This is a genomic window from Streptomyces sp. NPDC024698 (assembly GCF_055559015.1).
Window position 1 is genome coordinate 409275 of record NZ_JBVHLK010000006.1, and the last position, 112861, is coordinate 522135.

Below are 112861 nucleotides of genomic sequence, written 5' to 3' on the forward strand. Positions count from 1 at the left end.
GGACCTCGCCGGTGCCGGGTACGCGCTGGCGGCCGTCCGGTCCGACCTGCCGGCCGGCACCCCTGCGGCCACGGGCGGCATGCTCGACCGGATCTCCGAGGTGCTGCGCGGAGCCGTCGGCTCGCTCCGTACGCTGATGGTGGACATCTACCCGCCGGACCTGATCGAGGACGGACTCCCGCAGGCGGTCGAACTGCTCGCCGAACGTCTGCGCCGGGAGGGCATCACCGTCTCGCCGACCGTCTCCGTGCGGGCCGCGCTGGGGCCGGATCTCGTGGCGGCGGCCTACCGCTGCGCCCGCGAGTGCGTCACCAACATCCTCAAGCACTCCGACGCCGGCCGGGCGTGGATCGACGTCACCGGCGACCAGGACCACCTGCTCGTCGTGGTCACGGACGACGGGAAGGGACCGGGCAGCGCGCTCGGCACCACCGGCCATCTCGGACTCCAGCTCATCCGGGACACCGCGAGCGAGCTGGGCGGCGAGGTCACGGTCACCGAACGCGCCGACGGCGGCACAGAGGTGCGCACCGTGCTGCCCCTCCCCTCCTGACCCCCTCGTTTTGAGGGGGCCCCGCCCCCCAAGAGCGAGGCTGCCGGTGACGGCGGCGGGGCGACACCCTGGACGTGCCGTCCGGCCAGTGCACCAGGGGGAGAACGGATGCGCCGCATCGTCACCACGCTCGGCCTCGCGCTGTGCGTTCTGTTCCTCCAGACGCTGTCCCCGGTCCCGGCCTCCGCGCACACCGGCCTGCTGTCGAGCGAACCCGCCGCCGGCCAGGTGCTCCCGCGCCTGCCCGCCCAGGTCGCGCTGACGTTCCGCCGGCCGGTGACCGCGGGCGCCGACGCGGTGCGCGTGTTCGACGACCACATGCGCCGGACGGACCTCGGCGGCCACCCGGACGACCGGCGGCGGCAGACCCTGCGCACGGCCCTGCCCGGCAGTCTGCGCGCGGGCACGTACTCCGTCGCCTGGCAGGTGACGTCGGCCGACGGGCACCCCGTGGCGGGCACGTTCCGGTTCTCCATCGGCACGGCCACGCCCGTCCTGGGCGCCGTGCCTCCCCTCGGCGGCGAGAACGGTGCCTGGGCCGGCCGGCTCCTCGGGGCGGCCCGGGCGATCGGCTACGCCGGACTCGCCCTCGGACCGGGCGTCCTGCTGGCCGCGCTGTGGCTGTGGCCCGTCGGACTGCGCCACCGCAGGATCCGCTTCCTGGTGTGGGGCGGGCTCGCTCTGCTGGCGGCCGGCACGCTCGCCGTCCTGACCGTCCACACCGTCTGGGCCGACGGCAGGCCGCTGGCCGAGGCCTGGTCAGGCTCGGACGCGCATCAGCACGCGGCGACCGCCGACCTGGCCTACGCGGTGCGCTTCTACGCCCTGCTGGCGCTCGGCGCCGCGACCATGGCGGCCACAGCCTGGGCCGCGAGGGACAGGCCCCCCAAACCGCTGGTCCTCGCGGCCACCGCCGCGGTCGCCGTGCTCTGGGGCACCTGGCCGCCGACCGGGCACGCCGTCGACGGCCGGTACGCACCGCTCGCCATGGCCGCCGATCTCGTCCACCTGGCCGCCATGACGCTCTGGCTGGGCGGACTCGCGCTGCTCGCGGCCGCCCTGCCGCGCCCCGCACTCCTCGGCGAAGCGGCCGCCGTGCTGCCCCGGTTCTCCCGGCTGGCGTTCACCGCCGTCGTCGCCCTCGTCATGACGGGGACCTACCAGGCCTGGCGGGAGGTGGGTTCCGCGGGCCACCTCCTCGACACACGGTTCGGCCGGCTGCTGCTGGTGAAATCGGCGGGGGTCTGCGCGATCGTCGTGCTCGGCGCCCTGGCCCGCCGCTGGGTCCACCGGCACGCCATCCGCCCGGCACCCCTTCCCCCGCCGGCCGCCGAGGCGCCTGGCACGACGCTCACGCTCACCGCACCGGCCCCGCCCGCGCCGCCGGACGCCGCGCTCGTACGAAGCCTGCGACGGGGTCTGCTGGCCGAACTGCTCGTCGCGGCCGCCGTACTGGGCGTCACCGCGGCCCTCGTCACCAGCGCTCCGCCCGCGTGACCACGAAACGCCACCGGGCCCGCCCCCCGAGCACGCCCGCCCCGATCCACCCCGCTCCCGCACCGCCCGCCCGTAAGCCGGGACGCCCTGAGAGGAACCGACCCATGAAGCTCCTTGCCCCCGCCCGGACCGCCGCGGCACTGATCACCGTGGCACTGCTGCTGGGGACGGCGGCCCCGGCCTGGGCTCATGTGCACGTACATGCCGACCAGGAGGTGGCCCCCGGCGCGAGGGATGTGGAGACGACGTTCCACGTGCCGAACGAGAAGGCGTCCGCGCGGACCGTCGGCGTGCGGATCGAGGAACCGCGGGGCGTACGAGGGGTGCGCACGGAGCGGGTGGCGGGCTGGACCGTCGAGCCGGCAGGCGCGGGCGAGGCGGCCAGGACCGTCGGCTGGTCCGGCGGGACGATCGGCGGCGGGAACGGAGTCGACTTCGTCGTCCACATCGACCGCCTGCCCACCGGGGTGACGGAGCTGGCCTTCGTGGCACGGCAGGAGTACGACGACGGCGAGGTCGTCATCTGGGACCAGAAGACGGTGGCGGGACGACCCGAACCGGAGCACCCCGCCCCCGTGTTGAGCCTGACGGGGGAATCGGCCGCCGATGCCGTGACGCGTGCCGCGACCGGCCCGGACGCCTCCTGGACGGCGGCCGTCGTCTGCGGGGTGCTGCTCCTCCTGGCGGCGGTGGGGCTCCCGTTGGCGCGGTCCGCGGCGAGACGGCGTGGCGCCGCGGCGCGTTGAGGCGCCGCCGCCGCTGACGGCCTGTCCTCGATCCTGCGTCCGGGTCTCGAACACCCGTCCCGCGCAGTCGAGTTGAGCCTTCGGGTTCGGAGCGGGGGCCCGGCTCCGACGCACTATCGTGTAAGGCATGTCCGCCCCTGAACTGATCCGCATCGTCTCCCGTGATTCGCCCATGGCCCTGGCCCAGGTGGAGCGCGTCCGTGCCGAGCTCGGGGTGCTTCATCCCGGTCTGCGGACCGAAGTGATCCCGGTCAGGACGACCGGAGACAAGTGGATGGGAGACCTGTCCAAGGTCGAGGGCAAGGGGGCGTTCACCAAGGAGGTCGACGCGGCACTCGTCGCGGGGGAGGCCGACCTCGCGGTGCACTGCGTCAAGGACGTGCCCGCGGACCGGCCGCTCCCGGCCGGCACGACGTTCGCCGCGTTCCTCAAGCGGGACGACATCCGCGACGCCCTGGTCCACCCCGGCGGCCTGCTCCTCGACGACCTCCCCGCGGGCACGCGGATCGGGACCTCCTCGGTGCGCAGGGTCGCCCAACTCGCCGCCTCCCACCCGCAGCTGGAGTGCGTGCCGTTCCGCGGCAACGCCAACCGCCGCCTGGACAAGCTCGCTTCGGGCGAGGTCGACGCGCTGCTGCTGGCCGTCTCCGGACTGGAACGCATCGGCCGCACCGACGTGATCACCGAGATCCTGTCGACCGAGACGATGTGCCCGCCGATCGGGGCCGGTGTCCTGGCACTCCAGTGCCGTGAGGCCGACACGTCCACGATCGACGTCGTCAGCGGCCTGAACGACTCCGCCACCTATCGGGAGGCCACGGCGGAACGGATGTTCCTGCACGTCCTCCAAGGTCACTGCAACAGCCCGATCGCCGGATACGCTAAGGCGTCCCGGGGGGATCTGTCGCTGCGCGCCTGTGTGTTCACCCCGGACGGCAAGACCGTCCTGAACGCTCACGAATGGGCCGGGCGCCTCAGCCCTTCGGACCTCGGAGCCTCCGTCGCGCTGGCCCTGCTGCGCCAGGGCGCCCGCGAGCTGATCGACGACATCGCTCACTGACACGGGGACAGCGGTGCGACCGCCCATGAGGGCGACCGCACCGCTGTCCCGTTTCCTCTGTGGCTGCCGCGTCGGCGGCGCGGAGCCCGAGGTCAGCTGGTGAAGGTGAACCAGTTGACGTTGGTGAAGTCCGAGGTGCTGCCCGAGAAGACCAGGTAGACGTCGTGGACTCCGGTCGCGGAGGCGAGGATGTTCGCCGGAACGGTCTGCCAGCTCTGCCAGCCGCCGCTGTTGGCGAAGCTGATCTCGGCGATCTTCGTGCCCGTGGTGCTGTCGAGCCGTACCTGGACGGCACCGCTGACACCGGCGGCCGCGCCCGACGCCAGCCGCGCCTTGAACTGGGCCGGAGAGGCCGAACCGAAGTCCACGGAGGAGAACTTCAGCCAGTCGCCGTTCGCGATGTAGCCCACGTCGCTTCCGCCGCCGGTGTCGGAGCAGCTCTCGGTGGTGGTCCCGCTCTGTGCCGAGTAGGACTCCGCCTGGATGGTGCTGTAGGCGCTGACGTTGCCCGAGCCGCCTCCGGATCCTCCGCCGGAGCCGCCGCCGGCGCCCAGGGTGATGCTCCAGGAGGTGGGCGCGCCGTCCTGGATGTGCCCGTCGACGGGGGCGGAGCCGGTCGGGCCGACGTCGTCGTAGGGGAACGCGTAGCCGATGCTGGCGTACTTGTGGACCAGTCGCGCGTAGTGGTTGGTGATCGGGTCCGTGTAGTACTGCGAGGGTGTCACGCCGTCGGGGTTGTTGTTCCCGCCCGTGACCAGCAGCGTGCTGCGGTTGATCGCGGCGGCGAGCCGGGCGGCGATCGCCCCGCGGGCGTCTCCCCCGGAGTTGTAGAGGGGACCTGAGGCGCAGCCGAAGATGTCGACGGCGCTCGGCTTCGTGAACGGCACGCCGTTGGTGTTGAGACCCGAGAAGACGATGGCGTTGCCCGAGACGGTGCCGGTGTAGGAACCGATGCTGCCCTGGCCGTTGATGGTCAGCGGGGTGGAGGCGTAGTGGCTCCAGACCCGGTTCAGGTAGTCGTTCCAGTAGCCGCCGAAGTCCACCGGTGAGTGCGCGGGCGCCATCACACGGAGCACTCCGCCGGAGGAGTCGCTGACCACGAGCCGGTCCCAGGGGGCACCGTCGGAGGCGTGCTGTGTCTGGAGGCCGGAGGCGATGGAGGCGAGGGCGCCGGCGGGCAGCGGACTGACCGACTGGTTGCCTCCGCTGCCGGTGCTGGCCATCGAGATGGGCAGCGCGACCATGTCGACGTACGAGATGTTGGCGTACAGGTTGGCGCTGTTGAACGTGAACTCGCAGAACGTCCAGTTGGTGGCCCAGTTGGGGTCCGAGCTCACCAGGGCGGGCTGCACCACCCCGGGCGGGGAGCCCGGGTTGACGAAGAACTGGAGTTTCTGTCCGACCGAGAACCAGACGCGCCCGCCGATGATGTAGTCGGTCAGCGTGATGGTCCTGGCGGCCGAACCGGAGGCGCCCAGCGCGATCGAGTAGTCGGCGATGGGGGTCACCGGTGACGAGGGGCTGGGCAGTCGGTTCAGTGCGCCGTTCGCGGAGACGAAGACCGGCCAGCCGCTGCTGTCGGTGCCGGATATGTAGGCGTAGACGGTGTCGTGGCCGGAGTTGTTCGCCAGTTTCACGGGGAGTGAGACTCCCGCTGCCGCCGCTGTGGACATCAGCGGCGAGATCGGTGAGAACGGGCTGAGCACGGCCGTGCCGGCGACGGCAACGGCTCCGGACAGGAAGGAACGTCGGGAAACCACGGGGGCCCTCCCGGAGGGGGTGATGGTCCGTCAATGACGAGACCGTTGGGGGGAGTTGTGTGCTGTGGGGTTCTGTGCGGTGGTGACGCTATTGGACTGGACCAATGCAGTCAAGGTTGCGGAACTGTTTCTTCCAGGTAACGGGTGCTCGCATGTGATCGAACACGTCGGCCCCCGCCTGCCCGTGCGAAGCGCACGGGCAGGCGGGGGCCGGAATTCGAGCGGTGTCACGGGAGGCGGGCCGTATGATCAGCGGTGGGGCAGGGTTCGTAGCGCAGAGGTCGTCGCGCCTTCACCTCATGTGGGAGGACGCCGGTTCGAATCCGGCCGGCTCTGTCCCGTTCACCGCCGGGCGCCACCCGAGTTCGGGGGCGATCAGGTGCCGTGTGTCGTGGAGGATCTGCTCGTACTCCTCGCGGTGGAACTCGTAGGGCAGCTCCAGCCGCAGCTCGGACACCTGGGCGAGGGCCGGGTCGGCGGTCAGCTGTTCCAGGATCTGTTCGGCGGTGCCCACCACATCGGGGGCGAACAAGGTCCGCTTCGGGCCCTGGGGCGCGAGGGTCCGCGCGTGACGCCCGGCCGCGTAGGCACGGTAGCGGGCCCGGCCGGCCGCGTCCGCGCTGTCCAAGGGCACGATCACCCGCCCCAGCGCCACCCGCGCCGGACGTTCCGCGCTCTGGGGGGTCAGCGCCCGGCGGTACTCGGCCAGCAGGTTCAGCTGGGCCGTGGTGAAGTCGTCGGTTCCCTCGCCGGTGACGATGTTGCCGGTCAACAGGCCGAGGCCGCTCTCGCCGGCCCAGCGGACCGATCGCAGGCTTCCCCCGCCGTACCAGATGCGCCGGGCCAGACCGGGAGTGTGCGGCTGAAGCCGGGGGCGCTGGACGTTGCCCGGCGAGTGGATGACCGCGTCCGGTCCGCCGAGGTACTCGCCGCGCAGATGGTCGAGGACACGGGCGATCCTGCCGTACGACAGGTCGAAGCCCCGCCAGTCCCCGTCGTGCACGAGATCGCCGAGCAGGTCGGCGTGCGGCATCCCGGTGCTGAAGCCGATCTGGAGCCTGCCCCGGGACAGCACGTCGGCCAGCGCCAGATCCTCGGCGAGGCGGAAGGGGTTCTCGTAGCCGATCGGTATGACGGCGCTGCCGAGTTCGATCCGCTCGGTGCGCTGTCCCGCGGCGGCCAGGAACACGGCGGCCGAGCCCACGCCGTGTTCGAGGTGCCGCTGTCTGATCCAGGCACCGTCGAAGCCCGCCGCTTCGCCGAACTCGAACAGCTGGAGCGTCTCCTCCAGTCCGGTGTACGGGTCGTCGTCGGCGAAGTTGCCCGGGGTGAGAAACGCCAGGGAGGTGATGGCGGGGGTGGTCATATGACGTCGGTCCTCAGCTCGTGTCGGTCTCGGGGGCGGGGAACTCGTATACCGGAACCCGTACGCGTCCCTCGATCCCGACGGGCGTCGCCGACGGCGGCGGTCGAACTCCCCTTCCTCCGTGACCTGTTCATAGGTCGCGGCACCACATCGGCGCCAAGGGCGGCAAGCCGGAGACGGCCGGCCGCGGCAGGAAGGAGAGGCCACGGACGGCCGCCGTCACGGCCGGGCAGGCACGGTTCAGGAACCGCCGCGTTCGCGCGGGATCCGCTGGCCCGCCTCGATGCCCACGGGCAGCCGGTTCTCCGCCGGGGGCAGCGGGCAGGTGGCCAGGTCCGTGTAGGCGCACGGCAGGTTCGCGGCGCGGTTGAAGTCCAGCACGACCGTGCCGTCGGCCGTGGGCGGCTCGACGGACAGGGACCGGTTGGCGGCGTAGGTGGTGACCCCGGAGGTCGCGTCGGTGAACAGCACGGACAGCGAGCCCGGAGCGTGGCCGGGGAAGGCGGTCAACGACAGCCGGTGGCCGTCCAGTTCGAACTCGATCCGGCCGGGAGCGTCGTACACGTGCTCCAGGCCCTCGACCGCGGCGCCCACGGTGGTGGGCCGCGGCCGGTCGAACGGGACGTAGCGGCCCGTCACCGCCCAGCGCGGGTCGGGGGCGTAGGCGGGCGTTCCGGTGAAGGCCGTGCGCAGCGGAGCGTCCGGGTGCCGGGGGCGCACGATGTCCTGGCCGCCCCGTTTGGCGACCTCGATGACGGCGTCCTTCCAGAGCGCGTCGACGCCGCCGCGTTCGGGCAGCACGCCGAAGCGGTGCTCACCGCGCACCGGTGTTCCGTCGACGACCAGTTCCTCACCGTCGTCGAGCGTGACGACGACGCCCTCGGGGCCGGTGTGCCAGGCACCGGGAGCGTCGGGGAAGCGCTGCGGTCTGTCGTCGAGCCAGTGCAGGCCGGTGATCGCCAGGAACCCGTGCGGATCGGCGAGCCGGGCCTCCTGACCGCGATACCACTCCAGCCACTGTTCGGTGAAGGCGTGAAGGTCTGCTGTGGTTGCCTCGGTGGTCATGAACTCTCCTTCGATGCAAGGGGTTCGCGCTCGCGCGGGGATACGGGGATCCGGGAGAGCGACGGGGTGGTCGTGCGGGACGCGGGGTCGGGGAGGACGGGACACGCTGACGCCTCGGGGTCGCCAACGGTCATGTCCGTTGGAACGAGCGGCCGACGAGCGCGCATTCCGCTCCGGTGTGACGGCTTCATGTCAGTCGTGTGACGTGAGACCGGCCGGTCCGCGGGCCAGGGGCGGGGCGCGCGGGGCGATCGTGACGCGTCCACTGGGCGCCCGGAGCGGAAGCCTGGAACTCAGAGGAAGCTGAGAGATTCCTGTGCGAGGCTGGCGCGCCCGATCATGACGGTGTCTACCCACCCTTCCCGAGGAGTTGTCGATGAGCCTGGTCAACGGCCTGCCCGCGCACGTCCTGCTGGTGCATTTCGTGGTCGTCCTCGTCCCCCTGACCGCGCTCGCCCTCGTGGCCTGCGCGATATGGCCCCAGGCGGCCCGACGCCTGGGCCTCGTGCTGCCGCTCCTCGCCCTGGCCACGCTCGTGAGCGTGCCGCTCACCTCGAACGCCGGTGAATGGCTGCAAGGACACGTCGGCGACAACGCCCTGGTGCGGCGCCACGCCGAACTCGGCGACGGCCTTCTTCCCTGGGCCGGGGGCCTGTTCATCCTGGCGGTCGCCGTCTGGTGGTCGGTCGGCCGTGCCGCGGCGTCCGGAGCGTCGGAGCCCGTGCGCCGGCCCGGCACGTGGGTGCGGATCGCGGCCGCGGCGCTGTCGCTCATGGTGGCCACGGGCGCCGTCGTGGACGTCTACCGCATCGGCGACTCCGGGGCGAAGGCGGCCTGGCAGAACGGCTTCTCCAAGAGCGCCTCGGGCCGAGGCGACCAGGGCTGACGCACGGCCGGCTCGCCCCGCCCACGCGGCTCGCCGCCCTTCCGGTGGCCCTGAGGCCGGGGGAACCCATCAGCCCCGCGGCTCCGCCGGCCCTTGCCGCCCGGCGTCCACCGGAGGAAGGAGTTCCCGCACGAGCGCCCCGACCTGGTCCACCTCGATGAGGAAGCCGTCGTGCCCGTACGGCGATTCGATCAGCCGGAGACGGTCGGCGGAGGGGATGCCCGCCGCGAGCTCGGCCTGCTGCGCCGGTGGGTAGAGACGGTCGGAGCCGACCCCCGCGACGAGGGTCCGGGCGGTCACCCGGCGCAGGGCCGCCCGCACGCCCCCGCGACCCCGGCCGATGTCATGGCTGTTCATGGCCTCGGACAGCACGACATAGCTGCCCGCGTCGAAGCGGCGCACCAGTTTGTCGGCGTGATGGCCGAGGTAGGACTCGACCTGGTACCGGCCGCCGTTCCAGGGGTCCTCGGCCCCCTGGGGCGTACGTCCGAAGCGGCCATCGAGTTCGGGCTCGCTGCGGTAGGTGACATGGGCGATCCGCCGGGCCAGGCCGAGTCCGGTGTGGGGACCGCGGCCCGTGTCGTGGTAGTGGCCCCCGAGCCAGTCCCGGTCGGTGCGGATGGTGCGCAGCTGGATGTCGGCCCAGGCGATCTGCTCGGCGCTGGCCGCAGCGGTCGTGGCGAGCAGCAGGAGCGCACCGGTGCGCCGGGGATGCGACACCGCCCATTCCAGCGCCCGCATCCCACCCATCGAACCGCCGATCACCAGCGCCCAGCGGTCGATGCCGAGGGCGTCGGCGAGACCGGCCTCGGCCGCCACCTGGTCGCGTTGGGTCAGGAAGGGGAAGTCGCCGCCCCAGCGGTGGCCCTCGACTCTGAGCGACGAGGGCCCGGTACTGCCCTGGCAGCCGCCGAGGACGTTCGGTACCACCACGAACCAGCGGTCCGGGTCCAGGGCGCGTCCCGGTCCGACCAGGCCCTCCCACCAGCCCGGGGTGGGGTGTCCGGATCCGGCCGGTCCGGCGACGTGACTGTCCCCGGTGAGGGCGTGCAGGACGAGGACCGCGTTGGAGGCGTCCGGCGCGAGCCGTCCCCAGGTCTCGAACGCGAGCCGCGCACCTGGCAGTTCACCACCCGTCTCCAGGGGAAGCGGCTTCTCATGGTCGTACCACTGGCGACGCCCCGGAGGGTCCCCCTCCCGCCAGGCGCCCGTGGCCGGCGGGAGGGATTGCTGATGAGTCGTCACTATGGCGTTCAGGACGCGCTCTTGGCCGCGCGGAAGCCTGCCTCCAGGTCCGCCTTGAGGTCGGCGAGGCTCTCGATGCCGACCGACAGGCGCACCAGACCGGGGGAGGCGCCGGTCGCCGCGAGCTGGTCCTCGTCGAGCTGACTGTGGGTGGTCGACGCGGGGTGGATGATCAGGCTGCGTACGTCGCCGATGTTGGCGAGATGGCTGAACAGCTCGACCGCGTCCACGAACCGCTTGCCCGCCTCCACGCCGTCCCGCAGTTCGAAGGAGACCACGGCACCGGCGCCGCGCGGCAGGTACGTCCGGCCCGCCTCGTACCAGCGGCTGGATGCGAGTCCCGGATAGTGGACGGCGGCGACCTCGTCGCGGCCCTCCAGCCACTCGGCGAGCGCCTGGGCGTTCGCCGAGTGGCGCTCGATGCGCAGACTCAGCGTCTCCACACCCTGGAGCAGCAGGAAGCTGGAGTGCGGCGAGAGCGCCGGGCCGAGGTCGCGCAGCAGCTGGACCCTGAGCTTGACGGCGAAGGCGCCGGGGCCGAGGGCCGGCCAGTACCGCAGCCCGTGGTAGCTCGGGTCCGGCTCGGTGAAGTCCGCGAACCGGTCGGTGTGCGCGCCGAAGTCGAAGGTGCCGCCGTCGACGACCACGCCCGCGATGGTGGTGCCGTGCCCGCCAAGGAACTTGGTGGCCGAGTGCACGACGATGTCCGCGCCGTGCTCAAGGGGCCGCAGCAGGTACGGAGTCGGGACGGTGTTGTCCACGATCAGCGGCACCCCCTCGGCGTGTGCGACGTCCGCGACCGCCCGCACGTCCAGCACGTTGCCGCGCGGGTTGCCCAGCGTCTCCGCGAACAGCGCCTTGGTGTTCGGCCGGATCGCCGCCCGCCAGGCCTCGACGTCGTCGGGGTCGTCCACGAAGGACACCTCGATGCCCAGCTTGGGAAGCGTGTGCCGGAAGAGGTTGTACGTGCCGCCGTACAGCGACGTACTGGAGACGATGTGGTCGCCCGCACTCGCGAGCGTCAGGATGGCCAGCGTCTCCGCCGCCTGTCCGGAGGCGAGCGCGACCGCCGCGACTCCGCCCTCCAGCGCGGCGATTCGCTGCTCGAAGACGTCCTGGGTGGGGTTGTGGATGCGCGTGTAGATGTTGCCGGGCTCGGCCAGCGAGAACAGGTCGGCCGCGTGCTGGGTGTCCCGGAACACGAACGACGTCGTCTGGTAGATCGGCGTCGCCCTGGCGCCGGTCGTCGGGTCCGGTGCCGCTCCGGCGTGGATCTGCTTGGTCTCGAACGACCATGCCGAGGTGTCGGGCCCCGCGGGCGCCTCGTCCGGGGTGTGGCCGGCGGTGACGGAGTCGATGGGCTGGCTCATGGTGCTGCTCCTTGTACGGAGAGTGAGAACGGGAGAGTGTGAACGGGCAGGGTCAGGGAGTCACGGCGCCGCGGACCACTGCCGGTACGGCAAGCGGCGCCCGGCACGACGCGAACGCGCCGCGACGCGGCGAACGCGACGTGGTGAGGGAGATGCGGTGAAAGGGCCGCTCGGCGCAACGCGGTGGAAGCGACGCTCAGCGCGACGCGGTGAACGAGACGCCGGTCAGAAGCCCGAGCGTGATGTCAGCTCGTGGCCGGACAACCGGTGGTGGTGACACGCACGTAGTCGACGTGGCGGCGGGTCACGAGCACGGTCATGAGCCCAGGTAACCACATGGCGGCGTCACGAACCAGCCGGACAGGCGAGTTTCATCAGGTGTCGCCGGCCATCGGAGAGGCGCCCGGTGTCCGCCATGCAAGACCCGTACCGAATTCCTTGACCACCGATGTGACCGTCTGCTGAACTCCCGTTCCATGAACCCGCGCGTGGACCTGACCCGGCGGCGCCACATCGATCTGGCGCACGTCGCCAGTGCGTTTTGTTGTCGCTGACCCGGTAGGCCGTCCCGGCAGCCGGTACGCCCCCGCTGTGCCCGTCGGACTGACGCGGTGTCAAACCGTCCCCGACGTTCGGCTGTTCCGCGGGATCATCGCGTCCGGCGCCTGAGTCGCGTCCATTGCCTCACCTCTCGCATGCGGTCGGTGCTGTCGTCGTACGGGCCTCCCTCGTGACCGTCGGCCGCGTGCGCCCTCGGCGTGACCGTCGGACACGGGTGCCTCGGGACCGACCGCGCTGCCTGTCCGGAACCCGTGCCTGTCCCGATCCCCGTGCCCGCCCCGACTCCGGTCGGCCGGCCCGTGCGTCGATCCGTCGTCGCCTCTCCGTCCCTCAGCACGCGGTGGTACCTCCACCTCCCCGAGAAGGACCTCCCCATGACCTTGTCCCTCCATAAACCCACCGGCCGAGCCGGTCCGTCGGCCGACGACCTCGGCGGGCGGGAACGCGAGGTGTTCCTGCCGAGCGGAGCGCGCCGCCGGACCACGCTCGCCGCGCTCTGTGAACGGCTGCGCTGGCCGCTGGGCGTCTACACGACCCCGGTCGTGATCCTCCTCGCCTGGGAGGTGCTCGCCCGGGCCGGAGTGGTGACGAAGACCTACGCCCCCGCACCGACGTCGATCGTGAAGTCCGCCGTCGATCTGTGGCGGCAGGGAGTGCTCGGGCCCGACCTCGCCATCTCGCTGCAACGCGCCGGTGTCGGTTTCGCGCTCGGCCTGACGGTGGGCATCGTCGCCGGAGTGCTCGGCGGACTCCTGCGCAGCGGTGAGTACCTGTTCAACGGTGTCGTCCAGGTGCTCAACACGATCCCCCTCCTCGCGGTGCTGCCGCTGATGATCGTGTGGTTCGGCATCGACGAGTTGACGAAGGTGCTGCTGATCTCCTTCGGGGCGGGCGTCCCGATGTACCTCAACCTGTTCGCCGCGATCCGCGGTGTCGACCAGCGGCTGATCGAGATGGCCCGCACGACCGGAGCGGGCACCTGGCGCCTGGTGACGCGGGTGCTCGTGCCCGGATCCCTGCCGGGCTTCCTGGTCGGCCTGCGCTTCTCCCTCGCCTACAGCGTCCTCGGTCTCGTCGCCGCCGAAACGGTCAACGCCGACAAGGGACTCGGCTTCCTCATCACCCAGGGACAGACCTACCTCCAGACCAACCAGGTCTTCGTGGGCCTGGTCATCTACTCACTCCTCGGCCTGCTGGCCGACCAGTTCGTCCGGGCTCTCGAACGGGTGCTGCTGCGGTGGCGCCCCAGTTATGAGGCGTCATGAGCAGCACAGTCGCGACCGACCTTCGTGGGGCGACCGGTGTCGTCACGGAACGGGTGGTCCGCCGGTTCGGTGACCGGGTGGTGCTCGACCACCTCGATCTCACCATCGACGAGGGGGAGTTGGTGATCCTGCTCGGTCCCTCCGGCTGCGGCAAGAGCACCCTCCTACGTCTGCTCGCCGGACTTGACCGGCCCGACGGAGGCCGCGTGGAGGTCCCGTCGAAGCGAGCCGTCGTCTTCCAGGCCGACCGGCTGCTGCCCTGGCAGCGGGTCCTGCGCAACGTCACCCTCGGACTGCACGGACCCGACGCCGACCAGCGGGCCCGCGACGTACTGGCCGAGGTCGGACTCCCGGGCCGCGAGAAGGCGTGGCCCAAGGAGCTCTCGGGCGGTGAGGCCCAGCGCGTCTCCCTGGCCAGAGCCCTCGTCTCAGAGCCCGAACTCGTCCTGCTCGACGAGCCGTTCGCGGCCCTCGACGCCATCACACGGCTGCGCATGCACGACCTCGTACGCGCCCTGCGCACCAGGCACCAGGCGGCCATGCTTCTCGTCACCCACGACATCGACGAGGCGATCGCCCTTGCGGACCGCATCCTCGTCATGAGCGACGGCCGCATCGGCACCTCGCACCAGGTTCACCTCTCCGCCGCGGACCGCGAGGCGAGCCTCGCGCGCGAGGAACTCCGCGCCCGGCTCCTGGAGGACCTCGGCCTCGCCGGGCAGCACTGACCCCCGAATACTCCCCTCCAGCACAGAGAGCACAGGACAATCCCATGCGAAACGCAATCAGCAGGCTCGTCATCGCCGTCGGTCCCCTCGCCCTGGCGGGCTCGCTCGTCGCCTGCGGATCCTCCTCGGACACCGCGGCGCCGCTGAGCAACGCCGGCAACGCGAGCAGTGCCAAGCACCCCGAGTGGAGCAAGTACACCTTCACCATCGGCGACAACGGTGGTGACGGCAGCCAGGCCCTGGCGAAACTGACCGGCGTCTTCGACAGCGCGCCCTACAAGGTGAAGTTCGCCCGTTTCACCTACGGCCCACCACTCGTGCAGGCCGCGGCGTCGGGGGACATAGACCTGGGCAGCGTCGGTGACGTACCGCCGATCACCGGTGCCGCGAAGGAGTACGGCTTCAAGATCGTCGCCGTGAACCGCTCGCTCACGCCCGACCAGGCGGTGGAGAACATCATCGTCCCCAAGGGCTCGAAGCTGAGGACCGCCGCCGACCTCAAGGGCAAGCGGATCGCCGTTCCGCAGGGCAGTTCCGCCCACGGACTGGCCCTGAACGCGCTGAAGAGCGTCGGGCTCGGCCCGAAGGACGCGAAACTGGTGTTCCTCGATCCGGCCGCCGCCGCCACGGCGTTCAACACCGGCAAGGTGGACGCCTGGTCGATCTGGAACCCGCAGTCGGCGATCGCGGTCAAGAACGGCGCGCGGATCCTGGTCAAGGGCCTCCCGCCGATCGACCAGACGAGCAGCTACTACGTCGCGAGCGACACGTCACTGAAGGACAAGACCAAGCGCGCGGCCCTCACCGACGCCCTGAAGAGGCTCTCCCGCGAGTACGCCTGGGCCATCAAGCACCCCGACCAGTACGCGAAGGCGCTCTCGCAGGAACAGGGCATCCCGGTGGAGGACGCCAAGACGTCGCTGGCCGCGTACTCGAACCGGGTGACCCCGGTGGAGAAGTCGGACATCGCACTGGAGCAGAAGCTGGCCGACGCCTTCCTCGAAGCCGGTCAGATCACCAAGAAGGTCGACCTCGCGTCGATCACCGACAACCTTCTCCCGGCCGGCTACGACAGCTCCAAGCTGACCTTCAACTGACGCCCGCCTCCACCTCGTACGCGAAGAAGCGAAGGAGACAACCCGTGACCGAGAAGCAGCGCCGGCTCCACCTCAACGCCTTCCTCATGGAAGCCGGCCACCACGAGGCGGCGTGGCGGCTCCCGCACAGCAACCCCCGGGCCGATTTCGACCTGCGGCACTGGATCGAGCTGGCACGGCTCGCCGAGAGCGCCAAGTTCGACTCACTGTTCCTGGCGGACGGCCCGGCACTCGTCGGGACCGGCGAGTTCCGGCCGCCGGGCCAGCTCGAACCACTGACGCTGCTGACCGCCCTGTCCCAGGCGACCAGGCGGATCGGTCTCATCGCCACCGTCTCCTCGACCTACAACGAGCCCTACAACCTGGCCCGCCGACTGGCCTCCGTCGACCATGTCAGCGGCGGCCGGGCCGGCTGGAACATCGTCACCTCGGCGGGGGCGGACGAAGCCGCCAACTTCGGCCTCGACAACCGCCCCGGCCACGCCGAGCGCTATGCCCGCGCCGACGAGTTCCTGAAGGTCGCCAAGGCCCTGTGGGACAGCTGGGAGTCCGACGCCGTCGTGGCCGACCAGGCCGCGGGACGCTATGCCGACCCCGAGCGGCTCCACCGGATCGGCCACGAGGGCACCTACTTCAAGGTGGCCGGGCCGCTCAACGTCGTGCGCCCGCCCCAGGGTTACCCTCTGCTCGTCCAGGCCGGCTCCTCCGAGGACGGAAAGGACTTCGCGGCGCGCCACGCCGAGGCCATCTTCACCGCCCACACGACCTACGAGCGCGCGGCCGCCTTCTACGCCGACATCAAGGCACGTACGACGAAGGCGGGGCGTGACCCGGACGGCGTGATCGTCCTGCCCGGGATCGTCCCGTACATCGGGTCGACCGAGGCCGAAGCCCGCGCACTGGCCCGGGAGTTCGACGAACTACGCGTCCCGGAGTACGGGCTGCGCCAACTGGCCGCCGTCTTCGAGACCGAACCCTCGGCCTTCGAACTCGACTCCCCACTGCCGGACTTCATCCTCGCGAGGCCGAAACTGGAGGGCTCACAGAGCCGTTCCGACCTGATCATCGATCTCGCGGTACGGGAACAGCTCACGGTGCGCCAGATCATCTCCCGCCTGGGCGGCGGACGCGGCCACTTCGAGTTCGTCGGTACGCCCGAGCAGGTCGCGGACACGGTCATCACCTGGTTCGAGGGCGGCGCCGCCGACGGGTTCAACATCATGGCGCCCGCGCTGCCTTCGGGCCTCGCGGCCTTCATCGACCACGTCCTGCCGATCCTGCGCGCCAAGGGCCTGTTCCGCGAGGAGTACGAGGGCACGACGCTGCGCGAGCACTACGGTCTTCCGGTACCGGCGAACCAGTTCCGCTCCTGACCCGCCCGGGCCTGCCGCCTCCGTTCGACTCGCGACAGGCCCGGAACTGCTCCGCACGCCGCACACACGGGAGTTGTGCGGGTCGGCGGGGTCACCGGCGTTCGGGGAGCGGGTCCGCGAACCGCCAGCCCTCGGCGAGCAGATCGTCCACCGCCGCCACGGCCGCGCGCAGCCGTTCCTCGGGACTGCCCGTGACCAGCAGGAACCGGCGTCCTGTGCGTTCCAGTTCCTCCCTGAACCGGCCGGTCATCCACGGGCGCAGGTGGGGGCCGTCGCGCAGACCGTCGTCCTCGAACGGCACGCCCTCGTGGTCGGTGAGCAGATACAAATGGCGCGAGGTCAGGGCGGCCACGGCTGCCACCTCGGGGTTCGGTGCGCCGAGGTAGCGCTCGTGCCAGATCGCGGTGGCGAAGGAGTCGGTGTCGCAGAAGAGCACGGGGGAGCCGCCGCGTGCCGCCCGCTCTTCGGCCGCGTCCTGGCGGCGGGCGATGACGGGGAACTCCTCGGAGGTGAATTCCACTTCGGACCAGTCGGCTTCGGGGTCGAGGGCCCGCAGCGCGGCGAGCCTCTCCTCGCTGTAGGCGCGCCCGTACTCCGGTACCCAGCCGGTGTCCGCCCAGATGCCGCCACGCGCGCGGTAGTGGGCCGCCAGCGCCCGGGAGAGCGTGGTGGTCCCGGTGGACTCGGCGCCCAGGACGACCACGCGCCGGGCGAGCGAGGCGCGCACGCCCGGGCCGAGGAACGGCCAGCAGCCCACCGGGGCCTTGCGCACGGCCGTACCGGAGACGGGGTACAGGGCGCGGTCGGGGTCCACGCTCACCTCGGTCGCGCCGAACCGGCGGGCGAGCTCGGTGCCGTAGGACTCCGAGGTGAACACGGCGTCCACCGGCTCCGGGACGGCCGCGCGGAAGACCGCCATGTGGGCGTCCCAGACGTCGGGGTCGTGCACGTCCACGGGGTGGTCGTCGACGGCTCCGACGACCTCCGCCCCCGGATGGGCCTCGCGCATCCAGGTCACCCGGTCGGCGAGCGGCACCGACTCGACGGAGGCCGCGCAGACCAGGACGGTCAGCCGCTCGCACTGCGCGAGGGCGGTGCGGACGAGATGGTGGTGACCGGCGTGCGGCGGATAGAACTTGCCGAGCACCAGGCCGTGGCGGTAGGGGCGGGCGGCGGGGCTCACGCGGGCACCGCCGTGGCGGCGCGGGCGCCGGTGGCCGCGAGGGTGCGCCGCCAGCCGAGGAGGCCGGCCACGCACAGGGCGAGGAACCCGACGTACAGCAGGGAGGTCAGGTACAGGCCCTTGTAGGCGTAGAGCGGGATGTAGACCAGGTCGGCGGCGATCCACAGCCACCAGGACTCCAGCAGCTTGCGGCACTGGCCGTAGGTGGCCGCCAGGGACAGGGCGGTGGTGAGCGCGTCCCAGAAGGGGACGGTGGAATCGGTGGCCCGGTCGAGCAGCAGCGTCAGGGCGCCGGTGCCCAGCACCCCCGCCGCGGCGAGCCAGGCCCACTCGGCACCCGTCGTACGACGCACCGGAAGGGCACCGGCCGCGTCGGGTCCGGCGCCGTTGGCCCAGATCCACCAGCCGTAGGCGGCCAGCGCGATGAAGACGACCTGGAGACCGGCGTCGGCATAGAGGCCCGCCTGGACGAAGAGCACGATGAAGAAGACGTTGTTGGCTATGCCGACGGGCCAGTTGGCGATGTGCTGACGTGCCACCAGCCAGACGCAGAGGGCGCCGGTGGCGAAGCCGAGCGCTTCGGTCCAGCTGAGGTTCCAGTTCACGGGTGGGCTCCTTAATGGTCAGCATGACTATAAACGGAGTGGAGGTGGGCGGCAAGGGAGTTGACCGTCCGTCGCCTGTGGGGGGGGCGACCCACCACGGTTCGCGCTCCCGAGTGAGTCGTCATCGCGCGGCCGGACACGGACCTCGGCGTCATCGTGTCGTCCTGATTCACAAGACGAATACAGGATCTTCACAAAAGGAGTGGGGCATGCCAAGATCATCTACATGCGCCCGGTGCCCGGGTGTCGTGCGGCCGTGATGGTCGCGTCGAAGGACGTCGGCGCGGCCATCACGGCGTCAGCTGTCTCGCGTCGCAGGTGAGGGCCTGTCCCCGGGGTGGTGCGGGTGACTGTTGCGTCTTACTTGCAACAACGTCTTGGATGCAGGAGCATGACCTGTGGCGGGACCGGCCCGTCAGTCTTCGGTGTCCGAGCGCCGTTCCGTCCGTCCGACGCGTCCTTCCCGGAGAGTGATCGTCTTCTCACCCGGCGTCCGCCGGTCCCGGCCGGCCCCGCCGTCCCATGACGGTGCCACGCGACGCGCTCACGAGCCGGGGCACGAGGTCAGGCCGGTCGGTCTCGCTCCGCCGCGCCCAGGAGCGCGCACACGGTCCGCGCTATGTGGAGCGGGGTCGCTCCCGGGTCCTCGGCGGGCAGCAGCATGTGGCTGACGGTGAGACGCACGGCCATGTCGGCCGCCGCGGCGCGGGAGTCCTCGTCGCTCTCCGGGACGGTTCGGTCGAGCCAGACGCGGAGCAGTCGCCGGGTGCTGGAGAAGACGGGCTCGGGTCTGCTGGTCAGGAAGGGCAGCAGCGCGTCCGTGCCCCCGCGCGTGGCGGTCAGTACGGCGCCGACGAACGGGTTGTCGTCCGCCTGCTCCAGGGCGTGGGCCACGGCCGCCTCCAGAGCCGGGCCGAGGTGGCCGCGATGGGCGTCCAGGACCGCGGCGAGGCCGATGAGGAACTCCTGCGTCTCGTGCTCCACGAGGGCACGGCCGATGCCCGCACGGTCACCGAATTCCTTGTAGATGGAAGGACGTGACACGTCCGCGCGCAAGGCCAGGTCGGCCACCCGGACACGGTCCCAGCCGTCTTCGGCGGCCAGCGATCTGGCCTCGGCGATGACCCGCTCGCGCATCTGCTTGCGCCAGGCCACGCGGGGCGGATCCGGCCGGGAGTGCGGCGTCACGGAGGCGTGGCCGTCAGGCATGGCGGCAGTGTGCCATGGGGGGCGCGAGGTCCGGGCCGTCTTGTGGATGATGGTCCCCGCGGGTGCCGGGTGCCGGGTGCCGGGTGCCGGGCCTCGGCGCCATCGGACCTCGGTGCCATCGGGCGCCGGAGGCCGGTGCACGGCCGTCGTCGCGGCCGACGCGCTGTCGTCGACCGGATCGACGCGATGTCGTCGCCGCGCCCACGCCGCGTCGTCGACCGGGACCCGTCCGTGGGGCTCCTACTTCTTCGGGCGAAGCCGTTCCATCTCGCCGCTGACGAGCGGGTGCGCGGGGTCGATGGCGCCGACGATACGGGCGCCGATGGCCGTGATCTGGCGTACCTGCGCACGGGTGAGGGCGTCGAAGACATAGGTGCGGACCGCCTGGACGTGTCCGGGCGCGGTGGCGGAGACCTTCTCGAACCCGTCGTCGGTGAGGGTGGCGACGGTGTAGCGGCCATCGGTGGGGTCGGTGCTTCTGGTCACCCAGCCGCGCTTCTCCAGGCGGCCCACGACCTGGGACAGCCGGGGCAGCGAGCCCTCGGCGAACGCCGCCAGCTCGCTCATCCGCAAGGTGCGCTCGGGGACCATGGACAGTCCGGCCATGACTTGGTACTCGAAGTGACTGATCCCGGCGTCCCGCTGCAACTGCGCGTCCAGCGCCGCGGGCAGTCGCATCAGCATGCTGCCCAGGGCGATCCACGCCCGGCCTTCCTCGTCGTCCAGCCAGTTCGGCTCCTGCGCGGTCTCCATCTCCTCATTCTAGCTTCACGGATGAAGTGATCACTCCCGTCATTGACTTGCATCGTTAAGTCATGGATCGTAGTATCAAGTTAAACCTTTAAGTCACAAACGGGCCTGGAGCATGATGAACGTCCTGATGTGGATCCTCGCCGCACTGCTGGCGGCCACCTTCCTCGCCGCCGGCCTGATGAAGCTGGCGCAGCCGAAGGCGAAGCTGGCCGAGGCCGGTATGGGCTGGGCCGAGGATGCGAGCGAGCGCTCGGTGAAGCTGATCGGGGCGGTGGAGGTGCTCGGCGCGGCCGGGCTCGTCGTGCCCGCGGCCCTCGGGATCGCCACGGTGCTGACGCCCTTGGCCGCGCTCGGCCTCGCGCTGATCATGGGCGGCGCCATAGTGGTTCATGTCCGTCGCAAAGAGACACCGCTCACCGCGGTGAACCTGGTGCTGCTGGTCCTGGCCGCCGTCGTGGCCTGGGGCCGGTTCGGGCCGTACTCCTTCTGACCCGCGCCAGGGCCCTACCCCGTGCCAGGGCCCGACCGTGCCAGGGCCCGACCGTGGCGAGGCTTGACCCGCATCAGGGCATGACCCGCGTCAGGGCATGACCCGCGTCAGGGCGGCGGCTCCTCGCCCGTGCGGGCGGCGCGACCGCCCCGGTCCGCGCGCTTCCGCTGGTCCCGCCCGGGAGTCAGCGGAAGCGCGCTCGGTGACGAGAGTGCCACCGTCCGTGCGCCTGGACAAAGGGGGCTCAGTGTCAATATTTTGATGGATCGTCAGGTGAGATGACCTCAGTTCATGTCATGCATAAGGCTGGTGTGGACGCGCCCGCGCAACGTCCGTACGGGGCTCTTCGCGCGGCACTCACCGGTCCGGTGCGTCACCGGGGTCGGTCCGGGGCGGTTGATCTACATTGCCCGAGCATGGGGCAAAGTGACGGAATCAGCCGGCGGTCGGTGCTCAGGGCCATGCACGTCGCCGGTCTCGCCACGGCGGCCGGTGGGATCCTGTCCGGACAGCGCGCCGCGGCGGTGCCGGCATCCTTTCCGCAGCCGGTGATGACCTCCTGGCGGCAGGTGACCGGCTCGGCGTCACCCGCCGTGGAGCAGACACTCGACGTCCGGTTCACAGACGTCGCGATCCCTGGTCGCGGGGTGGTGACCACGCGGACCTACAACGGGACGATCCCGGGGCCGACCCTGCGCGTGCGCGCCGGGCACACCCTGCGGCTGACCCACATCAACGGTCTGCCGCCCAACCCGCCCCACGACGGCGACCACAACACGCCGCATCACGCGAACAGCTTCAACCTGCACACCCACGGCATGCATGTCCGCCCGTCCGGGCGGGCCGACAACGTACTGCGGGAGTTCGCGCCCCGCACCGCCGAGGAGGTCGCCACCGGGGCCGCTGAGCCGGCGTACAGGACGAGCATCCACGTGCCGGCCGACCACCCCGCCGGCACCTACTGGTACCACCCCCACCTGCACGGGTCCACGGCCGAGCAGGTCCTGGGAGGCATGGCGGGGGTGATCGTCGTCGAAGGCGATGTCGACGAGGTCCCCGAGATCGGGGCGGCCGCGGACATCGTCGTCTGTATCAACGAGCTCAAGATCAAGGACGGCAGGATCCCCGCCTTCACCTCGGGTGCGTGGGTGACCGGCGTCCCCTCCGTCCTCACCGTCAACGGTGCGGTCAACCCCACGCTCCGGCTGCGCCCGGGCGAGGTCCAGCGCTGGAGGTTGGTGGCCGCCACCGGATTCACCGCACTGCGGCTTCAAGTCGTGAATACAGCAAGTAATTTGACGATGCACCAGATCGCGCAGGACGGCGTCACCTTCAGCGGACCCGTCGCCCTGGACACGGTGGACCTGGCCATGGGGAACCGTGCCGACGTCCTGGTCCGGGGCGGCGTGCCCGGCCGGTACGAGCTGCGCACCGCAGCGTCGCCCGGTCCGCTGATGACGGTCGAGGTCGCGGGAGAACCGGTCGAGCCGCCGATGGCGTTGCCGGTCTCACTGCCGCCGGGCAGGCCCTTCCTCGACGAGCGGGACATCGCCAACCCGCACGCGGACCGGGAGGTGGTCTTCCACGCCGACGCGGGCGTCTTCGCCGGGGCCTTCCCCAACGCCTTCCGGGTGCTGGGCACGAACGCGACTCCCGCGGCCGAACCCGACGGCGACCTCACCCGTGACCGGGCCTACGGCCTGTTCGACCCCGACTACACCAACCACACCCTGCGTCTGGGCAGTGTCGAGCGATGGACCGTGCGCACCGACGAGACCATGCCGGAGCACATCCATCCTTTCCACCTCCACACCAACCAGATCCTCCTCACCCACCGCAACAGCCGACGGCTCGACCCGCCGGTGTGGCACGACACCGTCGGCCTGGCGGGCGGCACACCCGGGGACCGGGTCACCTTCCTCGTCAAGTACGAGGACTTCACGGGCCGCACGATCGCCCACTGCCACCAGCTCCACCATGAGGACCTCGGCATGATGCAGACCGTCGACTACGTCGAACCGTGACGGTCGGTCCGGCCGGTACGGGCGGTCGCGGCCGTCCGCAACGAGGCGGTCGTGGCCGTCCGCGGCGCCCCGAGTGACACACCGGCGCTCGCCCGGCAGTCGCCCGGCAGGGACGAGTCGTCTGGCTTCCCGCTAAACCGTGTCGAGTCGTCGTGTGCTCAACGCGTGCAGAATTGACGGGAGTTGTGAAAGGCGACAAGAATGATGCCCGCTTCGCTGTGTCTGAAGAGAGCGAAGTGACGCGAGTGGCACAGACGGCCACATCTTGGTTCGGTCATGTCTTCATGGCGCCCGTCCGTGTCAGCCCCTCGCACTCTGCCACCTCCCACACTTTGACCTGGACAGAGGCTCATCTTGTCGCGTTCGCAACAAAAGAGAATGCTCGCCGCTCTCGGGGCAACGGCCTTCGCCGGTGCCGTGCTCCCTCTCCTCGGCGCGGGTACCGCAAGCGCCACGACGTCCGGCGACTGCCAGTCCGCCACCGTCCAGTACCGCATAGTCGACGCGGACGGAAAGCCCGTGGGCGCGGACTGGTCGTCCCAGGGCGGCTTCCACCAGTGGGACGCCGTCCCCGGAACGGTGGAGGTCCGGCTGGCCCCCGGCCAGACCGTCGGCGACGGCTGCAAGTACCCGGTCTCCCTGGCCGAGTACACCACCGAGGGGCCGAACTGGTTCACCTCCGGCCACCAGGCCCAGGTCGACAAGGCCACCGTCTACCTCACCTCGGCGGACGTCGCACAAGCGGCCGACGCGCAGCAGACCTGGCAGAAGCTGACGGTGCGGGCACCCGACTGCTACGGCCAGATCGATCTGTACGGCGACGACGTCTCGTACGACGGGCAGACCGGGGAGGGACACGGCCCGCTGCCGTACGAGCCCGACAACATCGTCACCCCGAACCACCTGATAGCCGCCTGGAACGGCGGTGACAAGAAGTGCACCCCCGCGACGCCGGACTCGCCCACGCCGTCGCCGTCCGCCCCTGCCACGCCGTCGACCCCTGCGGCAAGCCAGCCGCCCGCGGACGCGACGACGCCGGCTGCCACGCCCAAGCCGTCCAGCACCCCCTCGACGACACCGGACGTACCGCCGCTGACGTCGACGCCGCCCGCCACCCCGAAGCCGTCACCCAGCGAGAGCACGCCGCCGCTGGCCGAGACCGGTGCGAACAGCATGCTCGGCCCGATCGCGGGAGGAGCGGCACTGGTGATCGTCGCGGGAGCCGGTGCGGTCGTCGTGTCCCGCCGCACGCGTCGCTCCTGACGCAACACCCGGGATCACACCCGTGACCTAGGCCTGTTCGCCGACTCCGCCCGCAGGACATCGACGCCCACCGCGTCGACCTGCGGGCCGAGTCGTTGTCTCGGTGAATGGCTCCATGTCAGGGGGCACCAGCAGCGGCGCGGCGACGAGTTGACCATGGCTGACGCGGGTGGTGTCAGGAGTAGACCATGGGGCACCCTCGCCGTATCGAGTGCTGGGCGGCGCGCAGATACAGCGCGACATAGAAGGCCGTGTCCAGGTCCCGGCTCCAGGGGCCCGGTCGGGAGGCGGCGAGTTCTTTCGCCGCTCCGTCCATGAACCACATGGTCAGATCCAGGTTGTCGCACATGCGTGGTGTCTCGTCCGGGAGCTCTATGGCCGCCGTCAGCCTTTCGGCGATCGCCAGCACTTGGGGAGCACCCGCCACGACGGTCGGCGACGTCGTGTAACTGGTCTCGACGGGTAGCAGGATCGCCTCGTCGAGCGAGAACGGCACCAGCACCGCCCAGTCGAGGACGGTCTCCTCTTCCTCCCGCGACAGCTGCGCCCGGCACAGCGCCGAGAACCCGTCCATCGGAGGTATGAGTTTCTCCTCGAAATTCCGCCCCGAACCACGGACGAAGTCCATCACCTCGGGCACCGACTCATAGGGCGGCAGTCCCTGTCGCCGCAACGCCTGGTTCAGCGCCGTGGCGACCTCTCCCCACCCTTCCTCCTCCTCACCGAACCAGTCCTCCGCGCCGACACTGACCAGATAGATCCCCATGACCGCAAGCTATCGGGCGCCACTGACAAACATCCTGTTCAGCGGCTGCGTTCCGTGGCCGTCGGTGAGGCGGGATGTCACTCGATCGGCCTACGTGATTTCGGGCTGTGACATGCGGCATCCTCCATTCGGCTGCACGCTGAAGGGGAACCGACGTCCGCATCACCGACTACGGATCACTGCTTTACGGGGAGGTGCCATGATCATCCTGATAGCCCTGCTCGTCCCGGTAGCCCTGCTCCTCATGGTGTTCGCGCTGGACCTCTTGGAAGCGGTTCTCTTCCCTCCTCCGAAGCCAACTCCGGAGGAGCCCACCGACGACGAGGAGTCGGTGCTCGAAACATCGGGTGACCACTGACGGCGGCGATCCGCAGGCAGCGGCAGCCCACGCCCCGGGAGGTGCGGGGCCCTTGTCACAGGGGGAGTCGGGGATGTCAGACCCCTGTGGCAGGGTGAATCCCGGCCGATGATTCGTTCGGGAGGGATCCCGGAGCCCCCAGGGAGCAGCACGTGAACAGCCCCGACACCACCCCACCCGGGCGCGGTACGGCGCGGCGGTCCTCGGACCTCGCCACGATCACGGCCTGGTGGCGGGAACTCGGCGGAGACGCGTTTCTCGTGCTGCCGCCGCCGAGGCGGGCCCGCTACACCCAGTCCGACGGCCACGGTGACGCCGCCGAACTCATCGAGGCCCGCGGGCTCACCGACCCTCTCTCCTTCGCCTACTGGCACTGGCAGTCCCACGCGAGTGCCTTCGACCGTACCGGCGCCCTGACGGGGGAGCTGCTGGTGCACTGGGGCGGCGATCACGCCACCGTCGCCGCCGGTCTGGGCGAGGGGCCGACCGGATTCCGGGTCGTCGACGCCGGGCCGCGGCAGGCCTTCGTGCTTGACCGGGTCACCCACCGGGACGACGCGGGTCTGCCCGACCCCCTGGACCCCGACGGCGTGCGCCAGTTCCTCAAGGCGCTCGACGAGCCGGTGGACCGCAGCGCTTCCTCCCTCCGGTACCGGCCCCTGTCACCGGCCGAGGCCGAGTGGCTCCACGACCGGCTGCGCGAGCCACTGGACCTCGCCGCCGCCACCCGGTTCGTGGCCTCGCTCGAACGACGGGACGGCCTCACACCCGAGGAGACCGAACGGCTGTTGCGCGCCTGGAGGTTGGAGCACGATGGGCGGCTCACGGGATGGGGTGCCTGGCGCGGACTGCTTCACGCGCTGCTCCGCCACGGCCACGAGGACACATGGGAGATCGTCGCAGCCCTCGGCCCCCAGGCATCCGCGATCCTCCAGCAAGTGCCGTCCGAGCAGGGCTTGTCGGTGGTGCGGACACGCGCGCTCGCCGGCGACCCCGGTTCGGTCCATGCCTGGCTGGCGTTGCATCGCTCGCTCCACCAGCCCGACGTCGTACGGGCCGCCGTCACCGTCGCGGCGGAACTGACCGCCTCCGAGGCCCCGGAGACCTCCCTGATACGGCTCTACGACGCGCTGATCGGGGGAGCCACGGCCGACTGGCGCCGGCAGACCGGGGCGGACCACCAGGCCGGTCGGTCCTACGCCGCCCTCACGGCGGTCCGCCTGGCCACCGACGAACGGCTGCCGGACGCCCTGCGCGTCCTCGCGGCGAGCGCGGCCCGCGATCAGGTCGACCTCGTACGGGAGGAGGCGCTTCGGTCCGGTGGTTCCGTGCTCGTCGGCGTCGACAGCGCCGAGACACTGGCCGCCGTCGACCGGTACGAGGCTGCCCGTGACCGGCTCCTGTCCGGCACCGGACCCGATCTCACCGCGTACGAGGGGGCGTTGGGCGATCTGTGGCACCGGTACCGGGCGCTCGGAGACGCCGACGTCCACTGGCTTCGGGAGCGCGTGGCCGACCCGGACACCGCTCTGCAAGGACTCGGCTTCTGCCTCGAACTCCTCCTCGCCCACGGCCTGGCCACGAAGGCCGACGCCGACGCGCTGCTTCCGCGCCGGCTGAAAGACCTCACCAAGTCGTACCGCACCACGTACACCGAATGGCGCCACCCGCTCGTCACGTCGACCTGCCTCGCCCTCGACCTGGACCACCCGGCCACGGCAAAGCTGGTCTCCTGGTGGAACGGGCCCCGGCCGGTCTGGAAGGACCAGCTGCGGCTCCTCACCCACCTCGGCGCCCCCGACGAGGCCAAGGCCGCGGAGTTGTGGCGGTTCGTCACCTCACGCTCCCATGACGTGGGCCAGTTGATGACCTGGGTGCTCGTCCGGGCCCGCCTCGACGGGGAGCCCCCGCTCTTCGTGGCCGACCGGCTGCTCGGCAACCCGGACATCGCGGAGCACGTCCTACGACGGGTACTGATCGGTGTGGCCGACCCCGAACAGCCCCTGTGGCACTACGCGGTCGACCCCCGCAGCCGGAGTTGGTGGCAGCGCGCGGTGGAGGTCGCCGAGCACCCCGGCCTCTCCCCGGAGGCCCGGGCCATCGGCCTGCGGACCGCCCGCGAGCACTACCTGATCCGTCACCCGGACCAGGTGAAGCCCGCGCCGACAGAGGCCGAACGCGTGGCGGCCCTGGCCCGGATCGACCGGCGAGCCGACAGATCCGTCTGACCGCTCCGTCCCGTCCCGAGGATCAACCGACGGCCTTCGCCCACTGATGTGTCGAGGGCCGGGCGCAGTGCCCATGCACTCCGGCCGGGCTCAGGGCGACCACACATACGGCGTCGTCGTGGTGACCGCGTGCAGGCCCAGGCGGGAAAGGATGGGGGCGCTGTCGGCCGAGGCGTCGACGTGGAGGTAGGGGACACCGCGGGCGGCGGCGAGCCGGGCGCGGTGGCCGACCATGGCCCGGTAGATGCCTTGCCCGCGCCATTCCTTGCGTGTCGAGCCGCCCCAGAGGCCGCCGAAGTCCGCGCCGTCCTTGAACACCAGCCAGGCGGCGCAGACGACGTCGTCTCCGGCCTCCGCGACGAGGACGACGATGTTCTCCGGGGCGTTCTCGATCCGGGCGGCCAGGTCGTTGGCGAGCCAGCTCCAGTCCTCGCCCCAAACCCCGCTCTCCATGGCGGCGATCCGCTGGAGGTCCGATGGGGCGGTGACACGGCGGAGGATCACGCCGTCGGGCAGGACGGGATCGGCGGCGAGAGCGGCGGACTTTCCGATGAGGACGGTCTCGCTGTTCTCCGCGACGAAGCCGGCCGCGGTGAGCCGCTCGGTGAGGTCGGTGGGCAGGTCGTGCGCGCGTGTCTTCCATTCGACGGCCTCGCCCCGGGCGGCGTAGAAGTCGCGTTGCCGCGCGATGAGCAGGTCGAGCTCCGCCCCGTACACACCGAGGTCGCGTGGACCCGAGACGAAGCCGCGGTGCCAGCCGACGACCCGGGTCAAGGGGCCGTCCGTCTCGACGCGAACGCTGCCGCCGGGCGGAGTGACACCGCGGAGTTGGGCGTCGTAGGCGGTGCGGAGTTCGTTGATCAACACGTCCATCATGTGACCACCGTACGAGCCTCCAGGTGGCCCAGGCCGCGGACGGCGATCAAAAAGCGCCAGGTCCTTGAAAAGCCTGATCACCGCCCTGGCACACTGGCGGCCACCAGGGTCCGGCCGGACCTTCGTACGAGGCAAGGAACACCGTTGAGATCTGTCCTGTCGGTGGCGTGTGCCGTCGCTCTGCTCACAGCCTGCGCCGCGCAGGAGCAGTCGTCGCTCGACGCCGCCGGTGCCCGGAAGCCGTCCCCGTCACGCTCGCCCGTATCCAGGTGCGAGACGGACGGCTTTGTCTGGCAGTCCGTCGACCGCCGGGTCGTGCTGGTGGGACTCTCCGACGCGGAGGAGATCCGGATTCCCGCGCACGGTTCGGCGCGGCCGCCCGAGCCGAGGCTGATCCGCCCGATGACGGCCCGTATCTCCCGTGGGGCCGTCGAAGCCGGTGTGCGTCCCGCGGACGCTCAGGCATCGTTGGAGAACAAGATCTCGATATCCGTGGAACCGGTGGGGACCCGACTGACGGTGGCCGACCCGGCCGAACGCACGACCTCGAAGATGCTCAACGACTCGGACACCGAGGCCCGGGGGCGGTTCGTCGAAGCGGTGGGAGTCTGGCTGGTGACGGCGAAGTTCTTGGTGCCGTGCGCGGGCGGCACCGTTCAGGGGGCCATCACGACCTGGACGAGGGGCCGGAGCGAGGAGAGCCTCCGGTGCGGGGTGAAGCGCGGACTGCCCAAGCTCGGGCAGGAGGCAGAACGCAGGGCCTGCACCACGGATTTGCCATCCCCGGAAGGCGGAGCCGGCCGGATTTGAACCGGCGTCCTCGCGATTTTGGAGACCGCGCGCGACGACCTCTGCGCTACGGCCCCGCCCCGCCCGCCATCGTAGGAGCAATCGCGGCGTACCGGAGCCACCAGGACGTGACTGCTCCGGCTGCGCGGATCGGCAGTCGGACCGGCTGTCAGAGGCGTGTGACAGCATCCGCCGTATGACGAATGCACACGCGGAACATGGCCTGGAGCTGTTCCGAGCTGGCGACTTCCCCATCTACACCGTGACCTTCGTACGGGGTCTGCAACCGGTCGAACTGCTCACGCGCATGGGTGTCGACCAGGAAACCCTCGCACTTCGGGACGGCATGGATCTGTCGGAGGACTTCGGCGACGACCTGCTCGACGACGAGGAGCCGGTCGTCACGACGGGGATCGACGGGGAATGGACCTGGGCATGGGAACAGGGCGGTGTGCATGGGCTCGAGGAGCGGATCCTCAGCGCCGTCTCCGAGGGTACCGAGGCTGTCGCCCTGCACTACAACGAGAAGCCGATGCACTGGTTCAAGTACGCGGTCGAAGGTGACATCATGGTCGACTTCCACACGCTCCAGGAGATCGAGCCGACCGGGCAGGACCCGGCCCGACTCGACGCCCACATGCGCCCGTTGGGGCTCGTCGCCGGAGAGTGTCCCCGGCTCTACGGTGTCCTGTCCCTGGTCGAGAACGCTTTCGGCATCCGCCTCACGCAGCCCGCAGAGGTGGACGACCCGCGCATGAGCGGGCGGTTGAGCCCATTGCCCCAGTGACTCAAGGCCCGGTGGCTTGAGCCCCAAGCGACTCAAGCCCCGAGCGACTCAGGGCCGCGTCAGCGCCTGAGGTCTGCTCATGTGCCGATGGTGGCGAACAGGGTTCCGAGTAGCACCGACACCAGGATCTCGTAGCCGAGGACGACGCAGACCAGGGCCACCACCGCCTTCTGCCATGCGCGCGGTCCGGGGTAGGGGAGGAGCGCCGGCTCGTCGGGGAGTGGCGGAGCCGCCGCATCGGGCGGGCTCGTGTCGGTCTTCGCGTGGGCGTGCCACCAATGACGGAGCGTCTGGATCTTGGATTCGAACTCCGAGTCCCAGAGCACGCGTCCCACGCGCGGTACCGGCAACGGCGTACGGCGACTGCCCGCTTCGACGATGACCAGCCTGCGCCCCCCGCCGTGGGGTTCGACGACGATCCCTCGGACGTCGTCCCAGGGAATCGTCCGGGTCCGCAGCCCCCGTACGGCCAGATGGTCGGCGGTGAGGACGACGCCTCGGCCGAAGCTCAGGAAGCCCGCGCCCAGCAGCAGCGCGAGCGCGACGAGGAGGCCGATCACGCGACCGAGCGTCGTCGGGTGATCAGCGACGGGACCTCCGGCGAATCCCGCCAGCACCGCATCGGCCGCGAGCAGGACGAGCAGCAGGACGGCGGGGGTCGAGCGGCTCGGCGCGGGTCGCATGCCCAGGCGTTCGGACGCTCGGCCGTGCATGTGTCCCCAGGCGCCGACTTCATCGGCCGGATCCGGGACGCGGGACATGCCACCGTGGGCGAGCCACCAGCCCCGGATGGTCGCGGCCTTCTCGTCGAACCGGCGGTCGCGGGACAGGAAGGCGGAGCTCGGCATGCGCAGAGGAGTGCGGCGTCCGTCCGTCTCGTAGAGCACCACCCGCTGTCCACCGGTGACCGGCTCGACCGCGACCTCGGCCACATCGGTCCAGGGAATGGTCCGGCGGCGCAGATTGTGGACGACGGCCGCCTCGGGGGTCAGGGTGATCCCGACGTACCGGCCCAGCATCCACAGTTCGAGCGCGAGGACGATCGGCAGCACGATGGCCAGGACGCGCGACTCGAACGGCACGCTCGCCATTCCGGGCCGAGCGTGTGCCCACATCAAGAGGTTCGACAACTGCATCAGCGCGAGGACGCCGAAGAGCAGGCCCAGAGGCAGGATCTGCTGCCATGAAGCCCGGTAGCGGATCCGGGAGACCGATCCCGACGATTCCGCTCCGTCGTCGAGGGCTTCCTCGTTCACAGTTGTTCCACCCCTGCCGTACGAATGATGAGGGGCATCATCCCTGGCCAGACGCTGGTTGTGCAATGGGTGCCCATGCCAGGGAACGTAAATTCCCCTCCGGTCCGACAGATCGGGGCCGGCGTGCCCGACACAGCTTGGTCCGCGCGCTCCGACAGGCGTCCGGGAGGGGTGTCCGGGGCGCGGCCGGGCCCCGGTGTCGGCCGGATCTCGATCACCCTGTCCGAATCCAGCTGGTCTCGGCTAAACCACGCAGCGAGCAAGATCGCCGTATCGAGGTAACTCGACCGGCTCGACGGGCAAGTCGGGCGCATCGGCGGATACGGTCCCCATGGATCTGGGCGAATTCCGCTTGTTTCGCCCATCCGTTGCCACCCGGTGGCGCGCACGCGCCGATCGACACCGTTGCCGAAGGAGACCTCGCTCGATGACCGTTGAGACCAGCCCGGAAGCAGGGCTGGAGCCGCGTCGGCAGTCCAGCCTGGGCACCGCGGCCGCGCGCAACCTCGCCACCACCACCAAGTCCGCCCCGCAGATGCAGGAGATCACCTCCAGGTGGCTGCTGCGGATGCTCCCATGGGTGGAGACCAAGGGCGGCACCTACCGGGTGAACCGTCGGCTGAGCTACAACGTGGGTGACGGACACATCGAGTTCGTCCAGGACGGCGCCGATGTCCGGGTGATTCCCCGGCAGTTGGGTGAAGTCGCGCTCTTGCGGGGGTTCGAGGACATCGAGGTGCTGACGGCGCTCGCCGACCGGTGCGTCCAACGCGATTTCCAGGCCGGTGAGGTTCTGGTTCGTCGTGGCACCCCCGCCGAGCAGCTGCACCTGATCGCCCATGGCCGGGTCGGCCAGACGTCCGTCGGCAAATACGGGGACGAGGCGACGGACGCCGTTCTCGCCGATGGCGGTCACTTCGGCGAGAACGCCCTCGTGGATCCCGAGGCGACATGGGGCTGCACGGCCACCGCCCGTACGGCGGGTACGGTGCTGACGCTGTCCCGCTCCGACTTCGCCGCCGTGCTGTCCTCGGCCCCCGGTCTGCGAACCCACCTGGAGCATCTCGGCGCGCTCGCCCTCCGGCGCCAGAACCACCACGGCGAGGCCGAGATCGCCCTGTCGGCCGGTCACACCGGCGAGGCCGAGGTGCCGAGCAGCTTCGTCGACTACGAACTCCACCCGCGGGAGTTCGAACTCTCCATCGCGCAGACGGTCCTGCGCGTCCACTCCAGGGTCGCCGACCTCTACAACGGGCCGATGAACCAGACGGAGGAACAACTCCGCCTGACCGTCGAGGCGTTGCGTGAGCGCCAGGAGCACGAGCTCATCAACAACCGTGAGTTCGGACTGCTTCACAACGCCGCCTTCAAACAGCGGATCCAGAGTCACTCCGGACCGCCCACGCCGGACGACCTCGACAATCTGCTCTGCCGGCGCCGCGGCACGAAGTTCTTTCTCGCCCACCCGAGGACGATCGCGGCGATCGGCCGAGAGTTCAGCGCCTACGGGCTCTACCCGGAGACCGTCGACATCGACGGCCAGGAGGTCCCGGGCTGGCGCGGGGTCCCGATCCTGCCCTGCAACAAGATCCCCGTCAGCGACGAGAACACCAGCTCGATCCTCGCGCTGAGAACCGGGGAGGACAACCAGGGCGTCATCGGTCTGCTTCAGACCGGCCTGGCGGAGGAGATCGAGCCGGGGCTGTCGGTGCGCTTCATGGGCATCGACGAGCAGGCGATCCTCTCGTACCTGGTCACCGCGTACTACTCCGCCGCCATCCTTCTGCCCGACGCGCTGGGCGTGCTGGAGAACGTGCAGATCGCCCGCAGTCGTCACTGACCGGCCCCCGTTCGACTCCCGAGGTCCCCGGCCCGGCGAGGACCTCGACCATTCCATCAAGGAGCCAAGGATGCCCGAGCCCGGGCCCACCTCTGTGCAGTCACGCCTGGCGGACGCCGTGGCCCTCGTCGGGGCCCGAATCCGCCTCACACCCGCCGAGACCCATGACGACACCACCGGCGCCGCCCCCGCCGGTGCCATCACCACCGCCGGCACCACCGGCGTCGACACCGTCGGCGCGCTCGCCCCCCAGGCCGGGGCGGAGAGCCATGCCGCGATGGATGCCGCGACCCCTGTTCTGGAACGGCTCCTGCGGGGTCCCAGCGGGCTGGGCACGGCCGGCCTGTATTTCGCGCGGCGCGAGGAACCACCCACGCCGCGCGAGATCGAGACACCGCCGGACGGCACTCCCGTCCCCGGCCTCTACCACCACCCGGTGGCACCGCCGGACCCCGCGCGGGTCGAGGAGGTCAGCCGCCGGATCAAGCGCTGGGCGGTCGACGAGGTCCAGGCCTACCCCCCGGAGTGGGAGGACCAGTTCGACGGCTTCTCCGTGGGGCGGTACATGGTGGCCTGCCATCCCGACGCTCCCACGGTCGACCACCTGATGATCGCCACACGGCTCATGGTCGCTGAGAACGTGCTCGACGACTGCTACTGCGAGGACCACGGCGGCTCACCGGTCGGGCTCGGCAGCCGACTCCTGCTGGCCCACACCGCTCTCGACCCCGTGCTCACCACACCGGAGTACGAAGGGCCCTGGGCACAGTCGCTCCAGTCGGACGCGCCTCGGCGCGCCTACCGCTCCGCCATGGCCTACTTCTCCGAGCGGGCCACTGCCTCACAGGCCGACCGGTACCGGCACGACATGGCACGCCTGCACCTGGGCTACCTCGCGGAGGCGGCTTGGGCCGAGGCGGAACACGTGCCCGAGGTCTGGGAGTACCTGGCGATGCGCCAGTTCAACAACTTCCGTCCCTGCCCGACGATCACCGACACCGTCGGCGGATACGAACTTCCCGCGGACGTGCATGCCCAGCCGGACATGCAGCGGGTCATCGCGCTCGCCTCGAACGCCACCACCATCGTGAACGACCTCTACTCGTACACCAAGGAGCTCGACAGCCCGGGCAGGCATCTCAACCTGCCCGTCGTGATCGCCGAGCGTGAGGGAGTCCCGGACCGGGACGCCTATCTGAAGGCCGTCGAGCTCCACAACGACCTCATGCACTCCTTCGAGTCCGAGGCCGCCGCCCTGGCGGCCGCCTGCCCCGTCCCAAGCGTGCTGCGCTTCCTGCGAGGAGTGGCCGTGTGGGTCGACGGAAACCACCACTGGCACCAGACGAACACCTACCGATACAGCCTGCCCGACTTTTGGTAAGGAACGGATCCCACCATGACCAGCACGGAACTCACCACCGCCACCACCGCGTTCATTCCCGGCCCCGCCTCGCCCTATCAAGAGGACATCGCCCGTTACTGGGACGGCGAGGCCAGGCCCGTCAATCTGCGTCTCGGTGACGTGGACGGGCTCTATCACCACCACTACGGCATCGGCGCCATCGACCACGCCGCCCTCGGGGACACCGCGGACGCCGGGTACGAGAGCAGGCTGGTCTCCGAGCTCCACCGCCTGGAGTCGGCGCAGGCCGAAGTCCTCCTGGACCACCTCGGTTCCATCGGGCGGGACGACACCCTCCTGGACGCCGGCTGCGGACGCGGTGGTTCGATGGTCATGGCCCACCAACGGTTCGGGTGCAGCGTCGAAGGCGTCACCCTGTCGGCCAAGCAGGCGGAGTTCGCCAACCGGCGCGCCCTGGAACTCGGCATCGAGGACCATGTCCGCGCTCGGGTGTGCAACATGCTCGACACCCCGCTCGACACGGGACAGGCCGCCGCCTCGTGGAACAACGAGTCGAGCATGTACGTCGACCTGGAGGACCTCTTCGCCGAACACTCCCGCGTCCTGTCGGTCGGCGGGCGCTATGTCACCATCACCGGCTGCTGGAACCCGCGTTACGGCCAGCCGTCGAAGTGGGTCTCCCAGATCAACGCGCACTTCGAGTGCAACATCCACTCCCGCCGGGAGTACCTCAGTGCCATGGCGAACAACCGGCTGGTGCCGCAGGCCGTCATCGACCTGACGCCCGAGACCCTGCCGTACTGGGAGCTGAGGGCCACGTCCTCGCTGGTGACCGGGATCGAGACGGCCTTCATCAACTCGTACAAGGACGGCTCCTTCCAGTACCTCCTGATCGCGGCCGACCGCGTCTGACCGACCGCAGGACAGGTCCGGGCACGTCACGAGGCGCTGCCCGGACCAGCCACGCGGCCCAGGACCCAGGAGCTTCGGCACCACATGGGGAGGCGCCATATGGGGAGTCACCACTCGGGTACCTATCTGCCGTCGCCGTCCAGGAGGCGGCGCAGTCTCCACGAGGTGCAGGGGTCGGGTGTCACGAAGCCGCCCGGTACGTGTGAGGCGTACGACAGCTTGCGCAGCTCGGTCGACGGGAACGGCCAGCAGGTCTCGACGGACCAGTGGGCACCGCTCAGGTCGGCACCCTTGAGGTCGGCACCTCGCAGATCGGAACCCGAGAGATCGGCGCCCCTCAGCCGGGCCTCGCGGAGTGAGACGCCGTGCAGGACCGCACCCCGCAGGTCGGCGCCGGAGAGGTCGGCGTCGGACAGGATCGCGGCCGCGAGGTTGACGTCCCTCAGGTGGGCTCCCGTCAGATTCGCCTCCGTGAGGTGGGTGGTGTAGAGCTGGGCGTCCGACAGGTCCGCGCCCCTGAGGTCGGCCGAGCCGAGGTAGGTGCCGGCCAGGTCCGCGCCCACGAGGTGCGCCTCACGCAGATCGGAGAAGGGCATCAGGGCGAAGGAGAGCTGAGTTCCCGTCAGCCGCGCCCCGGCCAGCGAGGCCCGGATGAGGACCGCGCCGTCCAGATTCAGGCCGGACAGGTCGATGTGGGCCAGCAGACCTTCCGGGAGATGGGCCAGTTCCTCGACGAGGCGCCGCAGTTCCTTGACCGCGGGCGTCCGTGGGTCCCTGCACACCTCCGGGTGCCCTCGCTGCCAGGCGGCCAGTTCGCGGACGCGGTCGAGGCCGGAGAGGGACATCGGCATGACCCGGGTCCGGTCCGCCTGGGCCCGCGCGGGCGACGGCGCCATGACGTCGAGCGGAGCGGTCGGGTCGTACGGAGACAGGGCATCGGGCGCGCCCGCGCCCTCGGCGCCGCTCTCCCCGGCTCGCGAAGGCGCGGTCGGTCCTGCATCCGTCGGGCCGTGCGTCCTGGTCCACGCGTCCATCGCGGCCCCGACCAGGTGAAGCGCGGCTCCCGCGTCGGCGGGCCGGTGCTCCCGCTGCGGGGCGAGGAGCGCCAGAACGAGTCCGTCGACCTCGGGCGGCAGTGGCATGCGGGAGTGGAGGGAGGGCGGGGGCGGCAGTTTCCTCTCGTAGAGACCGCCGCACTCGGGCCGGGCTCCGGTGAGAAGCTCGTACAGCACACAGCCCAGGGCGTACAGGTCGGCTCTTCCGTCGGTCCTCCCGGGGGCGCCGAGCTGCTCGGGTGCCATGTAGGCGGGCGTTCCGACAGCTTGGCCCGCCAGGGTGAGCCGGTTCTCCGGGTCCTGTTCCCGGACGCACCGGGCGATGCCGAAGTCCAGGAGTTTGACGGTCCCCGTGGGGGTGACCATCACGTTGCCGGGCTTGATGTCGCGGTGCAGCAGCCCGGCCGCGTGTGTGACCTGAAGGGCCCGGCAGATCTGTCCGGCCCAGTCCAGGACCAGGGGCACCGAGGCACCGGCGGCGGCCCGCTCCAGGGTGTGTCCTGCGACCAGTTCCATGACGACGAACACCGTGCCGTCCGCGTCCTGTCCGTAGTCGAGCACGGCCACCACGCGCGGATCCCAGATCCGCCCGAGAGCTCTGGCCTCCGAGGCGAGTCTTTCCTGCGCGGCCGGCACGCCGTATTCGGGCCGCAGCACCTTCAGCGCCACCGTCCGGCCGATCCGCTCGTCCTCCGCGCGCCAGACGACCCCCATGCCGCCCCGGCCCAGGACTTCCTTGAGTTGATAGCGCCCAGCGAGCAGTGCCTGTGTCATGGCTCCCCCTCGGAACAGATAGCGTCGCACTGACGCGATTTCTCGTCAGTGCGACGCTATCGCAGCCGTGGTGACCCGTTCAACCCGGCTCCCCGGGCGGTGACAGCTGCGCCACTGCGCGGCCGCTCAGGGGTAGTACGGGGTGTACGTGATCGAGGAGACCTTGAGGTAGCGGGCCCCGTCCGCGGTGGCCCAGGTCGAGGAGTTCGGGCTGCCCGGCCAGTCGCCGCCGACCGCGGTGTTGACGATGAAGTGCATGCCGACGCCGGGAGCGGTGCTGTACCACTTGGTCCCCTGGAAGGCGCCGTCCACCCAGAAGTCGATGTGGTCGGGCCACCAGCTGAACGAGTAGACGTGGAAGTTGTTGGTCCAGCCCCCCGCGTTGGTCGCGGACCGCTGGGTCTGCGCGTTGCTGGTGTCGTGGAAGGTCTGGTAGACGGTGTTGGGGTTGGATCCGACGATCTCGGCGGCGTCGATCTCGGGGAGCCAGGGGTTCAGATAGGCCGCCCACACCGCGGGGAGCAGCCCCTGTCCGCTGGGCATGTTCGCGGTGAAGCTGTAGGTGCCGTAGCCGTACAGGGCCTTCGACTCGACGCGGCCGGAGTAGTAGACCTGGCCGCCGGCGTTGTAGGTCTTGATCATCAGTGTGTCGCCGTCGTACCAGACGCAGTCCGGTGTGTAGGTCTCCAGCTCGTTGTTGGCCGTCCACCGGCCGCTGATGACGTTCCAGGAGTTGACGGTCTGGGGGGTGCCCCAGGAACTGGCGTGCGCGGGCTGTGGTGCCGCGAGCAGCGTCATGCAGGCGGCGAGCACGAGGCCTATGAGCCACCTGCATCGTGCGGGGACTGTCGTCATCGGAGCTCCGTTGCTCGATGGGGGAGATGACGCGTGGGAGCGGTCCCATGCATTCATTCGGAACGTAGGAGCTTGTTCAGAACCTGACAATAGGAGCGGCAGGGATTGCTACCTGTGTTCCGGAAGTGAACACAGAGCGGGGCGCTCGGGGCGCCTTGTCCGGCGACGGGGCGGCTGTCGCGCGGACAGACCTTCGTTCATGGGCGTAAATCATGATCCAAGTCACCCTGAAGCCATAGTCATGAGTCTGCCTCGTGGGGTAAAAAAGACGTCGGGCGTTGTCCGCTTGGGCAGCCCCGTGACATGTAGCAGCCGGGGTCCTCCTCGGCGATATCGAAGGACATCAGCATGGCCAGCGGCACCGTGAAGTGGTTCAACTCCGAGAAGGGGTTCGGTTTCATCGAGCAGGACGGTGGCGGCCCCGACGTCTTCGCCCACTACTCGAACATCTCCGGCAACGGCTACCGTGAGCTGGTCGAGGGCGAGACGGTTTCCTTCGACGTCACCCAGGGCCAGAAGGGCCCGCAGGCGGAGAACATCGTCCGCGGCTGACGCCAGAGCAGAACACCGAGCGGGGCCCGGCTGTCGCCGGGCCCCGCTCCTGTTCTCGGCCGGGACCTGTCGTGGTGCGGCCGCGGCTCAGTGGTGGTGCAGTCGTGACACGTTCGTGTTTCAGCCGCGCGGCAGGACCAGCGACTGTACGTCCGGCAGGCCGCGCCAGTCGTTCGACGCGACCGTGGCGTGCGCCTTGGCCAGCAGGGCGACCCGCGCCGACGCGTCGGAGGCCGACGGGCTGACGTCGTCGAGAGCCGGCGACACGTTCTGCGAGTCCGTCATGAACAGCAGGTAGTGGTTGGTGTCGTACCAGCTCGTGTCGATGCCGTTGTTGACGTACGCGGACGCGTCACCGTCGAAGGCGACGAACCACGGGCGCAGTGCCGTGTCCGAGTAGCGGGTGCGCGGGTCGCCCGAGGCGGCGTTGTGGACCGAGGGGAAGATGTTCGCCTGCGCGGTGGTCCCCGCGGTGTGCAGGTTGCGCAGGTATGTCGCGTACTCCTTGTCCGTCCACAGGGTGTCGGTCGGGTTGCCCTCCTCGACCGTGCCGGGGATGACCTCCAGCAGCACTTTGCCCGCCAACTGCGCCCGGGTCGGCCAGTTCCCGGCCTTGGCCGCGTCGTCGAGGGTGGCGTACTGGCCACCGCCGGGCTTGTTCAGCAGGTCGTTCGGCTTGTAGACCAGGCTCCCCAGGTGCGCGGTGATCGACTGGTCCAGCTTGGCCGGGCTCATCCCGAGGTTGGCCTGGAAACCGGCCTTCATCTCCAGCTTGATGATCAGCGGCCCGTGGCCCGGGTGGGCGCCGAGCCATACGCGGACGTCGTCCAGGCAGGTCTCCAGGTCCTTGTTGGCACCGCCGGTGTACAGGTCGGCGGCCGAGGAGGCGTTGACGCAGTTGTTGCTGTTGCTGGTCAGGCTGCTGTGGCTGACCTTCCACTCCTGGGTGAAGAAGTCGTCCCAGACGTCCAGCTCGATCATCGAGGTACCGGTGTCGAGGCCCTGCGCGAGGTAGGTGAACGCGCTGGGGTCGTACGTGTTGTGGATTCCGGACGTGGTGGTGCCGGACAGCTGAAGCGCGTTCGTGTCGGCGGCGGAGGCGGTCGCGGTGGCGCCGCCGGCTCCGGCGGCGCCGATCGCCAGGATCAGGCTCAGGGTGCCGAGCAGCACGATTCGCGGCGCGGCCGGCGGGCGGAGGGGAAATCTGCGGCGGTTCGTGGGGCCGGTCAAGGTTCCTCCATCGTGGGGGTCAATCTCCGTCTGGACGGTGACGGTTGCGCGTGAATCGACGGAGACATGACACGTAACGCGATCGAGAATCCTGCTGTCAGCTACGAATCCGGCCGATCTTTTCCGGACATCGGATGGTGGTTGCTTTGTGGGCGGACGGGATGCCCTGCGGGGGCAGGTTGGCGTACATCACCCCTACTCCCAGAGGAAGTTGAGAAGGGGAGCGCCTCTGCGCGTTGACCACGACGTAACAGGGCGGACCCCTTCGGGCTGCCTGTCAGGAGTCACCGTCGGCGAGCGGGATTTCCGGGGCCGCGCGAGGAGTGGGAAGCCCCCGCGTGACCCCGTGGAAGATCTTCCAAGCGAAAGGTAGGATCCGCTGCTGACCTGCGCGAAGTCCGAACAGGTGGCTTCCGGAGGGATGCAAGTGGCTGGAGCGGTGCGGTTGCCGCGGTGGCAGGCCCGGTTTGCCTGTGGGGCCCTGGTCGCGTTCGGCCTCGCGAGCCTGGCCGTCGGACTGACAGCCTGGTACAAGTACCGGTTGTTGACGGGAGCGTCGGCGACGGGGCCCTACTTCGGCAACCCGTTCGTCGAGGCGGACATCTACCTCGGAAACCTGCTGGGCTGGCGGACCGGACTGCTGTTGTTCGCCCTGCTTCAGTTCAGCATCTTGCTCGCCGGTATGCGCGATGTCGCGGAAGTGCTCTGGCGCGAGGGGCAACGCCGGCGCAGGGCGTGGCTGTTCTTCGGCTGGGTGATACCCGTGGCGCAGCTCTTCGTCCCCAAGATGTTCGTCAACGACCTCTGGGCCGCCGCCCGGCCGGAGGGGAAACGCCACCGCGGACATCCCCTGCTCACTGTCTGGTGGGTGTGTGTCCTGGCCGCGGCCAACGGGTACGGCCATGGCGTCGAGGATCTGAAGAAGGCGGCCGATGCGAACCAGGCGCGGCATGCCCTGCGGCAGATGATGATCGGCGAGAGCCTCCACATCTGTGCCGCCGCGCTGTCGATCACCGTGATCTGGCAACTCGTCCGCAGACTGGAACACGCGGTCACGATGACGCCCACCGAGGCTCCACCGACAGGCACCGCAGCTCCCGCACTCGGCTGACCGGGCCCTGATGACGCCGGCCGCCCCCTCCCCGTACCGCACCCGAGACGCCGCGGGAACCGAGGACGGCTGACGCCGATGTCACCGGCGGACGGCCGTGACCAGCCAAGCCGTCGTCCGCATACGTACACCGGTCGTCCGCTCGTACGGGGCGAGGGCGGTGCGGAGGGCCGACCGCACGTGCTGCGCGCCGTCCGGGCGGCCTGTGGATTCGAGGAGTTCCACCAGATGCCGCCCGGGTCCTGACCCCAGCAGGTGCCCGGCCGCGTCGTCGGCGTCGTGCCCGAAGTCGCCGAGCGCGTCGACGGCTTCGGTGTGTACGGCGTCGAAGCCGGCCTTCCCGAGAACCTCCCGTACGGTCACCGGGTCGGCGAGCGAGAACATGCCCGGGCCGGCCGCGTCACCGGACGACTGCGGCACGGAGGGCAGAGCCGCGCTCACCGTGCCGTAGGCCTGGGCCCATTCGCAGCGGGCGGGGTCGGCCATGCACACGAAGGCGAGCCGTCCGCCGGGGCGCAGGGCCCGGGCGATGTTGCCGAACGCGGCGGTCGGATCCGCGAAGAACATGACCCCGAAGCGGCTCAGGGCCACGTCGAAAGCGGCCTCGGTCAGGGGATGCACCTGGGCGTCGCCCTGCTCGAAGCGGACGTTGTCCAGGCCCTCCTCCGCGGCCAGAAGGCGTGCCCGGTCGAGCATGGGGCCGGACAGGTCGAGGCCCAGGGCCGAACCCCGGGCGGCGGTGCGTGCGGCCCGTCGCGTGGTCTGGCCGGTCCCGCAGCCGATGTCGAGCACCTGGTCCTCGGGGCCGATCCCGGCCGCGGTGAGCAGGGGATCGTTGAACCCCTCGTTGATGGCGTTCCATCGGTCGTGGTGATCGCTCCAGTGCCGGCCCTCGTCGCCGTTCCAGGCCTGGGACTGTGCGGTGTTGACGAGCTCGCGCATGGGATGACTCCTGCCAGGGAGTTAGTATGGGCAAACGCTCATACCAAGGTATGAGCGTTTGCCCATACTGGCAAGTGTCGAGTCTCGAAGAATCGAGCGGCGACCGGGAGGAACCGATGTCACCACGCGGAGTAGCGATCCCCGATGTCAGGGAGCGGCTCTTCGCCGCGGCCGAGCGCGTGTTGGCGCGGGAGGGTACGGCAGGGCTGACCAACAGATCCGTCACGCAGGAGGCGGGCTGCGCGAAGGGCCTGCTCTACAACCACTTCACGGACCTGGACGACTTCGTGGCGCAACTCGTCCTGGACCGGTTCGCCCGGATCGCGGCGGAGGTGGGCCCGCTGCCCGACCGGGCCGGAACCGGCGATGTGCGCGAGAACCTCACCGCCGCGGCACTCGCGATGCTCGGCACGAGCGGCCCCGCGATCGCCGCGGCCGCCGTCTCCCGCCACCAGGTCGCTCAGCGCGTGGCCCGCTCCTGGGCCGACGGCGCTCCCGGACCGGGGGCCGTCGAGGACGCGATGACCCGCTACCTCGAGGCCGAACAACGACTGGGCCGCGTGGCCCCGGACGCCGACTGCCCCATGCTCGCGCTCGCCCTGACCGGCACGGTCCACCACCTCCTGATGCACCCGGGCCCACAACCGCAGGACGCCGCCCCGCTGCTCCGGCGCCTGGTCACGGCCCTGGTGGCCTCCCCGGACGAGTCCACGGCGTCCCGCTGAGCGGACGGACGTCCCGTTCGTCCGTGCACACCGCCGCCGCACCTCGCGTCCTCGTCATCGCGCTCGTTCCGTACCGGACCCGTCGGCCGTCAACGGACGGCGACGGTCCGTGGATCGACCTCGCAGTGATCGATCTGGTCCACCCGTCCCGTGCTCGCGACGGGCACCCGGAAGGTCGCCTTGTCCTTCCCGGGGACCGACACCTGATCGGAAGTGTCGAGCAGGGTGGAGCCGTGCTTGTCCTTGAAGCTGACCTTCACGGTGAAGAGACCCGAGCGACCGTTCGGGTTCCTGAGCTCGACGGTCGCGTACGGGTCGTCGACGCTCGCGCAGTGGATGAGCACGGCGGTGCCGTCCTTCAGGGGCGTGGTGGAGCCCGAGGACGACGTGGTGGGCGTGGAACGGCTGGTGGGCCGCGAACGGTACGTACCGCTCCCGCTGCCGCCGGAATTCGTCCCGGACGCGTACGTGTCACCGCTGGACGGACCGCCGGAGGAACTGCCGGACGAACCGCCGTAGGAGCCACCGCCGGACGAGCCTCCGCTGCTCGACGACGAACTGTCGTGGTCCTGGCTGGAGTTGCTGCAACCGCCCCCGCCACTGCCACTGCTGTGATGACCGCGACTGCCGTGACGGCCCGATGAGAACCCCGTCAGGGCCAGCACGACCAGTGCCGACACCGCTGTGAATCTGAGTTTGCGCCCCCGTGCGTACATGCCACCACCCTACTCACAGCAGTCACACCCACCCCGGCGAGGGCCGAACGGGGCCCTGCTCACCAGCGGAGACTGCTCAGTCGGCCACCTTGTAGCCGGGTACCGAGGGCCAGCGGACCGTCAGAACCACGGACTCCTCGTCCGCGAACCAGGAGTGATCGACGCCCTTGCCCCACACGACGTAGTCACCCTGCTGAGCCAGGAGAACGCTGCGTCCGGGCAGTTCCACCCGGAAGCGCCCGCTGATGAGCACCAGGAGGGCCGTGCGCTCCTCGCCCGTCACCCAGACGGCTCGCTCATCGCCCTTCGGGTGGACGCCCCACTTGATCTCCACGGCCTCGCTGTGCCGAGGATCGGAGTGGTCCTTGAAGTGCCCCAGCAGCCACCCCCGGTCCAGTGCCGCGTCACTGCCCGCATTGCCCACGTACACGCTGTCAGTCATGGTGGTGAAGCCTAGATCAGCGTTCGACGATGCCGGTCAGCCGGCCGCGAGTGAGGACGGACGCGGTGATGGCGGGCAGGAGGACACGGGGCCGCGTCCGGGATGCTGACGTCGTATCAGGTGTGCTGTCCAAGCGGCTTGAGAGGGCGAACAGTTGGAAGACGTAGCGGTGCGGTCCGTGGCCCTTGATGGGCGCGGGACCGTGATATCCGCGCCCGATCGTGGACCGCAGCAGTCGCACTCCCGCGGCCGGCTGCCGCGCGGCGAGGGCGCCAGGGTCCACGTGGTCGATCGCCGGGTCGATCAGGGCGAGGCAGTGCACGGCGGGCTTGGTGAGGGGTACGTCGATGTCCTCAACGACCAGGAGGAGTTGTGCGGTTCCGGAGGGCGGCGGGGTCCAGGCCAGGTGGGGCGACACGTCGTCACCGCCGATGGTCTTCGCGCAGTGTTGCAGGGGCAGGGCACGGTCGTGGTCGAAGTTCTCGCTGGTGAGGTTCAGCACTTCGGGGCCTTGCAGGTTCGACAGGTTCCACGCCGTGTGGGTCTCGCCCGCTCGGCGGTTCTTCAGGAGTCGGCCGAGCAGAGTCATCGCGTCGCCTCGACCATGTCGATGACCTCGGCGGTGGTGGCCGTCTCGCCGAGCTTCGGGAAGACACGCTCGATGGTGTGACGGTGGGAGTCGGCATCGGGGTCGCTCATGGCATCGGTGACCAGGACGACGTGATAGCCGTGGTCGGAGGCGGAGCGTGCGGTCGACTCCACGCCCGAGCTGGTCGAGATGCCGGCGAGCACGGTCTGGGTGACGCCAAGGTCCCGCAGGAGGGTGTCGAGACCGGTGTCGTGGAACGCGCTGCGCCGCCGTTTGCTGATCAGGTGGTCGGCGGGTTGGACGTCGAGTGCGTCGACGAGATCGGTCCAGCCGGACGGCGGCGTGGCGTTGCTCAGGGGCCGTACGGTCTCGGTGCGTCCCGGCGCGCGTCCGGTGACGTTGACCAGGACCACGGGCAGGTCGTGCCGCCGGAACTCGGCGGCCAGCCGGGCCGCCTGCTCGACGGCGGCGGTGACCTGATGGTCGGTGTGGGCGGAGACGATGCCCTTTTGCAGGTCGATCACGACCAGTGCGGACGTGGGGTCGATCGTTGTCAGTGTCATGGTGCTTGTTTCTCCTGGGGAGGTCGGCCAGTTGCCAGGCTCGGGGGAGTGGTGGTCTCGGCCGGGGCTTCGCATTCCGGTCGTCGGCTGCGGGCTTCGCTGTACGGTCGTCGGCCGCAGGCGTTCCTGTACAGCCGTCGGCCGCGGGTGCGAGGACGGGGTCGAACTCGCCGACGGTCATGGTGTCCCCTCGCAGCGGTAACGGGCCGAAGCTCGCGGGGCACCTGTCGTGGAGGTTTCGTCATCCGCGTTCCGCGTCGCGGTCCCGTCCGCGTCAGATGTTCCGAGCCAGTCGCTCCAGCAGCGGCGCTGCCGTGGCGAGTTGCTCCAGCTCCGCCGGGGTGAACGCGCCGCTGTTCAGAGCCCGGGCGATGAGCTCCGCCCGCGCGTTGCGCTTGTTCTTCAGCGCCTGGAGGCCGGCCTCGGTCACCGTCAGGACCGCCCGCCTGCCGTCGTCCGGATCCGGACGGCGCTCTACGAGGCCGCGGGCCCGCAGGGCGCCGAGTGTCGCTCCCATGGCCTGTGCGGTGATCTGGACTTCCCGGGCCAGCGCCGAGGAGGTGGTGGGACCCGAGCGGTCCAGGTGCGACAGTGCTGTCCGCTCGGGCATCGTGAGCCCGCCGTCGACGGGCACCAGGCGCACCCGCCGCACCAGCACGCTGATGCCGGCCAGCAGAGCCGAGGCGACCGGGTCGGGGTCGGAGTCCAGATCATCGCTCATGTACTAAGGCTACTTTATCAATCAGCCTTAGTGAATTCCTCGACCCCGCGCCCCGTCCCCCGGTCAGCTCTCGTGGTCGTGGTCGTGGTCGTGGCCGTGGCTCTCGGCGACGGCGACGCGCCCGGACCGCAGTGACGTCCGCCGCCGTGTCGCGCCACCGAGCGCTTCGGTGAGGCTCTGGAGGTCGGTGTCGGACACCACCCGCAGGCCCTGCTCGGCGAGGAGAGCGGCCATGTGCCGGGGCTTCCACAGTGAGCGCCACGGTTCGCCCGAGGTGATGGAACCGCCGATCACCCGGGTCAGCGACCTGCCCACGGACGCCCTCACGGAGGGCGTCTGATAGTTGACGACGAGGACGCTGCCCGGGGCCGTCCGGGCGGCCAGCGCGGCCACCGTGGCGCGCACCTCCTCGCGCGTGAGGTAGGGGACGACGCCTTCCCACAGCCAGGTCGTCGCTACGGAGGGGTCGTGCCCGGCGCCGTCCAACGCCGAGCCGAGGTCGTCGACGGAGAAGTCGACCGGTGTGAACCGCACGGAGCGGGCGACGACCGGCAGTTCGGCCGGGGGAGGGCCGCTCTCCCGCGACGACTCCCGGACCTGTCGTGCGGCCTCGGTGAGGCGGGCTCGCTTGTCCCGCTGGGAGGCCGGATGGTCGACCTCCCACACGTCGGTCCGCGCAAGCTCGGTCAGACGCCACGCCCGCGTGTCCAGACCGGCTCCGAGGATCACGAGCTGGTCGGTCACACGGGTGCGCAGGGCCTCGTCGATCGCGACGGTACGCGGCACCATCACCTCGGCGCAGGCCCGTACGCTCTCGTACCGCGTGCGCGCCTGCCAGCCCTCCGGCGGCACCCCCGTCCGCACCTCGTCCACGGGCGCACGTTCCTCGGCGCGCAGCAGCCGCACCGCGACCGGGTCCGAGAACCGGCCGGCGGCGACTGTCCCGTCCGCCGCGGCCCGCCCCTGACAGACCAGTACCGCCGTCCGGCTCGCCGCACGCTCGATCTCGCTCACGGGTCGCCATTCAACCGGATCCCGGGCGGGCAGGTGAAGACAGTGGGCCGCTCTCGGGCGGCGGGCGGCGGCGGTGGTCACGCCAGGAAGCCGTACGGAAAAGGCGCGCACACGGGGGTTAACCCCACGGCGCTCACTCGCGCCAGCCGCATCACCGGCACGCGGGCCTGCCGGATTCTGCGATGAATCGATTCACCGAATGATGGAGGTCGTCACCCCAGTACCCCTCGTCCGAAGGATCAGAATGCCCCGCGTCACGTCCAGCCGCCGGTCCGTGAACCGTGCCCTGTCGGTCCTCGCCCTGACGGCGTTGACCGCCGGCGCCGTCACGGCCTGTGGCGACCACGACTCCGCTCCCCCTCGCTCGGCCTCGCCGTCCGTGACGGCCTCCGTGTCGCCGGGGACTGGCCAGGCAGGTGAGTCGAAGCTCCACATGATCGACAACGGCGGTCACCGTCTGGCCTTCCATGTCGTGCGGGGCCACGGCTCCGTCATCGTCCTCGACTCGGGAGGCGGTGAGGACTCCTCCTACTGGAAGGACCTCGTCCCCAGGCTTCACGCGGCCACCGGCGCCACCGTCATCACCTACGACCGGGCCGGGCTCGGCCAGAGTGATGTGGTGCCCGGTCCGTGGAAGGTCGAGAGCGCCGTCAGTGACCTGGAGGTGGGGCTCCGGCAGCTGGGCGTCACCGAGAACGTGACCCTGGTGTCCCACTCCCAGGCCGGTGAGGTCGCGACCTACTTCGCCAAGGACAACCCGCGGATGCTCTCCGGCGCGGTCCTCGTCGACGCCAACCTGCCGCCGCTCTTCACGGACCAGGAGATCGCCCGCCTCGTGGCTCTCAGCGGGCCCCAGGTCGACGCGGCGAAGAAGGCCCCGGACGAGCCGCGGAACCGCCAGCTCATCTCCACCGCGCAGAGCTTCGTCGCGACGAACAAGGCCTACCACAAGGTCACGTGGCCGGACGCGGTGCCGGTGACGGTCATCGTCTCGGAGAAGACACCGTTCGACGGCTCTCCCGAGGACGCCCAGTGCTGGCGGGACGCCGCCGCCTCGTTCGTCCAGGACGGGCCCCACCGAACGCTCGTCACCGCCAAGGGCAGCTCCCACGACGTTCCGAAGGACCGCCCCGAGCTCGTGCTCAAGGAGATCGAAAGCGTGGTGGCCGCACATCACTGACCCGGGGAGTCCCCCCGCGGGGAGCGTGTCGCCTCACGGCCGCAGGTACGCGCGGGCGGCCGTGAGGGACCGGTACGGGCCGACGGCCGTAAGGGCCCCGTCAAGGCTGGAAGCGCCGACGTAAGAGAGGCGTCAACGGCGACCGAATCCGGCCACAGGCGCGGTTGTCTCTAACTGTCCGAGTCAACCGAACCTCACCTCAGGAGTTAGCGATGGCCGATCTGGCCTTCGTCGTCACCACGATCGCGGTGTTCGCGCTGGTGGCCCTCGTCGCCAAGGGGGTGACGAAGCTGTGACCGCCGAGAACGTCGTCGGCCTGATCGTGGCCGTCGCCCTGCTGGGCTATCTCGTCCTCGCCCTGATCTTCCCGGAGAGGTTCTGAGACCGGCCATGGGTTCCGTACTCGCAGGTGTGCTCCAGCTCATCGCCCTCATCGGCGCGCTGGCGCTCGTCCACGTCCCCGTCGGCACGTACATGGCCCGGGTCTACTCCTCCACCAAGCACCTCAGGGTGGAGAAGTGGATCTACAAGGGCATCGGTGCCGACCCTGACGCGGAGATGACCTGGCCCGCCTATCTGCGCGGTGTCCTGGCCTTCTCCGCGGTCAGTGTCCTGTTCCTCTACCTGCTCCAGCGACTCCAGGGCGTGCTGCCCGGCTCACTGCACTTCTCCTCGGTCGACCCGGCGCAGTCGTTCAACACGGCCGTCTCGTTCGTGACGAACACGAACTGGCAGTCGTACTACGGCGAGCAGACCATGGGGCACGTCGTGCAGACCGCCGGTCTGGCCGTGCAGAACTTCCTCTCCGCCGCCGTCGGCATGGCGGTCGCGGTCGCGCTCGTGCGCGGCTTCGCCCGCTCGCGCACCGGTGAACTCGGCAACTTCTGGACCGACCTGGTCCGCGGAACGCTGCGCATCCTGCTGCCGCTGTCCGTCGTCGCCGCTCTCGTCCTCGTGGCGTGCGGCGCCATCCAGAACTTCTCCGGCATCCACGAGGTCGGCCAGTTCATGGGCGGCTCGCAGCAGTGGAACGGTGGCGCGGTGGCCTCCCAGGAGGCCATCAAGGAGCTCGGCACCAACGGCGGCGGCTACTTCAACGCCAACAGCGCCCACCCCTTCGAGAACCCGACCCCGTTCACGAACCTCTTCGAGATCTTCCTGATCCTGGTGATCCCGTTCTCCCTCACCCGGACCTTCGGCGTGATGGTCGGCTCGGTGAAGCAGGGCTACGCGATCCTCGCCACGATGGTCACCATCTGGCTGGGCTTCACGGCTCTGATGATGTGGACCGAGTTCGCCCACCACGGCCCCGCGCTCCAGGCGGCGGGCAGTGCGCTGGAGGGCAAGGAGACCCGGTTCGGCGTCGGCGGCTCGTCGATCTTCGCGGTGGCCACGACCCTGACCTCGACCGGCGCGGTGGACTCCTTCCACTCCTCCTTCACCGGGCTCGGCGGCGGCATCACCATGCTCGGCATGATGCTGGGCGAGATCACGCCCGGCGGCACCGGATCCGGCCTCTACGGCATCCTGATCATGGCGGTGATCGCGGTGTTCATCGCCGGCCTGATGGTGGGCCGCACTCCCGAGTACCTGGGCAAGAAGATCGGCGGCCGCGAGATGAAACTCGCGGCCTGCTACATCCTCATCACCCCGGCGCTGGTCCTGGTCTTCACCGCCGCCTCCATGGCGCTGCCGACCCCGCCGCACTCGATGCTCAACTCCGGCGCGCACGGGTTCTCCGAGGTGCTGTACGCCTTCACCTCGGCGTCGAACAACAACGGCTCGGCCTTCGCCGGTCTGAACGCGAACACCGACTGGTACAACACCATGACCGGGCTCGCGATGCTGCTGGGCCGCTTCCTGCCCATGATCTTCGTCCTGGCGCTGGCCGGTTCGCTCGCCGGGCAGCGGCCCGTCCCGGTGACCGCGGGCACCCTGCGCACGGAGAAGCCGCTGTTCACCGGTCTGCTGGTGGGCGCGATCCTGATCGTCACCGGCCTGACCTACTTCCCGGCCCTCGCCCTGGGCCCGCTGGCCGAGGGGCTGGCGTGATGACGACCCGCACAGAGAACTCAGAGGACTCCATGTCCACAGTCACACCCACCCGGGCGCCGCACAGTGACGTCCCCACAGGGCACAAGTCTGCCGAGGGCCGTGTCGGAGCGGGCCTGTTCGATCCCCAGCAGCTCATCCGGTCACTGCCGGAGGCCTTCCGCAAGCTCGACCCGCGGGTGATGGTCAAGTCTCCCGTCATGTTCGTCGTCTGGATCGGGTCGGTCCTGACCACCGCCTTCTCCTTCCAGCACCCGGGCCAGTGGTTCGGCTGGGCGATCAGCGCCTGGCTGTGGCTCACCGTCGTGTTCGCCAACCTCGCGGAGGCGGTGGCCGAGGGGCGCGGCAAGGCGCAGGCGGACACCCTGCGCAAGGCCAAGACCGACACGGTCGCCCGCCGGCTGCTGACGGACGGCTCCGGTTCCGAGGAACAGGTGCCGGGCACCGCGCTCACGATCGGCGACCTGGTCGTCTGCGAGGCGGGTGACGTCATCCCCGGCGACGGCGATGTCGTCGAAGGTGTCGCGTCCGTCGACGAGTCGGCCATCACCGGCGAGTCGGCCCCGGTCATCCGGGAGTCCGGCGGCGACCGCTCGGCCGTCACCGGCGGCACGAAGGTCCTCTCCGACCGGATCGTCATCAAGATCACGACGAAGCCCGGAGAGACCTTCATCGACCGGATGATCAACCTGGTCGAGGGCGCGGCCCGGCAGAAGACGCCCAACGAGATCGCGCTGAACATCCTGCTGGCCTCACTGACGATCGTCTTCCTGCTGGCCTGCGCCACCCTGCCGCCGTTCGCCGACTACGCGGGCACACACCTTTCGATGGTCGTCCTGGTGGCCCTGCTGGTCTGTCTGATCCCGACCACCATCGGCGCCCTGCTCTCCGCGATCGGCATCGCCGGCATGGACCGCCTCGTACAGCGCAACGTGCTCGCGATGTCCGGGCGGGCCGTCGAGGCCGCCGGTGACGTCTCGACGCTGCTGCTGGACAAGACCGGCACGATCACGCTCGGCAACCGGCAGGCCGCCGAGTTCGTCCCGGTGACCTGCGCCACCGAGGCCGAGGTCGCCGACGCGGCCCAGCTCTCCTCGCTGGCCGACGAGACCCCCGAGGGCCGCTCCATCGTCGTACTGGCGAAGGAGAAGTACGGGCTGCGCGAGCGCCACCAGGGCGAGCTCTCCGGCGCCGAGTGGATCGCCTTCACCGCCCAGACCCGGATGTCCGGCGTCGACGTCGACGGACGCAGGATCCGCAAGGGCGCGGCCGGTTCGGTCACCGCCTGGGTCCAGGAGCGCGGCGGCGAGGTGCCGGCCGATGCCGACACCCTCTCCGGCCGGATCTCCGCGGCGGGCGGTACTCCGCTGCTGGTGGCCGTCGAGGACACCGACGGCGCCCGGATTCTCGGGGTGATCCACCTCAAGGACGTCGTCAAGGACGGTATGCGCGAGCGGTTCGACGAACTGCGCCGCATGGGCATCAAGACCGTCATGATCACGGGCGACAACCCGCTGACCGCCAAGGCCATCGCGGAGGAGGCGGGCGTGGACGACTTCCTCGCCGAGGCCACTCCCGAGGACAAGATGGCGCTGATCAAGCGGGAACAGGCCGGCGGCAAGCTCGTCGCGATGACCGGCGACGGCACCAACGACGCCCCCGCGCTCGCCCAGGCCGACGTCGGCGTGGCCATGAACACCGGGACCTCGGCCGCCAAGGAGGCCGGGAACATGGTGGACCTGGACTCCAACCCCACCAAGCTCATCGAGATCGTCGAGATCGGCAAGCAACTCCTCATCACCCGGGGCGCGTTGACGACGTTCTCCATCGCCAACGACGTCGCCAAGTACTTCGCGATCATCCCGGCGCTGTTCGCCGCGGTCTACCCGGGCCTGGACAAGCTCAACATCATGCACCTGTCCTCGCCCGACTCCGCGATCCTCTCCGCCGTCATCTTCAACGCGCTGATCATCATCGCGCTGGTCCCGCTCTCCCTGAAGGGCGTGCGCTACCGCCCGATGAGCGCCGACAGGATGCTCCGCCGCAACCTCACGATCTACGGCCTCGGCGGCCTGATCGCCCCGTTCGTCGGCATCAAGCTCATCGACCTGCTCATCTCCCTCATCCCCGGGATCGGCTGACCGCCATGAACAACCTCGCAACCAACACCGCACGGCTGCTCGGGGCGGGCCTGCGCGCCCTCCTCGTGCTGACCCTGGTGACGGGCGTCATCTACCCGCTGGTGGTGACCGGCATCGCGCAGGGGCTGTTCGGCGACAAGGCCAACGGCTCCGAGATCAAGGCGGACGGCAGGGTCGTCGGCTCCTCCCTCATCGGGCAGTCGTACGACCTGCCGCCGAAGAAGGGCCAGGAGACCCCCGACCCGGACCTGAAGTGGTTCCAGGGCCGCCCGGCGAACGGACTCGGCGGCAACAGCATCAACACCCGGTACAAGCTGATCCTGTCCGGTGCCACCAACCTCGCCGCCGACAACAAGGTCCTCGTCCAGCAGGTCGAGGACGCCAGGGCCGCCGTCGTCAAGGACAACTCGGTGCCCGGCTACACGGTCAGGCCCTCGGACGTCCCCGCGGACGCGGTCACCTCCTCCGGCTCCGGCCTGGACCCGGCCATCTCCCCGCGGTACGCCGAACTCCAGGCACACCGGGTCGCCTTGAAGAACGGGCTGCCCGTCGAAGCGGTGCAGAAGCTGGTCCAGGAGCAGACCCAGGGCCGCACCCTCGGCTTCATCGGCGAGCCGCAGGTGAACGTCCTGAAGCTCAACATCGCGCTCAAGGACCTGCTCGCGAAGAACTGACCCGCCTTACGCCTGACGCATGACGTGACGGGAGTTGACACCTCAGGGTGTCAACTCCCGTCGGCATGAACGGAGAAGCGCCGTGCCGACGGCGCCGGAGCGCGGCGGGCCGAAGCAGCCAGGACCGCCGGCCCCGGTCACCGCCCGACGACCTCAGGCCTCGGGCGGCACACCTTCGCATTCCCGTTCCAGGTCACCGGTGTCCAGGCGCAGCCGCAGGGTGTTGCGGCGGCGCGCCGCCGTCAGCGCCGCCCGCAGCGGAGAGGGAGGGACGGCGAGAACGGGGCAGACGGCGTGCGCGAGGCAGTGGCGGCTGACCGACGGCCACAGCGCACGGTGCAGCCGGCCCCGCGCTCCGGCGCCGACGACGAGGAGGTCGCCGTCCCGGGCGGCGAGCCGCACCAGCGCCGGTCCGGGGGCGCCCCGGACGACGAGCGCGCTTCCGGGCAGCCCGGTGCCGGGGCCGCCGAACACGTCACACAGCGCTGCGAAGAGCCGTTCCCGCGCGAGCCGCTCCCACTCCTGGCCCGTGGCGGCCGTGGCCGGGAAGCGACGGGCGGCGCCACCCTCCACAGGCTCCCAGGTGACCACCGGCCAGAGTTCCGCGCCCCGCAGCCGGGCCTCGTCGGCAGCCCGGCCCAGGACGGTCAGGCAACCCGGGGAGCCACCCACGCCGACGACGACGCGAGCGGCTGGGGGCATGGAGGACGGGGACATCGCCTTCACCTTCCGCACAGGCCGACCGTGGGTCCAGGTCGGCGACTCTTCGTGGAACCGCCCTCCATCTCACGTCCGTTCCCTGGCCCTCGACAGTCCGCGTACCGGTTCTTGGCGCCTCTCTGACGGTCCTCACGACACCCTCCCGCCGGCACTGTCAGCGTCCCGTCAAGGACGCCCCGATCCTCGTCAGCGTCCCGTCAGGACCGGTCCGCCGGCCGGGGGTCCCGGGCATAACGTCGACAGCGAACCCCGGACCGCCTCCCCGCGTCCGGGATCCCCGACACCAGAACCCACGCTCCCTGCCCCTCGGGAGGCACCCCATGGCAGAACAGCTTCACGGCGAAGACCCCGAACCCGCCGATCGGTTCCCGGCCGGACCCTTGTACGTACCGGTCCGGCCGGGACCCTCCGGCTGTGCGGCCCGGCTCTTTCGCACCCCGCTCGGCGTCCGCACGGCCGTCGGTTTCACCTCCGAGGGCCGCCTCACCGCCACCCTCGGGTCCGGCCAGGCGTGGGCCAGACTCGCCGAGACCGCGCTGCGCGCCCTGACCGCACCGCTCGGCGTCACCACACTCACCGTCGACCCGCAGTTCACCGCCCCGGCGCCCGCACGGATCACCCTGCCCGTCCCGGGCACACCGGCGACCCCCGTCCCACCGGTCGGCTCCGCCGACCACGAGATGCCCGCGCTGCGGATCGCCTGAGAGGGGCAGCCACGATGACCACGGTTCACGAACCCACCACCGCGACCGACGCGGCCACCACCGCGGAGGGCCTGTCGGTGTGGCCCGCCTCCACCACCGAGACAGCGCAAGGCCACCTCGCCGTCAGCGGTGTGCCGCTCGCCGAGGTCGCCGACCGCTTCGGCACACCCGTCTACGTCCTGGACGAGGCCGAGGTCCGCGACCGCTGCCGTACCTACCGGGACGCCTTCCCCGACGCGGAAGTCCTCTACGCGGCCAAGGCGTTCCTGTGCCGCGCCATGGCCCACTGGGTGGACGAGGAGGGCTTCGGCCTCGACGTCTGCTCCGCAGGCGAACTCGAACTCGCCGTCACCACCGGCTTTCCGCCCGAGCGGATCGTCCTGCACGGCAACGCCAAGTCCCCCCACGACCTCGGCACCGCGCTGCGCCTGGGCGTCGGCCGCATCGTCATCGACAGCCCCTCCGAGATCGCCCGGCTGGCCGCCGCCGTCGGCCCGGACGGCCACCAGAAGGTGATGGTCCGGGTGGTGCCCGGCATCAGCGCGGGCGGTCACGGGAAGATCCGCACCGGCACCGACGACCAGAAGTTCGGCCTGTCCATCACCGACGGCTACGCGGCGCACGCCATCACCCGCGTACTCGACCAGCCGCAGCTCGAACTCACCGGCCTGCACTGCCACTTGGGCTCACAGATCACCAGTGTCACTCCATACCTGGTCGCCGTGCGCCGCATGGTCGGCCTCATGAGCCGGCTGCACCGGCAGCACGGCCTGGTCCTGCCCGAGATCGACCTCGGCGGCGGCCACGGCATCGCCTACCGCCCCGGCGAACCGGCCCTGGACCTCACCACGCTGGCCCGCAAGGTACGTACCGAACTCACCGCCGCCTGCGCCGCGGCCGGCCTCCCCGTCCCCCGTCTGGTCATCGAACCGGGGCGGGCCGTCGCCGGACCGGCGGGCATTGCCGTCTACCGCGTCCTGTCCGTCAAGCACACCGGCGGGCACGTGTTCGTGGCCGTCGACGGCGGGATGAGCGACAACCCGCGCCCCGCCCTCTACGGCGTCCGCTACGCCCCCCGCCTGATCGGCCGGCACAGCACCGCCGACCCCGCCCGGGTGACCGTGGTGGGCAGGCACTGCGAAGCCGGCGACATCCTCGCGGCCGACGCGGACCTCCCCGCCGACGTACGTCCCGGCGACCTCGTCGCCGTTCCCGTGGCCGGCGCCTACCACCTGTCCATGGCCTCCGGCTACAACCTGGTCGGCCGCCCGCCCGTGGTCGCCGTCCGCGACGGACAGGCCCGCCTGCTGGTGCGCCGGGAGTCCCTGGAGGACATCCGCCGCCGCGACGTCGGCCTGTGACCGGACCCTCGATCTCCCGGGCGGGCCGGCCATCCCTCCCTCGCCGGCCGGCCCGCCCGGGATCCGCCCCTACACGTCGATCTGAGAACCCATGATGACCGTACGGTCCCGGGGGAGGCCGAAGTATTCGGCGGCGTCCGCGGTGATGTACGAGGTGGCGATGAACAGCCGCTTGCGCCAGAGCGCCATCGTCGGTGCCTTGCCCGGGCGGAGCTCGATCGTCGACAGGAAGTACGACGTCCGGTCCAGCTGGAGCGGCCCTTCGGTCCGGGCCGGATCGAGCATCGCCAGGGTGCCGGGCACCTCCGGCGTCTCCATGTATCCGAACCGGGCGGTGACGTGGATGATCCCGTCGTCGGTGTAGCCGAGATCGTCCACGACGAGCCGCTGGTCGGCCGGGACGCGAGGCACCGGCTCGGTCTCGATGGCCAGCAGCACGACCTGCTCGTGCCGTACGTGGTTGTGCTCGACATTGGCCCGCATGGCCAGCGGCGTGGTCTGCTTGCCCCGGTTGAGGAAGACGGCCGTTCCCGGGACGCGCAGTGTCGGCAGCTCACCGCTGCGCAGAGAATCGATGAACTCGGGCAGAGCCCCCTCGTCCCGTACCCGTGCCGCGGTGACGATCGCGCGTCCGCGCTGCCAGGTGGTCATGACGGTGAACACGGTGAGGCCGATCAGCAGCGGCAGCCAGGCGCCGTGCACCAGTTTCGTCAGGTTGGCCGCCACGAAGAGCAGGTCCACGAAGAGCAGCACGCTCGCGCCGACCGTGACCAGCCACAGAGGTGTACCCCACTTGGCACGGGCGACATAGAAGAACAGAAGCGTGGTGATCGTGATGGTGCCGGTCACCGCCATGCCGAACGCGAACGCCAGGGCCGTGGAACTGCGGAAGGCGAAGACCAGGGTGAGGACCGAGACCATGAGCAGCCAGTTGATCCAGGGAACGTAGATCTGACCGATCGTGGACTCGGAGGTGTGCGCGATGCGCAGCCTCGGCAGGTAACCGAGCTTGGCGGCCTGGGAGGTGACGGAGAACGCGCCGGTGATCACCGCCTGCGAGGCGATCACCGTGGCCGCCGTCGCCAGCAGGACCATCGGCCACCTGCCCCAGTGGGGCACGAGCAGGAAGAAGGGGCTGCTGATGTTGCGGGGGTCCGCCAGGATCAGCGCGCCCTGGCCGAAGTAGCTCAGGACGCAGGCGGGGAAGACGAGGAACATCCAGCCGCGCGTGATGGCCCGGCGGCCGAAGTGCCCCATGTCCGCGTAGAGCGCTTCCGCGCCGGTGACCGAGAGCACGACCGCGGCGAGTGCGAAGAACGCGGTGCCGAAATGGCCGAACAGGAAACCCAGGGCGTACGTGGGCGACAGCGCCCTCAGGATCGACGGGTGGTCGACGATGCCGTCCACGCCGCAGGCGCCGATGACCACGAACCAGGTGACCATCACCGGCCCGAACACCCGGCCCACCGCCGCGGTCCCCCTGCGCTGCACCAGGAACAGCACGACGATGATGACCGCGGTGATCGGCACGACCGCGCTCTCCAGCGAGGGCTGGACGACCTTGAGCCCCTCGACCGCGGAGAGCACCGAGATCGCCGGGGTGATCATGCTGTCGCCGAAGAACAGCGAGGCGCCGAAGACGCCGAGCGCGGCCAGCACGCCCGTGATCCGCCGCCCACGCTGGGAACCCCACCGCTGGACTAGCGTGATCAGCGCCATGATGCCGCCCTCACCGTCGTTGTCGGCACGCATCGCCAACAGCACATAGGTGACGGTCACGATGGTCATCACCGACCAGAACACGAGGGACACGACGCCGTACACATTGTCCGTGCTGACGGGGACCGGATGCGGATCGCCCGGGTCGAACACGGTTTGCAGGGTGTAGATCGGGCTGGTCCCGATGTCGCCGAAGACCACGCCGAGAGCACCGATCACCACCGCGAGGCGCACCGTGTCGTGCGCGTTCGGACCGTGTCCCTCCGCCCGCCCCGTCGCCGCTCCGCCGCCCGACGCGGCCCCGTTCCGGGGATCGGGCATGGCGTGCTCCTCTGCTCGGACCACCGCCCTTCGGACGAGGTGTGCCGACGGGCGCCTTCCGCCGCGACGATACCGATCACGCGCACCATCGCTTGTAGCGCACGCCGGGTCGTTCCGGTCGGGTCTCACCACCGCCCGGATGCCCCCGTCGACCGGGCCGCACTCCGCGCGAACCCGATGGTTCCGGCCGGCCGGCTCGGACCGTGACCTGCCCGCCTTCGGTGGTGGCGCGGTGCGGACGGCGGGAGCGTGCGTGCGGTCAGGGGTGATGCGTGGTCAGGGGTGGTCGTGCCAGGCGACCGCCGTGATGTGCCAGCCGTGTGGGGTGCGGACGTACTGAAGGGTCTTGGTCCCTCCGCCTTCGAAGGGTTCGCCGTCCAGGATCCCGGACTTGCGGTACTCGCTGGTCCGGGAGGCGATGTCGCCGGTGATCCGTGTCTGTTCGGCGGTCTCCCATTCGGAGAACTCGACGAGGCGGCCGTCGGCCAGCAGTTGTCGTCGCGGTTCGATGAACGCCTCGACGGTGTATACGGTGAAGTCCGGACCGGTCTTGACGACCACACCGCCGGGAAGCATGAGGTGGCGGATCCGGTCCACGTCGGCGGGCTCGCCGCCCCGGTTGTCGAAAGCGCCGAAGAACCGGGCGGTCAGTGCGTCTATCTCGGTCTTGGACATGGCGCGACCGTAACAGGGGGTCAGTCGGTGGGGGTCGCCACGATCAGGCTGTGGAAGGCAGGGACGCCGTTCTGCATGGCGGTCACATGGAGTGCCGTCTCCTCCGTGGCGTCGTACCGGGGGAGCGGGGTGGCGGTGATGGTGCAGGGGGTGTGGAGTTCCACGGGGTGATGGAAGGTGCTGCGTATCTCGATGGGGAGGATCCGGTAGGGGGTGCTGACCGCTTGGGCGGCCTGGCGGGCGGCTTCCAGGAGCAGCATGGCGGGGATGTGGTCCGTGGGGGCGTCGGGCAGCGCCGGGTGGGTGGGGTCGATCCGCAGCTGCCAGGAGTGGCCGCCCTGTCCGGAGCCCGCGGCGGGGACGCCGAGTATCACGTCCCTCGTGTTCCGGCGCCCCACGACGGGTGGGGGGAGGGCTCGGGGCAGGAGTGCCGGGCCCGACGGCAGGCCGGGGCGGACTTCGTGCGGGTGGGTGTGGGCGGCGGGTGGGACGCTCCGGATGCTGATGCGGCCGGCGCCGATGAACGTGTCGTTGTCGCGCAGGAGTTCGGCCTCCATGGTCATGGCCGTCACACCTCCCGCACCGGGGGCCCCGCCGGTGTCCCTCCCTGTTTCCGGGGTCGGCGTGCGGGCGATCTCCAGCTGGATTCGAGTCGGCCGGCGGTAGGTCAGGAGGGCGGCCGGGGCGACCTCGATGTCGAGTTCACTGACCGCCCATCGGTGGCCGCGGGGAGTCCTGCCGTAGGTACGGCCGACCAGCAGAGACGCCTGTCTCAGTGACGCCGCCGCCAGCAGTGGGTCGTACCAGGTATCGGCGATCGGCGTGTAGAAGGCGTGCCCCTGGGGCCATTGGGCGCCGAGGACGAAGGTGTCGGCGCCCGTCTGCCGCCAGTCGGTGATCAGTACGCCGCTGATCGCGCTGCGGTCGGCGAGGCGGCGGCGTGCGGTACGGAGGTCGGCGTGCCCGCCAGGGCGGGCGGTGTGGTCCGGGGCCGGGAGAGCGGGTGGGGGATCGGTGAGGGACACGCGGGTCTGCCCTTCGTGTGGCGGGCGGTGGGGCGGGTGCCGAGGGCCGAGGGTCAGGCGATCAGTTCGGCGAAGCGTCCGGCGTGGAAGACCAGGGGGCCCTGGCTGTCGGTGATGGCGCCTTCGAGGGCGTCGGCGATGACGAGTTCGTGGTCGCCGGCCTGGTGCAGCGCGGTGATGCGGCAGTCCAGCCAGGCCAGGCCGTCCACGGGTATGGGGTGTCCGGCGTGCGTGGAGTCCCATGCGCCGTCGCCGAAACGGTCGACGCCCTTGGTGGCGAAGGTCCGGCACAACTGCGCGTGCTGTCCGCCCAGGATGGTGACCGCGAAGCTTCCCACCTCGCGGATCGCGGGCCATGTGGTCGACGTGGACGCCGCGCACAGTGCGATCAGTGGGGGATCGAGGGAGACGGAGGTGAAGGAGTTCACGGCCATGCCCACCGGACCGGCCGGTGTCTGCGCGGTGACCAGGACGACCCCGGTGGTGAACCGGCCCAGGATGTTGCGAAACGAACGCTGCTCCAGCATGTGTGCTCTCCCGCTGAAATACCGGCAAGACGCCGACGGACGAAGAAGACGGACGAAGAAGACGGACGAGGAAAAGGCGAAGAAGAAGGCGAAGGCGAAGGCGAAGGAGAAAGGGCTGGGGCCGGCGCGGGGACGGAGTACAGCCGCCCCCGCGCCGTGTCACCCTGTGCCGCCCGTGGTTCAGCGCTTGCCGGCGCGGGACGCGATGGCCCAGTCCACCGCTTCCTGCGGACGCGCCGCCGAGCCGGTGATCTGCGGGGACACATAGCGGGCCAGCAGCTCCAGGCTGCGGTTGGTCTTCTCGTACGAGGTCCAGTCGGCCACGTAGACCAGGAGCTTGCCGAAGCCGCCGGTGGCCTCCTGCATGCGCCGGATGCCCTGCACGACGTCCTCGACCGAACCGACGAGCGCGCCGCCGGCCTCGACCCGGGCTTCCAGCGCCCGCTCGCGCGGGGTGTCGGGGCTGATGACCTCGCGGCCGGCCGCCTTGCCGAAGTACTCGAACAGCCAGCGGTCATAGCCCTCGCGGACGTCGGCGAACGCCTCGTCGCGCGTCTCCGCGACATGGACCGGAAGCGCGATGCGCCAGTCCTCGCGGCGCAGGGTCTGCCCGTGCTCGTCCGCGGACTCCTCGGCGTACTTCCACTGCTGCGCCAGGCCTATGTGGTCCGGGGCGCCCGGCGTCATCAGCGCGAAGGGCAGCGCGAACGAGGTCATGCTCAGGCCGTACTTGCCGACCAGGCGCGGGCTGGAGGAAGAGGTGCCGCTGGTGGCCATGGCCACCTCGATGCCGTCCGGGCTGAAGCGGGGCAACTGAAGCTTGGCGTCCTGGAGTTCGTACCAGTCGGTCTTCTGCGTGATCCGGGAGTCGCCGTTGACGAGCTCCAGGACGGTCGGCAGGGCCTCGTCCAGGCGCCGGCGCTGGACGTCGGGCGCCAGGCCGAACATCTTCGCGTCGAAGGGGACGCCGGGGCCGACGCCGAGGATGTAGCGGCCGCGGCTGAGGTGGTCGAGGTGGACGGCCCGGCTGGCGACGTGGAAGGGGTGGTGCCCGGACAGCGGTACGACACCGTGCGCCAGCTTGATCTGGGCGGTGCGCTGCGAGGCCGCGGCGATCATCGTCTCGGGGGCGCCGACCAGGCCCCAGCCCAGGGTGTGGTGCTCGCCGAACCACGCCTCGTCGAAGTTCAGCCGGTCCGCGTGCTCGACCAGTTCGAGGTTGCGGCGGACGGCGAGGTGGGGGTCCTGGCCGGTCTCGTGGACGGGGGACAGGAAGAGACCGATACGGCTGTGCACAGCATTCCTCCGAGGAATATGAAGACGGATCTGATTCCGGAGCTGATTCCGGATGGGGTGTGGGGTCCGGCTGAGGAGGTGGGTGCGAGGACCCACGGAAGGCAGCCGGCCATGACTACGGGCTGCGGCTGCGGCTACGGCTGCGGGACGACCCGGTAGACGCTGTCCTTGAGGCCGCGGACCTTCTCGTACTCGGCGTCGAGCTGCGCCTCGTCGCGCGCCGTGAGATAGACGCGCATGGAACTCGTCAGCAGGTCGGTGGTGGGGCGGATCCGGGACCCGGGAGCCAGTTTCAGCGCCGCCAGGAACACGCTGTCGAGCGCGCGGATCTCCTCCACCGCCGCGGTGTCGACACTCTCGACGACACCGTCCTGTTCGGTGGGGGTGTTGTAGACGACGCCGGGTTGCAGCCGGGTGTAGACGCGGCCGCCGTACTCCCGGCGGAACTCCTCCGGCCCGACGTACGCCCGGGCGGCGAGCCCCGCCTGGTTGTGGCCCAGGCACACGTCGTGGAACCCGGCGTGGATGTTGCCGTTGAGGCGGGTGCCGATCTCGACGAGGGCCGGGCCCTGTTCGGTCATGATGACCTCGGCGTGCGCGGGGCCCCAGCGGACCTCGAGTGCGGCCAGCACCTGGTGTGCGTAGGCCACCAGCTCCGGCACGGGGCCGGCGTCGGGGGCCAGGAGGATGTCCCGGTTGTAGATGTTCTTGCCCGAGGGCAGCAGCGTCTTCTCGTACTGCCAGACACCGCAGGTGTAGTGCTCGCCGTCGCTGCTGACGGTGTCGACGATGTACTCGGTGCCCTTGAGGTAGGACTGCACCAGGATCTCGGTGTTGACCGTGCCGAAGATGTCCTTCGAGGCCAGCCCGGCGGTGGCCGCGGCCGTCACCTCTTCGGCGTTCTCGCAGATGTACACGCCGTCCGAGGCCGCCGAGCTGAGCGGTTTGACGACGACCGGGTACACGCCCCGCTTCTCGGCCCAGGCGGTCAGTTCCCGGACGTCGCCGCTCTTGAACTGGTCGGCACACCGCACACCGGCTCGCCGCAGCGCCTCGATCATCTCGTACTTGTCCCGGCGGGCCGCCGAGAGCCGGGTGCCGTTCGACGGCACCCCGAGTGCCTCGCTGAGGCGGTCCGCGAGCGGTACGGCACCTTCCTGGCCGGCGACCACACAGACCGGGTGGAGCGGGCGCAGCCGTTCCAGCAGCCTGCTCTCGTCGTCCTCGACGATGTTCTCCTCGTACGCGGACAGACCGGGTGCGAGCATCGTGGGGATGAGTTCGGGTGTGCTCTGTACATGGACGACCCGTGCACCGGTCTCGGTGAAGGCCGCGGGGTAGAAGTTTCCGGCGGAGTAGCCGTCGACCACCACGACGGTGGACCGCTGACTGCTGCTCTGGCTCATGCTCGTCCTTCTTCTGACGCGACGCGTGGCCGCTTGTCCACCTGGGGAGTGCTCCGGGCCTTTTGGCCGTCCGGGGGCTAGCTGCGGGGTGTCTCGGTGATGAAGCGGGCCAGGCGCGCGATGCCCTCGCGGATCGCCTCCGGCGCCAGGTTGCTGAAACCGAGCCGGATCTGGCGTTCGCCGCCGCCGTCGATGTGGAACATGCTCATCGGCGCCCAGCTGACGCCGTAGTCGCGGGCGCAGCGCTCCATCTCGCCCAGTCCGGCCTCGAAGCCCACCTCGACGGTGAGGAAGAAGCCGCCGCGCGGGGTGTTCCAGCGGACCTGGTGCTCGGCGTGGTGCTGGGGCGGGAAGTGTTCGGCGAGGCTGTCGAGGGTCACCTGGAGCCGTTCCAGGTAGACCGCGGCGAGCTCGCGGGTCGCCGGGCGCAGGGTGTGACCGCTCTCGGCGAGGATGCCGCCGACGACGGCCTGGGACAGGGAGGACGATCCGACACTGAACATGGCCTTGGCCCGGGACAGTTCCTGCGCCAGTGTGCGGGTGGTGCCGTCGGCGCCGGTGACCGGCTGGTCGGCCACGAGGTAGCCGAGGCGGGCGCCGGGGAAGGCCGACTTGGCGAACGAACCGAGGTAGACGACCCGGCCCGCGGTGTCCAGCGACTTGAGGGTCGGCATCGCCTCGCCGTCCCGCGCGAACAGCCCGTAGGGGTTGTCCTCCAGGATGATCAGGTCTTCCTCGGCCGCCACTTCCAGCAGCCGCCGGCGGGCCTGGAGCGGCAGCACGGTGCCGGAGGGGTTGGAGAAGTCGGGTACGAGGTAGACCGCGACCGGCCGCTTGCCACCGGCCCGCACGGCGCGCGCCGCGGCGGCCACAGCCTCGGGGTCCAGGCCGTCGGGGCCCTCGCCGATCCCCTCGACGGGGATGTCGAGCATCCGGGCCGCGCCGCGGATGCCGACGTAGGCGGGGGAGACGCTCAGCAGCACGTCGTCGGGTCCTGCGAACAGACCGCGCAGGGCGACCAGCGTGGCTTCCTGGAAGCCGTGCGTGATCATGATGGCCTCGGCGGGGACGTCGATGTCCTCGTCCTTGCGCAGCATCTGTGCCACGTCGTCCTGGATGAAGCCGTTCACCGGCCCGTACTGGAACAGCGTCCGGGTGATGCGCTGCTGCGGGACTCCGCGCTCCTGGAGGTGCTTGACGTAGCGGTCGATGTGGAACGAGAGGTCCGCCAGGTCGTGGTTCCCGTCGTACGGCGCTCCCGAGGAGAAGGAGAGGGCGTCGGGGAACTTCATGGCGGTCTCGCTGAGGATCCGCATCGAGTCCATCGCGGGATCGGCGATCGCGGCGTGCAGGGCCTCCTGACGCAGCGCCACCCAGCCGCTGTCCGCCGATGCCGATGCCGATGCCGATGCCGATACCGATGGCGCGGGCACGGCCGGCGATGCGGGGATTGTCGTGGTGCTCAAGGTCAGATCCTTCCTTCCGTGATCCAGCTGCCCTTGCCGGGCGACCACTGGCGGATACGGGTGGCGGCGACGATCCCGCCCTGTACGTACGGCTCGGCGTCCAGCACCTTCTGGAGCTCGGCCCGGTCCTCCACCTCGTAGAGCAGCAGGCCGGCGTTCTCGTCGGCCAGTGGGCCGCCCAGGAGCAGCACGCCGCTCCGGGCCAGGTGGTGGAGGTTCTCGGCGTGCGCCGGGTGCAGTCCCTGGCGTCCCGCGCGGTCCACGTTGTACTCGAATTCGACGACGAACTTCGCCACGGTTGTCTCCTTCTCGCTCTGTCCGGCTCTGCCGGAGTTCTCGGGCGGCCGGGTCTCACATGTAGAGGCCGCCGTTGACGTCGATCACCGCGCCGGTGGAGTAGCCGGCGCTCTCGGAGCACAGGTGCAGGACGCTGCCGACCGCTTCGGCGACCGTGCCCATGCGCCGCATCGGCAGCTTGGCGAGCACCGCCTGCTTCTGCTCCGGGTCGCGGCGCTCCCAGGCGCCGGCCACGCGGTCGGTCGCGATGGGCCCGTGGGCGACGACGTTGACCACGACCCCGGCCGGGGCGAGTTCGTAGGCCATCTGCTTGGTCATGCCGATCACGGCGGCCTTGGCGCCGACGTAGGCGGCGTTGTTGAAGTGGCTGTACGTGCGACCGCCGGCGGAGGCGAAGTTGACGATGCGTCCGTAGCCGTCCTGCGCCATCCGCGGGGCACACGCCTTGATCGCGACGAACGTGCTGACAACGTTTTCCAGGTGGGACTGACTGAAGTGCTCCTCGGTCAGGTCCGCGTACCCGATGACCCGGGTGTCTCCGCCCACCCCGTTGACCAGGATGGAGGGGGCGTGGCGGTCGACGATGTCGGCGAGCTGTGCCTCCGCGGCGGGGATGTCGGTGATGTCACCGACGACCACGTCGACCTTCGTCTGCCGGGCGAGTTCGGCGGCCAGGCGGTTGACGGCCTCCTCGTTCTTGTCGAAGAGGACGAGGGTGTGCCCTTCGCGGGCCAGGCCGCGCGCCACGTCCTGGAGGATTCCGCCCGCCGCGCCGATCAGGAGGGCGGTGCGCGAGGTCTGTACGGTCATGTCGATTCCCTGGGTTGGGTGGGGTGGGTGTGATGGGTCCGGGGTCGGGGAGCCGCTCCCGGCGCTGTCGCGGCCGCGTGTTCCGCCGGCGCCGCGGTGCTCTCGGGTGCCTCGGCGGGGGCCGGCGGCTGTGCAGTGGTGGCGGTGGTGGTGAAGCCGCGGAACCGGGGCAGGGACTTGAAGCCGGCGGCGGCGATCAGCCCGAGGAGGAGCAGGCCGATCCACAGGGACGGATATCCGTAGGCGTTCGCCACGGTGATCCCGATGGGACCGCCGATGACGAAGGCGGCGTTCCAGGCGAAGAAGTAGGAGCCCTGGTAGGTGCTGACGCGTCCTTCGGGGGCCCGGACCGCGATGAAGGTCGCCGACATGGGCGCCCACAGGACCTCGCCGAGCGTCCAGACGACGGTCGCCACGGTGAACACGGCGGTGTCGCTCGCCAGCGCGTTGAGGCCGAAGCCGATGGCCATCAGCGTGGCCGCCAGGACCAGGGGTGTCTCGTCGCCCATTTTCTTGACCGCCCTGGGGACCAGGGGGAGCAGGGCGATGGAGAGCACCGCGTTGATGGCCAGCACGATGCCGATGTCCTTGGGGCTCAGTCCCGAGCGGCGCATGTCCAGCGGCAGGGCCGAGTTGACCTGGAGATAGACGCAGGCCAGGAGGAAGACCAGGGTGAGGAAGGCGACCAGGACCGGTGAGCGGTAGGGCTCCGTGATGCTGCGGGCCGCGCGCCGCAGCGCCGACGACGTGTTCCGGTCGTGCTGCTCGGGGTGTGTCTCGTCGGCGGGAAGGGCGCCGACCAGGAGGGCGTAGAGGGCGCTGCCGGCGGCCCAGACGAGGAACAGTGCGGGCGGGTAGAAGGAGAGCAGGAATCCGGAGATGACCGGGCTCAGCGACATGCCCACGTTGAAGCCGACGAGGAAGAGGCTGTAGGCCTTCGAGAACTGCTCCGGCGGGACGATCTTGGCGATCAGTCCGGCGCCGGCCGGCCGGTCCACGGCGGACAGGAACCCGGTCGCCAGACAGAGCAGCCCGAGCGCGTACACATTGGTCGTCACGAGGAACAGCAGGGCCGTCACGGCCGCGAGCGGCTGGGCGGCGATGATCGTGCGCCGTGGTCCGATCAGATCGGCCACCGCCCCGCCCACCAGCCCGGAGGCGAGGATGCCGGCTCCGAACAGGCCGACCATGACGGGCGTGGTGCGCGAGTCGGCCAGATGGTCCTGCTGGAGGAAGAGGACGAGGAAGGCCGGGGCGAGGATGCCCAGCCGGCTGACGGTCTGCCCGCACCAGAGCAGCCAGAACGCCTTGGGAAGCGTCATGAGGTGCCGCCCCTTCGTGTGGTGGTGAGACTGCTGTAGGCGAAGGCGGCGGAGACCAGCGTCATGTGGTGATGCCATCCGGGGTAGGAGCGGCCCTCGAAGGCGCGCAGACCGAAGTCGTCCTCCAACTGCCGTACGGTGTCGGCGGTGTTGGCATGCAGGGCCGCGAGTTCGAGCAGCTCACCGGCGGGCCGGTTGACCAGGCTGGTGATCCATGTCCGCCCAGGGCGGCGGGTGTTCGGGTCCCGTTCCGCGAACACGCGGTGGACGGGCGGATGTCCGGCGGTGGACGACGGACGCGATCCGCCCGGATTCGGCTCCGGCAGCCGGACCAGTCCGGTCAGGACCTCCGCCACGCGTTCCCGGCCCTGCCGCGTCCGTACCGTCACGGGGTGCGGTGGGGCGGCTTCGCGGCGGGTGAGGACCTGCCGGGCCGTCAGGGACGTCGACCCCGCAGGGGGCATCGAGTTCATGGTGTTAAGGGGAGTCATGAGCGTCTTCGGGGCCATCGATGCTGTGGGGGATGTCGGGGTGGTGGCGCGGACCTGACGGGTCGGGACCGCCCGCACGGGCAGGCCGGCGGGCACCGCGACGACGAAGTGGCGACCCTGGGCGCTCAGTTCGCGCACGATCTCCCCGGCGTCCGCGTAGCCGTCGAGATCCGCGACCACCGGCACCTCGGCGAACTGCCCGTCCGTCGGCAGGCTCTCGACCAGGTCGAGGGTCTGCGCCTCGGGGGAACGGGGCCCGGCGCCCTCGGGTATGCGGGCCCGCCTGCGCAGCACCGGGTCGTTGGACCACGGGTCGGGCAGCAGCAGACGCCAGTCGACGGGTACGTCCTCGGTGTCCGTGGACAGGAAGGCGCCCACGCCCACCTGGCAGTTGAGGGTGCGGCCGGCCTGGGGCACGAAACGGCGGTGCACGCCGCAGGACCGGTCGCCCCGCTTGGGGACCACGGCCAGGCCGATGGTCCAGGCGCGGGGCGCGGTGTGCCGCTGGACCCAGCGGGTCAGCTCGGCACGCACCGGCTCCCACGCCCAGGGGCTGGCGTTGATGAACTGGTGCAGGGACTGGGGGGCCGTGCACGAGTCCGACACGGACGCCGCGAGCCGCCGCACGCTCTTCTTGCCCGGCGTGCTCAGGAGCCCCTCCATGTAGGCGTGCGCCCACCGCCGTTGGTCGGCTCGGGGCAACCGCCCGAAGAGCTCCTGCGTGAACGCGGAGACCGATGCCCGTGCCCGCGTGCCCGGCTTCGTCGCCATCGCCATCGCTCGTGTCCCTCCCGCTGGTCCTGCTGATCCCGGCCCGTGAACGGGGCCACGACAGAAAGAATAGAGAACGATCGCTTTGTTTTCGACTCCGGGGTCGGGACTGCCGGATACTTAGCGAAGTCCGCCCTCCGAGTGCGCCGTGAAAACACCGTCTGACCTGCGATGACATGGAACTGGTGCGGGAGGTCAGGCGATCGACTCCAGGGCGCGCGCCGCCAGCTCCGCCGCGATCCGCGGCGCGGAGAGCCCCCCGGACCCGAAGCCGGTCCCGGCCAACGAGCCCGCCGCCTCCGCGGAGTTGGGCATACCCAGCGACAGTGTCAGGGCTCCCTTGAAGCGGGACAGGTGCAGGAAGCCGAGCTGCCGGGGAGCCGTGGCCTGTACCGCCGCCCCGCATGCAACTCCGTACGCGGTTTCGTACGCGGTCTCGTGCGTGGTCCTGTACGCGGTCTCGCAGGTGGTTCTGTACGTGCCCCGCCCGTGCACGGTCTCGTACGGGCGGGGCACGGGCGGGGTCTCGTACGGGACGGGCGCGGGCAGGGTCTCGTACGCGGTGGCGGTGGCGGTGGCGGTGGCGGTGGCGGTTGTGGTGGTGGTCGCCGTGTACGGGGTGGTGGTGTAGCTGGTCACCAGGGCCGCGTGGTGGCCGAGCGCGGTGTCCACGCATCCCGCCTGCACGACCTGGAAGGCGAGCCCGCCGTCGGTGGCCGGCGCCTCGGCCTCCACCACGCGCCGGATACGGGCGTGATCCTGCCGGTTCGGGCGCCAGGCGGCGTCCGCCGCCCCCAGCGCCAGCCCGTAGGCGTGCGCACGCTCCGCCAGCGCGCCGCCGTTTCCGGCCCGTACGGTCGCCGGGACGAGGTTGACGAAGCAGCCCACCTCGGACACCCGGACATGCTCGGCGTACCGCTGCCGCACGGACACCGCCGTCAGCAGGGCCACCTCCTCCTGGCCCGCCGCCCGCGCACAGGCGTCGGCCAGTGCCGCCGCGAAGAACTGGTCCGTGGTGATGCGGTGCCGGCGGCACCACGCGGTCAGGCGGGCGCTCTGACGTGCGGTCAGCGACACCGGCGCCACGTTCCCCGCGGCGCCGGGCACCGCCACCGCACCCGCGGTCGGGGCCGCGCCCGGCGCTGTCGCTCCCCGGGTTCCGGGTCCCGTCGCGGGCGTGAGCGAACCCCTCGGGCCCGGTTGCGGGTGCGGCCCCGGGGGTGGGGGTGGCGGGGGCCGGTAGGTCAGCGCGTCCGCGTCGGGCGCGGGCTCCTGCCGGTGGCCGGGGTTGCCTCGGCCGGCCGGGCCCGGTCCGAGCAGGGCGTCCAGCAGCGCTCGCAGCAGCCTGGCGGTGGACGGGCCGTCGCACAGCGCCGGGTGACAGGTCAGCAGCAGATGGGTCGCGGCGGCGGCCCGATCGTGCCCGACCTCCAGCCGCCACAGTGGACCACCGGCGGGCAGGGCGTCCCCGGCTCGGACCGCGGTCTCTGCTCGTACGGCTCCGTCATGCTCGTGGCCGGGGAGGGGGGCGGGGGTGTCCGCCGTGTACGTCTCCTGCCGGAGCTGGTCCGGTGCGAGTCCGGGCACCTCGTGGAACCACAGGCTTCCGCCGTCCTCCACGATGCGCAGGGACAGTGCGTGAAGCCCGTGTGCCCACCGTGCGACGGCCTGTTCCACGGAGGCAGGGGAGAACACGGCGGCCACCGTCAGACGGGTGGTGGCCTGGATCTGCCCGCCCGTCAGCGCGTGCCGCCAGGCCCAGGCGGCCTCGGTCCCGCTGAGTCTGCGCAACGGCCCGCTCGGTGTCATCGGGGCTCTCCTTCGTGGATACCTCGGCCTTCAGGCCGGGCAGGGGGCGCCTCCCGCTCGCGCGAGGCGGTGTGGGTCGTCGACTGGGTTCCTCCCGGACGGGGCGACCGGCGGCGCGGCGGGAAACCCCGCCGCGCGAGCCAGAGGAATCCCGTCCCCCTCCTTCGGGAAGGGCAGGACGTCACCCCGTGGCTCCCGCCGCGACCGGCCGTGCCGTCCTGGGGGCGGGCCAGGCGACCGTGTTCGTCAGACTGACGCCATGGCTGTCGAAGTCGAGCGTGACGCGGTCGCGATCGGCCATCGTGAACCCGCCGTGGAAACTGCTCCGGTCGGCGCCGAGGTACACGTAGTGCACGCGCCCCGGGTGCAGCAGCGCCCGGTGGGCGAACAGCCCGGACATCATGTCCTCCAGTCCGAAGTGCAGCGCCTTGGTCCCGGTGGTGAAACCGCCCTCCCAGACCCGCGCGCCGTCGCGCTCGATCGTCACCCGGCCGGTCACCGACAGGGGCGGCTCGTCCAGGAACAGCCAGGGCGTCACGCCGGCGTCGCAGAGCTTCGCGTACGACAGATGCCCGGCGTGGGCCCGGAACCTGCCGATGTCGGTGAGGTCGTTGCCGAAGGTGTAGCCGACGTAACGAGGGCTGCCGTGCTCGTCGGTGACGTACACCAGCACCACCTCCGCCTCCTCGCACAGCGCGACGGCGCCCGGCGGCACGGACAGCGTCTCGCCGGAGACCTTCAGTACGTCCCCGAGGCCCTTGACGAACCAGTTGGGCTGGGATTGCGTGGCGGAGTCGACCTTGACGTTGTGGGTCTGCATGAAGCCGCTGACCATCGCGTCCCCGACGGACGTGGGCAGCAGCGGGGGCCGCGGTACGAGGCTGTCGCGATCGGCGGCGGGGACCACCACCCGCGGGCGGTCCGCGGTGAGCGCCGTCCGCAGTGCGTGGCCGTCACCGCCCGCCGCCGCGACCGCGGCGACGACCGAGGCGCCCAGGTCCTCGCCGGGGCGGACCGGGTGAAGCGTGACCGCCTCGCCGTCCGCGGGCAGGCCGAGGCCGAAGTGGCGCTCGCCCTGGTAGGCGCACTCGAAGAACACGTTCATGGCAGGAAACTCCTTGGATGGTTGGGGGACTTCAGGGTCTGACTGTCCGGGCCTGACGGTCGGGTGTGGCTGTCCGGACCTGACCGTCGGGTGTGGTTGTCGGGCGCGGTGTTCAGAGCGAGGCGTGGGCGGCCGGTCGCTGGGCGGCCACGGGCTGCCAGGGGCCGCTCTCCTCCGGCAGGACGAGTACCGCCCACGGCTCCGCCGCTTCGTTCAAGGTGAGGCCGAAGCCGGAACCCGGCGCGGGGGAGAGGGTGTTGGCGCGGCGGTCGACGACCGGGCGCGGCGAGACGATCATCTCGGGGAAGAAGCGATCGCTCTGGCCCGCCTCGACGGTCAGCGCGTCACGGTGGCAGAAGGCCAACGCCCGGCTCGCGTTGATCAACGGGCCCACCTCGGCCACCTGGACGCCGATCTGGAACGCGATGCCGTGACGGCGGGCGTGCTCGATGAGGCGGCCCGCGCGCAACGGCCCGCCGTTCTTGGCGACCCGGATGTTGAAGGCGTCGCACGCCTCCGCCTCGACCGCGGTCCGGGCGTCCTCAAGGGTGCACAGGGACTCGTCCAGCATGATCTTCAGCCCGGCCCGGCGGCGCAGGGCGCCCAGGGCGGCCCAGGAGCCCTTGGGCAGCGGCTCCTCGACGTAGTCCGCGCCGGCGTCGCGCAGTCGCCACGCGTGGGAGAGCGCGGTGGCCTCGGTCCAGCTCATGTTCGCGTCCACCATGACCGGCACACCGTCACCCACGTGCGCGCGCACGGCCCGGACACTGCGGGCGTCACGCTCGATGTCGTCGGAGGCCTTGATCTTGACGAAGTGGAACGGGCCACGGGTGGCCAGGAACTCCTCGACGGTGATGCTCAGGTCCAGCACCTGCGAGACGGGCAACTCGGCCCCGGCGGAAGCGCTGGAAGCGGCGGGTGCGCCGGGTGTGCCGTATGCGCCGGGTGTGGCGGCACTGCCTCGTGTCGCAGCCGGCGTCGGCCCGGCGCCGATCAGCTCCGTCGCGCCCAGCCCCAGCCGTCGGCCGAGCAGGTCCAGGACCGCCGTCTCCAGGAGGCACAGCAGGTTGTTCCGGCCAGTGATCCGGAAGACCTCCGTGAACCTCTCGCGCCGGATCCGCTCCAGGAGTTCGGCCGGCGGCTCGCCGCGCAGCAGCGTGAAGACACGCTCCAGGGGGGTCCGGCGCAGCGCCTCCAGGACGGACTCGCCGCTCTCGCCGGTCACGTACGGGCGCGGCGCGCATTCGCCGATCCCACTGGTGCCGTCGCAGGTGAGCCGCAGTACGAGGCTGTCGGAGGCGGCTCGGCGCGCCGCGGGATGGTCGAAGCGGGTGTGCATGGGCAGGCGCACCCGGTAGAGCACCGCGGCGCTCTCGGCGGCGCTCCCGGCCGTGGTCCTGTCCGCGTGCCCAGCCGCGTTCTCAGCCGCCATGCCAGCCATATCAGCCATGCCAGCCATGTCAGCCATTGCGGTCGAGCCCCTGGAGCAGGGTGTGCGTCGACGTCCAGTCGACCAGGTCCGCGCCGGCGCCGGTGAAGAAGAGGTAGTGCCTGTCGGTGGGCAGCTTCATGATCGTCCCGCGGTCCGGTGCCAGCGCGGCGAACACCTGGTGGGCGCTGTCGAGGTCGACGATCGGGTCGCTCATGCCCGACACGAAGGTGGCAGGGACCGCCGGGAGCGTCCGCGCGCCCGGTGCCAGATAGCGCCGCTCAAGTTCCAGCAGCACGGCCCGCGAGCGACGGGTGATCAGACGTACGGCGAGGTCGTCGTGGTCGATGAACTGCTGGTACTTGGGGTCGTCGGTGAAGTCCTGCGACCTCAGGCCCGCGTCCCACGGCTCGGTGCCGGACTCTGCGGCCAGCGCCCTCCGTTCGTCCTCGCCGAGCGTGGCGTGCATCCGCCCGAGCCAGGCGGAGCAGAACACGGCGGCGTCGTAGCGGGTGGTGAAGTCCGGGTGGTGCATGAGGGCGGCCAGGAAGGAGCCGCCCAGGCAGTGCCCGAACAGCGACAGCGGTACGTCGTCGCCGATCATTTCCCGTACCTGGGCCACCGCGGCGATGTAGTCGCCGAGCAGCGTCTCGGCCTCGGGCAGGTCCCCGCGCTCGCCGGGGCTGATCCCGCTGCCGCGCCGGTCAAGCACGAAGAAGGCGATGTCGTTGTCGGCGAACCGGGGGCCGACCTCCCACATCCAGCCGGCGTGGCTCTGGAGGCCGTGGAAGTAGAAGACGGCGCCCTTGATCCGCTGCGGGTGCTGGGGCCGCCACAGATGCAGGGCGAGGTCGACGCCGCCGGAGGGCAGGTCGATTATCTCGCGGCGGGTGTTCTGCGGGGGCCTCTTGGTCTCGATCATGTCGTTGTTCTCCTCAGCGTGCGTAGTGGCCCGCGGCGGCGACCGCGGAGATGGTGACCGGCGTGGCGGTGACGGTGACCGGCCTGTCGAGACCCTTGATCCCGTTGATCTCGTCGATCCCGTCGATGCCGGTCATGAACTCGACGTTCTGTTGGAACGGCTTGTACTTGTACTGGGTGGCGTTGCCCGCCTGCCGTCGGGATTCGGCGTACGCGGTGATCGCGTCGAACGGCACGGTGCGCACGTGGAGCGGCCCGAGCCGGCCGCTGTCCCTCTTGGAGGCGTACTCGATGTTGACCTCGCACAGCTCCCGGTCCACGGCCTCGGACAGGGCCCGGTCGAGGTCACGGCCCGGGACGGGGACCTCGGCGGCTACGACGTAGTAGGGCGGCTCCGCCCACTGCGGCCCGCACATGTACAGGCCGGTGTCGAGGCCGAGCCCGGCCATGCCCTGCTTGATGGCCTGCGTGACCTCGGCCTCGGTGATCTTCTCGCCGGTGAAGGAGTGGAAGACGCCGTCCCGGTGGACGAAGTGCAGCCACGGGGTGCCGTCCACGATGCGGTCGACGCGGTAGATGTCACCGGTCCACAGCCGGTACAGGCCGTTGCCCTGAGTCATGATCAGGTGGTAGTCGCGGCCCGCCTCGACCTCGTCGAACAGCAGCGTCCGGACCGGGACACCGGCGTCGACCAGCTCGCCCAGCGGCACGTCGGCCGGGACGAACTCGAAGAACGCCTGGCCGACCGCGAGCGGCTGACTGTCCAGCGAGTCGTCCACGGGGACGGACGTGACGCCCTCGGTGCCGCAGCCCATGAACGGCAGCTTGCTGACACCGGGCAGCACCGCGTCCAGCTTGGCGCGGTACAGCTCCGCGCTGGAGGACAGCCAGCAGCTGTACAGGGTCAGCGACGGCCACACGTCCGTCAGGCTGAACTCGCCCTTGGCCAGCACCGATTCGAGGTGCCGAGCCGCCTTCTCGTCCGGCTCGGACCACGGCCGGCCGTCGAGCGTGCCCGCGCGCAGATCGCGTACGAGCTCCTCGCCGTGCTCGGCGACCAGGTCGCGCAGCGAGATGAGCGTGCTCGGGTTGATGGCCGATATGTAGTGCAGATCCTTGCCGACGAGGTGCCGGATGCGGTGATACATCCGGCCCGCGTGGCTGGCGGGAGCCTGCGTGTTGAACCAGGGGGACTGGTACCACGGCGGGTTCCAGTCACGGCTGTTGATCTGCGGATGCCGGTTGCTGATCGCCTGGTGCTCCACGCCGTGCACGAAGTCGTACACGTCCTCGCGCACGGTCTGGGTGTCCAGCGTGGCCCAGGGGTGGTCGAGCAGCTCGGGGTGGTGCAGGAGGTAGGTCCCCCACATCGCCTTCATGGCCGGAATGCGGTACGTGAGCAGCCAGTGCAGCGTGTACGGGACCCGCTTGGGCACGCCGGTCGTGCCGCTCGTCTTGAGCCAGCGCAGCACGGGACTGCACGAGAGCACGCCTCCCTTGGTGCGGGTCTCGCGCTCTATCTCCGGGAGGAAGTCGGCGTACCGCCTGATCGGCAGGACCGAGCGGAAGCGTGAGGGGTCCCCGGCGGTGACGGCGTAGCCCCGCGCCTTCCAGTGCAGGGAGTCGGCGCAGACGCCGATGATGTCGCGCAGCACCCGCTCCTGCGCGGACTTGGGGTCCTTGAGGTCCGCGAGCATGTCGTCGCGGGCTTGGAGGCACTCCTGCACGAAGGGGCCACGGCGGTCGTTCCAGTGCTGCTGCCAGTCGGTGGTGTCCATCAGCTGTCGTCTCTCTTTGTGGATGAATGTGGATAAAACGGTCTCGTGGGGCATGAGGGTGCCCGTGGTCACGGGCACCCGGGGGAGGGGACGTGGGGAGGAACGTGAGGGGACGGGGTGGCGGCCGGAAGGCCGGTGGTTCGGGGGCCGGTGCTGAACGGCCGTGCCTCTCCCGTCAGTTGTGGTGGGCGGGGACGTCGGCGACCGCTGTTGCGCTCCCAGCCTCGCTCGTGGAAGGGGGCGTGGACTTGGGTGTCGTGGCGCGGGCGAGCTCGGTCAGCTCGTCGAGGTCGTACAGGGCGCGCCGCGCGGTCCCGTACCGGGTGATCTTGCCGCGCCGTGCCCACTGGCGGACGGTGACCTCCTGGACGCCCAGGAGGAGTGCCGCCAGTTCGGTGGGCACCCGCCGGGCGCGGGCACTCACACCGACTCCCGCAGGGCGAGCCACTGACGCGGGGTCAGGACGTGTCCCGCGGTGCAGACGGGCCCGCGCAGGACCAGACCCTCACCGCCCCGCCGGGGCAGGAACACCTCGGCCGCGCAGCCCGGTTCGACGCATGGTCCCAGGGACACGAGGCCGGCCCGGGGAGCGGTGTCCTCCCGCCGCAGTCCCGCCGCCGCCCTCGCCATCTCGTCGGCGAACCGGCCGGCTTCCGGGTGGGCCGCCAGCCGGCCGGCGTGCCGACCGAGGAAGGCTGCCATGGCGGTCACCGTCCGGCGCGGCGGGGTGACGTCCGCCGTCTCGTCCACCACGAGCCGCGACCAGGAGGACAGCACGGCGACCACGTCGCGGCGGGCCTCCAGGGCCGAGGACCGCACCGGCAGAACGGGTTCCCGGCTGCCGGTGATGCGCTGCGCGGGAGCACCGCCGGAAGGTCGACCCACGGCGGCCTCACTGTGCCCGTGCAGCTCCGGCAGCGCGGCCAGGTCACGCACCACGGCACGCCGGCACAGTCCGCACAGACGGCTGCCCGGCTCCGCGTGCCGCCCGTGCGGGCGGGAGGCATCGGCCTCCGCCCTGCGGCAGCGCGTCGAGATGCACAGGGACGATTCGTCGGCCACGGCCAACTCCTAGCGTTTTCGGGGTCGGTGAACAGCGAAGCGCCGCACGGGGGCGGCGCTTCGGGGAAGAGGTGAGGATCCGTCGTACGGCGCGAACGGGCTTGTGGGGCGGGGCGGTTCGGGCGGTACGGGGAGCGGAGCGTCCGGAAGAAGACATACGGGCTCGGGAAAGAGCGTTACACGGCAGCCTTGTGGCCACAAGGGCCGACCGCTCCCAGGGCCGGACTCCCCGTCTACTTCGGCAAGTTCGGCGTCGCGAGAGGCCCGGCACGCGTGCCGTGATCGCCCTGGCACGTGTCGCGCGACCCAGTCGGTGCGGGTGGAGCGCGCCCGTCGCGGAGACCGCTCGGGGCGCCGGAAGCCGCAGCGTGTCCGGCCGTCCGACGCCCTGACCAGCTCGCCGTCTACGCCGGCTGCGGAACCGGCACGCCCAGCACCCGGTCCCGCAGCGCCGGAAACTCCTCGCGGGTCCGGGCGGCCAGGCCCGGGTCCAGCTCCACCCGCAGCACCTGCTCCCCGGCACCCGCCTCGGCCACCACCTCGCCCCACGGGTCGACGACCACGCTGTACCCGGCCTGTTCCACCCCGGCGTGCGTGCCCGCGGTGTTGCAGGCCAGTACGTACGCCTGTGACTCCACCGCGCGGGCGCGCGCCAGCAGCGACCAGTGGGAGCGCCGCCGCGCGGGCCATCCGGCCGGGACGACCAGCAGATCGGCGCCGGCGTCGACGAGCAGCCGGAACTGCTCGGGGAAGCGCAGGTCGTAGCAGGTGGCCAGGCCCGCGGTCAGCCCGGTGCCGGTCAGCGGGACGGTGACGACCTCCTGCCCGGCGGCCATCAGGGCGGCCTCGCCGCGGTCGAAGCCGAAGCGGTGGATCTTCTGGTACGTACCGTGCGGGCGGCCGTCGGGCGCGAAGACCAGCGAGGTGTTGCGCAACTCCCCGTCCGGGCACCGCTCGACGATCGAACCGGCGTGCAGCCACACCCCGGCCTCTCGGGCGGCCGCCCCCATCGCGGCGGCCGTCGGACCCGCGAGCGGTTCCGCGTGGGTCTCGAGCTGCTCGAAGGCGAAGGCGCCGACGGGCCACAGCTCGGGCAGCACCACCAGGTCCGCGTCGCGCTCCGCCCGGACCAGGTCCGCGACCCGCTCGCGACGGGCGCCGGCCGTCTCGCCGGGGTTCACATCGATCTGAAGGAGCGCCGCGCGCACCGTCGTACCGTCCATGGTGGAGTCCTTTTCCGTGTGAGGTGTCGGTGATGGGGTGTCGATGTCCCCGTGCCGGCGGGAGGAGTCGACCGGCCGGTGAGCGGCGGCTGGGCCGGCTCTGCCGCCAGCGAACCGCGGCCCCACGGCCGTGATCGTGAGCCGCTAAGGAGGGGTGGGCCGGTGCTGAGATGAACCGGTTTTATCCGAAAGGTAGTTGGGCGCGGCGGAGGGAGGGTCGAGGACGTCTGCGCGCCCGATCCGGGCGATCGGGGCTCCCGGCGGGCGAGGGGGCCGTGGCGAGGGCACTGTCCTCCGCGGGTGACTGGTCCGTGGCCAGGGCACAGTCCTCTAGGGGCGAGTGGCCCGTGGTCAGGCACAGTCCTCTGCGGGCGAGCGGTCCGTGGCGAGGGTGCCGCCCTCTGCGGGCGACTGGGCCGCGATGAAGGCGCTGTCCTCGGCGGAAGCGGCGTCTCTTGTGACAGCCGATCCTTCCGAGAGGGCGGCGTGGAGTCTGTCGCATGCAAGGAAGGCCCACAGCGCGTGCAACTCCCGCGACACACTGTCCCCTTCGGCCCCGGACCGTACCGACGCCTCGGCGCCGGCCATCAGGTAGGCCACCAGCAGTTCCATGTCCCGCAGTTCCGTGTCGCTCGGGACGCGGATCCCGTCCGCCTCGGCGCGGGCCCGTTCCAGCAGGTCCCGCAGGGGACGGACCCACCCGGCGGACCGTTGTGCCGGGTCGGCCGTCTGCTCCTGTGCCAGCCGTCCCGCCGCCCGTACCGTGACGTCCCGCTCCATCAGCCGGGCCAGCTCCATCGTCAGGTCGATGACCGCCCGGATTCCGGGGCGCGGCACGGTGGCGAGCGGGTGCAGGGCGGTGAGGGTGGCCGTGTCCCCGGCCGCGCGTACGGCCTCCGCCAGATCGCCCTTGGTCGGGAAGTGGAAGGTCAGCGCGCCCATGGTCGTGCCGGCCGTCCGGCAGATCCGCGACAGGGAGGTCCCGGCGTACCCGTGCCGGTCGAACTCCGCGGCGGCGGCGGCGATCAGTGCGTGGCGGGTCTGCTCGGCCCGCAGCTGTCTCACCACGCCGGGATCTCCGCGCCGCGACAACGCCGTTCCCGCGTGGCGGGGAAGGCCGGCGGCGGAGGGGTTCGCTGGTCTCGACCGGGCTGCACGGTTCCTCCGGGCTGCTAGGGGGCGTAGCGCCGGTCGGGCCGGAGCGGCCCGGGGCGGTCGCCGTGTCCGGTGCCGTGCGCGGATACGGCTCCTGGGGCGCCAGGGTCACGACACCGGCCATCTGTCGGCGACGGGCGGAACGGGTGCTCCTCGGCCCGCTTCCGGCGATGACATGGACCCGCGGGTCCGGTGGTCCGATGGCCCCCGGTCCGGTGCTCCGGTCATCCGGTGCGACGGTCCGGTCCGGCGGGACTGCCCGGTCCGGGCAACGCGACGACGGTGCTCGCCTGTGACGGTGCTTGCTTGGTTTCGGTGCCCCGGAGCCTATCGGCGGGAGGGGCCGCCGCCGCCCCCCTCGCGCACCTGCCGGACGACTTTGGCACCTTGCGCGTGTCCGCCGTACGGCGTCCACGCATCGATCATCCGGCCGCCAGGTGAACGCGGTACCAGGGAGCGGACCCGGCGAGGCGGGCCAGCGGGCCCGGTCCCGCGGGGCAGCCGGTGATCCGCCAGATCTCCTCGCTGCGGTACCAGTGATCGCGGGCAAGGAGCGAGAACTGACGCTCACTCATGGTGCCCGGTACCTCGCGCAGTTGCCGCAGACAGCGCTCCCAGGCCCAGTCGGCGGTGACCGGGTCCAGCAGACCGTGCCCGGTCAGCGCGGCCATGAGGTCGCGGTTGCTGACGGGCTCCGGGTGGCTCGCGTGGTGCACCGCCGGGCCCGCGGGCGCGGCGCTTCCGGCGAGCGTGACGATCAGCCGGGCGAGGTCCGTGACGTCGACCACCGACAGCATCCCGCTGCCGCCGTCCCAGTGGGCCGGGACCCTGGAACGCAGCTCCGACAGGGCCGGAACCACCCAGCGGTCACCGGCGCCGAGAACGAGTCCGGGCCGCAGCACGAGGGCCCCCGCCTCCAGGGCGAGACGCTCGCCCGCGAGACGGGTGGCGCTGGCCGCTGAGACGGGGGCGGGACGGACCTCGTCCACCGCGATCCCGCGGTGCGGGCCGGGCCCGTAGACCGCCGCGGTGGACAGGTGGACGATCCGTCCGACACCGGCACGCCGGGCCTCCTCCAGGAGTGCCCGGGTGCCCTGCACGTTGACCGCCTCGCAGGCCTGAGGGCTGCCGGAGACCCGGGAGGCGAGGTGGACCAGTACGTCCGCTCCGCGCGCCGCCCCGCGCAGTGACGCGGGGTCGGACAGGTCCCCCGGCACCCAGGACAGGCCGGGGGTGTCCGCGCCGCCGGGCGGAGCCGTCCGCGCGAGGGCACGGACGCTGATGCCGCGCCCGTCGGGGTGCCCGCGCAGCGCGGTGCGCAGGACCTCGGAGCCGACGAAACCGGTGGAGCCGGTGAGCAGCACGGTGAGAGGTCTCACGCGGGAGGCTCCGCCCCGGCGTCGCCGGCCTTGTCGTCGGTGGTGCCGCTGTACGGAGACAGGTCCAGTTCCGCGATGACCTCGGCCGGCGCCAGCGCCGGCAGGAGACATCGCCACATCGAGGTGATTCGCTCGGGCAGGTCGGCCCGGCCGGTGGAGATCTGGGACATGATCTGCGTGCCGGTGTAGGCGCCCACCAGGACCCGGGCGAACTCCGCCTCCTGGACTCCGGGCAGGATCTGCCCCATCTCGCGGGCCCGCTCCAGCTCCTGGCGGAACTGGTCGGCCCACCACTCGTAGATCGCGTAGTCCTGGAGTCCGGTGGCCCCCTGTTCCACGGCGAGCCGTACGCCCGCCCGGAAGAGGATGTTGTGCTGCATCTCGACGGCGAGGTAGGCGGTCATGTCCAGAAGCTGCTGGAGGCCGCCCCTTCCTTCCGGCAGCCGCAGGTCATCGGCCTGTTCCAGGATGACCGCGCGGGCCAGTTCCTCCTTGGACTTGAAGTGGAAGTACATGGCTCCGGTCGTGGCGCCGGCCCGGTCGAGGATCTTGTTGATGCTCGCGCCCTCGTAACCGACTTCGTCAAAGACCTCGGCGGCGGCGCGCACCAGTGTTTCCCGGGTCCTGACCGCACGCTCCTGCTGACGCGCCATCGATTGGCCTCCTGATCCACTCGACAAACAAAAAGAACGACCTCTATGTTATTCGAGTCGGGCCCCGGAGACCAAACGGGGCCGGCATTCCGTCCGTGCTGAACCCAGGGGGAGATTCAGTCATGTCGTCGAACGCTGTTCGGGAATTCGTCACCACTGCTGTCCAGGAGCACGCCACCGCCGCTGACCAGGGGCAGAGCGCCACCGCTGTCGTCGAGCAGGCCACCGCCGCTGTCCAGGGGCACGCCACCGGCTCGCTCACACCCGTACCGCAGAGCTACACGCACAAGACGAGGCCCGAGGAGGTGCTGCTCCGCGCCTGGGAGCGCACCGGCCCGGACGCCTTCACCGTCACCGCCCAATGGCCCCGGGACCACAGCTTCTACCGCACCCGCCACGGCCTGCTCGACCCGATGCTGCTGAGCGAGACGATCCGTCAGACCCTGCCGCTGCTGTCCCACGGCGCCTACGCCGTTCCGCTCGGCCACCAGCTCCTGTGGCAGGACCTCGACTGGCACCTCGTGGACCCGGCCCCGGAGATACCCGCCGGCCCCGAAGCCCTCGCCGCCCTCCACGGGGGCTCCGCACCGGCTCCCGGGTCCGGTCGCGGAGGATCCGTCGCACTGCCGGGCACGGCTACCGTCCCCGGAGCCCCCGCCGCCCTGCGCGCGGGCTCGGACTCCGCTCCCGCCCTCGTCGAACTGCGGATCACCTGCCCGAAGGTGACCTACCGTCGTGACCGCGCCGCCGCGATAGCCCTGAGCGTCGAAGTCCTGCGCGACGGAGCGCCGTTCGCCGTCGCGCACTCCCGCTTCACCATCCAGGACCGCGCCGTGTACGAGCGTCTGCGCGGCCGGTACGCCGACATCGGCGCCGTCCGTGTGCTGCCGCTCTCGCCCCCGGCGTCCCCGCGGCCCGTGGGCCGGGACGGCTTCGAGGACGTGGTGCTGTCACCCACGCACATCCCCGACCGCTGGCAGCTGCGGACGGACATCACCCACCCGATCCTCTTCGACCACGCGGTCGACCACGCCCCCGGGATGCTGCTGATCGAGGCCGCGCGCCAGGCGGCCCAGGCGTCGGCCCACCCCGAGCCCACCGTCGTCGTCGGCATGGAGTCGGTCTTCAGCCGCTACGCCGAACTCGACGCCCCGTGCTGGATCCTGACCGACCCTCTGGCGGCCGACTCCCTCGGCCGCACCCGGGTGCGCGTCACCGCCGGCCAGAACGACCGTGACATCTTCACCTCGACCGTCACGCTGGCTCCGGTCACCGGCCCGGCGTAGTCACGGTCGCCCACCGGCCCGGCGACGTCGCGCCGGTTCTCTCCGCAGACCCGGCCGCGGTCCTCGTTCGAGGTTCCCGCGGCCGGTCCACGAGCCGGCGCTGCCGCCCAGGAACGCGCACGTCATGTACGCGGTGTTGAGGCGGGCGCGTGCCTCGGGGTGCAGGGCGAAGATGCGGGCCTGGTTGGCTACTTGGCCCGACTGTACGGCCACGTCGAGCAGCAGCATGCCCGCTCCCAGACCGACGAGTTCGACGACTCCGCCCATGCCTCCGGTCAGCAGAGGGGCCCCGGCCGCGACGGCCGCGACCACGCCGACGAGGCTGACGGCATCGGGACCGTGCCGGTCGGTGCGCCGGCCCGCGACCGGGGTGGCGAACATGCCGGCCGCGCCCACGAGGGAGATCACACCGACCGCCTGAGTGCCCAGGTGACAGCGAGGGCCGGTGACGAACTGGGCGAGCGCGGTCCAGGCGGCGCTGAACGCGGCGAACACGAGCGCCTGGTGGTGGCAGGAGCGCCGCAACAGGGGCTCGTCGCGCAGCAGGTGGACGCAGGACGTGAGCAGCCTCACGTACGGCTGACCGGTGCTCGGTGCGGTGCGGGGGAGCGCCGCCGCCATCACGACGGCGAGGACCGGGGCCAGGACGGCGGCGACCATGAAAGGCGCCCGCCAGCCGAGCCACTGGCCGAGTGTACGTGCCTGTTCCGGACCCGATTGCGCCGCCTGGTTCCTGGACACGTCCCGTCCCGGCAACCGGCGTTGGTGCTCGATGGAGACGTGCGGGAACAAGTCCATGAAGAACACCTGGCGCACCAGGCGCGAGACCGCGACCGACGCCTGATCCTCCGCCTCGGGCTTCGTCGCTCGCCTGCCCGGCGAGCCCTCGTCAGTGCCCCGGCGGATCACTTCTCCGGATGCGTCACGTCCCGCAGCGGAAAGGCCATCATGCTGACGCCCAGGGGAATGGTGCCTGGTGCGTGCGGCGGTCGGGCCGCTTCGTGGAGCTCGGTGGCGATCTCCGCAAGTCGTCGGCGGAGCTCCTGCCAGGCCCCGGGATCCACCCACAGTTCGGCGTCGACCGTCACACCTTCGCCGCCCTCCGCGCGTCGCATGGAACGTTCCCGGAGGGCGTGTGCCATGGCCTCGGCCAGCATCGGGGTCCCTTCGTGCTGGTCGGACAGTGGCGTGCCCTGGACGGTGCGATAGCGGCGCTCCCTGCCGCCGCGGCGGGTGCGTTCCTCCGCCAGCGTGACCAGGCCCACCGCGTCCAGGCGCCGCAGGTGCTGGCTGGCCAGCGCGTGGGAGATCTCCAGTTCGCGGGCGAGCTCGGCGGCCGACATCGGCGCCGGCCACATGAGGCTGAGCATCCGCAGCCGCAAGGGATGGGCGAGCGCACGCAGCACGGGATCGGTTTCGGTCACGCGAGCCAGTAAAGCGCACGGCGGTGCCATGAGTCCTACCCCCAATCAAATCATTGGGGGTAGGTTGTGGCGATCGCACGGACCGAAGGGGCAGGGCATGGGCTGGAACACGGCGAAGGTCTTCCAGGACCGCAACGCGGGGCTCTATCTAGGCGGAGTGCTCGTCTCCGGTTTCGGCAACTCGGCCATGTCGCTGGCCGCCGGAATCTGGGTCAAGACGCTCACCGGCTCCAGCAGCCTCGCCGCGCTCGTCAGCTTCTGCATGTGGCTGCCGACCTTCGCGGGACCCGTGATCGGCACCGTGGCGGACCGGGTGCGTCGCCGTCCGCTCCTGGTCGCCACCAACCTGGCCCTGGCCGCGGTCATGACCGCGCCGTTCTTCGTACGCTCGCAGGATCAAGTGTGGCTGCTGTTCGCGGTGATGACCCTGGTCGGAACGGGCATGGTGCTCACGGACGCGGCCGAGACGGCCCTCGTGGCAGCCGCCGTGCCGGACGAACTGCGCGGTGACTTCAACGGCCTGGTGCTCACCGCCATGGAGAGCATGAAACTGCTCGCCCCGCTGGCCGGCGCGGGCCTGTTCACCGCCTTCGGCGGGCCGACGGTGGGACTGCTGGACGCGGCCACCTTCGTCCTGGCCGCGGCCGCCTTCAGGCTGATCCGGGTAAAGGAAGCCCCGCCTGCGGCCCGCAGCGGCAGGCGGCCGTGGACCGCCGAGACCGCCGAAGGCGCCCGTTACCTGCGACAACACCCGGTCCTGCGCCCGCTCGTCATCACCAGCGGGACGGCCATGATGCTGGCCGGCCTCAGCAGTACGGCCACGTACGCGATGCTCGACGCCGGGTTCCACCGGTCGCCGGCCTTCGCGGGTGTGCTCACCTCGGTGCAGGGCCTCGGATCGGTCGTCAGCGGGCTGGCCGCGGGTGCGCTGTTGCGCCGGCTGCCCGAGCGCACCTTCCCGGCGGCCGGACTTGCCCTCTTCGCCATCGGCGTACTGGCACGGGCGACGCCCTGGATGCCCGTGGTGGTCGGTGGCAGCCTGGCGCTGGGCCTGGGCCTGCCCATCCCGCTCATCGCGGCACTGACAGCCGTTCAGAGACACACTCCGTCCGAGCTGCTCGGCCGGGTCGCGGCGACGGCCGGCACCGTGATGTACGCGCCCACCGGACTCGCCCTGCTCCTGGGCACGGGAATGGTGGCCCGCCTCGACTACCGGGTGCAACTCCTCGCCGCCGGTACGTTCGGCCTGGCCGCGGCAGCGCTGCTCGCCCTGACCGGCCGCACCCGGCGCACCAGCACAACGGTCACCGCACGGCGCCCCTTGCCTGAAACGAAGGAAGTCGACGCGACGTAGTAGCAGCGATGCCGGAACGCGGGCTGCGGTTCCATGCGGCCCGGCATCCAGGGGCTTTGGCGCGGGCACGGGGCGGTCACCCGGCATCGAGCCCCTCCGGGCATGCGCTACGATTGATCTTGAGCTGAACGGAGCACACCGCACCGGTTCGGTGATGCGTCGGTGGTCCAAGGAAAGACGCCCCGCTTCCTGCGGGGAAATGCAGGTGCAAGGCCTGCCCGGCGCTCTGTGAAGACCCTGTCCCGCGTTCCGCGGGGCAGGGTCTTTTTCGTGGGTCCCCGCGGTCATGAGCGTCCAAGTCGTCCAGGTCGACCGGCGGACGGCTCCCCCTGTCCGGCCCGAACGCCTTCCCGCGCACGACCCGGACGGCTCCCGACTCCCGGCCCGGACGGCCCCCGGCGGCCGGAGACCGGCCCGAAGGTCCCGAACTCGCCCACGACGCCACCCGATACCGCCTTCCGCAGCACCCCCGCGATGTGCCATTGTTCTACTTGAATACGAACAATGATGAGGGGGAGACTCAGTTGACCACCATCCGCAGGTGCGCCCTGGCGGCCGGTCCGTTCGCCGTGGCCGCCGCTGCCTACGCCGGCGTCTTCTCGGCGAACCGTGACCGGCTGCCCGACCGCATGGCCACCCACTTCTCCATGGACGGCACGGCCGACGGCTTCATGGGCCGCGACGCCGCGCTGTGGTCCGGAGTCGGTCTCATCGCCGGTGTCGCCGTGCTGTTCACCGTCCTCGCCGCGGTCGCCACGAAGAACGCGGGAGCGCGGGTGACCGCAGCGGTCGGCGCCGCGACAGCGGCCCTCCTCGGCTGCCCGCTGATCGCCACGGTCGTCGCCGACGCGGACGCCGGTGTCCACGACCCGGCCGGCGCACGGCTGCCCCTGTGGTTCCTGGCCGTGCTGCTGCTCCTGGTCTGCGCGGCGACCGGTGCGCTGATCTGGTGGCTGGCGAAGGCCGCGCCGCGACCCGGGGCGGCGCCGGTGTCTCCCTCGATGCCGCTCGCCGAGGGCGAGATGGCGGCCTGGAGCCGCACCGTCGTCACCCGCGCGCTCCTGCTTCCCGCCGCCGCGGTCACGCTCGGCGGCCTGCTCACCGCGGTGTTCGGCCCCTGGCAGGTGGGACTGCCGCTGCTCGTCCTCGGCCTCGCCTGCGCACCGATCGCCTCTGTACGGGTCACCGCCGACCGGCGCGGACTCACCGTCGCCTCGACCCTTCTGCCCCGGCCGCGGCTGGCCGTGCCCCTGGACAGCATCACCGACGCGGGCAGCGCGCAGATCGACGCCATGGGAGACTTCGGCGGCTGGGGATACCGGATCCTCCCGCACCGGCGGGGCGTGGTGCTGCGCTCGGGGGAGGCCCTGTCGGTCCGTACGGTGAAAGGACGCGAGTACGTGGTCACCGTCGACGACGCGACGACCGCGGCCGCACTCCTCAACGGCCTGGTGGCGCGTGGCACGGGGGAGCGGGCGCCGGGATGCTGATCCGTGTCCTGCCCGACTCGCCCGTACCGCTGGGCGAGCAGATCGCCGCCTGTGTACGGGGGGCGATCGCCGACGGCACCGCGGCCCCGGGGGAGCGGCTGCCGCCCGCCCGTCAGGTCGCCGCGTCACTGAACGTCAATGTGCACACGGTACTCCGGGGCTACCAGCGGCTTCGAGACGAGGGCCTGATCGAGCTGCGCCGCGGCCGGGGCGCGATGGTCACCACGGTCCCTGGCATCGCCCATCACGCGCGGCTCACCGCATCGGTGCACGACCTCGTCACCCAGGCCCGCGAACTCGGCCTCACCGACCAGGAATTGATCGCCCTGGTGCAGAGCAGCCTGACCGGCGAGTCCCTTCCCGTACCAGCGAACGCGCGCTCCCGGCCGCCGGAGCCCACAGGTGAAGCGCCCCGCTGATCCGTTCGGCGAGGGCGCCGAGTCGTCGAAGTCCTCGTAGCGGAGGCCTCCGCGTACGCCGTCGTCGCGAGACCCGCAACAACCGCCCGACTGCCGGTTCCGGGCCGCAGTCACGTCCGTGGACCAACGCCGCGGCCCGTCGCCCGTCGCCACCGATGGCCGCGGCGCACAAGCCCGCTACCGGCGACCGGAGTTCACGGAGCACGACTCCTGAGCCCGCGGCTCGCGGCCGAGTTGGGCCATGGCAACCTCAGGAACGGCATCGCGACGGTGGGTTCCGAAGGTGGTGACGTTAAGGGCTGTCCCGTAATCCCCGGTGGATCAGCGCGCGGCGTCAGATGCGGTGCATCGCAAGGCGGAGGGGCGTCCTCATACTGGGCGTATTCGGGCGATCCGACAACGCAGCGAGGTGCCGTAGCTGTCGTTGTGCGCCCGCCGGGGATTACGGGACAGCCCTTAGCCGCCGGATCGCCCCGGCGCGGTCCGCCACTCCGGGATTCGGCACCGCCCGCATCGCGGTCCAGGCAGTTCAAGCCATCTTGGCGACCGCCTGACTCCGGGGGTCCGGCGCCCGGTTCGAGAATCCTTTCTCCCGGCTCCGTCCCAGGTCGGACGGTCGGCCCGAGAGCCACTCCCGGCGCCGGACGGACCGCTCGGATTGTCCGGATCACGGCACCGCACCCGCCCGTTTGTCAGTGGCGTGACCGAAGGTTCCCTCCCGCGGTCCTGTCACGACTCATCGAGGAGCACGGTGCTCTCGACACCCTCACGCAATCCCCCACCCGGGTCACGCCTTCCCCGCCGTCCCCTGGCCGGGTGAATCGAACGGGGCTCGGGGCCCGCCGCACTTGCCCGCCGCGCCGAGCCTCGAACCTGTGCTCGAACCGTCGCCCGGTCCACCCCGTATCGACGCCGTGATCAGCCGCGTTGTCCGGAGTGCTCCACCCGATCCCTACCGAGGAGAACACCGTGAATCCCGTACGCCCCCTTCCCGCCGCCCACCCCGCGTTCGAAAATCCTCCCGCCCTCCCCTCCGGACCCGTCGTGACCCGGCGCCCGGCGGACGCGCGCCGCGCCCCGTTCGCATCCGCGTCACGACCGTCACCGAGGTGGGGGGCATGACCGAGGCGACAAAACTTCCCACGGCTCTGCGAAGCTGGGCCGAACGAGAGATCTCCGGCACCGCCCGAGCCCGGAACGCGTCCCACCCGCGAGACGGCGCCCGGGTGTGGGAACTCGAGCGTTCCGACGGCCGCCGGTTCTGTCTGAAGCTCTCCGCCACGGCGCGGAGGTACGAGCGGGAGACGTTCGCCCTGCGGCACGCCGCGCCCGCACTCGGAGCCGGCCGGGCACCCCAGTTGCACGCGTCCAGCGCCGAGCACCTGGCGCTGCTGACGACCGCCCTGCCAGGCCGCCCGGCGAGCGAACTCCCGCTCACGGCCGCCGAGGAGAACGAGACCCACCGGCAGGCCGGTCTGCTCCTGGCCCGGCTCCACATCGCCGGCGACCTCACCGGCCACTGGCGCGCCGAAGCCGAGGACGCGCTCCACACCGCGGCGCACGACGCGGAGCGGCAGCTGGAAGCGGCCGGGCACCTGCTGACACCGGAGCAGCGCACGCTCGTACGCCACTTGGCCGACCGGCTTCGCCAAGTGGGGCCGCTGCCACTCGGGTTCATCCACGGCGACGCCCGGCCGGGAAACCTGCTCTGGTCGGGGCGCGCCGCCTGGATCGGCTTCGCACGGTCCCGATTCGCCCCTGTCGTGCAGGACTTCGTCCCGTTGGCCTGTGGGGTGTGGGCCGACCGGCCGCGCCTGCGCGCCGCCTTCCTCGGCGGATACGGACGCGAACTGACCCCGCTGGAGCAGCACGTTCTGACCTGCCTGGCCGGCCTGGACGCGGTGCGCGCCCTCACCCCGGACGCGGCGCACGACGATCCGGACGCCGCCGCGCGCGGGCACCGCACCCTTCACCTGCTGACGACGGGGGTTCTCGCGTGAAACGGCTCCGCATCACCGGCGGGCGGCCCGCAACCGCCGTGCCGCAGACTCCGTCCGCGGGCACGGACACCGCCGCCGTTCCCGCCGCGCGCACATCGGGTCCGCAGCCCTCGGCCCCTCCCGAACTCGACTACAACGGCCGCAAACACCGCCGGGCCATGGACGACGCCGGCTTGTGGGACATGGCCCGGCGGATCCCGATGGCGCTCACCCAGTCGGCTCGCCTCGCCTGGTCCGTCGACCGGCGCATGACGCTCACGATCCTCGTGTGCCAGGTGCTGTCCGGCCTCGGCACCGCCGTCATGCTCACCGCGGTCTCCCAGGCGCTGCCCCACCTCACCACCTTCGACGCCCCGACCGGACTGCGCCGGGCATGGCCGGCCCTGGCCGTCGCGGTCGCCGCGATGGCCACGGGCGCCGGGATGTGGATCCTCGCCGACTGGGCCACCCGCCGTCTGAACCCGAAGATCGCCTCCGCCGCCGATCTCACCCTCGTCGACCTCCACATGAAGGCCGAACTGTCCGCGTACGACACCGCGGGATTCACCGACCGCAGCCAGGCCGCGGAGATCGGCGCTCTGCGCGCGGTCGACCTCGCCGACGACGCCAAGACCCTCACCAACGGCTTCGTCCAACTGGTCTCCGCCGCGACCGTCCTCACCTCGCTGCACCCGCTGCTCCTGGGTGTCCTGCTGCTGTCGGTCATCCCCAGAGGCCTGGGCGGGGTGATCGCGGCCCGCATCGACTACCGCGTCCACGACCGCACCCTGTCCGCCCGCAACGTGCGCGGCATGATGCGCTGGTGGCTCACCACCGCCGAGCTCGCCGACGAACTGCGGGCCAACACCATGCGCCCCTACCTGCATTCCTGGTACCGGGCGATGTGCGACCGGGTCGAGGGGCGCGAACTGGAGGGAGCCCGGCCGTACTTGATGGTGACGCTTCTCGCGGCATCCCTGGCGGGCCTGTTCACCCTGGGCATGTGGGCGGCGCTGGCCGCACTCGTCGTGTCCGGGGCCATGTCCACCGCGATCGCCGGCACCGCCATCGTCGCCTCGCAGACAGCCGGACGCGCCCTCAACTCCATCGTCCGGTACGGCGCGGTGATGTTCCACCACGGCCTCTACCTCAGCGACTACTACACCTTCGTCGACGAGGTCCGCTCCATGACCACCGCCCGCGGTAGCACCCGGGCCGGGGCGCCGCAGCGGATCCGCCTGAGCCAGGCCGGGTTCACCTACCCGGGCAAGGACACCCCCGCCCTGCACCCGACCACCCTCACCCTCCACCGCGGCGAGGTCGTCGCCCTCGTCGGCGAGAACGGCGCCGGCAAGTCCACCCTGATCTGTCTGCTCACCGGGCTGACCATGCCCACCGGCGGAACCGTCCACTGGGACGACACCGACCTCGCCACCACCGACGCCGAGTCGGCCTGGCGGCACGTCGGCCTCGTCCCCCAGAAGAACGGGCACTGGCCGCTGCGCGCCCGGGAGAACATCACCCTCGGCCAGCCCCGCGAACACGGCGACGAACGCGTCTGGGAGGCCGCTGAACGCGTCGGCATGACCACGGCACTCCGGGGGCTCCCTGACCGGCTCGACACCCTGCTGGCCCGCTCGGTGTGGGGCGGACACGAGCTGTCCGGCGGGCAGTGGCAGCGCCTGGCGTGCGCGCGGGCGATGTACCGGGAGCCGGCCCTGCTCGTCCTGGACGAACCGACCAGCGAGATGGACGCCCGCGGCGAGCACCTGATCTTCCGCGAGCTCCGCGCGATGGCCCCGGACCGGATCACCGTGGTCGTCACCCACCGCCTGGACAACGTGAGGATGGCCGACCGGGTCATCGTCCTCGAACACGGGCGCATTCGCGAGGAGGGCACCTTCGACGCCCTCGTCGCCACCGAGGGAAGCCTGCTGGGCGAGCTGTACGCGCTCGCCCAGGACCGCTGACCTCACCCACCCCACCGGCGGGGCCCGCCCTGGCGCGGCCCCGCCCCTTCCCTCGCCGACCCCGACACCTCGTACGACCGGGTGGGCGTGCGCGCCGGGCAGTGCGCCGGGCATGCTCCGGCCGACCGGGGCGTGCGCGGCTGCTTCTCCTTCTCGGTGGGCAAGAAACATCGGTGGCATCGACGACGCCGGAGCCGTCCTGACGACCACCGCCGAACGGGCCGAAAGACTGCGCCGGCTCACCGACATGGGCCGCGACCGCGCCGACCGCCACCACCTGCGTTCCTTCCCGATCAGCCCGCGTTCGAGGAGATCGAGCACCGCAGCCACACCTCCGCCCGGTCCGCCGCGGCCACGCAGCGGCTCTGCCTGCCCGCCTGTCCCGAACTCACCGACGCCGAGGCCGGACAGGTCATCCGCGCCGTGACCGCCTTCTGCGCCGCCCGTTGAGCAGGCTCGTCCGGTCCGGCGGAGGAGCGCGGAACAGCGTCCGCCGCGGGACCGGGGCGGAGCGGGCTCGACCGCCCGGGCCGTCAAAGCAGTTCGGGCCGTCCGGGCCGCCCGGGGCTTCCTGGGGGAGGGAATTGACTGGTCCGCCGGTTCGGGCGGCCCGTAGCATCCGCTCATGATCGAGGACGAGGCGGAGGCCGTGGCGGGGCGCACGGGGGACGACGAACCGGAGGACGGGGACACGAGGTCACCTCGTGAGGTCTGCTGGCGGGGCAGGGGCGTCGCGCTGGCGCCGCTCGACGTCGACGACGCGGAACTCGTCCACGTCTGGCGCTCCGACTCCGTGGCCGCCCACCAGATCGGTATCTGGCCGCGTGCCCTTTCCGCCGTGCGCGAGCGCATCGAGCGCGACGTCGACGACAACGACCGCGACGACTTCCTCGTCCTGCTCCCCGACGGCACGCCGATCGGCCATATCGCCCTGACCGACCAGGACATGGTCGACGGCACGGCCGAGATCGCCCTGATGCTGGACCCGGACCACCGGGGCCAGGGGCATGGCACGGACGCCGTGGACGCGCTGGTCGACCTCGCCTTCGGCGAACTGCCCATGCACCGCGTCCAGGCCGTCACCCACACCACCAACACCGCGGCGCTCGCCGTCCTGGCCAGGGCCGGGTTCGTCCAGGAGGGGATACGCCGCTCCGCCTGCCTGCACCGGGGCCGCCGCTACGACGTCGCGGTGCTCGCCCTGCTCCGGGACGAGTGGCAGGCACTCGCCCGACCCCGGTCCTGGGACGTGCCGGACGCCGCCCCGCATACCTGAGCCAGTGGCTTCCCCACGGGACTAGGATCGGGGCATGGCCCTGATCATGAGCGACGTGGACCGGTTCGAGGCGGCCAGGCCCCGGCTGGAGGCCATCGCCTACCGGCTGCTCGGCTCGTCGGGCGATGCCGAGGACGCCGTACAGGAGACGTTCCTGCGCTGGCAGGCGGCCGACACAGGCCGGATCGAGGTCCCCGAGGCCTGGCTGACCAAGGTCCTCACCAACCTCTGCCTCAACCAGCTCACGTCGGCCCGGGCCCGGCGCGAGACGTACGTCGGACGCTGGCTCCCCGAACCGCTGCTCGCCGGTGACCCCATGCTCGGCCCCGCCGACACCGCCGAACAGCGCGAGTCGGTCTCGTACGCCGTCCTCGTCCTGCTGGAGCGCCTCGCACCCAAGGAACGGGCGGTGTACGTCCTGCGGGAGGCCTTCGGCTACCCGCACCGGGAGATCGCCGGGATCCTGGACATCACCGAGGCGGCCGGCCAGCAGATCCACCACCGGGCCAAGAAGCACATCGCCGAGGGCAGGGCACGCACCGAGGTCGACGAGACCGCCGCCCGGCGGATCGTCGAGGAGTTCCTGACGGCGGCCACCAGCGGCCGTACCGAACCCCTGATCCGTCTGCTCACCGAGGACGCCGTCTCGGTCGGCGACGGCGGCGGCAAGATCCCGGCCCGCGCGAAGGCCTTCGAGGGCGCGCTCGCGGTCGCCACCTTCCTGCGCGGTCTGTTCAAGCCCAGCGACGCCAAGCGGAAATACATCGGAGGCGCGCCCGGGATGTACGCGGCCATCGCCAACGGCGGGCCCGCGATCGTCGCGGTCGTGGACGGCCGGGTCGTCGGGATCAGCTGCCTTGAGGTCACCCCGGAGGGCATCGTGGCGGTCCGCAGCCAGGTCAACCCCGACAAACTCGTCCGCGCGACCGAACAGTGGGCCGCCGCCGGCCAAGGGCAGGACCCGTTCTGCACCCTCTGACCCCGCCGACATGATGTGACGCAGGACACATCTTGTTCCTGTCAGGAAACGCCGGGCTGCCCGGTTCAAGGGGCGACACCACGCCGGACAACGGCGCACCCCTCCCGACAGGAGCACGGACATGCAGCACCGCATCGTCGTCCTCGGCGCCGGCTACACCGGAGCCACCGTCGCAGGCCGCCTGGCCAGGCGGCTGCACCGCGAGGACGTCACCATCACCCTGGTCAATCCCGAGCCCGACTTCGTCGAGCGCGTCCGGCTGCACCAGCTCGCCACCGGCCAGGACCTCAGGCCCCGCCCGCTCGGCGAGATGTTCGCCGGTACCGGTGTGGAGCTGAGGCTCGCGAAGGTCACCGCCGTGGACGCCGACCGCAGGACGGTCGCCGTCACCGGCGCCGACGGTCCTGCCGAGCTCGTCTACGACACCCTGGTCTACGCCCTGGGGAGCGGCTGGAACGACGGGGGCGTCCCCGGCGCGGCCGAAAACGCCCACGAGATCGCCGGGCGTCCGGGCGCCCGCCGGCTGCGCGAGCGCCTGGCCGCCCTGGACGCCGGCCTGCCCGTGGTCGTCGTCGGCGGTGGCCTCACCGGCGTGGAGGCCGCGACCGAGATCGCCGAGCTGCGCCCCGACCTCGCCGTGTCCCTGGCCGTCCGCGGTGGCCTCGGTGACTGGCTCTCGGACAAGGGACGCGCCCATCTGCGCAAGGTCACCGGCCGGCTGGGCATCGAGGTCCACGAGCACGCCGAGGTCACCGAGGTGACGGCGGACGCCGTGACGATCGCCGACGGGCGCGGCCTTCCCGCCGCGGTCACCGTGTGGACCACCGGCTTCGCCGTCCACCCCGTCGCCGGCGCCACCACCCTGGAGACCGCCGAGCACGGCCGCATCCTGGTCGACGACACGATGCGCTCGCTCTCCCACCCCGACGTGTACGCCGTCGGCGACGCCGCGCTGGCCGCCGGCCCCGAGGGCAAGCCGCTGCGCATGTCCTGCGCCTCGGGCGTCCCCATGGCCTGGCAGGCGGCCGACGCCATCGCCGCCCGCCTCACCGGCACCAAGGTCCCGCGGGCCTCCATCCGCTACTTCCAGCAGTGCGTCTCCCTGGGCCGCGGAGAGGGCCTGATCCAGTTCGTCACCGCCGACGACCGGTCCGTCGACCGCACCCTGACAGGCCGCACGGCCGCCCTCTACAAGGAACTCATCTGCAAGGGCGCGGCCTGGGGCGTGGCCAACCCGACGGTGGGAATGCCGTCCAGGCGCCGTCGCCTCGCCCGCGGGCAGGCCCAGGAGGAGACCCTGGCGAAGACGACCGCCTGAGCCGTCCTGATCGGCTTCGGACCGGGCCGCACAGGAACGCGCACGCCGGGCCGTGCCCCTCAGGGCATGCGCTACGATTGATCTTGAGCTGAACGGCGCGCGGCGCACGGCTCGGTGATGCGTTGGTGGTCCAAGGAAAGACGCCCCGCTTCCTGCGGGGAAATGCAGGTGCGAGGCCTGCCCGGCGCTCTGTGAAGACCCTGTCCCGTGTTCCGCGGGACAGGGTCTTTTTTCTCTTGCCGTCCACGCCATTGGCCGCGACACCGCTCCCGTGGGGACGGCCGCTCGGCGGCGCCGCCGCAGCCGACCGAGATGGTGTCTCAGCCGACCGAGATGCGGCGCAGCCGGCGCGGAGAGGCGGGGGAGTAGGCGGCCCGCGCGTGCACGACCCGCCGGTTGTCCATGACCAGGACCTGTCCGGCCCGCCACCGGTGCGCGTACCTCACCTCGGGGATGTTCAGCGCCGAGTCGAGCGCGGCGAACAGCGCGAGGTTCTGCTCCTTGGTGTAGCCGACCACGGCCGCGCCGTAGTTGCGCTCCGGATCCTCGGGGTGGTCCAGTCCGACCCACAGCGCGTCGCCGCCCGTGACCGGGTCCACCTGCACCGGCGCGACGATAGGGTTGCCGCCCGGCCGGTCCACGTAGAAGCCCGAGACCCGGGACCAGTACTCGATCTCGATGCCCCGCAGGGTGTCCACCAGGGCGGCGGGGGCCGTCGCGAAGAACGCGGCGGCGCCGGCGATCAGTGTCTGACCGCCCTCGTCCGGGGCTTCGAGGCACTCCAGGCCGATGTAGTCGACCGGGTTGGCGTTCAGAAGCGCGTCGGTGTGCATCGGTATGGCCCCGGTGCGGAACTGGGAGTTGTCGGACCCGGGCCGCTGCTCCTGGACGAGCTGTGTTCCGAAGCCATACGGCGCCGGGGTGCCGAGCGGCGCCATGATGTCCTCCAGGGACAGCTGATCCGGACCCGCGGGCTCCAGGACCACGAAGCCGTGGCGTTCCAGCTTCTCCAGGTACGGCGCGCCCGCGCGGCGGTCGCAGCAGGCGTCGGCGGCCGCGTGCCGCATGTCGGTGCTGGCATCCATGAACTGTGTCTCTTCCCCTGACCGGGCAGTGATGAAGCATCAGATATGTTGCTGTGGAGGCTGGTTGGTGTGCGTGAAGTGGGTCCGGGTGTACTGGGCCGCTGCCGGACCGAACTGGAGCGTCGCGTGCGAGCCCGCGGTGTGGATGTCGCGCCACAGCCGCTGGAGAACGGAGTCGGCGCTGTGCCCGCGCGTGCCCGAAGCCCCCAGGAGACGGTCCACCGCGCGCACCAGCAACTCGGCCGCGAAGGCGCAGTCCCGCTGGTTGCGGGCCACGTCCGCGCGGGTGAACGCCGGCGCGGTGTCGATGGCTTCGGCGATGCGGTCCAGGAGCAGTTCGGCCGCGTCGATCTCGCCGGAGCCGCGCGCGAACACGTCCGCGTACTGGGCGAGCAGGGGGTCGTGACTCTGCTGATTTCCTTGGACCTTGGCGCCGGTCAGCTGTTTCCAGGACCGCAGTGCGCCGTGCGCGGCGCCGAGCATCGGCAGGCAGAACAGAAAGGTGTTCACGGCCGTCAGCGGCACCGTGCCGCCGTCCGGACCCGCGGGCGGGGCGTCCAGTTCGGTGAGCAGGGCCGCCGGGAAGGTCATCGCGTCCGGGACGAAGACCTGTTCGGCGACCGCCGTGTGGCTGCCGGTGGCCTGCATCCCCACGCTGTCCCAGGTGCGTTCGACACGGACCTTCGTGGACGGCACCAGACACAGCCGCTGCCCGCTCGCGCCCGGCCCGTGCTCGGTGGCGGACAGCAGGATCCAGTCGGCCCGCTCGGCGTAGGACACCGCGGGCCAGGTTCCCGAGAGCGACCAGCCGCCCTCCACCGAGGTCGCGGTGCCCCTGGGTGTCACGCCTCCCGCGATGAGGGTGTCGGGGCCGTCGGCCCACAACTGCCGCTGTCCCGCTGGTGGCAGGTGGTGCGCGGTGCGCGTCATCAGCGCGGCCACGACCGCGCACCAGGCGGTCGCCGGGCAGTCCGCGCCGATGACGACCGCCGCCCGCTTCAGCTGCGCGAAGGTCCCGCACGGGCCGCCGTGCGGTGCCGGGACGAAGTGGCGGGCGGCCCCGGCGGTGACGAGCGCGTCGATGACCTCGGGGTCCGGCGAGCGGGCGGCCTCGGCCTTCTGGGCCCGCTGACCGGCCAACTCGGCGACCACGTGGGCCTGTTCGACAAGCAGGGAAGACGGTCCGGTCGTCACGGCCGCCTCACCCCCGTACCGAGTGCAGGGAGACGATCTCCGCGGCGAGGCGGGCGACCGTCACCGGTTCGCCGAAGAGCCGGGCCACGGGGAGATCGACGTCGAACTCCTCCTCCAGACTCGACAGCAGCCGGATCATGCTCACCGAGTTCAGACCGGCACCGATGAGGTCCGCGTCGTAGTCCGTCGGGCCGATCACGTAGCCCTGTTCCCGCAGTTGACCGGCGATCGTGTCGAGCACCGTCGACTCGTTCATCGCAACCCGCCTTCGATCTCGTCCCGTACGTGCCGCAGGTTCTCCTCCTGGAACACGTCGAAATGCCCGCCCGCCAGCGTGACGGCGCGCAGCGACGGCGCCCATGGCCGCCAGGCGTCCGGGTCCGGTTCGGCCGGCTGCTCACCGGCGCGGAACTCGACGACCGGCACCGGAACGGGGCCGGGCCGCCAGTCGCGCAGCAGCAGCAGGTTCTGCCGGTACACCGCGAACCTCTCGTGCAGTACCGGATCGGTGCGTACGGCCTGTGCCGAGGCGGCCACGCCGCCCGCCCGCCGGATGTCGTCGAGGAATGCGGCCGCCGTCCCCGCCGCGGAGTCCTCGCAGTGGCGCGCCGCCGCTGACACGGGCGTGTCGAGCAGGACGACCCGGGTGACGGGGTACGGGGCCGTGCGCGCGGCCTGCGCGGCGAGCGCGCCGCCGAACGACCAGCCCACCAGGACGCATGGCACGTCGGGGTCGTCGATCCGTTTCTCCAGGTGGCGCAGGCACAGATCCGCCTCGGCGGCCAGGGTGAGGGGAGCGGGCCCGGAGGCGTCGAAGGGGCGGTCGAAGCCGAGGACATGGACGTCGAGGTCGGCGCGCAGGCTCCGGATCAGGCCCGCGTAGCAGGCGACGCCCCCGCCGACGGGCGGGAAGAGGACGACCCGGCCGCGCGGTCGGGTCACCGGGCGCGGGGAGAAGCTCCACACCGCCTCGCTCGCCGACGCCCGGTCGGCCCGGCACAGACGGGCCAGGCCGGTCACCGTCGGGTCGGACAGGAAACGGCCGAACGGGATCTCGTAGCCGAATCGGGCGCGCAGCGTCGACAGCAGCCGGATCGCGTCGAGGGAGCTGCCGCCGGAGTCGAAGAATCCTTCCGTCCCCGGTGCCCTGCCCAGCAGTTCGCTCCAGCAGGCCGCCACCTCCTGGGCGTGCGGTCCCCGGTCGGGCGCGGCCGCTACGGCCGCAGGTGCCACGAGCGGTGTCGCGGGTAGGGCCGCGACGGCGCGCAGACGGCGGTGGTCGACCTTCCCGTTCGCGGTCAGGGGGATCTCGTCCAGGGCGACCAGCGCATAGGGAACCATGTAGGCGGGCAGTTCCTCGCGCAGCGCGGCGATACTCAGGTCACGCCAGTCGGCCGGAGCGCCGGGGGACAGGGTGACGCAGGCCAGGACACCGCCGCCGTCCTGCGGGACGCACGCGGCGCTGCGGCGCACATGGGGCAGGGCGTCCAACAGCGCCTCGATCTCACCCAGTTCGACGCGGTAGCCGTTGACCTTGACCTGCGTGTCGATGCGGCCGAGTATCTCGACCACGCCGTCCGGGCCGCGGCGGCCGCGGTCGCCTGTGCGGTACGTCCAGCCGTGCTCCGGGTCGTCGAAGAACGCTCGCGCGGTCCGTTCCGGGTCGTTGAGATATCCGTCGGCGACGCCGCGGCCCGCGATGTGGATCTCACCGATGTGCCAGTCCGGGCACACGGCGCCCTGGGCGTCCAGCACCAGGATGTCCTGGCCGGGCAGCGGCCTTCCGTACGGGATGGAGCGCCCGGTGCGGTCGGCCGGCGTGATCCGGTGATGGATCGACCAGATCGAACCCTCGGTCGCGCCGCCCAGGCTGATCACCTCCGCCCCGGCGGACAGTCGTTCCAGGGCGGCGGGCAGGTGCAGCGGGATCCAGTCGCCGCTGAGCAGGTAGGAGCGGACCGAGGCGAGGGCGCCGCCCTCCTCGGCGAGCAGCGCGGCCAGCGCCGGGGCCGAGTTCCAGACCGTCACCGCGTGCTCCGTGATGATCCTCGTCCAGGCCGACGGGGTGCGCGCGCGGTCCTCGGGCGGTATCACCACCGCGGCGCCGGCGAGCAGCGGGCCGAAGATGTCGTACACCGACAGGTCGAAGCCGATCGAGGACACCGACAGCACCCGGTCGGACGGCCCGAGGCGCAGCAGATCGTTGAGCGCGCCGATCGTGTTGAGCACGGCGTCGTGGCGGACGACCACGCCCTTCGGCTCGCCCGTCGACCCGGACGTGAAGATGACGTAGGCGACCTCGGGCGTCTCGCGGTCCGGTAGCCGGCGCCCTTCGGGGGCCGCGGTCGGCAGCTCGACCGTCTGGACCCCGCGTCGGTGCCAGGCGTCGGCGGTGTCCCGCTCGTCGGAGGTCACCGCGAAGCGCAGTCCGGCCTGGCGGGTGATGCGGTCGAGGCGGCCCTGGGGCAGGTCCTTGTCCAGCGGGATGTACACACAGCCGGCCAGCAGCGCGCCCAGGACCGCGACGACCTGGCCACGGCCGCGCGGCAGATGCACCGCGACCGGGTCGCCGGTGCGGGCGCCCGCGCTCACCAGCCGCCGCGCGACCTCGGCGGCGGCGTCGGCCAGAGCCGCGTAGGTCAGTGTCCCCTCGCCGTCGAGGACCGCCGCGGCGTCGGGTGTCCGCGCGACGGTCTCCAGGACCCGTCGCTGGAGCGTCTCGCCCTGGGCGCGCGCGGGGCCGCCGGGACCGTGGCCGTGGTGCCGGTCGCCCTGGTGGGGGTCGGTGGGCGGGAGCGTGCGCCGGGCCGGGTCGCTCCAGTCGGCGTCTTCGGCCGTCAGAGTGGCGACTGCGTGGGCGTACTGCTCGATGAAGTCGTCCAGGAAGCCGTCGTCGAAGGCGTCGCCGCGCCCGTCGAAGCCCAGGCGGATCGTGCCGTCGCGGTCCACGATCACTTGATGGTCCAACAGGACCTGTGGCACCCGTAGTTGGACGCTGTCCCAGTCCCGGCGCAGGCCGAGGGCCGCCTCGCGCGGTGTGTCGGTCTCGGTCGCGGTGAACGCGAAGGGGTGCGGCAGCCGGCGCCGGTCGGCGGCCGGGCCTGCCAGGCGCGTGATCTCGGGGCCGCCGATCGAGGAGTGCAGCGACTGCTCCAGGACGCGGCCCTGTATCTCCCGCGCGAGCGACACGAAGTCGCGCCCCACGGCCGCGGGGATCCCCACCGGCAGTGCGATGCCGTGGTTGCCGAGCTGCGTGGAACCGGAGTGCGGGTCCTGCCCCGACTGGACCAGGGTCAGGGTGTGCGGGCGGCCACCGCCCACGGAACCCAGCAGCGTCCCGTACACGGTGAGGAAGACCATCGGCAGGGTCAGGCCGTGCCGCCCGGCCTGCCGGGTGATCGCCTGGGCGGTGGGCCGGTCCAGATGCAGCATCCGGTGCGTCACGGCCGGGCCTGCGCGCCGCCAGTCGGGCCGCAGCGGTGCCTCCGCGCTCTCCGGCAGTCCCGGCGCGACATCCCGCCAGTACCGCTCGTCGCGCTCCCGCCGCCGGGCGTGCCGCGGTCCCGCCGACGGCACCGGCTCGGGGTCGGCCGTCACGCCGTCGCTGTCGTGGACCAGCCCTTCGAGGAACCGGGCGAGCGAGGCGGCGTCCATGAGCCACAGCGCGTAGACGAGGTGGACACGGGCCCGCCGCGCCGAGCGCACCACCGTGACCCGCAGTTGGGGCCATGCGCCGAAGCTGAACGCGTCCGAGCGGAACTCCTCGCGCACACCGGCGTCCACGGCGTCGAAGCCGGCCTCCGCCGCCTCCAGCACGGTGACCGGGACGACCGCTTCCCCGGGGACCGGTTCCGCGCTCAGGTCGTCCGCGATACGGGTGCGCAGGACAGGGTTGCGCCGCACCAGACGGTCCAGTCGCCCCTGTACGGAGTCCACGGCGGACACCGGCAGCTCGCAGGCGAGGTAGTAGCGGGCGGGTCCGCGCAGTTCGAGCCCGTCCCGGTCGCCGACCAGATAGGCGCGCTGGAGCGCTCCGAGCACCGGGACGGGTGGGTACGGCGCGGGCGGGGCCGAGGCGGTGATGGTGCCGGTACGGTCAGGCACGGTCCGCCTCCCGCTCCGTGTCCAGGGCGAGCAGCAGGGCCCGGTGCACCTCGGCGATCACGTCGGTGCCGGCGATTCCCTTGCGGTAGTAGTACGTCATGACCATCTCGGGTCCGGACATCTGGAGCTCCCCCTGGAGTTGGTAGCGCAGGGTGCGGCCGAGGGACCTGGGCGTCCACGCGCCGAGGTCGCGGGCGCGCAGGTTCCGTGGCATCGGCCGCTGGTTGAACAGGACCGTGGACAGCGGGAAGAGGGGGGTGGCGGGCAGCCCCAGATCCGCGATCCGCTGGTCGAACTCCCAGTCGCTGTAGGCCGTCGCGTCGGCCAACTGGCGTGCCAGGACGGTCACGTTGTCGCGCAGGCGGGGTGCGCCCGGTCCGCGGACGATCAGACTGGTGGTGAAGTTGCCGACGATCCCGGTGTCGCTCTCGCCGCGGTTGTTGCTCATCACGATGACGGGCGGACGCTCCAGCCCGAAGACGGAGGCGACCGCCCGCTCGAAGGCGGCCAGGACGACGGTGAACGCGGAGACACCCGACTCCTGGGCGAGCGTGTGGACTTGGCGGGTACACACGATGCCCAGGGGAAGCGACAGCAACTCGCCCTGCGTTCCGCCGGGTTCACCGGTCTCGGGCAGTTCGACCTGGCTGACCCCCTTGAGCAGATCCCGCCAGTACGCGGCCGCCGGGCCCGGCTCCGTGCTTCTGGCCGTCGCTCGGCAGAACGCCCGGTAGCCGCCGTGCTCCCGCTCCGCGACGGGGTTCGCGTCCCGGTTCGCTTCGAGGTCCGCGTCGAGGTTCGGGTCCGTGTCCGCGATCGGCTCCGGGGCTTGGCCGGACAGCATGGTCCGCAGTTCGCCGGCCAGTGTGTCCAGGCCCAGACCGTCCACGAACAGGTGATGCGCCGCCAGCAGTACGGAAGTTCCGGTGGTCCCCCGTACGAGCGCGGCCCGGATCGGGGGTGCGGCCTCGGGGTCGATCAGCTCGGACACCAGCGCGGTCCGTGCGGCCTGGACGCTGTCGCGGAAGGCAGGTGAGTCCGGTGAGCCCGGTGCGGTGCCGGCGTCCACGACCGTTACCGGGCACGCCAGTTGGGCCGGGTCGGTCCAGGTCTGCTCCCGCCAGTCGGCCGTGAGCGCGAGCCCCAGGACGTCATGCCGAGCGAGCAGGGACGTCAGCGCCTCGGTGAGCACCGCTTCGGACAGCCGCCCGTCGACGGGGATCTCGCGGGAGATGTTGCACCAGTCGGCGTTGCCGTCCGCCATGCAGATCCACAGGTACGCCAGTTGGCGGGACGACAGCGGATGGCGGTCCGGCCGCGCGGGGCGATCCGGTGCCGTCGGCGCGGGGCGGCGAGAGAACCCGTCGGCCTCGTCGGCCTTGGCGGTCGCGACGGTCTCGGCGGCCTCGTCGCGCGCGGAGCGGGCCGGGCGGCGTCGGCGGTCGATCTCACGGGCCAGGGACGGCACATCGCGCAGGGCGAAGGCCTCCGCGACGCTCAGGTCCACCCCGTGCACCCGGTGCACCTGAGCCATCGCCGCGAGCATCTCCAGCGAGGAGATCCCGGCGTCGGCCAGGCCCAGGGTGTCGTCGTCGACGTCCAGCAGCGCGCGCAGATACCGCTCGACGTCGGGCCCCGTGGCACAGACGGGATCCGCCGCAGCGGCGGGCGCGGGAGCGAGCCGGTCCAAGGACGCCAGCAGGGCCCGCCGGTCCGCCTTGCCGCTGCGCAGCATCGGCAGACCGGACCGCAGATGCAGGGCGAACCGCGGCAGCCGCCGGGCGCGGCCCAGGGCGTGGATCCTGGCCCGCAGCGACTCCTCGTCCAGAACCCCGTCCGACGCGGTGGCGGCGACGAGGTGCGGGCCGTCGTGATCGAGGACCAGGCACTGGCGTACGCCGGGCAGCGCCTCGATGTCGTCGATCAGGGGCTGGAAGGAGACGCGCCGGCCGCCGAACTTGAGGTCGTTGCCGCTACGGCCGACGATCACCAGGGCGCCGTCGTCCGTCCGGCGCCCGAGATCGCCGGTGGGCAGCGGGACCGGGAACGGAGACGTTCGGTGCCGGTTCCCGGCGGGGGCGTCCAGCAGCCCGAGTGCCGGGGCCCGCGAGGTGATGAGTACCTCGCCGACCCCGGTCTCGTCGAGGTCGGCGAGGGCCACCCGGACACCCGGGCGCGGTACGCCGACCGGGATCGCCCGCGCCCCGGTGTCCAGGCGCTGGACATGGCGCCGGTGCAACTGCGCGAGGGTGGCCTCGGTCTGGCCGTACAGGTTGACGATCTCGGCGCCGGGGGCGAGGGCGGACCACTGCTCCACCACCCGGCGGCCCAGGACCTCACCGGCGAAGAAGACCAGTCGCAGCCGGGGCAGTCCGCCCGCGAGACGTGATTCCTCGGCCAGCCGGGTCGCGATGGACGGGACGAGGAACAGGGTCGTGGGATCGCTGTCGGCCACATGGGCGGCCAGCACCGGCAGATCGAGCTGCGCGTCGGACGGCGGCAGCGACACCACACCGCCCGCGCCGAGCACACCGAGGACCTCCCGCAGCGAGGGGTCGAAGTTGACCCGGGTCAGGGCGGCGCACCGGTCCGATCCGGTGAGCGCGAACTCCTCGCGGAACCAGTCCAGGAACAGACCGAGGCCCTGCCGGCTGCCGACGACGGCCTTCGGCTCGCCCGTCGAGCCCGACGTGGGGATCACATAGCCGGCGTCCGGATCGGTGAACCTCCGCGTCCGCCACGCGGTCTGGGGGCGCGATGAGCACAGGATCGCCCCGGTGGCGGCGTCGAGGACGAACTCGCCGACGCCTCCGATCGCCCCGCGGTACTGGTCGGCCGGGGTCACGTCGTGGCTGATCACCGCGGCGGGGCAGGTGCGCTCCTCCAGCCAGGCGTACTGTCGCGCGCTCAGTCCGGCGTCCACCGGCACGGGCACAGCGCCCGCGCGCCACGCGGCCAGCAGCCCCACCACGTACGCGGGGGAGAGCGGGCCCATGACCAGGACGCTCGCGCGGGCCACGCCGGCCGCGGCCAGGCGCTCGGCCAGGGCGGCGACCGCGGCTTCCAGCTGCGCGTACGTCATCGACCGCCCGCACCACCGTACGGCTGTGTGTGTCGATCGCCGCGCCTGGGCCGCCGGAGAGCCGAGGCCGAGGGCTTCCGGGAGTGTCATGTCGTCGGTGCTTCCTGGTCGGCGACGAGGCGCCTGACCGCCGCGTAGTCGGTCTTTCCGACCGGGGTGCGCGGCAGCGCGGCCGTGAACCGATAGGTCTGGGGCAGTTGGTGGGGCAGCAGCCGCGACGCGGCGTGCACGCGCACCGACCGCGGATCGCATCCGGGGCCGGTCATGACCAGCGCGGCGACCTGTTCGCCGCCCTGCCCGTCGGGCACGCCGACCACCCCGCAGTCGATGACACCGTCGCACCCGCGCAGCGCCGTCTCGACCTCCGTCGGCGCGACCTTGTTGCCCGTGACGTTGATGAACGTGGACAGCCGCCCGCGCACGGACCAGCCTCGCGGACGGGCGAGCAGGAGGTCGTGGGTGCGCAGCCAGCCGTCCAGGAACATCTCCGACTCCGCCGCCGGGTCCCGGTAGTAGCCGCGCGCCAATGCCGGTCCGCGTACCCACAGTTCACCCAGTCGGTCCCCGCCGTCGTACACCTCGGACGGTTCCAGCCGCCACTCGATCCCCGGCAGCGGCAGCCCGATCGAGCCCGGTCCCGCGTCGCCGGCGTCGTAGGCGATGACGCCGATCTCGCTCAGCCCGTAGCCCTGGCGCAGCGGCAGGGCGAACCGCTCGGCGAAGCGTGCCTGGGCGTCGGCGGCGATCGGGGCGCTTCCGGTGAGGGCGAACCGCAGCGACCCGAGCAGCGAGGGGTCGACGCCGCTTGCCGCGTCGAGCAGTTGGTACATCACCGGCAGGCCGCTGAGGAAGGTCACCGCGTGCCCGGCGACGGTGCGTGCCAGGCCCCGGCCCGTCAGCTGAGCGCCACGGGTGAAGACCAGTTGTGCCCCGCTGAGCAGGCTGGGCAGGGCCAGGACGTCGATGCCGTGGCCGTGCCAGAGCGGTAGCGGGCACAGCACGACGTCCCCGGGGCCCAGCGCGGTTTCGCCCGCCCAGGTGTCGACCCGTTCCAGGACGGCCGCCTGGCTCATCACGATGCCCTTGGGTTCGCCGGTCGAGCCGGAGGTGCAGTGGACGACGAAGTCGGCGGGCAGATAGGCGTGGTGGGCCCGCGCACCGTGGGTGGCGTGCTCGCGGTCGCGGTCGCGGTAGGCCGGTTCCCGCACGAGGGAGCCGATGCCGTCGGGGCCGTCGCGCAGCACCAGGTCCAGGTCGAACCTGGCCGCCAGGCGCGCCTGTTGAGCGGGGGTGATCCTGCTGTCCAGCAGGACGATCACCGAGTGGAGCTTGGCGGCGGCGAAGTAGGCGGCGAGGAAGGTGGCGGGCTCCTCCACGGCCAGGCCGATGACGGAACGGCGCGGACCGGCTCCGAGCCGGCGGGATTCGGTTCCTCCGGTCTCAGTTCGGCCGGTCTCGAATCGGCGGGTGTCGGCGTCCGCGGACTCGAGCTGCCGGGCGATGGCGTCGGCCGTCTCGACGAGCCGGCCGTAGGACAGTGCGGTGCCGTCGTACGAGACCACGGCCGTCGCGTCGGACCGCTGCCGGGCGACCTCGCACAGCCACTGATACAGCGTCATGACAGGGCGCCCGCCGGTGTCTTGACGTTCTTGCCGAGGATGTTGCTGAAGTGGCCGTGCATCGCCTTGGCGGCGAACGTCCTGCGGTGCACGGCCTTGGATTCCTCGCGGGTCCGCTCAAGGGCGGTGCGCAGCGGGTCGGTGAGCACGTGCTTGGTGGCCGAGAACGCGATGCGCGGGTAGCGCGCCATCCGGGCCGCCCGCTGTGTCGCCCGGTCCAGGAGGAACTCCGGCTCACAGGTCTCGTCGGCCATGCCCCAGCGCAGGGCGGTGTCGGGACCGATGGGGCGGCAGGACATGAGGGCGTGGCGGGCGGCGTCGTAACTGCCGATGGTGGACAGGACGGCGGCGCCCATGGAGGCCCCGATGCCGTGCTCCAGCTCCGGCATGACCAGGTTCGCCCGGGTGGTCATGATCTTCCAGTCGAACATCATGGCCAGCTGGAAGCCCAGGCCGATGGCATGGCGGTCGATCGCCGCGACGGTGGGTTTGCCGGTGTCCAGGACCGCCAGATACAGGTCGGTGATCCAGTCGATGAGCTCGTCGACCGACTCGTCGGTGGCCAGCAGCATGACCTCGTTGAAGTCGCCGCCCGCGCTGAAGCTGCGGTCGTGTCCGCCGTGGACGACGATCGCGCCGACCGTGTCGTCGCCGTCCGCCGTGCGCAGGGCGCTCGTGAAGGCCTCGGCCATGTCCTTGCCGAACGGGTTGGTCGGCTTGGCGTGGGCCAGGGTCAGGACGCGGGTTCCCTCGACGTCCTCGATGTCGATCAGTGCCACGACGTTCCCCTGTTCTCAGTGGTACTCACGGATGTAGGCGGCCACCGCCGCCTCCAGACACGCGTCGGAGTCGACCGGCTCGTGCGGTGACTCGATCAGCGCTCCGGCCTGTTCGGTGGCGATGAGTTCGTAGAAGCGCTCGACGTCGACGCTGTCCACGCCGATCAACCGGGCGACGGCGCCGGGGAGATGGCGCTGCACCCCGCTGCCGTGGTGCATGGCCTGCTTGGGCCGCCACGCGATGTGGGACGGCAGCAGCGCCTCGGCCGCGGCCCGGATGTGTCCCTTCTCCCGGTCCTGGTGGCGCATGAGTTCGGGGGCCGTGTCCAGGGCGGCCTGGATGACGGGTGTGTTCCAGTACATGTGGCGCAGGGCGTAGCCGTGGGCCGCGGCACTCGCCCCGCTCCATTCGCCGCCCGTGGCCCCGTCGTCAAGACACTGGGCGACGGCACGCCGCAGGTCGGGGACGGTGCCCGCCTCCATGCGGAGCCCGGAGTTGATGTAGTCGGCGCCGATGCCGGTCAGGATGGTGCCGGCGGGGATCGCGTGCTGCTGGTAGACCGCGACGAGGTTGACTCCGCCGGCGACCATCTCCCGGGTCGGGACGCCCAGCATCCGGACGGTTTCGGGGATCGCGCGGAGGACGTCCTTCTCACCGAGCTCGATATGGCGGACCGTCATGCCCAGGTGTGTGCCGAGCTCGTCGGCCGCGGCGTACTCGTCACCCCACGGGGTGCCCAGGGTGGCGAGGTGGTCGAGGATGCCGGCCCGCTGGGCCAGTGCGGCGACGAGCCCGGAGTCCACTCCGCCGGAGACGACGGCGGTCAGGGGCCGAGGAGTGCCGGAGGCGACGACCTCCCGCCGCAGCACCTCGATCTGGCGTGCCCCTGCCTCGACGGCGCTCTCGCCGCTCACGGGGGAGGCCTCCCAGACCGTGTGGACGGTCTCGGTGACCTCCGTCGAACTGCCGCACCCGGTGCGGGAGAAGACGACGCTGCGGCCACCGCCGATGGTGCGCACCGCGGCCCGCACGGCGCGGATCCGAGCGACGCGATCGGACCCCACGCCAAGGAACGCGACGGCACGGGCGGTGAGTTCGGCCAGGTCGGTGCCGATCAGGACGCGACCGGTGCCGGGCTGCTGCCAGTGGCGTACGAGGGTGAGGTTCTGGCGGCTGGTGCGAACGGTGACGCGGCCGTCGGCGAACTCGATCGTGTTGCAGTCGGCCGGGCCGCCGGAGGGCAGCGGCAGACCACGGCCGAACTCCTCGACCACGAGCCGCCCGTCCAGGGGGAGTTCCCCGGCACCGTCGAGCCGTTCAACTGCGAGGCCGGCGCCCTGGGGGCGCAGTTCCAGCAGCAGTGTGGGAAAGCCGGTCATCGGTTCAGCCCCTCTCACGCGACGGACAGGCGGACGAGTTTGCGCGGTTGGCCCGGGAAGGCGGCTCGGCCGTGGACGACTTGGCGGTTGTCCTGGACGATCACCTGCCCGGGGCGCCAGGTGTGGGCGTAGAGCACGCCGGGCTGGTGCAGCACCGCCTTGATCCGGTCCAGCAGTCCGGTGCTTTCCTCGGGCGTGCGGTCCACCACGACGGCGTCATGGGTGCGCATCGGGTCGTCGGGATCGGTGAGGCCGATGACCAGCCTGGTCGTGCCGGTGACGGGATCGTCCTGGACGGGGGCCACCCGGGGATGGCCGCCCTCGGGCCCCTCGCGGTAGTAGCCGCTGATCCGGTTGCGGTACTCGATGGTGACCGTGCGCAGGACGTCGAGCAGACCGGCCGGCGCGTGTGCGAAGAAGGCGGCGTTACTGGCGATCAGAGTCTCGCCGCCGACACCGGGAGCCGTCACGCACCGCATGCCGATGTACCTGACCGCCGGTCCGGCGTTGAAGAGGCCGTCGGTGTGCAGCGGCATCGCACGAGTGGTGAACTGGAGGTTGGCGGAGCCCTCTTGGGGCTGGAGGTCGAGTTTCGTGCCGAAGCCGTAAGTGACCGGTTCGCCCAGCTCCGACATGACGGCGTCCAGACCGTGCCCGCCACCCGCGTCCGGCTCCAGGACGACGAAGCCGTACGCGTCCAGTTTCTCGCGCAGGCCGTGATGCTGTCCGGGTGGACAGACCGCGTGCCGGGCGATGTCCTGCATGTCGAGCGACTTGATCATTTCCACCCCGATGCGATGCGATGCGATGCGATGCGGTGTGACGCGTGTGCGGGTGCGCTGGCTGGTGAGCGGCCAGGTTTCCCCGACGGCCGGATGGCCGCTGGGGCCGTCTGACGTCTCCGGGGCGAGTGTTGGGCCTTCTCAGGTGGTCCCGAATCGTGAACGTACACGCGGGCAGCGGTGGTGAAGTCGATCGTGGAGGCGCCTTGGACGCGTCCTCCAGCGGGTCTCCAGTTCTCAAGTCGACTTCTTCCGGGCCCGCTTGGCGGGGGCGGGTTACGGTCCTGGAGGCTGAGGTACTGGCGTCGGGCGCGGCCGTGGTGAAGTCTGGCGGCACACGGCCTGTCGGCGGACTTCTTCGAGGAGTGCGCCGAGACGACGATGGGGGCAGCGTTCGATGGACCAGGTCGATGGCGACGCACGGAAGATCCGCAGGGCTCCCGCCGGTTTCGGCTGCCCGATGGGCCGTGGGGAGGACGGTACGTGGCAGGTGCGCGGTCATGCGGCGGCGCGTGCCGTCCTGCGCAGCACCGACACGGTCCAGGCGGGTCTGGGCGTCGAGACGGTCGAGAAACTGCCGGCCGGGATCCGGCGGCCCGTACTGTACCGCGACGGGCCCGAACACCGGGAACACCGCCGTCAGACCGCCCGCTACTTCACGCCCCGCCGCGTGGACGAGCACTACCGGGAACTCACCGAACACATCACGCAGAAGTACCTGAACACCCTGCGGACCGACGGCGAGGCGCTGCTGGAGGACCTCACCTTCGGCGTCGCGATCGACGTGGCGTGCGGGGTGATCGGCCTGACCCGCAGCAGACCCGGCATCCAGCGACGGCTGGAGCGCTTCTTCCCCGAGAGGTTCGGGAAGCCCGGCCTCACCAGTGTGCACGGGATCTACTGGCTGTTCCGGCAGAACACCAACTGGCTGCGGATCTACCTCGCCGATGTCCGACCGGCCGTCCGCGCCCACCGTGACCGGCCCGCCGACAACCTGATCTCACACCTGATCGCGGAGGGCTGTTCCAACCCCGAGATCCTCGGAGAGTGCCTCACCTACGCAGCTGCCGGAATGGTCACCACCCGCGAGTTCATGTGCGTCGCGGCCTGGCATCTGTTCACCGACACCGCACTGCGCGAGCGCTACCGGGCCGGGAGCGAGAGCGAACGCCTTGCGGTGATTCACGAGATCCTGCGCCTGGAACCCGCGGTCGCCCGTTTGAGCCGACGGACAACCGGCCCCGTCGACGTCCCGGGCGCCGACGGCACCGTCACCGTGCCCGCCGGATCGCTCGTCGACATTTTCGTGGACGAGGCCAACATCGACCCCAAGGCCGTGGGCGCCGCCGCCACGGCGGTCTGCCCCGGCCGGCCGGCAGCGACAGGGCGGTACGCGGCCGCCCTGTCCTTCGGCGACGGACCGCACCGGTGTCCCGGTGCCGACATCGCGATGATGGAGACCAACGTGTTCCTCGGCCACCTGTTCGCCCTTGACGGCATCCGGATGCTCACACCGCCCCGTGTCACGTTCCAGGACGAGATCGGGGGCTATGTGATCCGCGGACTGCACGTGGCCGTGGACCTCGGGTGACACGCAACCCCTGCTCGCCGCTCCTCGCGGATCGATCAGTAGCCGCCGGTCTGTGACGACGGCGAGGCCTTGGTGATCTGCTTGCCGTCGGTGCCGACCACGTACCACTTGGCACCGAAGGCGTCGAGCCCCTGCCCATTGGTCTGCCCGGCCTTGGTGTCCTCGGCGAACGTGTAGAGCGGGTGCCCGTTGTACGCGACCTGCTTCGAGCCGTCGCTGCGGGTGATGGTGGACAGCAGCTTGCTGTTGACGCCGGTCCCGGCGGTCGGCTTCCCGCTGGCCTTCAGCGGCGGCCAGGCCTTGGCGCAGTCTCCGTTGCAGGTGGACTTGTTGGTCTTGTCGGACTGGAAGAGGTAGAGGGTGTGGCCCTTGCTGTTGACCAGGATCTTGCCGAGCGGACCGGATTGGGCGGACACCGTCGCGGGGGACGAGGTGCTCACCGCCGATCCCGCTGCTTGCAGGCTTCCTGCCGAACCGTGGCTGCCGCCATCGGCGTAGGCCATGGATGCCGTGGTCAGGAAGAGTGCTGTTCCGGTGGCTGCGATGAATGCTCGGGTGTGGTACTTCACGAGAAGTCCTCCGGCTGCGATCGCCTCGGAGTGCCTTGCGGCCGATGTGCCTCGGCACGCCTCCCCTATGTTCCATTACACGCCAAAGCCGACCACCGGTCCACAGGACCGCCGCACGCGCTCTCTGACTGGATCTTGCCTTGGAGCGGCGTGGTGATGGACCGGTCCGTGCCTCATGCTTCTGCGGGTCGCGGGTCGCGGGTCGCGGGTCGCGGGTCGCGGAGTGTGGACGGTGGTCACGTCAGGTGATGAGTCGGCGGAGCTCGGCCTGGGCGCGTTGGACGAAGTTCTTGGCCGTGTGGTCGGAGACGCCGAGGTGGCGGCCGATCTGGCGGAACGACCGTCCTGGTCGGTCGTCCAGGCCGTAGCGCAGGATCAGTGCCTCGGCCAGGCGTGGGTCGAGGCGGGTCAGGGCCGCTCGGGCTGCGTCGGTGAAGTCCATGGCGATCACGGTGTGCTCGGGGTCGGCCAAGACGTACCCGGGTGCCGGCAGCTCTTCCTCGTCGTCAGAGGCCGCGGTGCGAAGCTGCCGGTGGAGGGCTGCGACGGTCGCCGGCGAGATTCCCAGGCACGCGGCCGCAAGTCTCAGGCTGTCCGCGTTCTCGTCGAGGGCCCGGCGCAGGGCCACGGTGCGGCCGACGAGATCGGCGGGCACGACAGCGGGAAACTCCTGCTGGGAGATGGCTCGCTGGATCTCCTTGCGCACCCAGGTGTGCGCGTACGCCCCGAAGGGCACGGCGCGATCGGGGTCGAAGCGGCTTGCGGCGATCAGGAGTCCGAGCATGCCGGCCTGTCGCAGGTCCGACCGATCGATGTGCCAGGTGCGGTAGCGGGCGGTCTCCCGCTCGACGAGGTAGCCATGCTCGGTGACCAGGCGCTCACGCTCAGGGTCGGCCGGGCCGGCCTGGTGGCTGCTCACCGCGATGGTCTCCTGAGGCTCGGTGCTCGTCTGACTTTCCCTCCCACGGATACCGGGAAGAGGGCAGGTTGCGAGGTTCGCATCGCGATCGACGGCCGGTATCACCTGTGGCGGCCGAGTAACACCCGACTCTGGAAGGTCGCCACATGTCTGACGTCAGCAGCTCCGCCTGGCAGCCGTTCGAGATCACGCCGTACGGGGTGGTCCTGCATGTGCCGATGGGCTGGGAGGCGCTGCCTCCCGTTCCGGCGAACGGGCCGGAGATCCTGCGGGCCACCGGAGGTGAGGGCCGGATGCTGATCGTCTTCAAGATGCCCGCCAGGGGTCTGACCGCGGCACAGGTGGCGGACGCGGCTCAGGAGAAACTCGCAGCCCACGGTTTCGAGGACTTCACCCGCGCTGAGACTCGATTCGCCGGGCAGTTGGGAGTGGCGCTCGACTTCGTCACCCGTGACAGCGGGGGAACGGTCGTGCGCCGGACGCGGGAGTACTTCGCCGTACGGGGCGACGCCGCGTTCGTGCTCGGCATGGGCAGTGCCTCATGGGAGGAGCACCTGCCTCTCATCGAGCAGATCGCCGAGCGATTCGAACTCGCTCAATGATCAAGTCACGGCCACCGGTCGACGATCCGGCCCCGGACGACTACGGCGTTCCCCTCTCCGCGGTCGCCCGCCATCGCCGCAGTGTTTCAACCAGCGAGCCCGGTCTCCACGGGTCGGGACGCGTCACGGCTGTAGGCGGACCATCCCCCGACGAAGAGTCGGCCAGGACGCAGACCCGCGTGTTCGAGAGTCAAGAGGTTGTGACAGGCCGTCACCCCTGAGCCGCAGTACGACACGACCTTCGGCGAGGAGTCCAGGTTCACCCCCGCGGCGCCGAAGTTGTCTCGGATCCGCTGTACGGGCAGAAGGCGACCCTGGCCGTCCAGGTTCTCCCGGCAGGGCACGTTCACCGCACCCGGGACGTGGCCCGGACGCGGGTCGACCGGGTCCTGCGCGCCTGCGAAACGGTCGCGATTGCGGGCGTCGACCGCCAGGACGTCCGGTCCCGCCACCTCATCGGCCGCCGCCAGGGCCTCCGCCGGCCAGGGGCGGATCGAGAAATCGCCCTCGGAGGGCGCCGGTTCCGCCGCGGTCAGGGAGCCGGGGTGCGCCGCGAGATGGGCGGCGAGTCCGCCGTCGAGGATCGCTGCGCGACGGCCGGTGTTCCGCAGCATCCACACCAGCCGGGCCGCGATGACTCCGCCTTGATCGTCGTAAGCGACGACGATGTCGGTGTCGTTGATCCCCAGCGTCCGCATGCCCTGCGTGAACACCTCCGGCGACGGCAGGGGATTGCGTCCGCCGGTCGGTGTCGCGGGCCCCGTCAGCCAGCGGTCGAGGTCCACGAACACCGCACCCGGGAGGTGGCCTCCTTCGTACGCCGCTCGCCCGGAGCGGCCGTCCAGGTACCACCTCACGTCTGCCAGAACGACGCGCCCCGGCAAGCCGTTCAGCTCCTCAACCTGCGCGAACGGCGAGACATCCACAAGTTCACTCATGGGCCGACCGTAGCCAGCGGTCCACCATATGAGCAAGATCGTTTCACATGGTGGGATGCCTGTCGCCGCTCCCGTCCGTGTTCCTGATCCGGTCACCGCCGACGGCGAGCGGGGCGCCCGCGCCGACGGTCCGGTGCCGGTGAACCGGAGAGCGCGCCGTACCGAGAATGCGCCCGAAGCGATGCGCCGTGATCCGTTCAGTAGATTTGCGTGAAAGTCGCACAAGTCCGGTGCCTGGGCGGCAATATGGCCTGATCTTCCCCGAACTACGCAGCAGAGGCCGCGCCATGACCAGACCTCAGTTCCCGCCGGATCCCTACGCGACGCCGCAGCGACCGACCCGTCCGGCCGCCGGTGACTCCCACCGGAGCGCGCTCGTCGTGGCCCTGATCGGCGCGGCGGCCACGATCGTCGCGGCCCTGATCGGACTGTTCGTGCAGCTGAGCGGCGACACGGACCAACGCGCCTCCGGTCCGTCGGCCGGTGGCGCGTCACCCACCTCCGACGCGCCCGGCACACCCGCCACCTCCGTCGCTCCCCGCAGCTCGGTGCCGCCGACCACGCCCGTGGCACCCGCGGCGTCCGGCGCACCTGCCGGAACCCCCATCGCCTCGACCCTCGCGTCTCCGACGCCGGTCGGCCTGCCGGAGGAGTTCCTCGGCCGCTGGCAGGGCTACGCCGAGGAGG

The 112861-nt window shown here is 71.1% G+C and carries 102 protein-coding genes, 2 tRNA genes and 1 pseudogene (2 of these 105 only partly in view); 45 read left to right on the forward strand and 60 right to left on the reverse strand.

The annotated features are described in order from the left end of the window. From ACZ4AA_RS17450 to hemC, 4 genes are all read left to right on the forward strand, one after another. Positions 1-553: the 3' portion of a sensor histidine kinase gene (locus ACZ4AA_RS17450; RefSeq protein WP_467602239.1), read on the forward strand. Its footprint begins 413 nt before the window's first position; only the last 553 of its 966 coding nucleotides appear in the window; its start codon lies beyond the left edge, outside the window; its stop codon occupies positions 551-553. A 108-nt stretch (positions 554-661) separates the two neighbouring features. Next, positions 662-2050, forward strand: a complete 1389-nt coding sequence (locus tag ACZ4AA_RS17455; protein WP_467602241.1) for a copper resistance CopC/CopD family protein — start codon at positions 662-664, stop codon at positions 2048-2050. 104 nt (positions 2051-2154) lie between these two features. Next, complete coding sequence (locus tag ACZ4AA_RS17460) at positions 2155-2796, forward strand: DUF1775 domain-containing protein (RefSeq protein ID WP_467602243.1); 642 nt, start codon at positions 2155-2157, stop codon at positions 2794-2796. Between the two features lie 127 nt (positions 2797-2923). Next, positions 2924-3856: a hydroxymethylbilane synthase gene (gene hemC / locus ACZ4AA_RS17465; RefSeq protein ID WP_467602245.1), complete on the forward strand. Its 933-nt coding sequence runs from the start codon at positions 2924-2926 to the stop codon at positions 3854-3856. Between the two features lie 92 nt (positions 3857-3948). Here hemC and ACZ4AA_RS17470 read toward each other — a convergent pair whose 3' ends face one another. Beyond that, entirely contained in the window at positions 3949-5616 is a 1668-nt protein-coding gene (locus tag ACZ4AA_RS17470) for a beta-1,3-glucanase family protein (RefSeq protein ID WP_467602247.1), read from the reverse strand. Positions 5617-5878: 262 nt separating this feature from the next. On the opposite strand from ACZ4AA_RS17470, the gene ACZ4AA_RS17475 reads away from it, so the two are divergent. Continuing rightward, positions 5879-5952: transfer RNA gene (locus ACZ4AA_RS17475), tRNA-Met, on the forward strand. Here the strand turns inward: ACZ4AA_RS17475 and ACZ4AA_RS17480 are convergent. Both ACZ4AA_RS17480 and ACZ4AA_RS17485 read right to left on the reverse strand, forming a co-directional pair. Further along, positions 5909-6982, reverse strand: coding sequence for an LLM class flavin-dependent oxidoreductase (locus tag ACZ4AA_RS17480; RefSeq protein WP_467602490.1), 1074 nt, complete (start codon positions 6980-6982; stop codon positions 5909-5911). The two genes, ACZ4AA_RS17475 and ACZ4AA_RS17480, sit on opposite strands and share 44 nt — an antisense overlap. Before the next feature lie 240 nt (positions 6983-7222). Continuing rightward, positions 7223-8047 carry a DUF1684 domain-containing protein gene (locus ACZ4AA_RS17485; RefSeq protein ID WP_467602250.1) on the reverse strand — a complete coding sequence of 275 codons (825 nt, stop codon included), beginning with the start codon at positions 8045-8047 and terminating at the stop codon, positions 7223-7225. Between the two features lie 376 nt (positions 8048-8423). Between ACZ4AA_RS17485 and ACZ4AA_RS17490 the strand changes: the two genes are divergently transcribed. Continuing rightward, entirely contained in the window at positions 8424-8933 is a 510-nt protein-coding gene (locus ACZ4AA_RS17490) for a DUF2231 domain-containing protein (protein ID WP_467602252.1), read from the forward strand. 69 nt (positions 8934-9002) lie between these two features. Here the strand turns inward: ACZ4AA_RS17490 and metX are convergent, their stop codons facing one another. Both metX and ACZ4AA_RS17500 read right to left on the reverse strand, forming a co-directional pair. Next, entirely contained in the window at positions 9003-10178 is a 1176-nt protein-coding gene (gene metX, locus ACZ4AA_RS17495) for a homoserine O-acetyltransferase MetX (RefSeq protein ID WP_467602254.1), read from the reverse strand. An 8-nt stretch (positions 10179-10186) separates the two neighbouring features. Then, a complete protein-coding gene (locus ACZ4AA_RS17500) occupies positions 10187-11548 on the reverse strand; it encodes a bifunctional o-acetylhomoserine/o-acetylserine sulfhydrylase (RefSeq protein ID WP_467602256.1) in 1362 nt (453 codons plus the stop codon). A gap of 935 nt (positions 11549-12483) precedes the next feature. Here ACZ4AA_RS17500 and ACZ4AA_RS17505 point away from each other — a divergent pair. From ACZ4AA_RS17505 to ACZ4AA_RS17520, 4 genes are read left to right on the forward strand one after another with little or no spacing between them, the layout of a single operon-like run. Further along, entirely contained in the window at positions 12484-13374 is an 891-nt protein-coding gene (locus ACZ4AA_RS17505) for an ABC transporter permease (protein WP_467602258.1), read from the forward strand. After that, positions 13371-14102, forward strand: coding sequence for an ABC transporter ATP-binding protein (locus tag ACZ4AA_RS17510; RefSeq protein WP_467602261.1), 732 nt, complete (start codon positions 13371-13373; stop codon positions 14100-14102). The genes ACZ4AA_RS17505 and ACZ4AA_RS17510 overlap by 4 nt, the downstream gene beginning before the upstream one ends. A 44-nt stretch (positions 14103-14146) precedes the next feature. Then, the gene (locus tag ACZ4AA_RS17515) at positions 14147-15199 is read left to right on the forward strand and encodes an aliphatic sulfonate ABC transporter substrate-binding protein (protein WP_467602264.1); all 1053 of its coding nucleotides are present in this window, start codon (positions 14147-14149) and stop codon (positions 15197-15199) included. A gap of 44 nt (positions 15200-15243) precedes the next feature. Then, on the forward strand, positions 15244-16572 hold the full coding sequence (locus ACZ4AA_RS17520; protein WP_467602266.1) for an LLM class flavin-dependent oxidoreductase: 1329 nt from the start codon (positions 15244-15246) through the stop codon (positions 16570-16572). Positions 16573-16663: 91 nt separating this feature from the next. Here ACZ4AA_RS17520 and ACZ4AA_RS17525 read toward each other — a convergent pair whose 3' ends face one another. The 4 genes from ACZ4AA_RS17525 to ACZ4AA_RS17540 form a co-directional block, all read right to left on the reverse strand. Next, positions 16664-17755: an AAA family ATPase gene (locus ACZ4AA_RS17525; protein ID WP_467602268.1), complete on the reverse strand. Its 1092-nt coding sequence runs from the start codon at positions 17753-17755 to the stop codon at positions 16664-16666. Continuing rightward, a complete protein-coding gene (gene pnuC / locus ACZ4AA_RS17530; RefSeq protein WP_467602270.1) occupies positions 17752-18360 on the reverse strand; it encodes a nicotinamide riboside transporter PnuC in 609 nt (202 codons plus the stop codon). The genes ACZ4AA_RS17525 and pnuC overlap by 4 nt, the downstream gene beginning before the upstream one ends. A gap of 564 nt (positions 18361-18924) precedes the next feature. Continuing rightward, entirely contained in the window at positions 18925-19569 is a 645-nt protein-coding gene (locus tag ACZ4AA_RS17535) for a TetR/AcrR family transcriptional regulator (protein ID WP_467602272.1), read from the reverse strand. Positions 19570-19809: 240 nt separating this feature from the next. Continuing rightward, entirely contained in the window at positions 19810-20322 is a 513-nt protein-coding gene (locus ACZ4AA_RS17540) for a MarR family winged helix-turn-helix transcriptional regulator (protein ID WP_467602274.1), read from the reverse strand. Positions 20323-20437: 115 nt separating this feature from the next. On the opposite strand from ACZ4AA_RS17540, the gene ACZ4AA_RS17545 reads away from it, so the two are divergent. The 3 genes from ACZ4AA_RS17545 to ACZ4AA_RS17555 all read left to right on the forward strand — a co-directional run bounded on the left by ACZ4AA_RS17545 (position 20438) and on the right by ACZ4AA_RS17555 (position 24099). Continuing rightward, positions 20438-20812, forward strand: coding sequence for a DoxX family protein (locus ACZ4AA_RS17545; protein WP_467602276.1), 375 nt, complete (start codon positions 20438-20440; stop codon positions 20810-20812). Between the two features lie 416 nt (positions 20813-21228). After that, complete coding sequence (locus ACZ4AA_RS17550; RefSeq protein ID WP_467602278.1) at positions 21229-22836, forward strand: multicopper oxidase family protein; 1608 nt, start codon at positions 21229-21231, stop codon at positions 22834-22836. 378 nt (positions 22837-23214) lie between these two features. Continuing rightward, on the forward strand, positions 23215-24099 hold the full coding sequence (locus ACZ4AA_RS17555) for an LAETG motif-containing sortase-dependent surface protein (RefSeq protein WP_467602280.1): 885 nt from the start codon (positions 23215-23217) through the stop codon (positions 24097-24099). Between the two features lie 175 nt (positions 24100-24274). On the opposite strand, the gene ACZ4AA_RS17560 is transcribed toward ACZ4AA_RS17555, so the two are convergent. Continuing rightward, positions 24275-24865, reverse strand: coding sequence for a hypothetical protein (locus tag ACZ4AA_RS17560; RefSeq protein WP_467602282.1), 591 nt, complete (start codon positions 24863-24865; stop codon positions 24275-24277). A 199-nt stretch (positions 24866-25064) separates the two neighbouring features. Here ACZ4AA_RS17560 and ACZ4AA_RS17565 point away from each other — a divergent pair, with 199 nt between their 5' ends. Together ACZ4AA_RS17565 and ACZ4AA_RS17570 are read left to right on the forward strand one after the other, a co-directional pair. Further along, positions 25065-25223, forward strand: a complete 159-nt coding sequence (locus tag ACZ4AA_RS17565; protein WP_365738629.1) for a hypothetical protein — start codon at positions 25065-25067, stop codon at positions 25221-25223. A 152-nt stretch (positions 25224-25375) separates the two neighbouring features. Then, on the forward strand, positions 25376-27451 hold the full coding sequence (locus ACZ4AA_RS17570) for a hypothetical protein (RefSeq protein ID WP_467602284.1): 2076 nt from the start codon (positions 25376-25378) through the stop codon (positions 27449-27451). A gap of 90 nt (positions 27452-27541) precedes the next feature. On the opposite strand, the gene ACZ4AA_RS17575 is transcribed toward ACZ4AA_RS17570, so the two are convergent. Further along, positions 27542-28327 carry a GNAT family N-acetyltransferase gene (locus ACZ4AA_RS17575; RefSeq protein WP_467602286.1) on the reverse strand — a complete coding sequence of 262 codons (786 nt, stop codon included), beginning with the start codon at positions 28325-28327 and terminating at the stop codon, positions 27542-27544. Positions 28328-28471: 144 nt separating this feature from the next. Between ACZ4AA_RS17575 and ACZ4AA_RS17580 the strand changes: the two genes are divergently transcribed. Beyond that, positions 28472-29137, forward strand: a complete 666-nt coding sequence (locus tag ACZ4AA_RS17580) for a hypothetical protein (protein ID WP_467602288.1) — start codon at positions 28472-28474, stop codon at positions 29135-29137. Here the strand turns inward: ACZ4AA_RS17580 and ACZ4AA_RS17585 are convergent. Further along, positions 29119-29193 (reverse strand) — tRNA-Trp (locus ACZ4AA_RS17585). The genes ACZ4AA_RS17580 and ACZ4AA_RS17585 overlap by 19 nt on opposite strands. Positions 29194-29312: 119 nt before the next feature. Between ACZ4AA_RS17585 and ACZ4AA_RS17590 the strand changes: the two genes are divergently transcribed. Beyond that, on the forward strand, positions 29313-29903 hold the full coding sequence (locus tag ACZ4AA_RS17590) for a DUF6461 domain-containing protein (protein WP_467602290.1): 591 nt from the start codon (positions 29313-29315) through the stop codon (positions 29901-29903). Positions 29904-29980: 77 nt separating this feature from the next. Here ACZ4AA_RS17590 and ACZ4AA_RS17595 read toward each other — a convergent pair whose 3' ends face one another. After that, a complete protein-coding gene (locus tag ACZ4AA_RS17595) occupies positions 29981-31159 on the reverse strand; it encodes a hypothetical protein (RefSeq protein ID WP_467602292.1) in 1179 nt (392 codons plus the stop codon). 427 nt (positions 31160-31586) lie between these two features. Here ACZ4AA_RS17595 and ACZ4AA_RS17600 point away from each other — a divergent pair, with 427 nt between their 5' ends. The 3 genes and pseudogenes from ACZ4AA_RS17600 to ACZ4AA_RS17610 all read left to right on the forward strand — a co-directional run bounded on the left by ACZ4AA_RS17600 (position 31587) and on the right by ACZ4AA_RS17610 (position 35274). After that, complete coding sequence (locus tag ACZ4AA_RS17600; RefSeq protein WP_467602294.1) at positions 31587-32999, forward strand: family 2B encapsulin nanocompartment shell protein; 1413 nt, start codon at positions 31587-31589, stop codon at positions 32997-32999. 164 nt (positions 33000-33163) lie between these two features. Next, a pseudogene (locus ACZ4AA_RS17605) lies at positions 33164-34380 on the forward strand (family 2 encapsulin nanocompartment cargo protein terpene cyclase). A 15-nt stretch (positions 34381-34395) separates the two neighbouring features. Then, complete coding sequence (locus tag ACZ4AA_RS17610; protein WP_467602296.1) at positions 34396-35274, forward strand: geranyl diphosphate 2-C-methyltransferase; 879 nt, start codon at positions 34396-34398, stop codon at positions 35272-35274. Between the two features lie 122 nt (positions 35275-35396). On the opposite strand, the gene ACZ4AA_RS17615 is transcribed toward ACZ4AA_RS17610, so the two are convergent. Beyond that, positions 35397-37103, reverse strand: a complete 1707-nt coding sequence (locus tag ACZ4AA_RS17615) for a serine/threonine-protein kinase (RefSeq protein ID WP_467602298.1) — start codon at positions 37101-37103, stop codon at positions 35397-35399. Between the two features lie 126 nt (positions 37104-37229). Beyond that, on the reverse strand, positions 37230-37958 hold the full coding sequence (locus ACZ4AA_RS17620; protein WP_467602300.1) for a glycoside hydrolase family 16 protein: 729 nt from the start codon (positions 37956-37958) through the stop codon (positions 37230-37232). A gap of 348 nt (positions 37959-38306) precedes the next feature. On the opposite strand from ACZ4AA_RS17620, the gene ACZ4AA_RS17625 reads away from it, so the two are divergent. After that, positions 38307-38510: a cold-shock protein gene (locus tag ACZ4AA_RS17625; protein ID WP_339134274.1), complete on the forward strand. Its 204-nt coding sequence runs from the start codon at positions 38307-38309 to the stop codon at positions 38508-38510. Between the two features lie 120 nt (positions 38511-38630). Here the strand turns inward: ACZ4AA_RS17625 and ACZ4AA_RS17630 are convergent, their stop codons facing one another. Beyond that, a complete protein-coding gene (locus ACZ4AA_RS17630; RefSeq protein ID WP_467602302.1) occupies positions 38631-39740 on the reverse strand; it encodes a phosphatidylinositol-specific phospholipase C domain-containing protein in 1110 nt (369 codons plus the stop codon). A gap of 427 nt (positions 39741-40167) precedes the next feature. Between ACZ4AA_RS17630 and ACZ4AA_RS17635 the strand changes: the two genes are divergently transcribed. Then, a complete protein-coding gene (locus tag ACZ4AA_RS17635; RefSeq protein WP_467602304.1) occupies positions 40168-40851 on the forward strand; it encodes a DUF4328 domain-containing protein in 684 nt (227 codons plus the stop codon). Positions 40852-40932: 81 nt separating this feature from the next. On the opposite strand, the gene ACZ4AA_RS17640 is transcribed toward ACZ4AA_RS17635, so the two are convergent. Next, positions 40933-41793, reverse strand: a complete 861-nt coding sequence (locus tag ACZ4AA_RS17640) for a class I SAM-dependent methyltransferase (protein ID WP_467602306.1) — start codon at positions 41791-41793, stop codon at positions 40933-40935. Between the two features lie 116 nt (positions 41794-41909). Here ACZ4AA_RS17640 and ACZ4AA_RS17645 point away from each other — a divergent pair, with 116 nt between their 5' ends. After that, complete coding sequence (locus ACZ4AA_RS17645; RefSeq protein ID WP_467602308.1) at positions 41910-42518, forward strand: TetR/AcrR family transcriptional regulator; 609 nt, start codon at positions 41910-41912, stop codon at positions 42516-42518. 89 nt (positions 42519-42607) lie between these two features. On the opposite strand, the gene ACZ4AA_RS17650 is transcribed toward ACZ4AA_RS17645, so the two are convergent. Further along, a complete protein-coding gene (locus tag ACZ4AA_RS17650; protein ID WP_467602310.1) occupies positions 42608-42862 on the reverse strand; it encodes a hypothetical protein in 255 nt (84 codons plus the stop codon). On the opposite strand from ACZ4AA_RS17650, the gene ACZ4AA_RS17655 reads away from it, so the two are divergent. Next, positions 42855-43037 (forward strand): hypothetical protein, encoded by a 183-nt coding sequence (locus tag ACZ4AA_RS17655; protein ID WP_467602312.1) that lies wholly within the window; start codon positions 42855-42857, stop codon positions 43035-43037. The two genes, ACZ4AA_RS17650 and ACZ4AA_RS17655, sit on opposite strands and share 8 nt — an antisense overlap. A gap of 273 nt (positions 43038-43310) precedes the next feature. Here the strand turns inward: ACZ4AA_RS17655 and ACZ4AA_RS17660 are convergent, their stop codons facing one another. From ACZ4AA_RS17660 to ACZ4AA_RS17680, 5 genes are all read right to left on the reverse strand, one after another. After that, positions 43311-43676 carry a cupin domain-containing protein gene (locus tag ACZ4AA_RS17660; RefSeq protein ID WP_467602314.1) on the reverse strand — a complete coding sequence of 122 codons (366 nt, stop codon included), beginning with the start codon at positions 43674-43676 and terminating at the stop codon, positions 43311-43313. 16 nt (positions 43677-43692) lie between these two features. Further along, on the reverse strand, positions 43693-44265 hold the full coding sequence (locus ACZ4AA_RS17665) for a YbhB/YbcL family Raf kinase inhibitor-like protein (RefSeq protein ID WP_467602316.1): 573 nt from the start codon (positions 44263-44265) through the stop codon (positions 43693-43695). Beyond that, positions 44262-44828, reverse strand: coding sequence for an isochorismatase family protein (locus ACZ4AA_RS17670; protein WP_467602318.1), 567 nt, complete (start codon positions 44826-44828; stop codon positions 44262-44264). Before ACZ4AA_RS17670 ends, ACZ4AA_RS17665 begins: the two co-directional genes overlap by 4 nt. A gap of 274 nt (positions 44829-45102) precedes the next feature. Beyond that, on the reverse strand, positions 45103-45549 hold the full coding sequence (locus tag ACZ4AA_RS17675) for a MarR family winged helix-turn-helix transcriptional regulator (RefSeq protein ID WP_467602320.1): 447 nt from the start codon (positions 45547-45549) through the stop codon (positions 45103-45105). A gap of 63 nt (positions 45550-45612) precedes the next feature. Continuing rightward, a complete protein-coding gene (locus ACZ4AA_RS17680) occupies positions 45613-46563 on the reverse strand; it encodes a class I SAM-dependent methyltransferase (RefSeq protein WP_467602322.1) in 951 nt (316 codons plus the stop codon). 244 nt (positions 46564-46807) lie between these two features. Between ACZ4AA_RS17680 and ACZ4AA_RS17685 the strand changes: the two genes are divergently transcribed. From ACZ4AA_RS17685 to ACZ4AA_RS17710, 6 genes are all read left to right on the forward strand, one after another. Then, entirely contained in the window at positions 46808-47743 is a 936-nt protein-coding gene (locus ACZ4AA_RS17685; protein ID WP_467602324.1) for an alpha/beta fold hydrolase, read from the forward strand. A 164-nt stretch (positions 47744-47907) separates the two neighbouring features. Beyond that, the gene (locus ACZ4AA_RS17690; protein WP_467602326.1) at positions 47908-48039 is read left to right on the forward strand and encodes a hypothetical protein; all 132 of its coding nucleotides are present in this window, start codon (positions 47908-47910) and stop codon (positions 48037-48039) included. Then, a complete protein-coding gene (gene kdpF / locus ACZ4AA_RS17695) occupies positions 48036-48125 on the forward strand; it encodes a K(+)-transporting ATPase subunit F (protein ID WP_018566520.1) in 90 nt (29 codons plus the stop codon). Before ACZ4AA_RS17690 ends, kdpF begins: the two co-directional genes overlap by 4 nt. Before the next feature lie 8 nt (positions 48126-48133). Further along, positions 48134-49795 carry a potassium-transporting ATPase subunit KdpA gene (gene kdpA, locus ACZ4AA_RS17700; RefSeq protein ID WP_467602329.1) on the forward strand — a complete coding sequence of 554 codons (1662 nt, stop codon included), beginning with the start codon at positions 48134-48136 and terminating at the stop codon, positions 49793-49795. Then, the gene (kdpB, locus tag ACZ4AA_RS17705; RefSeq protein WP_467602331.1) at positions 49795-51936 is read left to right on the forward strand and encodes a potassium-transporting ATPase subunit KdpB; all 2142 of its coding nucleotides are present in this window, start codon (positions 49795-49797) and stop codon (positions 51934-51936) included. The genes kdpA and kdpB overlap by 1 nt, the downstream gene beginning before the upstream one ends. 5 nt (positions 51937-51941) lie before the next feature. Then, a complete protein-coding gene (locus tag ACZ4AA_RS17710) occupies positions 51942-52610 on the forward strand; it encodes a potassium-transporting ATPase subunit C (RefSeq protein WP_467602333.1) in 669 nt (222 codons plus the stop codon). Between the two features lie 153 nt (positions 52611-52763). On the opposite strand, the gene ACZ4AA_RS17715 is transcribed toward ACZ4AA_RS17710, so the two are convergent. Beyond that, positions 52764-53327, reverse strand: a complete 564-nt coding sequence (locus ACZ4AA_RS17715) for a universal stress protein (protein WP_467602335.1) — start codon at positions 53325-53327, stop codon at positions 52764-52766. Between the two features lie 323 nt (positions 53328-53650). Here ACZ4AA_RS17715 and ACZ4AA_RS17720 point away from each other — a divergent pair, with 323 nt between their 5' ends. Next, on the forward strand, positions 53651-54034 hold the full coding sequence (locus tag ACZ4AA_RS17720; RefSeq protein ID WP_467602337.1) for an SAV_915 family protein: 384 nt from the start codon (positions 53651-53653) through the stop codon (positions 54032-54034). Positions 54035-54048: 14 nt separating this feature from the next. Further along, a complete protein-coding gene (lysA, locus tag ACZ4AA_RS17725; protein WP_467602339.1) occupies positions 54049-55395 on the forward strand; it encodes a diaminopimelate decarboxylase in 1347 nt (448 codons plus the stop codon). Between the two features lie 69 nt (positions 55396-55464). Here lysA and ACZ4AA_RS17730 read toward each other — a convergent pair whose 3' ends face one another. The 22 genes from ACZ4AA_RS17730 to ACZ4AA_RS17835 form a co-directional block, all read right to left on the reverse strand. Next, on the reverse strand, positions 55465-57435 hold the full coding sequence (locus ACZ4AA_RS17730) for a potassium transporter Kup (protein WP_467602341.1): 1971 nt from the start codon (positions 57433-57435) through the stop codon (positions 55465-55467). Positions 57436-57711: 276 nt separating this feature from the next. Next, positions 57712-58110, reverse strand: a complete 399-nt coding sequence (locus ACZ4AA_RS17735) for a nuclear transport factor 2 family protein (RefSeq protein WP_467602343.1) — start codon at positions 58108-58110, stop codon at positions 57712-57714. 20 nt (positions 58111-58130) lie between these two features. Beyond that, the gene (locus ACZ4AA_RS17740; RefSeq protein WP_467602345.1) at positions 58131-59135 is read right to left on the reverse strand and encodes a ScbA/BarX family gamma-butyrolactone biosynthesis protein; all 1005 of its coding nucleotides are present in this window, start codon (positions 59133-59135) and stop codon (positions 58131-58133) included. A 53-nt stretch (positions 59136-59188) separates the two neighbouring features. Further along, positions 59189-59662 (reverse strand): flavin reductase family protein, encoded by a 474-nt coding sequence (locus ACZ4AA_RS17745; protein ID WP_467602347.1) that lies wholly within the window; start codon positions 59660-59662, stop codon positions 59189-59191. 180 nt (positions 59663-59842) lie between these two features. Continuing rightward, positions 59843-60958 (reverse strand): LLM class flavin-dependent oxidoreductase, encoded by a 1116-nt coding sequence (locus tag ACZ4AA_RS17750; RefSeq protein WP_467602349.1) that lies wholly within the window; start codon positions 60956-60958, stop codon positions 59843-59845. A 134-nt stretch (positions 60959-61092) separates the two neighbouring features. After that, on the reverse strand, positions 61093-62364 hold the full coding sequence (locus ACZ4AA_RS17755; RefSeq protein ID WP_467602351.1) for an ATP-grasp domain-containing protein: 1272 nt from the start codon (positions 62362-62364) through the stop codon (positions 61093-61095). A gap of 77 nt (positions 62365-62441) precedes the next feature. After that, positions 62442-63737, reverse strand: a complete 1296-nt coding sequence (locus ACZ4AA_RS17760) for an aminotransferase-like domain-containing protein (RefSeq protein WP_467602353.1) — start codon at positions 63735-63737, stop codon at positions 62442-62444. 95 nt (positions 63738-63832) lie between these two features. Continuing rightward, positions 63833-64126 carry a YciI family protein gene (locus ACZ4AA_RS17765; RefSeq protein WP_467602355.1) on the reverse strand — a complete coding sequence of 98 codons (294 nt, stop codon included), beginning with the start codon at positions 64124-64126 and terminating at the stop codon, positions 63833-63835. A gap of 55 nt (positions 64127-64181) precedes the next feature. After that, entirely contained in the window at positions 64182-64937 is a 756-nt protein-coding gene (locus tag ACZ4AA_RS17770) for an SDR family NAD(P)-dependent oxidoreductase (protein ID WP_467602357.1), read from the reverse strand. Further along, the gene (locus tag ACZ4AA_RS17775) at positions 64934-66259 is read right to left on the reverse strand and encodes an MFS transporter (protein ID WP_467602359.1); all 1326 of its coding nucleotides are present in this window, start codon (positions 66257-66259) and stop codon (positions 64934-64936) included. Before ACZ4AA_RS17775 ends, ACZ4AA_RS17770 begins: the two co-directional genes overlap by 4 nt. Further along, the gene (locus ACZ4AA_RS17780) at positions 66256-67521 is read right to left on the reverse strand and encodes an IS701 family transposase (protein ID WP_467602492.1); all 1266 of its coding nucleotides are present in this window, start codon (positions 67519-67521) and stop codon (positions 66256-66258) included. The genes ACZ4AA_RS17775 and ACZ4AA_RS17780 overlap by 4 nt, the downstream gene beginning before the upstream one ends. Before the next feature lie 195 nt (positions 67522-67716). Further along, positions 67717-69330, reverse strand: a complete 1614-nt coding sequence (locus ACZ4AA_RS17785) for a hypothetical protein (RefSeq protein ID WP_467602361.1) — start codon at positions 69328-69330, stop codon at positions 67717-67719. Between the two features lie 181 nt (positions 69331-69511). Then, a complete protein-coding gene (locus tag ACZ4AA_RS17790; RefSeq protein WP_467602363.1) occupies positions 69512-70435 on the reverse strand; it encodes an FAH family protein in 924 nt (307 codons plus the stop codon). A gap of 112 nt (positions 70436-70547) precedes the next feature. Next, entirely contained in the window at positions 70548-71885 is a 1338-nt protein-coding gene (locus tag ACZ4AA_RS17795) for a mandelate racemase/muconate lactonizing enzyme family protein (RefSeq protein ID WP_467602366.1), read from the reverse strand. Positions 71886-71895: 10 nt separating this feature from the next. Next, positions 71896-72786 (reverse strand): alpha/beta fold hydrolase, encoded by an 891-nt coding sequence (locus ACZ4AA_RS17800; RefSeq protein WP_467602368.1) that lies wholly within the window; start codon positions 72784-72786, stop codon positions 71896-71898. Positions 72787-72799: 13 nt separating this feature from the next. Continuing rightward, a complete protein-coding gene (locus ACZ4AA_RS17805) occupies positions 72800-74563 on the reverse strand; it encodes a GH3 family acyl-acid amido synthetase (protein WP_467602370.1) in 1764 nt (587 codons plus the stop codon). A gap of 175 nt (positions 74564-74738) precedes the next feature. Then, the gene (locus ACZ4AA_RS17810; RefSeq protein WP_467602371.1) at positions 74739-74987 is read right to left on the reverse strand and encodes a hypothetical protein; all 249 of its coding nucleotides are present in this window, start codon (positions 74985-74987) and stop codon (positions 74739-74741) included. Beyond that, positions 74984-75625, reverse strand: a complete 642-nt coding sequence (locus ACZ4AA_RS17815; RefSeq protein WP_467602373.1) for a hypothetical protein — start codon at positions 75623-75625, stop codon at positions 74984-74986. Before ACZ4AA_RS17815 ends, ACZ4AA_RS17810 begins: the two co-directional genes overlap by 4 nt. A gap of 404 nt (positions 75626-76029) precedes the next feature. Beyond that, entirely contained in the window at positions 76030-76833 is an 804-nt protein-coding gene (locus ACZ4AA_RS17820) for a carbon-nitrogen family hydrolase (RefSeq protein ID WP_467602496.1), read from the reverse strand. 366 nt (positions 76834-77199) lie between these two features. After that, the gene (locus tag ACZ4AA_RS17825; protein ID WP_467602375.1) at positions 77200-77916 is read right to left on the reverse strand and encodes a TetR family transcriptional regulator; all 717 of its coding nucleotides are present in this window, start codon (positions 77914-77916) and stop codon (positions 77200-77202) included. 509 nt (positions 77917-78425) lie between these two features. Next, positions 78426-79382 (reverse strand): NAD-dependent epimerase/dehydratase family protein, encoded by a 957-nt coding sequence (locus ACZ4AA_RS17830; RefSeq protein ID WP_467602377.1) that lies wholly within the window; start codon positions 79380-79382, stop codon positions 78426-78428. Next, the gene (locus tag ACZ4AA_RS17835; protein ID WP_467602380.1) at positions 79379-80035 is read right to left on the reverse strand and encodes a ScbR family autoregulator-binding transcription factor; all 657 of its coding nucleotides are present in this window, start codon (positions 80033-80035) and stop codon (positions 79379-79381) included. Before ACZ4AA_RS17835 ends, ACZ4AA_RS17830 begins: the two co-directional genes overlap by 4 nt. Positions 80036-80157: 122 nt before the next feature. Between ACZ4AA_RS17835 and ACZ4AA_RS17840 the strand changes: the two genes are divergently transcribed. Further along, positions 80158-81321 carry a ScbA/BarX family gamma-butyrolactone biosynthesis protein gene (locus tag ACZ4AA_RS17840; protein WP_467602382.1) on the forward strand — a complete coding sequence of 388 codons (1164 nt, stop codon included), beginning with the start codon at positions 80158-80160 and terminating at the stop codon, positions 81319-81321. On the opposite strand, the gene ACZ4AA_RS17845 is transcribed toward ACZ4AA_RS17840, so the two are convergent. Then, on the reverse strand, positions 81322-82062 hold the full coding sequence (locus tag ACZ4AA_RS17845) for an MFS transporter (protein ID WP_467602384.1): 741 nt from the start codon (positions 82060-82062) through the stop codon (positions 81322-81324). Between ACZ4AA_RS17845 and ACZ4AA_RS17850 the strand changes: the two genes are divergently transcribed. Next, positions 81980-82165 carry a CGNR zinc finger domain-containing protein gene (locus tag ACZ4AA_RS17850; protein WP_467602386.1) on the forward strand — a complete coding sequence of 62 codons (186 nt, stop codon included), beginning with the start codon at positions 81980-81982 and terminating at the stop codon, positions 82163-82165. The two genes, ACZ4AA_RS17845 and ACZ4AA_RS17850, sit on opposite strands and share 83 nt — an antisense overlap. 61 nt (positions 82166-82226) lie before the next feature. Here ACZ4AA_RS17850 and ACZ4AA_RS17855 read toward each other — a convergent pair whose 3' ends face one another. Continuing rightward, the gene (locus ACZ4AA_RS17855) at positions 82227-82745 is read right to left on the reverse strand and encodes a helix-turn-helix domain-containing protein (RefSeq protein WP_467602388.1); all 519 of its coding nucleotides are present in this window, start codon (positions 82743-82745) and stop codon (positions 82227-82229) included. A gap of 97 nt (positions 82746-82842) precedes the next feature. On the opposite strand from ACZ4AA_RS17855, the gene ACZ4AA_RS17860 reads away from it, so the two are divergent. The 8 genes from ACZ4AA_RS17860 (at position 82843) to ACZ4AA_RS17895 (ending at position 93530) form a co-directional block, all read left to right on the forward strand. Next, positions 82843-84099, forward strand: coding sequence for an MFS transporter (locus tag ACZ4AA_RS17860; protein WP_467602390.1), 1257 nt, complete (start codon positions 82843-82845; stop codon positions 84097-84099). Positions 84100-84623: 524 nt separating this feature from the next. Beyond that, positions 84624-85589: a DUF1648 domain-containing protein gene (locus ACZ4AA_RS17865; RefSeq protein WP_467602392.1), complete on the forward strand. Its 966-nt coding sequence runs from the start codon at positions 84624-84626 to the stop codon at positions 85587-85589. Beyond that, on the forward strand, positions 85583-86008 hold the full coding sequence (locus tag ACZ4AA_RS17870; RefSeq protein ID WP_467602394.1) for a GntR family transcriptional regulator: 426 nt from the start codon (positions 85583-85585) through the stop codon (positions 86006-86008). The genes ACZ4AA_RS17865 and ACZ4AA_RS17870 overlap by 7 nt, the downstream gene beginning before the upstream one ends. A 1118-nt stretch (positions 86009-87126) precedes the next feature. Continuing rightward, the gene (locus ACZ4AA_RS17875) at positions 87127-88008 is read left to right on the forward strand and encodes a phosphotransferase enzyme family protein (RefSeq protein WP_467602396.1); all 882 of its coding nucleotides are present in this window, start codon (positions 87127-87129) and stop codon (positions 88006-88008) included. A gap of 182 nt (positions 88009-88190) precedes the next feature. Next, the gene (locus ACZ4AA_RS17880) at positions 88191-89957 is read left to right on the forward strand and encodes an ATP-binding cassette domain-containing protein (protein WP_467602498.1); all 1767 of its coding nucleotides are present in this window, start codon (positions 88191-88193) and stop codon (positions 89955-89957) included. 625 nt (positions 89958-90582) lie between these two features. Further along, complete coding sequence (locus ACZ4AA_RS17885) at positions 90583-91233, forward strand: GNAT family N-acetyltransferase (RefSeq protein WP_467602398.1); 651 nt, start codon at positions 90583-90585, stop codon at positions 91231-91233. 34 nt (positions 91234-91267) lie between these two features. Next, positions 91268-92212, forward strand: coding sequence for an RNA polymerase sigma factor SigJ (gene sigJ, locus ACZ4AA_RS17890; RefSeq protein WP_467602400.1), 945 nt, complete (start codon positions 91268-91270; stop codon positions 92210-92212). 121 nt (positions 92213-92333) lie between these two features. Beyond that, a complete protein-coding gene (locus tag ACZ4AA_RS17895; RefSeq protein WP_467602402.1) occupies positions 92334-93530 on the forward strand; it encodes an NAD(P)/FAD-dependent oxidoreductase in 1197 nt (398 codons plus the stop codon). Between the two features lie 320 nt (positions 93531-93850). On the opposite strand, the gene ACZ4AA_RS17900 is transcribed toward ACZ4AA_RS17895, so the two are convergent. From ACZ4AA_RS17900 to ACZ4AA_RS17940, 9 genes are read right to left on the reverse strand one after another with little or no spacing between them, the layout of a single operon-like run. Continuing rightward, the gene (locus tag ACZ4AA_RS17900) at positions 93851-94615 is read right to left on the reverse strand and encodes a TauD/TfdA family dioxygenase (protein WP_467602404.1); all 765 of its coding nucleotides are present in this window, start codon (positions 94613-94615) and stop codon (positions 93851-93853) included. Positions 94616-94654: 39 nt separating this feature from the next. After that, positions 94655-95809, reverse strand: a complete 1155-nt coding sequence (locus ACZ4AA_RS17905) for an acyl-CoA dehydrogenase family protein (RefSeq protein ID WP_467602406.1) — start codon at positions 95807-95809, stop codon at positions 94655-94657. Between the two features lie 7 nt (positions 95810-95816). Then, entirely contained in the window at positions 95817-96065 is a 249-nt protein-coding gene (locus ACZ4AA_RS17910) for an acyl carrier protein (RefSeq protein WP_467602409.1), read from the reverse strand. Then, on the reverse strand, positions 96062-99913 hold the full coding sequence (locus ACZ4AA_RS17915; protein WP_467602412.1) for a non-ribosomal peptide synthetase: 3852 nt from the start codon (positions 99911-99913) through the stop codon (positions 96062-96064). Before ACZ4AA_RS17915 ends, ACZ4AA_RS17910 begins: the two co-directional genes overlap by 4 nt. Next, positions 99906-103085 (reverse strand): AMP-binding protein, encoded by a 3180-nt coding sequence (locus tag ACZ4AA_RS17920; protein WP_467602415.1) that lies wholly within the window; start codon positions 103083-103085, stop codon positions 99906-99908. The genes ACZ4AA_RS17915 and ACZ4AA_RS17920 overlap by 8 nt, the downstream gene beginning before the upstream one ends. Next, positions 103082-104614, reverse strand: a complete 1533-nt coding sequence (locus tag ACZ4AA_RS17925; RefSeq protein WP_467602417.1) for a class I adenylate-forming enzyme family protein — start codon at positions 104612-104614, stop codon at positions 103082-103084. Before ACZ4AA_RS17925 ends, ACZ4AA_RS17920 begins: the two co-directional genes overlap by 4 nt. Further along, complete coding sequence (locus ACZ4AA_RS17930) at positions 104611-105393, reverse strand: enoyl-CoA hydratase/isomerase family protein (protein WP_467602419.1); 783 nt, start codon at positions 105391-105393, stop codon at positions 104611-104613. The genes ACZ4AA_RS17925 and ACZ4AA_RS17930 overlap by 4 nt, the downstream gene beginning before the upstream one ends. 15 nt (positions 105394-105408) lie before the next feature. Further along, positions 105409-106773, reverse strand: a complete 1365-nt coding sequence (locus ACZ4AA_RS17935) for an asparagine synthase C-terminal domain-containing protein (protein ID WP_467602421.1) — start codon at positions 106771-106773, stop codon at positions 105409-105411. Between the two features lie 14 nt (positions 106774-106787). Further along, the gene (locus ACZ4AA_RS17940; protein ID WP_467602423.1) at positions 106788-107555 is read right to left on the reverse strand and encodes a TauD/TfdA dioxygenase family protein; all 768 of its coding nucleotides are present in this window, start codon (positions 107553-107555) and stop codon (positions 106788-106790) included. 397 nt (positions 107556-107952) lie between these two features. On the opposite strand from ACZ4AA_RS17940, the gene ACZ4AA_RS17945 reads away from it, so the two are divergent. Further along, positions 107953-109146, forward strand: a complete 1194-nt coding sequence (locus ACZ4AA_RS17945; RefSeq protein WP_467602425.1) for a cytochrome P450 — start codon at positions 107953-107955, stop codon at positions 109144-109146. 35 nt (positions 109147-109181) lie between these two features. Here ACZ4AA_RS17945 and ACZ4AA_RS17950 read toward each other — a convergent pair whose 3' ends face one another. Continuing rightward, positions 109182-109715, reverse strand: a complete 534-nt coding sequence (locus tag ACZ4AA_RS17950; protein WP_467602427.1) for a COG4315 family predicted lipoprotein — start codon at positions 109713-109715, stop codon at positions 109182-109184. A 241-nt stretch (positions 109716-109956) separates the two neighbouring features. Continuing rightward, positions 109957-110634 (reverse strand): sigma-70 family RNA polymerase sigma factor, encoded by a 678-nt coding sequence (locus ACZ4AA_RS17955; protein WP_467602429.1) that lies wholly within the window; start codon positions 110632-110634, stop codon positions 109957-109959. A gap of 146 nt (positions 110635-110780) precedes the next feature. Here ACZ4AA_RS17955 and ACZ4AA_RS17960 point away from each other — a divergent pair, with 146 nt between their 5' ends. Next, positions 110781-111236 carry a hypothetical protein gene (locus ACZ4AA_RS17960; RefSeq protein ID WP_467602431.1) on the forward strand — a complete coding sequence of 152 codons (456 nt, stop codon included), beginning with the start codon at positions 110781-110783 and terminating at the stop codon, positions 111234-111236. 86 nt (positions 111237-111322) lie between these two features. Here ACZ4AA_RS17960 and ACZ4AA_RS17965 read toward each other — a convergent pair whose 3' ends face one another. Further along, the gene (locus ACZ4AA_RS17965; RefSeq protein WP_467602433.1) at positions 111323-112174 is read right to left on the reverse strand and encodes a sulfurtransferase; all 852 of its coding nucleotides are present in this window, start codon (positions 112172-112174) and stop codon (positions 111323-111325) included. A 287-nt stretch (positions 112175-112461) separates the two neighbouring features. Between ACZ4AA_RS17965 and ACZ4AA_RS17970 the strand changes: the two genes are divergently transcribed. Beyond that, positions 112462-112861, forward strand: the 5' portion of a protein-coding gene (locus ACZ4AA_RS17970; RefSeq protein WP_467602436.1) for a hypothetical protein. The gene runs 308 nt beyond the window's last position; the window shows 400 of its 708 coding nt (coding positions 1-400); it begins with the start codon at positions 112462-112464; its stop codon lies beyond the right edge, outside the window.

What these genes read in the sequence shown, in the direction of transcription:
- ACZ4AA_RS17455 (WP_467602241.1), top strand. Translation starts at nt 662, where the DNA reads ATGCGCCGCATCGTCACCACGCTCGGCCTCGCGCTGTGCGTTCTGTTC.
- ACZ4AA_RS17460 (WP_467602243.1), top strand. Translation starts at nt 2,155, where the DNA reads ATGAAGCTCCTTGCCCCCGCCCGGACCGCCGCGGCACTGATCACCGTG.
- hemC (WP_467602245.1), top strand. Translation starts at nt 2,924, where the DNA reads ATGTCCGCCCCTGAACTGATCCGCATCGTCTCCCGTGATTCGCCCATG.
- ACZ4AA_RS17480 (WP_467602490.1), bottom strand. Translation starts at nt 6,982, where the DNA reads ATGACCACCCCCGCCATCACCTCCCTGGCGTTTCTCACCCCGGGCAAC.
- ACZ4AA_RS17485 (WP_467602250.1), bottom strand. Translation starts at nt 8,047, where the DNA reads ATGACCACCGAGGCAACCACAGCAGACCTTCACGCCTTCACCGAACAG.
- ACZ4AA_RS17490 (WP_467602252.1), top strand. Translation starts at nt 8,424, where the DNA reads ATGAGCCTGGTCAACGGCCTGCCCGCGCACGTCCTGCTGGTGCATTTC.
- ACZ4AA_RS17500 (WP_467602256.1), bottom strand. Translation starts at nt 11,548, where the DNA reads ATGAGCCAGCCCATCGACTCCGTCACCGCCGGCCACACCCCGGACGAG.
- ACZ4AA_RS17505 (WP_467602258.1), top strand. Translation starts at nt 12,484, where the DNA reads ATGACCTTGTCCCTCCATAAACCCACCGGCCGAGCCGGTCCGTCGGCC.
- ACZ4AA_RS17510 (WP_467602261.1), top strand. Translation starts at nt 13,371, where the DNA reads ATGAGCAGCACAGTCGCGACCGACCTTCGTGGGGCGACCGGTGTCGTC.
- ACZ4AA_RS17515 (WP_467602264.1), top strand. Translation starts at nt 14,147, where the DNA reads ATGCGAAACGCAATCAGCAGGCTCGTCATCGCCGTCGGTCCCCTCGCC.
- ACZ4AA_RS17535 (WP_467602272.1), bottom strand. Translation starts at nt 19,569, where the DNA reads ATGCCTGACGGCCACGCCTCCGTGACGCCGCACTCCCGGCCGGATCCG.
- ACZ4AA_RS17540 (WP_467602274.1), bottom strand. Translation starts at nt 20,322, where the DNA reads ATGGAGACCGCGCAGGAGCCGAACTGGCTGGACGACGAGGAAGGCCGG.
- ACZ4AA_RS17545 (WP_467602276.1), top strand. Translation starts at nt 20,438, where the DNA reads ATGAACGTCCTGATGTGGATCCTCGCCGCACTGCTGGCGGCCACCTTC.
- ACZ4AA_RS17550 (WP_467602278.1), top strand. Translation starts at nt 21,229, where the DNA reads ATGGGGCAAAGTGACGGAATCAGCCGGCGGTCGGTGCTCAGGGCCATG.
- ACZ4AA_RS17555 (WP_467602280.1), top strand. Translation starts at nt 23,215, where the DNA reads ATGCTCGCCGCTCTCGGGGCAACGGCCTTCGCCGGTGCCGTGCTCCCT.
- ACZ4AA_RS17560 (WP_467602282.1), bottom strand. Translation starts at nt 24,865, where the DNA reads ATGGGGATCTATCTGGTCAGTGTCGGCGCGGAGGACTGGTTCGGTGAG.
- ACZ4AA_RS17565 (WP_365738629.1), top strand. Translation starts at nt 25,065, where the DNA reads ATGATCATCCTGATAGCCCTGCTCGTCCCGGTAGCCCTGCTCCTCATG.
- ACZ4AA_RS17575 (WP_467602286.1), bottom strand. Translation starts at nt 28,327, where the DNA reads ATGATGGACGTGTTGATCAACGAACTCCGCACCGCCTACGACGCCCAA.
- ACZ4AA_RS17590 (WP_467602290.1), top strand. Translation starts at nt 29,313, where the DNA reads ATGACGAATGCACACGCGGAACATGGCCTGGAGCTGTTCCGAGCTGGC.
- ACZ4AA_RS17600 (WP_467602294.1), top strand. Translation starts at nt 31,587, where the DNA reads ATGACCGTTGAGACCAGCCCGGAAGCAGGGCTGGAGCCGCGTCGGCAG.
- ACZ4AA_RS17610 (WP_467602296.1), top strand. Translation starts at nt 34,396, where the DNA reads ATGACCAGCACGGAACTCACCACCGCCACCACCGCGTTCATTCCCGGC.
- ACZ4AA_RS17615 (WP_467602298.1), bottom strand. Translation starts at nt 37,103, where the DNA reads ATGACACAGGCACTGCTCGCTGGGCGCTATCAACTCAAGGAAGTCCTG.
- ACZ4AA_RS17620 (WP_467602300.1), bottom strand. Translation starts at nt 37,958, where the DNA reads ATGACGACAGTCCCCGCACGATGCAGGTGGCTCATAGGCCTCGTGCTC.
- ACZ4AA_RS17625 (WP_339134274.1), top strand. Translation starts at nt 38,307, where the DNA reads ATGGCCAGCGGCACCGTGAAGTGGTTCAACTCCGAGAAGGGGTTCGGT.
- ACZ4AA_RS17640 (WP_467602306.1), bottom strand. Translation starts at nt 41,793, where the DNA reads ATGCGCGAGCTCGTCAACACCGCACAGTCCCAGGCCTGGAACGGCGAC.
- ACZ4AA_RS17645 (WP_467602308.1), top strand. Translation starts at nt 41,910, where the DNA reads ATGTCACCACGCGGAGTAGCGATCCCCGATGTCAGGGAGCGGCTCTTC.
- ACZ4AA_RS17655 (WP_467602312.1), top strand. Translation starts at nt 42,855, where the DNA reads ATGAGCACGGCGGTGCCGTCCTTCAGGGGCGTGGTGGAGCCCGAGGAC.
- ACZ4AA_RS17660 (WP_467602314.1), bottom strand. Translation starts at nt 43,676, where the DNA reads ATGACTGACAGCGTGTACGTGGGCAATGCGGGCAGTGACGCGGCACTG.
- ACZ4AA_RS17665 (WP_467602316.1), bottom strand. Translation starts at nt 44,265, where the DNA reads ATGACTCTGCTCGGCCGACTCCTGAAGAACCGCCGAGCGGGCGAGACC.
- ACZ4AA_RS17670 (WP_467602318.1), bottom strand. Translation starts at nt 44,828, where the DNA reads ATGACACTGACAACGATCGACCCCACGTCCGCACTGGTCGTGATCGAC.
- ACZ4AA_RS17675 (WP_467602320.1), bottom strand. Translation starts at nt 45,549, where the DNA reads ATGAGCGATGATCTGGACTCCGACCCCGACCCGGTCGCCTCGGCTCTG.
- ACZ4AA_RS17685 (WP_467602324.1), top strand. Translation starts at nt 46,808, where the DNA reads ATGCCCCGCGTCACGTCCAGCCGCCGGTCCGTGAACCGTGCCCTGTCG.
- kdpA (WP_467602329.1), top strand. Translation starts at nt 48,134, where the DNA reads ATGGGTTCCGTACTCGCAGGTGTGCTCCAGCTCATCGCCCTCATCGGC.
- kdpB (WP_467602331.1), top strand. Translation starts at nt 49,795, where the DNA reads ATGACGACCCGCACAGAGAACTCAGAGGACTCCATGTCCACAGTCACA.
- ACZ4AA_RS17710 (WP_467602333.1), top strand. Translation starts at nt 51,942, where the DNA reads ATGAACAACCTCGCAACCAACACCGCACGGCTGCTCGGGGCGGGCCTG.
- ACZ4AA_RS17715 (WP_467602335.1), bottom strand. Translation starts at nt 53,327, where the DNA reads ATGTCCCCGTCCTCCATGCCCCCAGCCGCTCGCGTCGTCGTCGGCGTG.
- ACZ4AA_RS17720 (WP_467602337.1), top strand. Translation starts at nt 53,651, where the DNA reads ATGGCAGAACAGCTTCACGGCGAAGACCCCGAACCCGCCGATCGGTTC.
- lysA (WP_467602339.1), top strand. Translation starts at nt 54,049, where the DNA reads ATGACCACGGTTCACGAACCCACCACCGCGACCGACGCGGCCACCACC.
- ACZ4AA_RS17730 (WP_467602341.1), bottom strand. Translation starts at nt 57,435, where the DNA reads ATGCCCGATCCCCGGAACGGGGCCGCGTCGGGCGGCGGAGCGGCGACG.
- ACZ4AA_RS17735 (WP_467602343.1), bottom strand. Translation starts at nt 58,110, where the DNA reads ATGTCCAAGACCGAGATAGACGCACTGACCGCCCGGTTCTTCGGCGCT.
- ACZ4AA_RS17745 (WP_467602347.1), bottom strand. Translation starts at nt 59,662, where the DNA reads ATGCTGGAGCAGCGTTCGTTTCGCAACATCCTGGGCCGGTTCACCACC.
- ACZ4AA_RS17755 (WP_467602351.1), bottom strand. Translation starts at nt 62,364, where the DNA reads ATGAGCCAGAGCAGCAGTCAGCGGTCCACCGTCGTGGTGGTCGACGGC.
- ACZ4AA_RS17770 (WP_467602357.1), bottom strand. Translation starts at nt 64,937, where the DNA reads ATGACCGTACAGACCTCGCGCACCGCCCTCCTGATCGGCGCGGCGGGC.
- ACZ4AA_RS17775 (WP_467602359.1), bottom strand. Translation starts at nt 66,259, where the DNA reads ATGACGCTTCCCAAGGCGTTCTGGCTGCTCTGGTGCGGGCAGACCGTC.
- ACZ4AA_RS17780 (WP_467602492.1), bottom strand. Translation starts at nt 67,521, where the DNA reads ATGGCGACGAAGCCGGGCACGCGGGCACGGGCATCGGTCTCCGCGTTC.
- ACZ4AA_RS17785 (WP_467602361.1), bottom strand. Translation starts at nt 69,330, where the DNA reads ATGACACCGAGCGGGCCGTTGCGCAGACTCAGCGGGACCGAGGCCGCC.
- ACZ4AA_RS17790 (WP_467602363.1), bottom strand. Translation starts at nt 70,435, where the DNA reads ATGAACGTGTTCTTCGAGTGCGCCTACCAGGGCGAGCGCCACTTCGGC.
- ACZ4AA_RS17795 (WP_467602366.1), bottom strand. Translation starts at nt 71,885, where the DNA reads ATGGCTGATATGGCTGGCATGGCGGCTGAGAACGCGGCTGGGCACGCG.
- ACZ4AA_RS17800 (WP_467602368.1), bottom strand. Translation starts at nt 72,786, where the DNA reads ATGATCGAGACCAAGAGGCCCCCGCAGAACACCCGCCGCGAGATAATC.
- ACZ4AA_RS17805 (WP_467602370.1), bottom strand. Translation starts at nt 74,563, where the DNA reads ATGGACACCACCGACTGGCAGCAGCACTGGAACGACCGCCGTGGCCCC.
- ACZ4AA_RS17835 (WP_467602380.1), bottom strand. Translation starts at nt 80,035, where the DNA reads ATGGCGCGTCAGCAGGAGCGTGCGGTCAGGACCCGGGAAACACTGGTG.
- ACZ4AA_RS17840 (WP_467602382.1), top strand. Translation starts at nt 80,158, where the DNA reads ATGTCGTCGAACGCTGTTCGGGAATTCGTCACCACTGCTGTCCAGGAG.
- ACZ4AA_RS17850 (WP_467602386.1), top strand. Translation starts at nt 81,980, where the DNA reads ATGAAAGGCGCCCGCCAGCCGAGCCACTGGCCGAGTGTACGTGCCTGT.
- ACZ4AA_RS17860 (WP_467602390.1), top strand. Translation starts at nt 82,843, where the DNA reads ATGGGCTGGAACACGGCGAAGGTCTTCCAGGACCGCAACGCGGGGCTC.
- ACZ4AA_RS17870 (WP_467602394.1), top strand. Translation starts at nt 85,583, where the DNA reads ATGCTGATCCGTGTCCTGCCCGACTCGCCCGTACCGCTGGGCGAGCAG.
- ACZ4AA_RS17875 (WP_467602396.1), top strand. Translation starts at nt 87,127, where the DNA reads ATGACCGAGGCGACAAAACTTCCCACGGCTCTGCGAAGCTGGGCCGAA.
- ACZ4AA_RS17880 (WP_467602498.1), top strand. Translation starts at nt 88,191, where the DNA reads ATGGCCCGGCGGATCCCGATGGCGCTCACCCAGTCGGCTCGCCTCGCC.
- ACZ4AA_RS17885 (WP_467602398.1), top strand. Translation starts at nt 90,583, where the DNA reads ATGATCGAGGACGAGGCGGAGGCCGTGGCGGGGCGCACGGGGGACGAC.
- sigJ (WP_467602400.1), top strand. Translation starts at nt 91,268, where the DNA reads ATGGCCCTGATCATGAGCGACGTGGACCGGTTCGAGGCGGCCAGGCCC.
- ACZ4AA_RS17895 (WP_467602402.1), top strand. Translation starts at nt 92,334, where the DNA reads ATGCAGCACCGCATCGTCGTCCTCGGCGCCGGCTACACCGGAGCCACC.
- ACZ4AA_RS17900 (WP_467602404.1), bottom strand. Translation starts at nt 94,615, where the DNA reads ATGGATGCCAGCACCGACATGCGGCACGCGGCCGCCGACGCCTGCTGC.
- ACZ4AA_RS17910 (WP_467602409.1), bottom strand. Translation starts at nt 96,065, where the DNA reads ATGAACGAGTCGACGGTGCTCGACACGATCGCCGGTCAACTGCGGGAA.
- ACZ4AA_RS17920 (WP_467602415.1), bottom strand. Translation starts at nt 103,085, where the DNA reads ATGACACTCCCGGAAGCCCTCGGCCTCGGCTCTCCGGCGGCCCAGGCG.
- ACZ4AA_RS17925 (WP_467602417.1), bottom strand. Translation starts at nt 104,614, where the DNA reads ATGACGCTGTATCAGTGGCTGTGCGAGGTCGCCCGGCAGCGGTCCGAC.
- ACZ4AA_RS17935 (WP_467602421.1), bottom strand. Translation starts at nt 106,773, where the DNA reads ATGACCGGCTTTCCCACACTGCTGCTGGAACTGCGCCCCCAGGGCGCC.
- ACZ4AA_RS17940 (WP_467602423.1), bottom strand. Translation starts at nt 107,555, where the DNA reads ATGATCAAGTCGCTCGACATGCAGGACATCGCCCGGCACGCGGTCTGT.
- ACZ4AA_RS17945 (WP_467602425.1), top strand. Translation starts at nt 107,953, where the DNA reads ATGGACCAGGTCGATGGCGACGCACGGAAGATCCGCAGGGCTCCCGCC.
- ACZ4AA_RS17960 (WP_467602431.1), top strand. Translation starts at nt 110,781, where the DNA reads ATGTCTGACGTCAGCAGCTCCGCCTGGCAGCCGTTCGAGATCACGCCG.
- ACZ4AA_RS17965 (WP_467602433.1), bottom strand. Translation starts at nt 112,174, where the DNA reads ATGAGTGAACTTGTGGATGTCTCGCCGTTCGCGCAGGTTGAGGAGCTG.